93 protein-coding genes, 9 tRNA genes, 1 other RNA gene and 2 pseudogenes (2 of these 105 running past the window's edge) are annotated in these 113,432 nt (G+C 73.4%); 50 read left to right on the plus strand and 55 right to left on the minus strand.

Going from position 1 to position 113,432, the window contains the following annotated elements; genetic code table 11:
• Together cydD and ACZ5FU_RS11270 are read left to right on the plus strand one after the other, a co-directional pair.
• Positions 1–2,549: the 3' portion of a thiol reductant ABC exporter subunit CydD gene (gene cydD / locus ACZ5FU_RS11265; RefSeq protein WP_469045271.1), read on the plus strand. It extends 943 nt beyond the left edge of the window; the window shows 2,549 of its 3,492 coding nt (coding positions 944–3,492); its start codon lies off the left edge, out of view; it ends in the stop codon at positions 2,547–2,549.
• Between the two features lie 169 nt (positions 2,550–2,718).
• Positions 2,719–3,763 (plus strand): annotated as a pseudogene (locus tag ACZ5FU_RS11270) (M23 family metallopeptidase).
• Between the two features lie 36 nt (positions 3,764–3,799).
• Here ACZ5FU_RS11270 and ACZ5FU_RS11275 read toward each other — a convergent pair.
• The 4 genes from ACZ5FU_RS11275 to ACZ5FU_RS11290 form a co-directional block, all read right to left on the minus strand.
• Positions 3,800–4,681 (minus strand): HAD hydrolase family protein, encoded by an 882-nt coding sequence (locus tag ACZ5FU_RS11275; RefSeq protein ID WP_468834004.1) that lies wholly within the window; start codon positions 4,679–4,681, stop codon positions 3,800–3,802.
• A 100-nt stretch (positions 4,682–4,781) separates the two neighbouring features.
• Entirely contained in the window at positions 4,782–5,684 is a 903-nt protein-coding gene (locus ACZ5FU_RS11280; protein WP_468644793.1) for an LLM class flavin-dependent oxidoreductase, read from the minus strand.
• Between the two features lie 136 nt (positions 5,685–5,820).
• Positions 5,821–6,369 (minus strand): RNA 2'-phosphotransferase, encoded by a 549-nt coding sequence (locus ACZ5FU_RS11285; protein WP_451528801.1) that lies wholly within the window; start codon positions 6,367–6,369, stop codon positions 5,821–5,823.
• 234 nt (positions 6,370–6,603) lie between these two features.
• Positions 6,604–8,373: an SDR family oxidoreductase gene (locus tag ACZ5FU_RS11290; RefSeq protein WP_469045272.1), complete on the minus strand. Its 1,770-nt coding sequence runs from the start codon at positions 8,371–8,373 to the stop codon at positions 6,604–6,606.
• A gap of 532 nt (positions 8,374–8,905) precedes the next feature.
• Between ACZ5FU_RS11290 and ACZ5FU_RS11295 the strand changes: the two genes are divergently transcribed.
• The 6 genes and pseudogenes from ACZ5FU_RS11295 (at position 8,906) to ACZ5FU_RS11320 (ending at position 13,671) form a co-directional block, all read left to right on the plus strand.
• Positions 8,906–9,871: an ABC transporter ATP-binding protein gene (locus ACZ5FU_RS11295; RefSeq protein ID WP_451528825.1), complete on the plus strand. Its 966-nt coding sequence runs from the start codon at positions 8,906–8,908 to the stop codon at positions 9,869–9,871.
• Complete coding sequence (locus ACZ5FU_RS11300; RefSeq protein ID WP_451780682.1) at positions 9,861–10,769, plus strand: ABC transporter permease; 909 nt, start codon at positions 9,861–9,863, stop codon at positions 10,767–10,769. Before ACZ5FU_RS11295 ends, ACZ5FU_RS11300 begins: the two co-directional genes overlap by 11 nt.
• Positions 10,766–11,677, plus strand: coding sequence for an ABC transporter ATP-binding protein (locus ACZ5FU_RS11305; RefSeq protein WP_392242249.1), 912 nt, complete (start codon positions 10,766–10,768; stop codon positions 11,675–11,677). The genes ACZ5FU_RS11300 and ACZ5FU_RS11305 overlap by 4 nt, the downstream gene beginning before the upstream one ends.
• 10 nt (positions 11,678–11,687) lie before the next feature.
• A complete protein-coding gene (locus tag ACZ5FU_RS11310; RefSeq protein WP_392242251.1) occupies positions 11,688–12,407 on the plus strand; it encodes an ABC transporter permease subunit in 720 nt (239 codons plus the stop codon).
• A gap of 278 nt (positions 12,408–12,685) precedes the next feature.
• Positions 12,686–12,874 (plus strand): annotated as a pseudogene (locus tag ACZ5FU_RS11315) (SGM_3592 family protein); the annotation flags it as partial.
• A gap of 710 nt (positions 12,875–13,584) precedes the next feature.
• Positions 13,585–13,671 (plus strand) — tRNA-Ser (locus ACZ5FU_RS11320).
• 290 nt (positions 13,672–13,961) lie between these two features.
• Here ACZ5FU_RS11320 and ACZ5FU_RS11325 read toward each other — a convergent pair.
• The 9 genes from ACZ5FU_RS11325 to ACZ5FU_RS11365 all read right to left on the minus strand — a co-directional run bounded on the left by ACZ5FU_RS11325 (position 13,962) and on the right by ACZ5FU_RS11365 (position 23,927).
• Positions 13,962–14,774 carry an HAD family hydrolase gene (locus ACZ5FU_RS11325; protein ID WP_451528803.1) on the minus strand — a complete coding sequence of 271 codons (813 nt, stop codon included), beginning with the start codon at positions 14,772–14,774 and terminating at the stop codon, positions 13,962–13,964.
• Positions 14,771–16,048 (minus strand): serine--tRNA ligase, encoded by a 1,278-nt coding sequence (serS, locus tag ACZ5FU_RS11330; protein WP_451528804.1) that lies wholly within the window; start codon positions 16,046–16,048, stop codon positions 14,771–14,773. The genes ACZ5FU_RS11325 and serS overlap by 4 nt, the downstream gene beginning before the upstream one ends.
• Before the next feature lie 525 nt (positions 16,049–16,573).
• Complete coding sequence (gene pheA / locus ACZ5FU_RS11335) at positions 16,574–17,506, minus strand: prephenate dehydratase (protein ID WP_451528805.1); 933 nt, start codon at positions 17,504–17,506, stop codon at positions 16,574–16,576.
• 141 nt (positions 17,507–17,647) lie between these two features.
• A complete protein-coding gene (gene efeB, locus ACZ5FU_RS11340; RefSeq protein ID WP_451780680.1) occupies positions 17,648–18,925 on the minus strand; it encodes an iron uptake transporter deferrochelatase/peroxidase subunit in 1,278 nt (425 codons plus the stop codon).
• Positions 18,926–18,932: 7 nt separating this feature from the next.
• Positions 18,933–20,942 carry a copper resistance CopC/CopD family protein gene (locus tag ACZ5FU_RS11345; RefSeq protein WP_451780678.1) on the minus strand — a complete coding sequence of 670 codons (2,010 nt, stop codon included), beginning with the start codon at positions 20,940–20,942 and terminating at the stop codon, positions 18,933–18,935.
• Between the two features lie 13 nt (positions 20,943–20,955).
• Complete coding sequence (locus ACZ5FU_RS11350; protein ID WP_451528826.1) at positions 20,956–21,405, minus strand: copper chaperone PCu(A)C; 450 nt, start codon at positions 21,403–21,405, stop codon at positions 20,956–20,958.
• A 20-nt stretch (positions 21,406–21,425) separates the two neighbouring features.
• On the minus strand, positions 21,426–22,073 hold the full coding sequence (locus ACZ5FU_RS11355; RefSeq protein WP_451528808.1) for an SCO family protein: 648 nt from the start codon (positions 22,071–22,073) through the stop codon (positions 21,426–21,428).
• A gap of 81 nt (positions 22,074–22,154) precedes the next feature.
• Positions 22,155–22,910: a YcnI family copper-binding membrane protein gene (locus tag ACZ5FU_RS11360; protein WP_451528827.1), complete on the minus strand. Its 756-nt coding sequence runs from the start codon at positions 22,908–22,910 to the stop codon at positions 22,155–22,157.
• 177 nt (positions 22,911–23,087) lie between these two features.
• Positions 23,088–23,927 carry a hypothetical protein gene (locus tag ACZ5FU_RS11365; RefSeq protein WP_451528809.1) on the minus strand — a complete coding sequence of 280 codons (840 nt, stop codon included), beginning with the start codon at positions 23,925–23,927 and terminating at the stop codon, positions 23,088–23,090.
• Between the two features lie 241 nt (positions 23,928–24,168).
• On the opposite strand from ACZ5FU_RS11365, the gene ACZ5FU_RS11370 reads away from it, so the two are divergent.
• The 3 genes from ACZ5FU_RS11370 (at position 24,169) to ACZ5FU_RS11380 (ending at position 26,581) form a co-directional block, all read left to right on the plus strand.
• Positions 24,169–24,627 (plus strand): ATP-binding protein, encoded by a 459-nt coding sequence (locus ACZ5FU_RS11370; protein WP_451528810.1) that lies wholly within the window; start codon positions 24,169–24,171, stop codon positions 24,625–24,627.
• A 145-nt stretch (positions 24,628–24,772) separates the two neighbouring features.
• Positions 24,773–25,732, plus strand: coding sequence for an intradiol ring-cleavage dioxygenase (locus tag ACZ5FU_RS11375; RefSeq protein ID WP_451780675.1), 960 nt, complete (start codon positions 24,773–24,775; stop codon positions 25,730–25,732).
• A 9-nt stretch (positions 25,733–25,741) separates the two neighbouring features.
• Positions 25,742–26,581, plus strand: a complete 840-nt coding sequence (locus ACZ5FU_RS11380) for a triphosphoribosyl-dephospho-CoA synthase (protein ID WP_451780673.1) — start codon at positions 25,742–25,744, stop codon at positions 26,579–26,581.
• Positions 26,582–27,016: 435 nt separating this feature from the next.
• Here the strand turns inward: ACZ5FU_RS11380 and pdxR are convergent, their stop codons facing one another.
• From pdxR to ACZ5FU_RS11395, 3 genes are all read right to left on the minus strand, one after another.
• Positions 27,017–28,390, minus strand: coding sequence for a MocR-like pyridoxine biosynthesis transcription factor PdxR (gene pdxR, locus ACZ5FU_RS11385; RefSeq protein ID WP_451780671.1), 1,374 nt, complete (start codon positions 28,388–28,390; stop codon positions 27,017–27,019).
• Between the two features lie 91 nt (positions 28,391–28,481).
• Positions 28,482–29,939, minus strand: coding sequence for an aminopeptidase P family protein (locus tag ACZ5FU_RS11390; RefSeq protein ID WP_451528814.1), 1,458 nt, complete (start codon positions 29,937–29,939; stop codon positions 28,482–28,484).
• Positions 29,940–30,062: 123 nt separating this feature from the next.
• Positions 30,063–31,571, minus strand: a complete 1,509-nt coding sequence (locus tag ACZ5FU_RS11395; RefSeq protein WP_468834253.1) for a PP2C family protein-serine/threonine phosphatase — start codon at positions 31,569–31,571, stop codon at positions 30,063–30,065.
• Between the two features lie 516 nt (positions 31,572–32,087).
• Between ACZ5FU_RS11395 and ACZ5FU_RS11400 the strand changes: the two genes are divergently transcribed.
• Together ACZ5FU_RS11400 and ACZ5FU_RS11405 are read left to right on the plus strand one after the other, a co-directional pair.
• The gene (locus ACZ5FU_RS11400; RefSeq protein WP_469045252.1) at positions 32,088–32,753 is read left to right on the plus strand and encodes a bifunctional DNA primase/polymerase; all 666 of its coding nucleotides are present in this window, start codon (positions 32,088–32,090) and stop codon (positions 32,751–32,753) included.
• Between the two features lie 56 nt (positions 32,754–32,809).
• Entirely contained in the window at positions 32,810–33,424 is a 615-nt protein-coding gene (locus ACZ5FU_RS11405; RefSeq protein WP_468646962.1) for a hypothetical protein, read from the plus strand.
• A gap of 323 nt (positions 33,425–33,747) precedes the next feature.
• Here ACZ5FU_RS11405 and ACZ5FU_RS11410 read toward each other — a convergent pair whose 3' ends face one another.
• The 3 genes from ACZ5FU_RS11410 to ACZ5FU_RS11420 form a co-directional block, all read right to left on the minus strand.
• On the minus strand, positions 33,748–34,713 hold the full coding sequence (locus ACZ5FU_RS11410) for a DUF5926 family protein (protein ID WP_451528817.1): 966 nt from the start codon (positions 34,711–34,713) through the stop codon (positions 33,748–33,750).
• A 445-nt stretch (positions 34,714–35,158) separates the two neighbouring features.
• Positions 35,159–35,797, minus strand: a complete 639-nt coding sequence (locus ACZ5FU_RS11415) for an ATP-binding protein (protein WP_451528818.1) — start codon at positions 35,795–35,797, stop codon at positions 35,159–35,161.
• 211 nt (positions 35,798–36,008) lie between these two features.
• A complete protein-coding gene (locus ACZ5FU_RS11420; protein WP_468833985.1) occupies positions 36,009–36,848 on the minus strand; it encodes a glycerophosphodiester phosphodiesterase in 840 nt (279 codons plus the stop codon).
• A 357-nt stretch (positions 36,849–37,205) separates the two neighbouring features.
• On the opposite strand from ACZ5FU_RS11420, the gene ACZ5FU_RS11425 reads away from it, so the two are divergent.
• Positions 37,206–38,720 carry a S1C family serine protease gene (locus ACZ5FU_RS11425; RefSeq protein WP_469045253.1) on the plus strand — a complete coding sequence of 505 codons (1,515 nt, stop codon included), beginning with the start codon at positions 37,206–37,208 and terminating at the stop codon, positions 38,718–38,720.
• Between the two features lie 512 nt (positions 38,721–39,232).
• Here the strand turns inward: ACZ5FU_RS11425 and ACZ5FU_RS11430 are convergent.
• On the minus strand, positions 39,233–39,868 hold the full coding sequence (locus tag ACZ5FU_RS11430) for a hypothetical protein (RefSeq protein WP_451780568.1): 636 nt from the start codon (positions 39,866–39,868) through the stop codon (positions 39,233–39,235).
• A gap of 655 nt (positions 39,869–40,523) precedes the next feature.
• Here ACZ5FU_RS11430 and ACZ5FU_RS11435 point away from each other — a divergent pair.
• Positions 40,524–40,610: transfer RNA gene (locus ACZ5FU_RS11435), tRNA-Ser, on the plus strand.
• 417 nt (positions 40,611–41,027) lie between these two features.
• Here the strand turns inward: ACZ5FU_RS11435 and ACZ5FU_RS11440 are convergent.
• Complete coding sequence (locus ACZ5FU_RS11440) at positions 41,028–41,759, minus strand: ALF repeat-containing protein (protein ID WP_469045254.1); 732 nt, start codon at positions 41,757–41,759, stop codon at positions 41,028–41,030.
• A gap of 301 nt (positions 41,760–42,060) precedes the next feature.
• Entirely contained in the window at positions 42,061–43,413 is a 1,353-nt protein-coding gene (locus ACZ5FU_RS11445) for a hypothetical protein (RefSeq protein ID WP_451780565.1), read from the minus strand.
• A 619-nt stretch (positions 43,414–44,032) separates the two neighbouring features.
• Here ACZ5FU_RS11445 and ACZ5FU_RS11450 point away from each other — a divergent pair.
• Positions 44,033–45,121, plus strand: coding sequence for a MerR family transcriptional regulator (locus ACZ5FU_RS11450; protein WP_469045255.1), 1,089 nt, complete (start codon positions 44,033–44,035; stop codon positions 45,119–45,121).
• 159 nt (positions 45,122–45,280) lie between these two features.
• Here the strand turns inward: ACZ5FU_RS11450 and ACZ5FU_RS11455 are convergent, their stop codons facing one another.
• Positions 45,281–46,189 carry a bifunctional DNA primase/polymerase gene (locus ACZ5FU_RS11455; RefSeq protein WP_468833943.1) on the minus strand — a complete coding sequence of 303 codons (909 nt, stop codon included), beginning with the start codon at positions 46,187–46,189 and terminating at the stop codon, positions 45,281–45,283.
• A gap of 276 nt (positions 46,190–46,465) precedes the next feature.
• Here ACZ5FU_RS11455 and ACZ5FU_RS11460 point away from each other — a divergent pair, with 276 nt between their 5' ends.
• A complete protein-coding gene (locus ACZ5FU_RS11460) occupies positions 46,466–47,014 on the plus strand; it encodes a SigE family RNA polymerase sigma factor (RefSeq protein ID WP_451531337.1) in 549 nt (182 codons plus the stop codon).
• 380 nt (positions 47,015–47,394) lie between these two features.
• A complete protein-coding gene (locus ACZ5FU_RS11465; protein ID WP_451780574.1) occupies positions 47,395–49,038 on the plus strand; it encodes a long-chain fatty acid--CoA ligase in 1,644 nt (547 codons plus the stop codon).
• Positions 49,039–49,259: 221 nt separating this feature from the next.
• Here the strand turns inward: ACZ5FU_RS11465 and ACZ5FU_RS11470 are convergent, their stop codons facing one another.
• The gene (locus ACZ5FU_RS11470; RefSeq protein WP_451531336.1) at positions 49,260–50,465 is read right to left on the minus strand and encodes an MFS transporter; all 1,206 of its coding nucleotides are present in this window, start codon (positions 50,463–50,465) and stop codon (positions 49,260–49,262) included.
• Between the two features lie 129 nt (positions 50,466–50,594).
• On the opposite strand from ACZ5FU_RS11470, the gene ACZ5FU_RS11475 reads away from it, so the two are divergent.
• The gene (locus tag ACZ5FU_RS11475; protein WP_451780560.1) at positions 50,595–51,188 is read left to right on the plus strand and encodes a TetR/AcrR family transcriptional regulator; all 594 of its coding nucleotides are present in this window, start codon (positions 50,595–50,597) and stop codon (positions 51,186–51,188) included.
• Positions 51,189–51,275: 87 nt separating this feature from the next.
• Here the strand turns inward: ACZ5FU_RS11475 and ACZ5FU_RS11480 are convergent, their stop codons facing one another.
• Complete coding sequence (locus tag ACZ5FU_RS11480; RefSeq protein ID WP_469045256.1) at positions 51,276–55,625, minus strand: hybrid sensor histidine kinase/response regulator; 4,350 nt, start codon at positions 55,623–55,625, stop codon at positions 51,276–51,278.
• Between the two features lie 343 nt (positions 55,626–55,968).
• A complete protein-coding gene (locus ACZ5FU_RS11485; protein WP_469045257.1) occupies positions 55,969–56,478 on the minus strand; it encodes an SSI family serine proteinase inhibitor in 510 nt (169 codons plus the stop codon).
• 155 nt (positions 56,479–56,633) lie between these two features.
• On the opposite strand from ACZ5FU_RS11485, the gene ACZ5FU_RS11490 reads away from it, so the two are divergent.
• The 3 genes from ACZ5FU_RS11490 to ACZ5FU_RS11500 all read left to right on the plus strand — a co-directional run bounded on the left by ACZ5FU_RS11490 (position 56,634) and on the right by ACZ5FU_RS11500 (position 57,361).
• Positions 56,634–56,724: transfer RNA gene (locus ACZ5FU_RS11490), tRNA-Ser, on the plus strand.
• A 208-nt stretch (positions 56,725–56,932) separates the two neighbouring features.
• Positions 56,933–57,005: transfer RNA gene (locus tag ACZ5FU_RS11495), tRNA-Arg, on the plus strand.
• A 134-nt stretch (positions 57,006–57,139) separates the two neighbouring features.
• Positions 57,140–57,361, plus strand: coding sequence for a hypothetical protein (locus ACZ5FU_RS11500; protein ID WP_451531332.1), 222 nt, complete (start codon positions 57,140–57,142; stop codon positions 57,359–57,361).
• A gap of 810 nt (positions 57,362–58,171) precedes the next feature.
• Here ACZ5FU_RS11500 and ACZ5FU_RS11505 read toward each other — a convergent pair.
• A complete protein-coding gene (locus ACZ5FU_RS11505; RefSeq protein WP_451531331.1) occupies positions 58,172–58,531 on the minus strand; it encodes a winged helix-turn-helix transcriptional regulator in 360 nt (119 codons plus the stop codon).
• A 119-nt stretch (positions 58,532–58,650) separates the two neighbouring features.
• On the opposite strand from ACZ5FU_RS11505, the gene ACZ5FU_RS11510 reads away from it, so the two are divergent.
• The 7 genes from ACZ5FU_RS11510 to ACZ5FU_RS11540 all read left to right on the plus strand — a co-directional run bounded on the left by ACZ5FU_RS11510 (position 58,651) and on the right by ACZ5FU_RS11540 (position 67,878).
• Positions 58,651–59,301 (plus strand): FMN-dependent NADH-azoreductase, encoded by a 651-nt coding sequence (locus tag ACZ5FU_RS11510; protein ID WP_451531330.1) that lies wholly within the window; start codon positions 58,651–58,653, stop codon positions 59,299–59,301.
• A gap of 336 nt (positions 59,302–59,637) precedes the next feature.
• Positions 59,638–60,516, plus strand: coding sequence for a DUF2797 domain-containing protein (locus tag ACZ5FU_RS11515; RefSeq protein WP_468833935.1), 879 nt, complete (start codon positions 59,638–59,640; stop codon positions 60,514–60,516).
• 299 nt (positions 60,517–60,815) lie between these two features.
• Positions 60,816–61,556, plus strand: a complete 741-nt coding sequence (locus tag ACZ5FU_RS11520; RefSeq protein ID WP_451529237.1) for a response regulator transcription factor — start codon at positions 60,816–60,818, stop codon at positions 61,554–61,556.
• Positions 61,553–63,157: an ATP-binding protein gene (locus tag ACZ5FU_RS11525; RefSeq protein ID WP_469045258.1), complete on the plus strand. Its 1,605-nt coding sequence runs from the start codon at positions 61,553–61,555 to the stop codon at positions 63,155–63,157. The genes ACZ5FU_RS11520 and ACZ5FU_RS11525 overlap by 4 nt, the downstream gene beginning before the upstream one ends.
• 14 nt (positions 63,158–63,171) lie before the next feature.
• On the plus strand, positions 63,172–64,719 hold the full coding sequence (locus ACZ5FU_RS11530) for a bifunctional glycosyltransferase family 2/GtrA family protein (RefSeq protein ID WP_469045259.1): 1,548 nt from the start codon (positions 63,172–63,174) through the stop codon (positions 64,717–64,719).
• Positions 64,716–66,905: an ArnT family glycosyltransferase gene (locus tag ACZ5FU_RS11535; RefSeq protein WP_468833930.1), complete on the plus strand. Its 2,190-nt coding sequence runs from the start codon at positions 64,716–64,718 to the stop codon at positions 66,903–66,905. The genes ACZ5FU_RS11530 and ACZ5FU_RS11535 overlap by 4 nt, the downstream gene beginning before the upstream one ends.
• A 214-nt stretch (positions 66,906–67,119) precedes the next feature.
• Positions 67,120–67,878 (plus strand): TetR/AcrR family transcriptional regulator, encoded by a 759-nt coding sequence (locus ACZ5FU_RS11540; RefSeq protein ID WP_451529233.1) that lies wholly within the window; start codon positions 67,120–67,122, stop codon positions 67,876–67,878.
• A gap of 43 nt (positions 67,879–67,921) precedes the next feature.
• Here ACZ5FU_RS11540 and ACZ5FU_RS11545 read toward each other — a convergent pair whose 3' ends face one another.
• The 4 genes from ACZ5FU_RS11545 to ACZ5FU_RS11560 form a co-directional block, all read right to left on the minus strand.
• Positions 67,922–68,392 (minus strand): PPOX class F420-dependent oxidoreductase, encoded by a 471-nt coding sequence (locus tag ACZ5FU_RS11545; protein WP_451529232.1) that lies wholly within the window; start codon positions 68,390–68,392, stop codon positions 67,922–67,924.
• A gap of 120 nt (positions 68,393–68,512) precedes the next feature.
• Positions 68,513–69,334, minus strand: coding sequence for a YceI family protein (locus ACZ5FU_RS11550; RefSeq protein ID WP_451529231.1), 822 nt, complete (start codon positions 69,332–69,334; stop codon positions 68,513–68,515).
• A gap of 69 nt (positions 69,335–69,403) precedes the next feature.
• Positions 69,404–71,848 carry an MFS transporter gene (locus ACZ5FU_RS11555; RefSeq protein ID WP_468645547.1) on the minus strand — a complete coding sequence of 815 codons (2,445 nt, stop codon included), beginning with the start codon at positions 71,846–71,848 and terminating at the stop codon, positions 69,404–69,406.
• An 85-nt stretch (positions 71,849–71,933) separates the two neighbouring features.
• Positions 71,934–72,467 carry a MarR family winged helix-turn-helix transcriptional regulator gene (locus ACZ5FU_RS11560; RefSeq protein ID WP_451529229.1) on the minus strand — a complete coding sequence of 178 codons (534 nt, stop codon included), beginning with the start codon at positions 72,465–72,467 and terminating at the stop codon, positions 71,934–71,936.
• Positions 72,468–72,681: 214 nt separating this feature from the next.
• Between ACZ5FU_RS11560 and ACZ5FU_RS11565 the strand changes: the two genes are divergently transcribed.
• Positions 72,682–72,882, plus strand: a complete 201-nt coding sequence (locus tag ACZ5FU_RS11565; RefSeq protein ID WP_451529228.1) for a hypothetical protein — start codon at positions 72,682–72,684, stop codon at positions 72,880–72,882.
• A gap of 860 nt (positions 72,883–73,742) precedes the next feature.
• Here the strand turns inward: ACZ5FU_RS11565 and ACZ5FU_RS11570 are convergent.
• From ACZ5FU_RS11570 to ACZ5FU_RS11605, 8 genes are all read right to left on the minus strand, one after another.
• Entirely contained in the window at positions 73,743–74,654 is a 912-nt protein-coding gene (locus ACZ5FU_RS11570) for an RNA polymerase sigma factor SigF (protein ID WP_451529227.1), read from the minus strand.
• Positions 74,655–75,124: 470 nt separating this feature from the next.
• Positions 75,125–75,952, minus strand: coding sequence for an RNA polymerase sigma factor SigF (locus ACZ5FU_RS11575; protein WP_366060234.1), 828 nt, complete (start codon positions 75,950–75,952; stop codon positions 75,125–75,127).
• A 295-nt stretch (positions 75,953–76,247) separates the two neighbouring features.
• Positions 76,248–76,541 carry a Dabb family protein gene (locus tag ACZ5FU_RS11580; protein ID WP_451529226.1) on the minus strand — a complete coding sequence of 98 codons (294 nt, stop codon included), beginning with the start codon at positions 76,539–76,541 and terminating at the stop codon, positions 76,248–76,250.
• 31 nt (positions 76,542–76,572) lie between these two features.
• Positions 76,573–76,749 carry a hypothetical protein gene (locus ACZ5FU_RS11585; protein ID WP_363090862.1) on the minus strand — a complete coding sequence of 59 codons (177 nt, stop codon included), beginning with the start codon at positions 76,747–76,749 and terminating at the stop codon, positions 76,573–76,575.
• 179 nt (positions 76,750–76,928) lie between these two features.
• Positions 76,929–77,013: transfer RNA gene (locus tag ACZ5FU_RS11590), tRNA-Ser, on the minus strand.
• Positions 77,014–77,057: 44 nt separating this feature from the next.
• Positions 77,058–77,489: a tRNA adenosine(34) deaminase TadA gene (gene tadA, locus ACZ5FU_RS11595; protein ID WP_451529225.1), complete on the minus strand. Its 432-nt coding sequence runs from the start codon at positions 77,487–77,489 to the stop codon at positions 77,058–77,060.
• A 59-nt stretch (positions 77,490–77,548) separates the two neighbouring features.
• A complete protein-coding gene (locus ACZ5FU_RS11600) occupies positions 77,549–78,082 on the minus strand; it encodes a tRNA adenosine deaminase-associated protein (RefSeq protein ID WP_451529224.1) in 534 nt (177 codons plus the stop codon).
• Positions 78,083–78,393: 311 nt separating this feature from the next.
• Positions 78,394–78,624: a hypothetical protein gene (locus tag ACZ5FU_RS11605; protein ID WP_451529223.1), complete on the minus strand. Its 231-nt coding sequence runs from the start codon at positions 78,622–78,624 to the stop codon at positions 78,394–78,396.
• A gap of 137 nt (positions 78,625–78,761) precedes the next feature.
• Between ACZ5FU_RS11605 and upp the strand changes: the two genes are divergently transcribed.
• Positions 78,762–79,397 (plus strand): uracil phosphoribosyltransferase, encoded by a 636-nt coding sequence (upp, locus tag ACZ5FU_RS11610; protein WP_382782575.1) that lies wholly within the window; start codon positions 78,762–78,764, stop codon positions 79,395–79,397.
• A 45-nt stretch (positions 79,398–79,442) separates the two neighbouring features.
• On the opposite strand, the gene ACZ5FU_RS11615 is transcribed toward upp, so the two are convergent.
• From ACZ5FU_RS11615 to ACZ5FU_RS11635, 5 genes are all read right to left on the minus strand, one after another.
• Complete coding sequence (locus tag ACZ5FU_RS11615; protein WP_451529243.1) at positions 79,443–80,060, minus strand: LytR C-terminal domain-containing protein; 618 nt, start codon at positions 80,058–80,060, stop codon at positions 79,443–79,445.
• Between the two features lie 148 nt (positions 80,061–80,208).
• Positions 80,209–80,505 carry a type II toxin-antitoxin system VapB family antitoxin gene (locus tag ACZ5FU_RS11620; RefSeq protein ID WP_004943146.1) on the minus strand — a complete coding sequence of 99 codons (297 nt, stop codon included), beginning with the start codon at positions 80,503–80,505 and terminating at the stop codon, positions 80,209–80,211.
• Positions 80,506–80,934: 429 nt separating this feature from the next.
• A complete protein-coding gene (locus tag ACZ5FU_RS11625) occupies positions 80,935–81,069 on the minus strand; it encodes a hypothetical protein (RefSeq protein ID WP_451529222.1) in 135 nt (44 codons plus the stop codon).
• A 64-nt stretch (positions 81,070–81,133) separates the two neighbouring features.
• Positions 81,134–81,445 (minus strand): hypothetical protein, encoded by a 312-nt coding sequence (locus ACZ5FU_RS11630; protein WP_468833925.1) that lies wholly within the window; start codon positions 81,443–81,445, stop codon positions 81,134–81,136.
• Between the two features lie 122 nt (positions 81,446–81,567).
• Complete coding sequence (locus ACZ5FU_RS11635) at positions 81,568–82,278, minus strand: siderophore-interacting protein (protein WP_451780543.1); 711 nt, start codon at positions 82,276–82,278, stop codon at positions 81,568–81,570.
• A 214-nt stretch (positions 82,279–82,492) separates the two neighbouring features.
• Between ACZ5FU_RS11635 and ACZ5FU_RS11640 the strand changes: the two genes are divergently transcribed.
• From ACZ5FU_RS11640 to ACZ5FU_RS11665, 6 genes are all read left to right on the plus strand, one after another.
• Complete coding sequence (locus ACZ5FU_RS11640) at positions 82,493–84,532, plus strand: penicillin acylase family protein (RefSeq protein ID WP_468645545.1); 2,040 nt, start codon at positions 82,493–82,495, stop codon at positions 84,530–84,532.
• Positions 84,525–85,127, plus strand: a complete 603-nt coding sequence (locus ACZ5FU_RS11645; protein WP_451780541.1) for a GNAT family N-acetyltransferase — start codon at positions 84,525–84,527, stop codon at positions 85,125–85,127. The genes ACZ5FU_RS11640 and ACZ5FU_RS11645 overlap by 8 nt, the downstream gene beginning before the upstream one ends.
• Complete coding sequence (locus tag ACZ5FU_RS11650; protein ID WP_451780539.1) at positions 85,124–85,597, plus strand: cupin domain-containing protein; 474 nt, start codon at positions 85,124–85,126, stop codon at positions 85,595–85,597. Before ACZ5FU_RS11645 ends, ACZ5FU_RS11650 begins: the two co-directional genes overlap by 4 nt.
• 295 nt (positions 85,598–85,892) lie before the next feature.
• The gene (locus ACZ5FU_RS11655; protein WP_451780570.1) at positions 85,893–87,818 is read left to right on the plus strand and encodes a copper resistance CopC/CopD family protein; all 1,926 of its coding nucleotides are present in this window, start codon (positions 85,893–85,895) and stop codon (positions 87,816–87,818) included.
• A 227-nt stretch (positions 87,819–88,045) separates the two neighbouring features.
• Positions 88,046–88,207 carry a hypothetical protein gene (locus tag ACZ5FU_RS11660; protein ID WP_451529217.1) on the plus strand — a complete coding sequence of 54 codons (162 nt, stop codon included), beginning with the start codon at positions 88,046–88,048 and terminating at the stop codon, positions 88,205–88,207.
• A gap of 15 nt (positions 88,208–88,222) precedes the next feature.
• A complete protein-coding gene (locus tag ACZ5FU_RS11665; protein ID WP_451529216.1) occupies positions 88,223–89,017 on the plus strand; it encodes a DUF2637 domain-containing protein in 795 nt (264 codons plus the stop codon).
• Between the two features lie 409 nt (positions 89,018–89,426).
• Here the strand turns inward: ACZ5FU_RS11665 and ACZ5FU_RS11670 are convergent.
• Positions 89,427–89,514: transfer RNA gene (locus ACZ5FU_RS11670), tRNA-Ser, on the minus strand.
• A gap of 72 nt (positions 89,515–89,586) precedes the next feature.
• Here ACZ5FU_RS11670 and ffs point away from each other — a divergent pair.
• The 6 genes from ffs (at position 89,587) to ACZ5FU_RS11700 (ending at position 98,494) form a co-directional block, all read left to right on the plus strand.
• Positions 89,587–89,685, plus strand: an RNA gene (gene ffs / locus ACZ5FU_RS11675) — signal recognition particle sRNA small type.
• 45 nt (positions 89,686–89,730) lie between these two features.
• The gene (locus tag ACZ5FU_RS11680) at positions 89,731–92,031 is read left to right on the plus strand and encodes a DNA polymerase III subunit gamma and tau (protein WP_469045260.1); all 2,301 of its coding nucleotides are present in this window, start codon (positions 89,731–89,733) and stop codon (positions 92,029–92,031) included.
• A gap of 198 nt (positions 92,032–92,229) precedes the next feature.
• Positions 92,230–93,486, plus strand: a complete 1,257-nt coding sequence (purD, locus tag ACZ5FU_RS11685; RefSeq protein WP_451529214.1) for a phosphoribosylamine--glycine ligase — start codon at positions 92,230–92,232, stop codon at positions 93,484–93,486.
• A gap of 304 nt (positions 93,487–93,790) precedes the next feature.
• Entirely contained in the window at positions 93,791–95,548 is a 1,758-nt protein-coding gene (locus ACZ5FU_RS11690) for a M48 family metalloprotease (RefSeq protein WP_451529213.1), read from the plus strand.
• Between the two features lie 362 nt (positions 95,549–95,910).
• Entirely contained in the window at positions 95,911–97,404 is a 1,494-nt protein-coding gene (locus tag ACZ5FU_RS11695; protein ID WP_451780534.1) for a N,N-dimethylformamidase beta subunit family domain-containing protein, read from the plus strand.
• Between the two features lie 190 nt (positions 97,405–97,594).
• Positions 97,595–98,494, plus strand: a complete 900-nt coding sequence (locus ACZ5FU_RS11700; protein WP_451529211.1) for a phosphoribosylaminoimidazolesuccinocarboxamide synthase — start codon at positions 97,595–97,597, stop codon at positions 98,492–98,494.
• Positions 98,495–98,548: 54 nt separating this feature from the next.
• Here ACZ5FU_RS11700 and ACZ5FU_RS11705 read toward each other — a convergent pair.
• From ACZ5FU_RS11705 to ACZ5FU_RS11740, 8 genes are all read right to left on the minus strand, one after another.
• Positions 98,549–98,621 (minus strand) — tRNA-Gly (locus ACZ5FU_RS11705).
• Positions 98,622–98,644: 23 nt separating this feature from the next.
• Entirely contained in the window at positions 98,645–99,250 is a 606-nt protein-coding gene (locus tag ACZ5FU_RS11710) for a response regulator (protein WP_451529240.1), read from the minus strand.
• Between the two features lie 5 nt (positions 99,251–99,255).
• Positions 99,256–100,560, minus strand: coding sequence for a sensor histidine kinase (locus ACZ5FU_RS11715; RefSeq protein ID WP_451529210.1), 1,305 nt, complete (start codon positions 100,558–100,560; stop codon positions 99,256–99,258).
• A 29-nt stretch (positions 100,561–100,589) separates the two neighbouring features.
• A complete protein-coding gene (locus ACZ5FU_RS11720) occupies positions 100,590–101,429 on the minus strand; it encodes an ABC transporter permease (protein WP_451529209.1) in 840 nt (279 codons plus the stop codon).
• The gene (locus ACZ5FU_RS11725; protein WP_451529208.1) at positions 101,426–102,382 is read right to left on the minus strand and encodes an ABC transporter ATP-binding protein; all 957 of its coding nucleotides are present in this window, start codon (positions 102,380–102,382) and stop codon (positions 101,426–101,428) included. The genes ACZ5FU_RS11720 and ACZ5FU_RS11725 overlap by 4 nt, the downstream gene beginning before the upstream one ends.
• A gap of 194 nt (positions 102,383–102,576) precedes the next feature.
• Positions 102,577–102,652: transfer RNA gene (locus ACZ5FU_RS11730), tRNA-Gly, on the minus strand.
• Positions 102,653–102,732: 80 nt separating this feature from the next.
• Positions 102,733–102,804: transfer RNA gene (locus ACZ5FU_RS11735), tRNA-Gly, on the minus strand.
• A 222-nt stretch (positions 102,805–103,026) separates the two neighbouring features.
• Positions 103,027–103,344 carry a histone-like nucleoid-structuring protein Lsr2 gene (locus tag ACZ5FU_RS11740; RefSeq protein WP_451529207.1) on the minus strand — a complete coding sequence of 106 codons (318 nt, stop codon included), beginning with the start codon at positions 103,342–103,344 and terminating at the stop codon, positions 103,027–103,029.
• Between the two features lie 362 nt (positions 103,345–103,706).
• Between ACZ5FU_RS11740 and purS the strand changes: the two genes are divergently transcribed.
• From purS to purM, 6 genes are all read left to right on the plus strand, one after another.
• Positions 103,707–103,970 (plus strand): phosphoribosylformylglycinamidine synthase subunit PurS, encoded by a 264-nt coding sequence (purS, locus tag ACZ5FU_RS11745; RefSeq protein ID WP_015659417.1) that lies wholly within the window; start codon positions 103,707–103,709, stop codon positions 103,968–103,970.
• Positions 103,967–104,647, plus strand: coding sequence for a phosphoribosylformylglycinamidine synthase subunit PurQ (gene purQ, locus ACZ5FU_RS11750; RefSeq protein ID WP_451529206.1), 681 nt, complete (start codon positions 103,967–103,969; stop codon positions 104,645–104,647). The genes purS and purQ overlap by 4 nt, the downstream gene beginning before the upstream one ends.
• Positions 104,644–106,902 carry a phosphoribosylformylglycinamidine synthase subunit PurL gene (purL, locus tag ACZ5FU_RS11755; RefSeq protein WP_468833914.1) on the plus strand — a complete coding sequence of 753 codons (2,259 nt, stop codon included), beginning with the start codon at positions 104,644–104,646 and terminating at the stop codon, positions 106,900–106,902. The genes purQ and purL overlap by 4 nt, the downstream gene beginning before the upstream one ends.
• A 165-nt stretch (positions 106,903–107,067) precedes the next feature.
• On the plus strand, positions 107,068–107,865 hold the full coding sequence (locus tag ACZ5FU_RS11760) for a maleylpyruvate isomerase family mycothiol-dependent enzyme (protein ID WP_468833912.1): 798 nt from the start codon (positions 107,068–107,070) through the stop codon (positions 107,863–107,865).
• Between the two features lie 222 nt (positions 107,866–108,087).
• Positions 108,088–109,614, plus strand: a complete 1,527-nt coding sequence (gene purF / locus ACZ5FU_RS11765; RefSeq protein ID WP_451529203.1) for an amidophosphoribosyltransferase — start codon at positions 108,088–108,090, stop codon at positions 109,612–109,614.
• Positions 109,615–109,659: 45 nt separating this feature from the next.
• Positions 109,660–110,727: a phosphoribosylformylglycinamidine cyclo-ligase gene (gene purM / locus ACZ5FU_RS11770; protein WP_451529202.1), complete on the plus strand. Its 1,068-nt coding sequence runs from the start codon at positions 109,660–109,662 to the stop codon at positions 110,725–110,727.
• Positions 110,728–110,814: 87 nt separating this feature from the next.
• Here purM and ACZ5FU_RS11775 read toward each other — a convergent pair whose 3' ends face one another.
• Together ACZ5FU_RS11775 and ACZ5FU_RS11780 are read right to left on the minus strand one after the other, a co-directional pair.
• Entirely contained in the window at positions 110,815–111,078 is a 264-nt protein-coding gene (locus tag ACZ5FU_RS11775) for a DUF3073 domain-containing protein (protein ID WP_451529201.1), read from the minus strand.
• A gap of 281 nt (positions 111,079–111,359) precedes the next feature.
• The gene (locus ACZ5FU_RS11780) at positions 111,360–112,463 is read right to left on the minus strand and encodes a Leu/Phe/Val dehydrogenase (protein WP_451529200.1); all 1,104 of its coding nucleotides are present in this window, start codon (positions 112,461–112,463) and stop codon (positions 111,360–111,362) included.
• 221 nt (positions 112,464–112,684) lie between these two features.
• Between ACZ5FU_RS11780 and ACZ5FU_RS11785 the strand changes: the two genes are divergently transcribed.
• On the plus strand, positions 112,685–113,432 hold the 5' portion of the coding sequence (locus tag ACZ5FU_RS11785) for a DUF8083 family protein (protein ID WP_451780524.1). 95 nt of this gene lie beyond the right edge of the window; the window shows 748 of its 843 coding nt (coding positions 1–748); the start codon lies at positions 112,685–112,687; the stop codon falls past the right edge of the window.

The following is a 113,432-nucleotide window of genomic DNA, read 5'->3' on the forward strand; positions in this document are numbered from 1 at the left end:
TGGAGACGCCGGTGCCTGTGTCGGGCACGGGCGCGGTGCCGACGGGCGGTGTGGCCTTCGAGAGCGTGACGATTCGCTACCCGGGACGCTCCGCCGATGCCGTCTCGGACGTGTCCTTCGCCATCACGCCCGGTGAGACGGTGGCACTCGTCGGGCCCAGCGGCGCGGGCAAGTCGACTCTGCTGAGCGCCCTCCTGGGCTTCGTCCGGCCGACCGGCGGCCGGGTGAGCGTCGGAGGAGCCGACCTCGCGGACATCGACCTGGAGCAGTGGCGTTCCCGGATCGCCTGGGTGCCGCAGCACCCGCACCTCCATGCCGGCACGATCGCCGAGAACGTACGGCTGGCGCGCCCCGACGCCGATGACGCCGCCGTACGCCGTGCGCTCGGGGACGCGGGTGCGCTGGAGTTCGTGGACGAGCTGCCGGACGGCGCCGCGACGGTGCTGGGCGAGGACGGGGCCGGACTGTCCGCGGGCCAGCGCCAGCGGCTCGCACTGGCACGGGCGTTCCTCGCGGACCGGCCCGTGCTGCTGCTGGACGAGCCCACGGCCGCGCTCGACGGGGAGACCGAGGCGGAGGTCGTGGCGGCCGTACGACGGCTGGCGGTCGGCCGGACGGTCCTGCTGGTGGTGCACCGCCCGGCTCTGCTCGCGGTGGCGGACCGGGTGGTGCGGCTCGAAACGGCGGACACGGTGGCACGGGGAACCGTGCCGGCCCCGCGGCAGGGCCCACGAGCCGTCCTGGAGGACACCACGCCCGCCGCCCGGGAGCCGGAGGAAGTGCGGCCAGGGCAGGCCGGGGGCGGGGTCCTCGCCCGGGTCCGGAACATGGCGCGGGCCCGGCGTGGACGCCTCGGTCTCGCGCTGCTCCTCGGCAGCCTGGCCCTCGGCAGCGCCGTCGGCCTCATGGCCACCTCCGGCTGGCTCATCTCACGTGCCTCGCAACAGCCGCCGGTCCTCTATCTGATGGTGGCCGTGACCGCGACCAGGGCCTTCGGCATCGGACGGGCCGTGTTCCGGTACGCCGAGCGGCTGGTGTCGCACGACGCCGTGCTGCGGATGCTCGCCGACACCCGGGTCGCCGTCTACCGGCGGCTGGAGCGGCTCGCGCCCGCCGGGTTGCGCGCCACGCGTCGCGGTGACCTGCTGACGCGGCTCGTCGCCGACGTGGACGCCCTCCAGGACTACTGGCTGCGCTGGCTGCTGCCCGCCGCGTCCGCGGTCGTCGTCTGCGCGGGGTCCGTCGCGTTCACGGCGTGGTTGCTGCCGGAGGCGGGGGCGGTGCTCGCCGCGGGGTTGCTCGCGGCCGGGGTGGGTGTCCCGCTGGTCACCGGTGCCGTGGCACGCCGGGCCGAGCGCCGCCTCGCCCCGGCACGGGGGGCGCTCGCCGTCCGTGCCGCCGACCTGCTCACCGGCACCGCCGAACTGACCGTCGCGGGTGCTCTGCCCGGCCGTACGGCCGCGGTCCGGGCGGCGGACTCCGCGCTCACCCGGATCGCCTCGCGCGCGGCGACCGCCACCGCGCTCGGCGGCGGACTGACCGCGCTCGTCTCCGGGCTGACGGTGGCCGGTGCCGCGCTCGTGGGCGCGCAGGCCGTCGATGCGGGACGGCTGAGCGGAGTGACCATGGCCGTGGTCGTCCTCACCCCGCTCGCCGCCTTCGAGGCGGTCATGGGGTTGCCGCTCGCGGTCCAGTACCGCCAGCGGGTGCGCAGAAGCGCGGAGCGCGTGTACGAGGTCCTGGACCTTCCCGAGCCGGTGCGGGAGCCGAAGCAGCCCCGCCGGGCGCCCGCGTCGCCGTTCCCGCTCGTCCTGCGGGGACTGTCCGCCCGCCACACGGGGCAGGAGCGGGACGCGCTCGCCGGCGTCGACCTCACCGTGGAACAGGGGCGGAGGATCGCCGTCGTCGGGGCCTCCGGGTCCGGCAAGACGACGCTCGCACAGGTACTGCTGCGCTTCCTGGACTCCGGGGCGGGCTCGTACACGCTCGGCGGGGTGGACGCGTACGCCTTGGACGGGGACGACGTACGGCGGCTGGTCGGGCTGTGCGCGCAGGACGCCCACCTCTTCGACAGTTCGGTCCGCGAGAACCTGCTGCTGGCGAAGAAGGACGCCACCGAGGACGGCCTGCGCGACGCGCTGGCACGGGTCCGGCTGCTGGAGTGGGCGGACGAGCTGCCCGACGGGCTCGACACGCTCGTCGGCGAGCACGGTGCCCGGCTCTCCGGCGGGCAGCGGCAGCGACTCGCCCTCGCCCGCGCGCTCCTGGCGGACTTCCCCGTCCTGGTGCTCGACGAGCCCGCCGAGCATCTCGACCTGCCGACCGCCGACGCGCTCACGGCGGATCTGCTGGCCGCCACCGAAGGTCGCACCACGCTCCTCATCACCCACCGGCTCGCCGGACTCGACGCGGTGGACGAGGTGGTCTTCCTGGGCGAGGGACGGGTCGTGCAACGTGGCGCATACGCGGAACTGGCCTCCGTGGAAGGACCGCTGCGCGAAATGGTCGAGCGTGAGGCGGCGGCGGAGCTGCTGGTGCGGGTGGGGTGACCGCGGGTGGGGTGAGCCCCGCCTCTTTCCGCGGTCGGCGCGGCTGCCGCGGGCCATCGTCCTGAGCGAGCGCCCGGCACGGCCCGCACTCGGCCATTCGGAGTCGCCGGCCCCCAGGGGTATGACCAGAACAGGACCTGGAGCGGTCGGCCGGGACAGGACCGCTGACATGCCCTCATATCGCCGTCGGCGCCTGCTGCTTCCGGCCCTGCTGTGCGCGGCGCTGGTGCTGGTGGCGCGGCCCACGACCGCCGACGGGCAACCGGCCGGTGACGGCCCCGGCGGAGCCGGTCTCAGCGCGCAGGTGGCGCGGCTGTACGAGGAGGCGGCCGCGGCCACCCAGCGGTACCAGAAGGGACGCGTCGAGGCCGGGAGGCAGCGAAAGGAGGCCCGGCGGCTGGAGCGACTCCTCAGCCATGAGCGGCAGGAGATCACGGTGCTGCGTGAGGACCTCGGCCGTATCGCACGGGCCCAGTACCGCGGTGGCGGAGGGCTGCCCGTCGCCGCGCAGCTCGTCCTGTCGAGCAGCCCTGACGCGTTGATGCGGGGCCGGCACGTCCTCTCACGGACGAGCCTGGTGGTGGACAACGCGATCGGCAAGAGCCGGCGGGCCGAGACCCGGTTGGCCGCCGACGAGGCGAGGGCGACGCGGGCACGGCAGGCGCTGGAGCGGCGCACCATCGAACTCGCCGTGCTGAGGACCGGGCATCGAGCAGAAGCTGGAACGGGCGCGGCGGCAGTTGCAGGGGCAGGCGGACACCTCGGTCGCCGCCGGTGCCTGCCGTGGTGCCGAGCGGTTCGGCCCGACGCCGGCCCTTGACCCGCGGGAGTGGGTGGTGCCGGTCGACGGCTACGCCCTGTCCGCGAGTTTCGGCAGTGGCGGTGCCCGCTGGGCCGACCGGCACACCGGTCAGGACTTCGCGGTGCCGATCGGAACGCCGGTGAAGGCGGCCGGTGCGGGCCGCGTGGTGCGGGTGTCGTGCGGCGGGGCCTTCGGCATCGAGATCGTGCTCCAGCACCCGGGCGGCTACTGCACGCAGTACGCCCACCTGGCGTCGGTGGCCGTCGACCAGGGCGAGCGGGTGTCGGCCGGACGGCCGATCGGTCAGTCGGGCACCAGCGGCAACTCCTCAGGCCCGCACCTGCACTTCGAGGTGCGGATCACCCCGGACACGGGGTCGGCCGTCGACCCGGTGCCGTGGCTGGCGGCATGAGGGGCGTCCGTGAGGTAGCGCCGTGCGGCACCCGGTTCAGCCGGAGGCCTGGAGCCGCTCGGCGATCAGGCGCTCGATGACGACGGCGACCCCGTCGTCGTTGTTGGCCACCGTCTGTCCGGAGGCTGCCGCGATCACGTCCGGGTGCGCGTTGCCCATGGCGTACGAACGGCCCGCCCAGGTGAGCATCTCGACGTCGTTCGGCATGTCACCGAACGCGACGACCTCCTCGTGCGAGATGCCCCGTTCCGCGCAGCACAGGGCGAGCGTGCTGGCCTTGGAGACGCCGGGACCGCTGATCTCCAGCAGCGCGCTGGGGCTGGAGCGGGTGACGTCGGCGCGGTCGCCGATGGCCAGCCGGGCCAGTGTCAGGAAGGCGTCGGGGTCGAGCGTGGGATGGAACGCCAGGATCTTCAGGACCGGCTCCCCGGCTCCCGGGGCGTCCGGCGCCAGCAGCTGCTCGGCTGTCGCGAGGGAGTCGGGAACCTCCAGATGCATCTTGGGATACTCCGGCTCCTGGTAGAAGCCGTACGTCTGCTCGATCGCGTACACGGTCCCGGGGGCCGCTTCGCGCAGCAGCCGTACGGCGTCCAGCGCGTTCTCGCGGGCCAGCTCGCGCACCTTCACGAACCGGTGGGTGCCGGGACCGCCGTGCAGATCGACCACGGCGGCGCCGTTTCCGCAGATCGCCAGGCCGTGCCCGTGGACATGGTCGCTGACGACGTCCATCCAGCGGGCTGGGCGGCCGGTGACGAAGAAGACCTCGATGCCCGCCTCCTCGGCGGCGGCGAGGGCCGCGACGGTGCGTGGGGACACCGATTTGTCGTCGCGCAGCAGGGTCCCGTCGAGATCGGTGGCGATCAGCCGCGGCGGGGTGGCGGCGGCCGGGGTCTCGGGCTGTCGAGTCGCTGAGGTCACCCGGTCATTCTCCCGTATCGGTGCGCACGGCCGTGCGAGAGCTCGCACGGATGAGTCACCCCGGCCGACATCGCAGGTCGGCGGGGTGACGGTACCGGGCTCAGCGCAGCTGCGCCGGCGCCTCCATGGCGATCCGCTCGAAGATCTTCTGGTCCGCGGCGAAGTCGGACTCCGGGATGGGCCAGTGGACGACGATCTCCGTGAAGCCGAGCGCCTGGTGGCGGCCCGCGAAGTCCACGAAGGCGTCCAGGGACTCCAGGGGCCGGCCGCGGTCCGGGGTGAACCCGGTGAGCAGGATCTTGTCCAGGGTGGTCACCTCCCGGCCGAGTGCCACACAGGCGTCCGTGAGCTTCTCGACCTGTCCGCGGATGGCCTGGACCGACTGCTCGGGGGTGCCGTTCTCGTAGAGCTTGGGGTCGCCGGTGGTCACCCAGGCCTGCCCGTGGCGCGCGGCGAGCCTCAGCCCGCGCGGGCCGGTCGCGGCGACGGCGAAGGGCAGCCGGGGGCGCTGCACACAGCCGGGGATGTTGCGCGCCTCGTGCGCCGAGTAGAAGTCGCCCTCGTAGGACACCGAGTCCTCGGTGAGCAGTCGGTCCAGAAGAGGCACGAACTCACCGAAGCGGTCGGCCCGCTCGCGGGGCGTCCACGGCTCCTGGCCGAGGGCGGTGGCGTCGAAGCCCGTGCCGCCCGCGCCGATTCCGAGGGTGACCCGGCCACCGGAGAGGTCGTCCAGCGAGATCAGGTCCTTGGCGAGGGTCACCGGATGCCGGAAGTTCGGCGAGGTCACCAGAGTGCCCAGACGCAGTTGCTCGGTGGCGGCCGCGGCGGCGGTCAGTGTCGGGATCGCGCCGAACCAGGGCCCGTCGCGGAAACTGCGCCAGGACAGGTGGTCGTAGGTGTACCCGGTGTGGAAACCGAGCTGCTCGGCGCGCGTCCAGGCCGAACGGCCACCTTCGTGCCAGCGGCGGTGCGGGAGGATCACGGTGCTCAGTCGCAGACTCATGGCGTCGAGCGTATGCGGCTGCCGGCGTTTCACGTGAAACCGTGACCGTGCGCGCCGGAGGGGCGACGGAACGAGTCTTCGGCCTGCCTCGTGCACATGATCGCTCGGCAATGGCATGACCGGGAACGGACACAGTTCAGTGCGGGCCCGGGAACCGCAGGTAACGCGGCGGTACGGCCTTCGTCAGCCAGACCCCGTTCGCGCTCACGTGAAAGACATGCCCGTCGCGGTGCATGGCCGCCGCGTCCACGGCGAGCACCACCGGTCGCCCCCGGCGTGCGCCGACCCGGGTCGCGGTCTCACGGTCGGCGGAAAGATGCACGTCGTGCCGGTTCATGGGGCGCAGCCCCTCGGTCCGGATCGCTTCCAGGCATCGGGCCACGGTCCCGTGGTAGAGGTGCGATGGCGGGGCTGCCGCGGGGAGGGCGAGGTCCACGTCGATGCTGTGGCCCTGGCTGGCACGGATGCGTGTGCCCTCGACCGCGAAGCGCTTCTTGTCGTTCGTGGCGACGACGTGGTCCAGCTCCTCCCGCGTGAAGGGGAAGCCGTGGGTCGCGGCTGCCACGATGAGTGATTCGATCTCGACCCAGCCGGCCTCGTCGAGGCTGAGGCCGATGCGCTCGGGCTGGTGGCGCAGGTGCTTCGAGAGGTACTTCGACACCTTCACGGTGCGTCTTTCGTCCATCCGGTCAGCATGACGGGGGAGACGGGGATCACGCATGGAGTTTTGCGTCCGATGTTTGATCCACAAGCAACTGCGTTTATCCACAGGCTATTTGGCGAAACTGTGGACAACCGCCTTGCCGATGAGGGGGTTTCGTCAACACCGCCGGAAGTCGGGCCATTCATTCCTTCACTCCCGGACGGATCCACGCGCAAGAGGTTTCGACGCCGTCGCCAAGGCCGGTGGGCCAGTCCCCTACAGCCTCGGCTCCACCCGGGCGAGCCGCCTCGACAGCCCCGGAGCGAGCCGGGACAGGGCGTGGGAGATCCTCGCCTCCGGTGTCACCGGCACCACCGCCTCGTTGCGGACCACCGCACGCAGAATCGCGTCGGCGACCTTCTCCGGAGGGTAGTTGCGCAGCGCGTACCAGCGCGTCGAGCGTTTCTGCAGACGCTTCTCCTCCTCCACGTCCACGCCGACGAACGTCGCCGTCGCGGTGATGCCGGTGTGGACCGGCCCGGGGCAGACCGCCGTCACTCCGATGTCCCGCCCGGCGAGTTCGGCACGCAGGCATTCGCTCAGCATCAGCACCGCGGCTTTGGAAGCGCTGTAGGCGGGGAGTGACCTGGAGGGCTGGAACGCTGCCGCGGAAGCGGTGTTGACGATGTGACCGCCCTGACCGCGTTCCGCCATCTGCCTGCCGAAGAGGCGGCAGCCGTGGATGACTCCCCACAGGTTGACGTCCAGGACCCTGCGCCAGTCCTCCGGAGCGGTCTCGAGGAACGGACCGGACATCCCCACGCCCGCGTTGTTCACCAGGACGTCCACCACACCGTGCTCGCCGAGCACCTTCGCCGCCAGCTTCTCCATGGCCTGTTCGTCGGAGACGTCCACCGTCTCGGCCCAGGCGCCCGCGGCCCCCAGGAGACGTGCCGTCTCCGCCGTGCGGACGGCGCTTGCGCCGTCGCGGTCGACCGCGACCACTCGAGCTCCCGCCTGAGCGAAGGCGAGCGTCGTCGCCCGTCCGATACCGCTCCCCGCACCGGTGACCAGCACCAACTGTCCGCCGAAACGCTGGGCGTACGGTCCGGTGGCCTCCGGCTGCGGTGCCTCCTTCCGCGCGCTCCTGCCGTTCTCCGTCGAGTTCACGAACTCCGTGATCCAAGAGGCCAGCTGGTCGGGGCGGGTGCGCGGCACCCAGTGCTTCGCCGCAAGCGTCCGGCGCGTCAGCCGGTCGACCCACCGATCCAGTTCGTCGTACAGCCGCTCGGACAGGAAGGCGTCCCCCAGGGGCGTGATGAGCTGTACGGGCGCGTGCGCGTGGGCGTCCGGGCGCGGACGGCGCAGCCGGGTGCGGACGTTGTCGCGGTACAGCCAGGCACCGTGGGCGGCGTCGGAGGGCAACGACGGCGTGGGGTACTCGCCGGCGGGCACTTTCTCCAGCCGCCGCAGGATTCCCGGCCAGCGCTTGCCGAGAGGGCCGCGCCAGGCGAGCTCGGGGAGCCCGGGGGTGTGGAGCAGGTACACGTACCAGGACTTGGCTCCCTGGCCCAGGAGCTGTCCGACGCGGCGCGGGGTGGGCCGGGTCAGACGTTTGTTGATCCAGTGACCGAAGTGGTCCAGGGACGGGCCGGACATAGACGTGAAGGACGCGATCCTGCCCCTGGTGCGCTCGACCGTGACGAACTCCCAGGACTGCACCGAGCCCCAGTCGTGCCCCACCAGGTGCACCGGACGGTGCGGGCTTACCGCGTCCGCCACCGCCAGGAAGTCGTCCGTCAGCTTCTCCAGGGTGAACCCGCCCCGCAGCGGCCGCGGCGCGCTGGACCGGCCGTGGCCCCGGACGTCGTAGAGGACGACGTGGAAGCGGTCGGCAAGCCGGGACGCGACCTCGGACCACACCTCCTTGCTGTCCGGATAGCCGTGCACCAGGACGACCGTCGGCGCTGCGGGATCCCCCAGTTCGGCCACGCACAGCTCGATCCCGCCGGTCCGCACCCGGCGCTCGCGCACACCCTCCAGCATCGTCACTCCGCCTCCGCCTTCCCCTGCGTCCGGCGCCGCACGTGCGGCAGATCGTCCCGGTACCCGGTCCACTTCCGTCGGCTTCTTTTGGGGCCACCCCCTCCCGGGGAGCCACCTCCCGGCGCAGTCCCGCGCGCAGTCCCGCGCGCAGCCCCTCGCGCCGTGTCCGCGCGGTCCCGCGCTCTGTTCCTTCGGCCCCGACCGCGCCGTCGCCGCCCGGGCGTGCCCGCCCGGAGCCGCACCCGTCGCGTTCCCGCAGGCCGAGGAGGGTCCCACGGTTCCGTTCCGTCGTCGCGCCGCCTCGTCCCACCGGCCCGCGTCGGCTGCGGTACGTGTCCGCGAGGTGACCCAGCCGAATCTGGCACTTGTTAGAGAGAGCGTCAATAGGGCGGACGGGAGGTCCGACACCCATGTCGTCTAGATCTCAGGATGGGGGACCCCTACGGGCCCGTACGCCTCGAGTCTGAGACGAGGACAGCTCTGCGGTCTGACGACGTGCGTGCTCCGCGTCACTATCGTCGAAGACGTGACTGTGATCGCGACCGAAAGCCTGAGCAAGCGGTTCCCCCGGGTGACCGCTCTTGACCGGCTCTCCGTGGACGTCGGGCCCGGTGTGACCGGACTCGTCGGTGCCAACGGAGCCGGCAAGTCCACACTGATCAAGATCCTGCTGGGTCTGTCCCCCGCCTCCGAGGGCCGCGCCGAAGTGCTCGGACTCGACGTCGCGACCGAGGGCGCCGCCATCCGGGAACGCGTCGGGTACATGCCGGAGCACGACTGCCTGCCGCCCGACGTCTCGGCCACCGAGTTCGTCGTGCACATGGCCCGCATGTCCGGCCTGCCGCCGACCGCCGCGCGGGAGCGCACCGCCGACACCCTGCGCCACGTCGGTCTGTACGAGGAGCGCTACCGTCCCATCGGCGGCTACTCCACGGGCATGAAGCAGCGCGTCAAACTCGCCCAGGCGCTGGTCCACGACCCGCAGCTGGTCTTCCTCGACGAGCCGACCAACGGCCTCGACCCGGTCGGCCGCGACGAGATGCTCGGCCTCATCCGCCGCATCCACACCGATTTCGGCATCTCGGTCCTGGTCACCTCCCACCTGCTGGGCGAACTCGAACGCACCTGCGACCACGTGGTCGTCGTCGACGGCGGCAAGCTCCTGCGCTCCAGCTCCACCACCGACTTCACCCAGACCACCACCACCCTCGCGATCGAGGTCACCGACACCGACGAGCACCCTGACGGCACCCGCGCGGTCCGCCAGGCGCTGCACGCGCGCGGGATCGACGTCCTCGACGCCGAGAGCGGACTGCCCGGCGCCGGACACGTCCTGCTGCTGACCGCCCAGGGCGAGGACACCTACGACGTCGTACGGGACGTGGTTGCCGACCTGGGCCTCGGCCTGGTGCGCATGGAACAGCGCCGGCACCACATCTCCGAGGTCTTCCACGACAGTGACGAGCAGCGGAAGGAGGCCGTCGGCCATGGCAGTTGAGCACCCGGTGACCACCCCTTCGGGCGACCAGACCCGCATCCACAACATCGGCTACCGCAGTTACGACGGCCCCCGCCTGGGCCGCGCCTACGCCCGCCGCTCCCTCTACTCGCAGTCCCTGCGCGGCGCCTACGGCCTCGGCCGCTCGGTGAAGTCCAAGGTGCTGCCCATGCTGCTCTTCGTGGTGATGTGCGTGCCCGCGGCCATCATGGTCGCCGTCGCGGTCGCCACGAAGACCAAGGAACTGCCCGTCGACTACACGCGCTACGCGATCATCATGCAGGCCGTCATCAGCCTGTACGTCGCCTCGCAGGCACCCCAGTCCGTCTCGCGGGACCTGCGCTTCAAGACCGTGCCGCTGTACTTCTCCCGGCCGATCGAGACCGCCGACTACGTCCGCGCCAAGTTCGCCGCGCTCGCCTCGGCCCTGTTCCTCCTCACCGCCGCACCCCTGGTGGTGCTCTACGCGGGCGCCCTCCTGGCCAAGCTCGACTTCGCCGACCAGACCGAGGGATTCGCCCAGGGACTCGTCTCCGTGGCACTGCTCTCGCTGCTCCTCGCCGGCCTGGGACTGGTCATCGCGGCGGTCACCCCGCGCCGTGGCTTCGGCATCGCGGCCGTCATCGCCGTCCTGACCATCTCCTACGGCGCCGTCTCCACGCTCCAGGCCATCGCCGACGCCCAGGGCAGCACGGGCGCCGTTCCCTGGATCGGCCTGTTCTCGCCGGTCACCCTCATCGACGGCGTGCAGTCGGCGTTCCTCGGCGCCACTTCCGCCGCTCCGGGCGGGATCGGCCCTTCCCACGGGGAGGGCGTGGTCTACGTCCTCGTCTGCCTGGGCCTGATCGCCGCGTGCTACGGCCTCCTGATGCGCCGCTACAAGAAGGTGGGACTGTGACCACGCTCTCCCTCGACCACGTCTCCCGCTGGTTCGGCAACGTGGTCGCCGTCAACGACATCACCATGACCGTCGGTCCCGGGGTCACCGGTCTGCTCGGCCCCAACGGCGCCGGGAAGTCCACCCTCATCAACATGATGGGCGGCTTCCTCGCCCCCTCGACCGGCACCGTCACCCTCGACGGCCGGCAGGTCTGGCGCAACGAGGACATCTACCGGCACATCGGCATCGTCCCCGAGCGGGAGGCGATGTACGACTTCCTCACCGGCCGCGAGTTCGTCGTCGCCAACGCCGAGCTGCACGGCCTCGGCGCCAAGGCCGCCCAGAAGGCCCTGGCCACGGTCGAGATGGAGTACGCGCAGGACCGCAAGATCGAGACGTACTCCAAGGGCATGCGCCAGCGCGTGAAGATGGCCAGCGCCCTCGTCCACGAGCCGTCGCTGCTGCTGCTGGACGAGCCCTTCAACGGCATGGACCCGCGCCAGCGCATGCAGCTCATGGACCTGCTGCGGCGCATGGGCGACGAGGGCCGCACGGTGCTGTTCTCCTCACACATCCTCGAAGAGGTCGAACAACTGGCCTGGCACATCGAGGTCGTCGTCGCCGGACGCCACGCGGCCAGCGGTGACTTCCGCAAGATCCGCCGGCTGATGACCGACCGCCCGCACCGCTACCTCGTGCGTTCCAGCGACGACCGCGCGCTCGCGGCCGCGCTGATCGCCGACCCGTCGACCTCCGGCATCGAGGTCGATCTCGCCGAGGGGGCGTTGCGCATCCAGGCCGTCGACTTCGGCCGCTTCACCTCGCTGCTGCCGCGCGTCGCCAGGGACCACGGCATCCGGCTGCTCACGGTCTCGCCGTCCGACGAGTCCCTCGAGTCCGTGTTCTCGTACCTGGTCGCGGCGTAGGAGGCCGAAGATGTACGACCCCACAGTCGCCCGACTCACGTACCGGGCCCTGCTCGGCCGGCGCCGGGCCCTCATCCTGGGCGCGCTGCCCCTGCTGCTGATCGCGATCTCGGTGGTGGTGCGCGGTCTCGCCGGCGCCGACGACCAGACCGCGTCCGACCTGCTCGGCGGGCTCGCGCTCGCCACCATGGTGCCGATCATCGGCGTCATCGCCGGCACGGGCGCGATCGGTCCCGAGATCGACGACGGTTCCGTGGTGTACCTCCTGTCCAAGCCGCTGAAGCGGCCGACGATCATCTTCACCAAGCTCATCGTCGCCATCGCGGTGACGATGGTGTTCTCGGCACTGCCCACCCTGATCGCCGGATTCGTCCTGAACGGCAACGGACAGCAGATCGCCGTCGCCTACACGGTCGCCGCACTGGTGTCCTCCATCGCCTACGCGGCGCTGTTCCTGCTGCTGGGCACGGTGTCCCGGCACGCGGTGGTGTTCGGCCTCGTCTACGCCCTCGTGTGGGAGGCGCTGTTCGGTTCGCTGGTGCCGGGTGCGCGCACGCTCAGCGTCCAGCAGTGGTCGCTGGCCGTCGCCGACAAGGTCGCCGGCGGTGACCTGATCACCTCGGACGTCGGACTGACCACGGCGACCGTCCTGCTGGTGGCGGTGACGGTGCTGGCCACCTGGTACGCGGGACAGAAGCTGCGCGCGCTGACGCTGGCGGGGGAGGAGTAGGCGGAGGGCCCGCGGGGCCGGTGAAGGGACTCTGACGGGGACTTGATCCCCGTCCGGGAACACTGGGCGGACGAGTACGGCCGTGAGGACGGCAGGAGGTCGGGATGGCGGAGGAGTCGGCGCGGTTCGGCGGTCGTGAGCGCGGGGACGACCACGGGCCGTCGGAGAACGGCACGTCCGACCGGGCCGCGGGCGGGTCCGCGGAGCGGCCCGCGCCGGACCCGCACCCCCGGGACCGGGCGGCGGGCCCGGCCGCGGAGCAGAGGCCGGACGCCGGCTGGGGCGACGTCGTCCTCGACGAGGACTTCGTACGGGCCGCCGGGACCTCCGAGCCGTCCGCCCGTGCCCGGATGCTTGCCGCGCGGTGGCGCGTGGAGGAGCCCGAGCCCCAGCCGTGGCGCTCGGACGAGCCGCCGGCGGGGTGGTTCTTCAGCAAGGCGCGTCGGCGCAGGTGGCGCCGCCGCTAGGGTCTGTCGTTCGGATCACGCCGAAGACGTGGGGGCCGGCACGCGCGCACCCGGAAGGGGTGCCCCCAGCGGTGTTGTCGTCGGTTGCCCCCACGCCCGGCTGCGCTCGCGCGGGGGAACCCCCATCGCGTCGACGCCCTCCTCGGCCTTGCGGCCGGACGTACCGGCCTCCCCTCGTTCGGGCTGCAGGACACCGCCGACTTCTTGCCGCCTGATTCGAACGACGGACCCAAGCGCCGGCCCGGCGGATCGTGCCGGGGACGCGGGTCCGGCACGACCTCCCCTCGGCGGAGTGTCCCCGGCGGCGCGCGGCCGGGACGTACCGGACCCGTGCACCCCGGCCCCAAGGCGCCGTCGTTCTCCTCCGACCCGGCCCGCCGGACAGGCCCTGGGGCGGCACCCGGCCGAGGTGGCTCGGCGGGATGCCGGACCCGGAGGGCCTCCGTCACTCGCACAGCTGTTTTATTCGGTGGCATCCCACTCGGTCCGCGAGCAGGATGGTTGTCGTCCGCGGCGTCGGAGAGACGGCGCCACACGCTGGGAGAGGAGCAGGACGATGCCCATGCACGGCAGTACGTCCGGCTCCCGACAGGGCAGCCGACGGTGGTCTCCGGAGTAGTCGTCCCTCCATGGAGTCCGCCCCGCACGGGGAGCTGCCCGGGGCGGCCGCTTCGAGCACGCGATGTCGCTCTCGCGTGGGCCGCCCACCCGGAGGATCGGCCGAGTGGCAAGGCACCGGCTTGCTGAGCCGTGGTCGGGGGGGGAACCCCGAGCACGTTCGATTCGTGCATCCTCCGCGGGACGTCGTCACTTCGACCGGGCCGAGGTCCTGGCCCCGGGGGACCGAGAAGGTGAGGCGACCGCCACCGCAGCGGACGGCCGTCGGCCGACAGGGGTGGCGGTCACGCGGTTCCCGGCGCCCTGGTCGCCTGCGGCGATCCGGGACGCCGGCCGCCGCGGTCGTCGCCTTGCGGCAGCCTTATGACGGCCCCGACCGGTGGCCGGCCTCGTGACCCGCCCACCGGTCCGTCGACCTGCCGAGGCCGGTAGCGCCGGCCGTCGGCCCGGCCGAGCGGTTCCGACGTGTCTAGCCCAGGAGCCTTTCCAGGACCACCGCTATGCCGTCCTCCTCGTTGGAGGTGGTCAGTTCGTCGGCGACCGCTTTCAGGTCCGGGTGGGCGTTGGCCATGGCCACGCTCCTGGCGGACCAGGCGAACATGGGGATGTCGTTGGGCATGTCGCCGAAGGCGATGGTGTCGGCGGCCTTCAGACCCAGGCGGCGGGCCGCCAGGGAGAGGCCGGTGGCCTTGGACAGGCCGAGGGGGAGCAGTTCCACGATCCCCGCGCCGGCCATCGCGACCGAGACGAAGCCGCCCGCCGTCTGACGGGCCGCCTCGGCCAGCTCGTCGTCCGACAGCTCGGGATGCTGTATGTAGATCTTGTTCAGCGGGGCGGACCAGAGGTCCGACGCGTCGGTGAACGGCGTCGAGGGGAGTGTTCCGGTGACCGCGTAACCGGGGCCGACCAGCACCTCCCCGTCCAGTCCGTCCCGGCTCGCCGCCAGGTACAGCGGGCCCACCTCGGCCTCGATCTTCGCCAGTGCCACCCCGGCCAGCTGCCGGTCCAGGGTCACCGAGGTCAGCAGGCGGTGCGCGCCGGCGTCGTAGACCTGGGCGCCCTGACCGCAGACCGCGAGACCGTCGTAGCCGAGGTCGTCGAGGATGTGCCGGGTCCACGGGACCCCGCGACCGGTCACCACGATGTGGGACGCGCCCGCCGCGGTGACCGCGGCGAGGGCGTCACGGGTGCGGAGCGAGATCGACTCGTCGGAGCGCAGCAGCGTCCCGTCGAGGTCGGTCGCGATCAGTCGGTACGGGAACCCGGGGGCGGCGTCGCTCACTTGGCCACCGGCTCCAGGACTTCCCGGCCGCCGAGGTAGGGCCGCAGCACCTCGGGCACCCGCACGGAGCCGTCGGCCAGCTGGTGGTTCTCCAAGATCGCCACGATCGTGCGCGGGACGGCGCACAGGGTGCCGTTGAGCGTGGCCAGCGGACGGACCTGCTTCCCCTCGCGGACGCGGATCGACAGGCGGCGGGACTGGAACTCGGTGCAGTCCGACGTCGAGGTCAGCTCGCGGTACTTGCCCTGGGTCGGGATCCAGGCCTCGCAGTCGAACTTGCGGGCGGCCGAGGAACCGAGGTCACCGGAGGCGACGTCGATCACGCGGAACGGCAGCTCCAGCGAGGTCAGCCACTGCTTCTCCCACTCCAGCAGGCGCTGGTGCTCCGCCTGCGAGTCCTCCGGGGCGACGTAGGAGAACATCTCCACCTTGTCGAACTGGTGGACGCGGAAGATGCCCTTGGTGTCCTTGCCGTGCGAGCCGGCCTCGCGGCGGAAGCACGGGGAGAAGCCGGCGTAGCGCAGCGGCAACCGGTCGGCTTCGATGATCTCGTCCATGTGGTACGCGGCGAGGGCGACCTCGGAGGTGCCGACGAGGTAGAGATCGTCCTGGGCGAGGTGGTAGACGTCCTGAGCCGCCTGGCCGAGGAAGCCGGTGCCCGCCATGGACTGCGGGCGGACCAGGGCCGGGGTCAGCATCGGCGTGAAGCCGGCCGCCGTGGCCTGGGCGATCGCCGCGTTGACCAGGGCCAGCTCCAGCAGCGCGCCGACGCCGGTGAGGAAGTAGAACCGCGAACCGGAGACCTTGGCGCCGCGTTCGACGTCGATGGCGCCCAGCAGCCGGCCGAGCTCCAGGTGGTCCTTGGGCTCGAAGCCCTCGGTGCCGAAGTCGCGGATCGTGCCGTGCGTCTCCAGCTCGACGAAGTCCTCCTCGCCGCCCACGGGCACCTCGGGGTGCACGAGGTTGCTGAGTCGGAGGAGGAGCTCCTGGGTCTCGGTGTCGGCCGCGTCGCGCTCGGCGTCGGCGGACTTGACGTCGGCGGCGAGCTGGCTTGCCTTCTTCAGGAGCTCGGCCTTCTCGTCCGGGGAGGCCTTGGGGATGAGCTTGCCGAGCGCCTTCTGCTCGGCGCGCAGCTCGTCGAAGCGGACGCCGGACGACCTGCGCCGCTCGTCGGCAGACAGGAGGGAGTCGACGAGCGCGACGTCCTCTCCACGGGCGCGCTGGGACGCGCGCACACGGTCGGGGTCCTCACGAAGCAGGCGAAGGTCAATCACGTGGTCAAGGCTACCGGTGTGGGGTGACGGCCCACGACTCACTATTGCGGAACGCGCCTCACGGTCCGTTATGGGGCGAATGCCCCGTGTATTCCCGCGCATTACCGGACGGGCCGGCCTCGCGGCGCGACGGTCGGGCGCCGACTCGACTTCCCTCTGCGAGACGGTACTTGAAGGCGGTTGTCCACAGGAGGGTCCACCTCCGGAAAGTTATCCACAGGCTGTGCGAAAGATCTGTGGATATCGGAATCGATCATTCCGGGGCAGTGTCGAGCGGGACTAATTCCTTGGCCAAACCCCTTGTGTGCTCACTTTCGGGTGGAAAAGGGTCGCCCTAAAGGATTGATCGAAGGAAACGGGTGGACGAAGAAGCGTGCGACGCATGGGGGGATCGCGGAGAGGATGCAGAGTGCTTTGTCGACTGAATGCGGCTTCGGTGTCGACTTGTCCCCAGACCGAGACGGCTTCCTGTGGATAACTCCTGTGGACAACGGTTGTCCCCAGATGGGGACAGCCCGACATGGTTCAGGACCGGCCGTCCTGGCAGCGCGCGACCCATTCCGCCGCCGCCATGAACTCGCCCTCCGAGGTTCCCGGCAGCGGTGTCCGCACCTGCGCCGCGGTCACGTCCGCACGCGGGTACGAGCCGAGGAAACGCACATCCCGGCCGATGCGCTTCAGGCCCATGAGCGCCTCCGCCATCGCGCGCTCGGAGATGTGACCGGCCGCGTCGATGCAGAAGCAGTAGTTGCCGATTCCGGCGCCGGTCGGCCGCGACTGGAGCACCATGAGGTTGATGCCACGGGTGGCGAACTCGCCCAGCAGGTCGCGCAGCCCGCCCGGATGGTCGTCACGCTGCCACAGCACGACGGACGTCTTGTCGGCGCCGGTCGGCGCGGCGGGCCGGGCGGGACGGCCCACCAGCACGAAACGCGTCTGTGCGTTCTCCGCGTCGTGGATCTCCGTCTCCAGCGCCTCGAGGCCGTACCGGGCGGCCGCGAACTCGCCCGCGAAGGCGGCGTCGTAACGGCCCTCGCGGACCAGGCGCGCGGCGTCCGCGTTCGAGGCGGCCGACTCCCACACGGCGTCCGGGAGATGGGTCCTGAGCCAGTTGCGCACCTGCGGCTGCGCGGCCGGGTGAGCCGAGACCGTCTTGATCCCGGACAGCTTCGTACCCGGCCTGACCAGCAGCGCGAAGGTGATCGACAGCAACACCTCGCGGTAGATCATCAACGGCGCACCCGCGACCAGCTCGTCGAGGGTCGTGGTGATGCCGCCCTCGACCGAGTTCTCGATCGGTACGAACGCGGCCTCGGCCTCCCCGGTCCGGACCGCGTCGAGGGCGGACTGCACGGACACGTACGGAATCAGCTGCCGGGTGGCCGCCTCCGGAAGCGTGCGCAGGGCGACCTCCGTGAAGGTGCCCTCAGGGCCGAGATACGCGTAACTCGCTGGCATGACCTCACCCTAATGGGCCTCGCGGAACGAGGAGTCGGCGTCTCACAGGCACCCCTCACGCGAGTGAACCGGCGTGTCCTGTCCCCGGTGCGCCCCGTTCCCGGTCTGCCCCGTACCGGGGTGTCCCGCTCCCGGTGTGTCTCACCCCTCCAGCAGCCGCTGCCCCACGTACTCACCCTCCGGCGCCCCGCCCGGCACCGCGAACAGGCCGCTCGACTCGTGGCGGATGTACGCGGACAACGCGTCCCCGCGGTCCAGCTTGCGCTGCACGGTGACGAACCCGCGCAACGGATCGGCCTGCCAGCAGACGAACAGCAGCCCTGCGTCCGGCGTCCCGTCGGCATCGATGCCGTCGTGGTACGAGAACGGCCGGCGCAGCATCGCCGCGCCCCCGTTCTGGTCGGGGCGGGTGATCCGGGCATGGGCATTGACCGGGACGACCAGATCGCCGCGGGCGTCCGTCTTCTCCAGGTCCATCTCGGTCGTCTCGGTCCCGCCGGACAGCGGCGCCCCGTCGGACTTGCGGCGCCCGATGACCTGCTCCTGCGCCGCGACCGACAGCCGCTCCCAGTCGTCGAGGAGCATACGGATCCGGCGTACGACGGCGTACGAGCCGTTGGCCATCCAGGCCGGGTCGTTCGACCCCGACTCCGGCACGAAGATCCGCCGGTCGAAGTCGGTGTCCGCCGGCTTCGGATTGCGGGTGCCGTCCAGCTGGCCCATCAGGTTCCTGGCCGTCATGGGACGGGCGGTCGCGCCCGGTGTGCGGTTGAAGCCGTTCATCTGCCAGCGGACCTTCGCCGCCCTGCCCGCGTCCTTCTGGATCGCGCGCAGGGCGTGGAAGGCCACCAGGGCGTCGTTGGCGCCGATCTGCACCCACAGGTCGCCGTTGCTGCGGGACGCGTCGAGCTGGTCGGAGGAGAAGTCGGGAAGGGGGTCCAGGGCGACCGGACGCTGCTTCTCCAGACCGGTGCGGGCGAAGAAGCTGTGACCGAAGCCGAAGGTGATCGTCAGCGAGGACGGGCCCGCGTCCCGCGCGATGTCGGTGTCGTCGTGCGCCGCGGCCTCCCCGGCCATCAGCCGGCGAGCCGTCTGCGACCAGCGGCGCAGCAACGCCGCGGCTTCCTTGCGGTCCGCGCCCGCCGCGAGGTCGAAGGCGACGAGATGACCGCGGGCCTGGAGTCCCTGGATGATGCCGGGCTGATGTTTCACGTGGAACATCGCCCGGTCCGACCCGATCGAGGACAAGGGGGCGGCCTGGGCCGGCGCCGCGGCGTAGCCGGCCGCCCCGCCCGCGGCGCCGATCACGATCCCGGTGGCCCCGGCGGTGCCGAGCAGCTTGCGCCGTGTCAGGCCCGCCCTGGGTGCGTCGGGGGACAGGGGCTTCTCCGGGGCCTTCGGAAGGGTCTGGTCAGACATGGGTCGTTCAGCCGATCTGCGCGTTCTTGGAGACGGTCACCTGGTCGATGTCGGAGGTCCGCACGGTCACGGCGACCTGCCATTCGCCGGCCACGGGAATCTGGACCTCGTTCGCCGACCAGTGGCCGGTGGTGATGTGGTCGGGGGTGACGGGCAGCGGCCCGATCTTCTCGCTCTCGAGAGTGAAGGCGACCTTCACCTCGGGCACGTCGAAGGCGCGCCCGTTGGGCCGGGTCACATAGACGTGCATCTCGTTGGCGCCGGTGCGCGCGGGGTCGATGTCGACGCTGACGACCCCCTTGCCGTCGGTACCGCCGGTGTCGAAGGACATGTCGAGGGTCACGGCTCCCGAGGTGTCCGTCGCGGACGAGGAGGCCGCGGTGGCCGCCTTGGCGTCCTGCTCCGTACGGCCGGGTTCGGTGGAGGTCAGCATCGTGGCGACGGCGAGCAGGGTGGCGGCGACCACCGCCTCGGCCAGTACCGAACGGCGCAGGCCGAACCGCTGTGGGTCGGCGTCACGCAGCCGCTTCTGCCGCGTCGCGTCCACGGCGGCCCGCTGCCGCGCGAGCTGGACGGCCCGCTCGGCGTCGGCGGACCCGGCCCCTGACGCGGACCCGGTCATGGAACCGGGTGCAGCCCCGGCCGCCTTCTCGGCACCTGCCTCCGCCGCGACACCTGTCGTCCCGGCCTCCGTCGTCCCGGTCTCCGTCGTTTCCCCAGCCACCGTCTCCGTCGTCGTCTCCGCCGTCGCCGTCGCCGTCGCCGTCTCCGCCGCTGTCGCCCCGGCCGGCACCGTCTCCCCCAACCGGTCGGTCCACCGTCGTGAGATCCAGGCGACGCCGACGAGCAGCGCCACCAGCCCGATCTTGACGAGCAGGAGCTGCCCGTAGCGGGTCTCGGTGAAGGCGGACCAGGAGCCGAGCTGGCGCCACGACTGGTAGACGCCGGTCACGACGAGGATGACGACACAGCCGAAGGCGACCCGGGAGAACCGGCGGACGACCGACGCCTCCACCGGGGCACCACCCCGGTACAGCGCCACGAGGAGTGCGCACAGCCCGCCGAGCCAGCCGGCGACGGCCAGCAGGTGGACGACGTCCACCGGCATCGCGATGCCCGGCTGGAGCCCGGCGGACGCGTGCTCGGCCATCGCCCAGCTCGCCGCGAGCCCGGCCGCAACGACGGCCCCGCCGACGGCGAGTCCGAAGGTCAGGTCCCGTTTCTCCGCGCCCTCCCGCTTGTCGTACGCGCCGAAGAGCACGGCGATGAACAGGGCGGCCGCGGCCAGCAGCAGCAGCCGGGAGACGAGCGCGGCGCCCGGCTTGGTCTGCAGGACCTGTCCGAGCAGTTCGAGGTCGAAGACGTCGCCGATCGTGCCGGAGCCGGTGTAGGAGCCGCGCAGGAGCAGCAGGAAGAGCGTGGCGGAGGTGAGCGCGAGCCAGCCGGAGACGACGAGCCGCTGCACGGCCCGCACGCCCGCACCGCCCGGCCAGCAGCCCAGGACGAAGGCGGCCCCGCCGGCCAGGACGATGAATCCGGCGTAGGACAGGTACCGCCCGACGTCGTAGAGCCTGCCGACGACTCCTCCGCCGGCCTCCCGTGCGGTCGCCGGGACGCTGGTCGCGGAGGGAGCACCGATGGAGAAGGTGTAGGCGCCGGCGACGGGATGACTGTCCGCGGACACCACCTGGTAGGTCACCGTGTATGTGCCGTCGGGCAGCCCCGAGTGCAGCTGGAGGGCGTAGGTGGTGCCGCCGACGGCGGACGGCTCGCCGGTGTCGACGCGCCTGCCCTTCGGGTCGAGCACGCGCACGGAGTCGGCCCCGGTGGAGACCTGCTCGGAGAAGGTCAGCGAGACCTGGGCGGGCGCCGTCTCGACCACCGTCCCCTGCGCGGGGTCACTGCCGGTCAGCGCGGCGTGCGCGGAGGCCTGCCCGGCGCCGGCGAGGAGCACGCCGGCGACGGCCAGGAGCAGCAGCACCAGCGTCCGGATCCTGGGGGCGATGGTCGTGGGCAAGGCGGTCCCTCCCTCAGCTTCCGGTGTTCGGGGTGTAGGTGGCGGATTCCACCGGCATCTCGACCTCGACCGTCCCGGAGTCGGCGAAGTGCAGTTCCACGGTCACCTTCTCGCCCTGCAGCGGCTTCCGCTTCAGGTTTTCGAACATCAGGTGGTTCCCGCCGCTGGCCAGCCGGAGCCGACCGCCGGCCGGGACCTCCAGGGAGTCGACCTCCCGCATGGCCCCGCCGACGGTCTCGTGGACGGTCACGCTGTCGGCGGCATCGCTGGTGACGGAGGTCAGCTCGTCCTTCGTGCCGCCCTTGTTGGTGACGGTCAGGAAGCCCGCGGCCATGGAGGCGGAGACCGGCTGCGGCATGTAGGCGGCGCTGACGGTCAGATCGGCCGCCGTGTCGCCGGAACCCGAGCCGGAACCGCAGCCCGCGAGGACCAGGGCGGTGGTCAGGGCACCGGTCAGTGCCATGACGCGGGCGACGGGCCGCCTCACGGGTTCTGTCCCTTGACGATCCTGGGCAGGTCCTTGATGTAGTCGTCGACCTTGGCGTCCTCGCCGTAGAGGAGGTACCCGCCGTCGGTCTTCGGGGAGAAGGCGATGACCTGGGTGCCGTGGGTGGAGACGACCTTGCCGTTCTTGTCCTTGTGCGGCGGCTCGATGGAGATGCCGAGGGCGCGTGCGGCGGTCTGGATGGTGGCGAACTCGCCGGTCAGGCCGACCACCTGGGAGTCGATGCCCTTGAGCCAGGTGCCGAGGGCGGCCGGGGTGTCGCGGTCCGGGTCGGTGGTGACGAACACGACGCGCAGGGCGTCCTGGTCCGCCTTGGACAGCTGCTTCTTCGCCACGGCGATGTTGTTCATCGTCAGCGGGCAGACGTCCGGGCAGTGGGTGTAGCCGAAGTACACCAGCGTCGGGCGGCCGGCGGTCTCCTCGCGGAGGTCGTAGGGCTTGCCCTGGGTGTCGGTCAGGACCAGGTCCGGCTTGGTGAAGGGCTGGTCGAGCACGGTCGCGGCCTGCTGCGAGGAGTCCTCGGAGACGACCGCGACGGGGTCGGTGCCGCCGTCGCCGCCACAGGCGGAGAGGGTGAGGGTGGCCGCGGCGAGCAGCGCGGCCGCGGCGAACGTCTTCTTGCGCATGGAGAGATGTCCCAGTGGTGTGAACTCCGGCGCGCGCCGGGGGCGTGGAGGCCCCCGGCGCGCACCGCGGACGAGCGGGCCTCAGGAGGCGTCGGCGGCCCGGCGGCGGGTGGCGAGCACGCCGTAGGCCCCACCGGCGACCCCGACGACGATGCCGGCGACGCCCAGGACCCGGGCGGTGGTGTCGGTGCCGTCGGAGGAGTCGGCGGCCTCGGTGGTGGCGGTCCCGTCGGCGGCCGGCTCGGCGTCACCGGACTTGTCGGACGACTCCTCGGCGGACGAACCGTGGGAGTGGTCGTCCTCGGCGGCGGACAGGGCGAGCACCGGTGCCGGGTTCGCCGGCTCCTCGGCGCCCTCCTTCTGCACCTCGATCCAGCGCACGACCTCCTTGTTGGAGTAGGTCTGGATCGCCTTGAAGACGAGCTGGTCGGCGTCCTCGGGCAGGGCGCCGATGGAGACCGGGAACTGCTGGATGAAGCCGGGCTCGATGCCCTTGCCGTCGGCGGTCCAGGTCACCTTGGAGACGACCTCGGAGATCTGCCGCTCGTGCACCACCAGCGGCTTGGCGAGCTTGCTCTTGGTGACGGTGATCTTCCAGCCGTCGATCTTCTGCGGCATCACCGAGGAGAGCGGGGTGTCGGCCGGGAAGTTGACCTCCAGCGCGGTGGTCGAGGCGTTGTCGCGCTCGTTGGGGACGCGGAAGTTCACGACGGCGTAGCCGCCCTTCGCGGCCGAGCCCTCCGGCTGCACGCTGACGTGCGCGAAGGCGGGCGCGGACAGGACGAGAACGGCGGAACCGGCCACGGCAGCGGCGGCGGCGACGCGGGAGACCTTCAGGGCAGGCTTCATGACCATGATGGTGAGCACTCCACTTCGAGTGAGGTACGACGCTGGGAAACGGTGAGGTCCGGCCGCGAGGGGGCCGGGCGTGGACACGCGGAAGCGTGCGCACGCGCGCGTGCCGCACGACGGCGGCCGCCCCTCCCCGTGAAGTGGAGTGCTGGTCGCGTCGTGTCAGGCAGCGAGGACGAGGACGGCGGCCGGCGGACCGCGCCTGATCACCGTGTGCTGGAGCGCCTCCACGGGCGCCCCGGGGGAAGGGAGGAGCGCGGTGCGCGGGACGCGCGGACCGGCCTCCGGCAGGGCGGGCAGCCCGGCGAGCAGGGCGCGCACCAGGGCGAGCGCCCCGCGCAGGGACCGTACGCACGCGGCTTCGGCGACGCCGTGCGCGGACAGGGCCATGAGCCGCAGCAGGGCCGAGTCGCCGCGCCGCAGCAGCCATCCGGCGGCGACGGCGGCGAGGACGTGGGCGAGCAGCATCGGCAGGGACGGCAGCAGTGCCGTCGAGGATCCCGGGGTGCCGGTCAGGGCGTCCGCCGGATGGTGCATCGACCCCATGACGGCCCGGGTACCCGGGCCGTCCCCGCTCGGCTGGAGCCGGGCCTCGACGAGGATCCTCTGGGCCTGGGCCGGGCTCAGTGCGGCGGCGGTGGCCCCGCACACGAGCCGTGCGGCCCGCTCGATCAGTGCCGCGTCGGAGGCGGTGGTCGTCGTGGTCGAGGCGGCGGCCGTCACCCCGTGCTGGCCGAGGCCGAACAGGGTGTGCAGGGCGGTCTGCCCGACGGCGAGCAGGGCCGCGATGCCCGGCAGCGACCGCTCGCGCCCGGCGAGCGGCACCACGACCGCGAGGACCCCCAGGAATCCGGCGCCCAGCGTCCACAGCGGGACGGCGGCGCAGGAGGCGAGCGTGTGACCGGCCCCGGCCAGCACGACGCAGACCGCGGCGAACACCGCGGCCCGCAGCAGCCGGAGAGCACCTCCGGAGCGCGCCGTGCGCTGATGGGGGTCGGTCATGGCGGGCTCATCATCGCACTGGCTCCGCGGCGGCCGTACGCCAGGTCCACGGGATTCCCCCGAACCGGAAGAACACCTTCTGATGCGAGCGGTGGGGATGGTCCCGCTGGGGCGCGCATACACCGTTCTCCGCGGCCCCCACACCCCCCGTATGGGCGGCGTCACGCGGAAATCGCGCTTACTTACCGTGCAGGGCGGCAATACGTATCGGTATGTCGAGCCGCGGCCTGGAGGCTGGAGCATGAGCATCTGGTGGTCACTCCATCTGCGGCGCGAGGCCGCGAGCGTGCCGCTGGCCCGGCGTCTGCTGCTCGGCGCGATGGAGACGGCGGGCGTCGACCCCGACGTCTCGTACGACCTCTCCGTCGCCCTGAGCGAGGCCTGCGCCAACGCCGTCGAGCACGGTGGGAGGAGCGCGGCGCACGGAGGCTGTTCGGAGGCCTACCGGGTCACCGCCTACCTCGACGGCGAGAAGTGCCACATCGAGGTCGCCGACTCGGGCCCCGGCTTCACGGCCGGACGTTCCGCCCCCACCCCCGTTCCCGCGCACGCGGACGCCGAGGCGGGCCGCGGTCTGTACCTCATCCGGGAACTCGCCGACCACGTCCACATCGGCAACGAGCCGGGGCTCGGCGGCGCCGTGGTCAGCTTCGACAAGATCCTCAAGTGGCGCAAGGGCGCACCGCTCATGGCCGTCTGACGTCCCGTCGGCAGGGCGGCCCCGGCTCGGACGGCAACGGCTGCGACGGCAACGGCTTCGACGGCCCCGGCCCGGACGGCACTCACAGCCGCTTGCCAGCTTCCGCCCACGTCCCTGACGGGTCGTGTTCCTAGATTTCGTGTCCATGACGGGAAACCACAAGGACACCTCCATCACCCGGCGCCGCGCCCTCGCGGTGACCGGCGGCACGGTCGCGGCCGGCGGCCTCGCCGTCGCCGGCTACCGGTCGGCGTTCGCCGGCACGACGACGGAAACGGAGACCACGGCGACGGCCACCGCTTCGGCGTCCTCGGCCGACGGCGCCTGCATGACGCTGATGTCGAGCGTCACCGAGGGGCCGTACTACCTCGACGGCGCCTTGGTGCGCAAGGACATCACCGAGGGCAAGAGCGGCGTCCCGCTGACCCTGCGCCTGACCGTCGTGGACGCCACCGACGGCTGCACCCCGGTGCCCGGCGCGGCGGTGGAGATCTGGCACTGCGACGCGTGGGGCTACTACTCCGGCTACACCACCGCCAACCCCGGCGGCTCGGCCCCGGCCGAGAGCGAGGACGGTTCGACCGCGGACGACGGCACCTATCTGCGCGGCTACCAGATCGCCAACGCCAACGGGGTCGTCAAGTTCGAGACGATCTTCCCTGGCTGGTACACGCCCCGCACCTGCCACATCCACCTCAAGGTCCACACCGGCGGCGAGAAGGAGGACGGCACCTACGAGGGCGGCAAGGTCAACCACACCGGCCAGCTCTTCTTCGCCGACGACATCGCCGAGGAGATCTTCACGCTGGAGCCCTACGCCCGGCACTCCGGCACCTACACCAGGCTCGACGACGACATGGTCTACGACGGCGGTGGCGCCTCCAGCGGCCTGCTGACCCTCGAGCCCGTCAAGAAGGCCGACCCGTCCAAGGGTTACAAGGGCTCCCTGACGCTGGGCGTCGACCCCGACGCGGAGAACACCGGCGCGGGCGGCGGCGGTGGCGGCGGCACCCCTCCGAGCGGTGCCCCGACCGGAGCCCCGCCGAGCGGAGCCCCGACCGGTACTCCGCCGACCGACTCCCCGACGGCCTCCGCGTCCTCGTAGGGTACGGCGATGACCAGCCGTGAGGACGAGACGCTCGCGCAGGCCGCCGTGGCCGCGCTGACCGGACAACTGGCCCTGGTCCCCAAGCCCGGGCTGCCCGACCCGCGCGACCTCGCCGCCCGCGTCACCCGCCGCGACCACCGCGGGCTGCGCTGGTCGGCGAAGGCGCTCGCGCCCGGCCTCGCGGCGATGGCCGCCGCCGCCCGCCGCACCGGCGAACCCACCCCGCGGCTGCGTGCCGAGCTGGGGGCGATCGGGCGGTGCGCCGAGCACACGGTGGGGCTGGCCGGAGGCGGCCACCGGGGCGCGCTGTGGACCCTCGGCCTGCTGGTCTCGGCGGCCGCGCTGGATCCCCGCGCGCGGGGTGCCGAGGTCGCCCACGTCGCCAAGCGGATCGCCGCGCACACCGACCGGGGCGCCCCGCGCCGCCCGTCACGCGGCTCGACGGTGTCGGCGCGGTACGGCGCGGCCGGCGCCCGGGGTGAGGCACGGGCCGGGTTCCCGCACGTCCGGCGGGCGCTGGCCGCGCTCGGCGGAGCCCGCTCGGCCGGCGCGAGCGAGGAGGAGGCCCGGCTCGACGCCCTGCTCACCGTGATGTCCACGCTCCAGGACACCGAACTCCTGTACGACGCGGGCCCGGCGGGCCTGCGGCACGTCCAGGCGGGTGCCCGTGCGGTCCTCGAGGCGGGCGGCGCGGCGACGGAGGCGGGCCGCACGGCCCTGACCGCGTTCGACGCCGACCTCCACGCGCGCGTGTGGAGCCCGCGCGGCAGCGCCGGCCTGCTGGCGGGTGCCCTGTTCGTGGACACCCTGCCGCTCGCGCCGCCCTCGCCGCACCGGCCCGGCTGACCGGGACCGACCGGACGGCGCCGCCTCCCCGGCGCCGCTTCCCCGCCCGGCGGCACACTCTCGTGCCGCCGGGCTCAGGGCGTGCGGGGCCGCCGGGGCCGGTCCGGCGAGCGGCGGCAGGACCGGCGTGCCCCACCTCACGAGGAGAGCGGTCAGGACGAGCGGGCCGAGGGTGCGGGCGACGGTGACGCCCGTGCCGGAAGGTCCTTGCTGTCCGGTGTCCGGTGTCCGGTGCCCGGCCCGTGGCGCTCGCCCACGCGGTCGGCCGGGGCGGGGCGAGCAGCCACCGCGGCGGCGTCCCGGTCGTGCTCACGAGGCCAGAGGTCCGGTGGGCCGTCGACAGCACCGGCCGGACGTCGGCCCGGCAGCCGGCCGGGCCCCGGCCGGCCGGGCCCCCGTCCCGATGGCCCGCCGAGCCGGGTGCAGGAGCGCCGTTCAGGCCCCTTCCAACACCTTCACCAGCACGTCCAGCGCTTCCGCACAGGCCCGTTCCCGCGGTGTCCCGTACCCCACCACCAGTCCCTGCGGACGCCCCCCGGTGTCCTCCCGCGTGTGCCAGTGGTCACCGAGCCGGCCGACCGCGAGGCCCTCGGCCTCCGCCCGCTCCAGCACCTCCGCCTCGTCGCGGACCTCGACCAGCGCGTGCAGCCCGGCCGCGATCCCGCGCACTCCCCGGCGCGCCCCCAACCGGTCGAGGAGCAGGTCCCTGCGGCGCCGGTAGCGCAGCCGGCACGCGCGCACATGACGGTCGTAGGCGTGCTCGGTGATCAGCTCGGCGAGGGCCAGCTGACCGATGGTCTCGGTGTGGTGGTCGCTGTGCAGCTTGGCGTCGGCGACGGCGTCGACGAGGTGTGGCGGCAGCACCATCCAGCCCAGCCGCAGGGCGGGTCCGAGGGTCTTCGAGACGGTGCCGAGGTAGGCCACCTGTCCCGGTGCCATCCCCTGGAGGGCGCCGACGGGCCGCCGGTCGTAGCGGAACTCGCCGTCGTAGTCGTCCTCGACGATCAGCGCGCCGCGCGCGCGTGCCCAGTCCGTCAACGCCCGCCGTCGCTCCGGGTGCAGCGTCACGCCGGTCGGGTACTGGTGCGCGGGCGTGACGACCACCGCCCCGAGGTCGCCGAGCTCCCCCGTGCGCGCGCCCCGCTCGTCGACCGGCACCGGCACCACGTGCCCGCCGTTGCGCCGCACGACCTCCCGGTGGAACGGCAGGCCGGGGTCCTCCATGCCCACCCGGGCCCCCTCCAGCACGCGCGTGAGCAGCGCGAGCCCCTGCACGTACCCGGAGGTGATCACGATCCGTTCCGGCGGCGCGATCACCCCGCGCGCCCGCCCCAGGTATCCCGACAGCGCGGTCCGCAGCTCCGTCCGCCCGCGCGGGTCGCCGTAGTCGTACGCCGGGGAGGGGGCCGTGGCGATCGCGCGGCGCAGGGCGCGCAGCCAGGCCGCGGCCGGGAAGGCGCCGACGTCGGGGCTGCCGGGCCGCAGGTCGAAGCGGGGCTCACGCGCGCGTGCGGCGGCGGCCGGCGGTTCGGCGGCGGCGGAGGCCGGCGCGGCGACCCGGGTGCCCGAACCCTGCCGTGCGGTCAGGTAGCCCTCGGCGACCAGCTGGTCGTACGCGGCCTTGACGGTGTTGCGCGAGACGCCGGTCTCGGTCGCGAGCCGCCGGGTGGCCGGCAGCCGGGTGCCCGGGGCGAGCCGCCCGTCCCGCACGGCGTCCCGCAGCGCCCGTTCCAACCCGGCCCGCCGCCCCGCGCTGCCGTCGGTCTCCAGGTGCAGGTCGACACCGGCCCCCGACCAGAAGTCGTCCACGAAGCCCTCCCCCCGGGTACGCGCACGTGTGCGCGAAACCGGCACGGCGACGGCCGGGTACCGGTGCGGTACCCGGCCGTCGGCCCGGTCGTCAGCCCTTGAGCGAGGCCATCCACGCCTCCACCTCGTCGGACCGCCGCGGCAGACCGTCGGACAGATTGCGGTTGCCCTCCGGGGTGACCAGGATGTCGTCCTCGATCCGGACGCCGATGCCGCGGTACTCCTCCGGCACGGTCAGGTCGTCGGCCTGGAAGTACAGCCCCGGCTCGACCGTCAGCACCATGCCCGGTTCCAGCGTCCCGTCGACGTACGACTCCACGCGCGCGGCGGCGCAGTCGTGGACGTCCATGCCGAGCATGTGCCCGGTGCCGTGCAGCGTCCAGCGGCGCTGCAGGCCCAGCTCCAGCACCCGCTCCACGGGTCCCTCGACCAGCCCCCACTCGACGAGCCGCTCGGTCAGCACGCGCTGCGCCGCGTCGTGGAAGTCGCGGTACTTGCCGCCCGGCCGCACGGCCGCGATGCCGGCCTCCTGGGCGTCGTACACGGCGTCGTAGATCTTCTTCTGGATCTCGCTGAAGCGGCCGTCGACCGGCAGCGTCCGCGTGACGTCGGCGGTGTAGTACGTGTGCGTCTCGACGCCCGCGTCCAGCAGGAGCAGGTCGCCGGAGCGCACGGGCCCGTCGTTGCGCACCCAGTGCAGCGTGCAGGCATGCGGGCCGGCGGCGGCGATGGTGCCGTAACCGACGTCGTTGCCCTCCACGCGCGCGCGGAGGAAGAACGTGCCCTCGATGTAGCGCTCGCTCGTCGCCTCGGCCCTGTCGAGGACCTTCACCACGTCCTCGAAGCCGCGGACCGTGGAGTCGACGGCCTTCTGCAGCTCGCCGATCTCGAACTCGTCCTTGACCAGGCGGGCCTCGGAGAGGAAGACGCGCAGCTCCTCGTCGCGCTCGGCGGTGACCTTGTCGGTCAGCGCGGCCTCGATGCCGGCGTCGTGGCCGCGCACGACCCGCACCGGGCCGGTGGCCTCGCGCAGCAGGGCGGCCAGCTCGCGCACGTCGGCGGCGGGGATGCCGTACAGCTTGCCGGCCTCGGAGAGGGAGTGCCGTCGGCCGACCCACAGCTCGCCCTGGCCGGAGAGCCAGAACTCGCCGTTCTCACGGTCGGAGCGCGGCAGGAGGTAGATCGTCGCGGTGTGGCCCTCGCCCCTGGGCTCCAGGACCAGCACGCCGTCCTCGGTCTGGTCGCCGGTGAGGTAGGCGTACTCGACCGAGGCGCGGAAGGCGTACTCCGTGTCGTTCGAGCGGGTCTTCAGGTTGCCGGCGGGGATCACCAGGCGCTCGCCCGGGAAGCGCGCGGAGAGCGCGGCGCGGCGGGCGGCGGTCTCGGCGGCCTGGGCGATCGGCTCCAGATCGCGCAGCTCCGTGTCGGCCCAGCCGGACTTCATGTTCTCGGCCAGCTCGTCGGACACGCCCGGGTACAGGCCGTTCTTGCGTGCTTTGATCGGCTCTTCTTCAGCGGTCTCCGGGGTCTCCGGGAGCTCTTCCGCCACGGTCATCCTCCTCGATACGGCACTGGGCCCTCTCCATCGTACGGTCGTACAGAAGGGGGCCCAGGGGCGAAGGACCTCTTACCGCTCCGGGAACACGACGGGCCGGACGGCCCGCTGCGACCCTCACTCGAAGCGCGCCGCGAGCAGGACGACGTCCTCCGCGCCGTCGGCCGCGTCCAGTCCTTCCGGCAGCACCGCCCGCAGCACGTGGTCGGCGACCGCGTCCGGGTCGTGGCGGACCGACCGGGGGACTCCGGCCGCGGCCGCGTGCAGCCGGGCGAAGGCGCGGTCGACGGGGTCGCCGGTACGGTGCAGCAGGCCGTCGGTGTAGAGCAGCACCGTCTCCCCGGGCTCGGCCTCCAGCTCCACGCTCGGCGCCTCCCAGCAGGCCAGCATGCCCAGCGGCGCGGACACCGACGTCTCGACGAACTCGGTGCGCCGCGCGCCCACCAGCAGGGGCGGGCAGTGTCCGGCGCCGGCCAGGGTGATCCTGCGCAGCGCGGGCTCGCAGTAGGCGAACAGCGCGGTGGCCGACCGCGCGGGCTCGGTCAGCCGCAGCAGAAGTTCCAGGTCGGACAGGACGGCGACGGGGTCCTCACCCTCCATCACGGCGTACGCCCGCAGGGAGGCGCGCAGCCGGCCCATCGCGGCCACGGCGCTCGGCCCGGAGCCGGTGACGGAACCGACGGCCAGGCCCAGCGCCGCGTCGGGCAGCGGCAGCGCGTCGTACCAGTCGCCGCCGCCGTGCGGACCGGTGCGGTGGCGGGCGGCGAGCTGGACCCCGGCCACCCGCGGCAGCCGGGAGGGCAGCAGTTCCTCCGTCATCGTCGTCATGCACGCGCGCGTGCGCTCGAGCTCGAGGAGGCGCGCGAGGTGCTCGGCGGCGTGGCGCACGTAGAGCCCGACCAGGTGGCGCCGGCGCTCGGCCGGCTCGGCGGGCTCGTCGTAGAGCCAGACGGCCGCGCCCAGGCGGTCGGCGCCCTCACCGGCGGTCAGGGGCAGGGCGTAGCTGGCGGCGTAGCCGAGACGGGCGGCCACCTCGCGGTGCCGGGGGTCGAGGCCGTCCTCGGAGAGCAGGTCGGGATGGGCGATCCCGCCCTCGCCGCCGGGCAGACCGTCGAGGATGCGGCCGTACGGCAGGGAGCTGCGCGGCACGGTCTCGATGTGGCCGAGGTCGGCGCGGCCGAGGCCGAGGCCGATCGTGGTGTCGGGACCCAGGCCGTCGGCGGGTTCCAGGACGACGAGCCCGCGCCGGGCGCCCACCAGGGCGGATCCGGCCCGCAGCACCTCCTGGAGGGCGTCGGCCAGCGTGGCCGTACGGGACAGGTGTTCGGTGAGTTCGTGGAGCGTCGTGAGATCGGAGACCCAGCCGGCCAGCCGGTCCTGGAGGAGCGCTCCCGCGCCGGGAGGGACCGGTGGGGCAGCCGGGGCCACGGGCGCGGGCGCGACAGTCTGGGCGGGCGAGGGAACCGTTGAATCGATTCCGGCCACTTTGGAAGGGTGAGGGGCGTTCATGTCGTCCGGCTCTCGGACCGGTGCGTATTGCTCAAAAGCATCGCAAACCCCCATGTCGTTCTGCGCCGCTGCCGGTGTCTCCACATGTACACGCAGTCGTGAGGGGATGTCCAGCATTGTCCTGCCGGGATCACTGGTGTCCGTGGGGTCGGAGGGTTTGTCGGTCATGTTTTGTCCGCCTCCCTTGCGTAATAGCGAAGTTGGCTGAAAACTGCATCGGGTGACGGGTGTCTGCGGTCGACTGGGCTTGCTCCACGGAGCGTCACAGCGGTCGTGATGGGTACGTACTCGGTAAGGGCCAGGGGTCGTCGGGAGTCACTCGGAACCTGGTGGCCGGCCCCGGCGTCCTAGCCACCGACGACCGTGCCCCATCCTCCCGTGGCGGAGGCGGAGAGAAATACGCGCACGGCAAAACGCCAGACTTCGCCACCCCGCGCCAGGCCCACGCTCCGGATGGGTGCGGTAAGGGACGGAGCGGCCGCGCAAGCGCAGCCAGTGCTCGACCTCCAGGGGTTTCCCTTGTCCCGTGCAGGGGTGTGATGCGCCAACAGGTACGCACAGTGAAGTGATCGACACATGACGTGATGTGACCCACGGTGTTGCCAGCGGTGCAACGGAAAGGAACGAGCGCTCATGCGCGAGATCCTCGGAAGGCGACGCAGGCTCCTGTCCCGGCGGAGCGACGGGGGGACCGGACTGATCGACGCGGCCCTCACCTTCGCGACGGAATGGCAGTGGCCCGTACTCCCGGGCGTGACGGCGAACCCATCGGGAACCTCCCGGTGCGGCTGCCCCGACCCGGAATGCTCGGTGCCCGGTGCGCATCCCTTCGATCCCGGCCTGCTGACGGCCACCACCGACGCACGCATGATCCGCTGGTGGTGGGCCAACCGTCCGACGGCGCCGATCGTCCTGGCCACCGGCGGGAAGGCGCCCTGTGCGGTCAGCCTGCCCGCCCTCGCGGCCTCCCGCGCACTCGTCGCGCTCGACCGGCAGGGCATACGGCTCGGCCCGGTCGTCGCCTCGGACACCCGCTGGTCGATCCTCGTCCGGCCCTACTCCATGGAGCAGTTGGGCGAGCTGTTGTACGCCAAGGACTTCGTCCCCGGCTCGCTGCGCTTCCACGGTGAGGGCGGTTACCTCGCCCTGCCCCCCTCGGAGACCGGTCAGGGCGACATCCGCTGGGAGCGCGCGCCGCTGCCCGGCTCCGCCTCGCCCTGGGTGCCCGACGTGGAGGCCGTGGTGGACGCGGTCGTCGACGCCCTCACTCGTACGGGTGTGAGCGCGCCCGAGTTGTAAGGGTGTCGGGCGCCCGCCGGGCGGGACGTCCGCCTCCGCTCGTTATCTTCCGCACCATGCAGCGACATTCTGGGGGGCCGCCCCCGGGCCCTCGACGGCTCCGTCTCCTCGGCCTCGGGGGCACCGTGACGTGCGTGATCGCCCTGCCCCTGGCGATGGCGTCCGCGGGACCCGCGGACGACGGCCCCCGCCCGGCCGAACGGCGGGACGCGGCCCCCCGTACCGACGACCGTGCCGGCCGGCCGCCGGCCGTTCCCGGTACGGACGCCGAGGTGCTCCCCGCCGAACCCTCCCGCACGCCCCTGCTGCTCGGCCTCGGGTTGGCCACGGCGGCCCGCTGCGGTCCCGAGGTCACTTCCCCCGAGGGCGTCGAGGCGCAGACCTGCGTGCTCGTCCAGGGCGAGGACACCTGGGCGCGCGCCTACTACCGCAACGCCACCGGCGGCGCCCTGTCGGCCGCCCTGAGCTTCATGGGCCCCGACGGGCGCACGGTGCAGACGCGGTGCGCGGTGGGCGCCGACGACGAGCCGGGCACCTGCGAGACACCCCGTGGACGGATCCGGGGCGGGCCCGCGCAGTACACGGCGGTGGCGGAGTTCGCGCGGACGGCCGGTGCCGGGCCACTGCTGCTGCGTTCCGGCAGCAACTCCGCTGTGGAGGAGAGCAGTTGAGGAACGGAGCCGGGCGGGCCCGGGACGGTGCACCGGGCCAGGTGACGGCCCGGGTGATGGTCCGGACCTGGGCCGGGCACGCAAAGACCCGGTTGCTGGCGACGGGGGATGCACCAGCAACCGGGCTATTGGAACGGTAACAAGAGATCGGCTCCAGGCAAATTCGATCTCATGTTTTCATCGGCTTTCCGGACACCGGCAGATCGGCGCTTATGGCGTCGACTCGCCTTGTGTGAACGGGAGTTGTGAGCGGAGTCACGCCGCCCTGCCCGGTGCGGCGCGCTGACCGGTCGGTCAGCGCGCCCTCGGACCGTGCCCGGGTGTCAGCTGAGCGTCACCTGTCGGTTGGTCAGGCCTCCGCGCGCACGGCGCTCGTCGGTCGTGAGGGGCGCGTCCGAGGCCAGCGCGGTGGCGAGCCGCTCGGCGAACTCGGCGGCCGGCTTCTCCACGTCCTCGGCCGAGACCCCGCTCGGCAGGTCCCAGACGGGCACGGTCAGGCCGTGCGCCCGGAAGGAGCCCACCAGCCGGGTGCCCTCGCCCAGGCTCGACCGGCCCGCCGCGTGCAGTCGCGCGAGCGCGTCCAGAAGCTGCTCCTCCGGATGCGGCATGACCCAGCGCAGGTGGTTCTTCTCCGGGGTCTCGCACCAGTACGCGGCGTCGACGCCGGTCAGCTTCACGGTCGGGATCGCCGCCGCGTTGGCCCGCTCCAGGGAGGCGGACACCTCCGGGGTGGCGTTCTCCGGGTCCGGGACCCAGAACTCGAACCCGCTGTGCACAACTGGCTCGAAGGCGCCTTCCGGGTCGAGCAGGTCCTGCATCCGCGGACCGTCGGCCGGCGCGCGCCTGGCCTGCACCGGCGTGCCCGGCTCCGCCGCCAGCGCCCGCAGCAGGGTGTCGGCGAGGTCGCGGCTGATGTCGCCGGACGGGGTGTCGTTCTGCAGTCCCAGGAGGACCGAGCCGTCGTCGCGGCGCAGGGCCGGCCAGGCCATCGGCAGCACGGTGGCGAGGGTGACCGAGGGGACGCCCTCGGGCAGGCCGTCCTTCAGGGGCAGTTCGACCGTGGCGGCCGGGACCAGCTCGCGCAGCGCCACCCAGTGCCCCTCGCCCGGCAGGCCCTCGAAGGGACGGTGGACCAGCTCGGTCGCGGCGTGGGCGGCGGCCCGGCCGTGGCAGGCCTTGTAACGGCGGCCGCTGCCGCAGGGGCAGGGCTCCCGCGCGCCGACGACCGGGATCTCCCCCTCGGTGAGCTGCGGCCGCGTGGCCTTCGTCTGAGGTCGCTTCTTGGCCATCTGGGCGTCTCCCGGGTACGGCTCGTCTGGTACTGGCGGGAGCCTAGCCGTTCGCGCCGGAAGCCACGGGAACCTGTGGACGACGGCCGGGTCCCCGGACCGTCGCGGAGGGCCGTCGCGGAGGGCCGTCGCGGCGCCCGTGCGGGGCCCGCGGCCAGGCGCGCCGGGACTCGCGCGACCGGGCCCGGTCCGGGCGGGCGAGTCCCGGTCCCGGACGTGCCGTCGCGGCAGGACGGTGACGCGGGGTCCGGCCACTCCCGGCTGGGGTGCCCCGGGCGCCGTCGCCGTCGCTCGCCGACTCCCCCACGCCCGGCCGCGCTCGCGCGGGCGGCCCTCGACGCGCCGCCGCCCTCCGCCGCCCTGGTCCGCCGGACGTGCCGGCTCCCCGCTCGCCCGGGCAGCGGGGCGACGCCGGTCTCCTGCGACCTGCCCCGACGGGCAGGCCCTAATCGAGGTCGTCGAACGCGTCCGCGAAGTCCAGGCCCGGGATCGAGGCCACCGACGGCGCCCCGACCCGGGAGGCGAAGTCGTCCCGGCGGCAGCCCGCGTCGGGGTCGTACACATCCGCGTGGACGACCACCCACACCGTGACCTCGCCGCGGGCGTCGTCCCGGACGCCCCAGTCGTCGGCCAGGGCCGTGATGATGTGGAGTCCGCGTCCGCCGTGCGCCGTGACGGAGGGGGTCGCCGGAGCCGGCCGGGTCGGCCCGCCGCCGTCGGTCACCTCGACGACCAGCCGGCCGACGGGATCCACCCGCCACGCGGCCCGTACGTCGCCGTCCCCGGCCAGGGCGTCGCCCAGCGGACGGCCGTGTTTGCACGCGTTGCTGAGAAGTTCGGAAAGGATCAGTACGGCATCGTCGATGACCGCCTCCGAGACCCCGCCCGTGCGCAGCTGGTCGCGCATGCGGTGTCTCGCCTCACCCACGCCCGCAGGGCCATGGGATACGGCCATGCTCGACGACGTGGGCACCTCTTGTGCCACCACCAACGCCACCCCCGAGACCTCCTTCGCCCCACGCCACGGTGTGGATGCCCCCTTGGCCTGTACCGGAAACCGGCCAATCCCCGTCCCATGACGCACTCGCAACGGTCGAACACGGAGCGAATGCGCCGGAGCACTCCTGGTGAGCAGAAGGTCGTCGTGTGGCTGGATTTCTTCAGTATGGCTGAGAATCGAGGATGGTTCAGGAGGCGGCCGTGGTCAAGAGGCGGGAGGGGAACGGTGGGGCTTCCGGGGCTCTCCGTTCCTTCCCGCGGGTCCGGCACGGGTACCGGACCGGAGACCGGGGCGCTCAGCGGCCCAGCCGGTCCAGCACCCCGCGCGGTCGGTTCGTGATGATGGCGTCGACGCCCAGTCGGACGCAGAGGTCCACGTCCTCCGGTTCGTTCACCGTCCACACGTGCACCTGGTGGCCCGCCCGTTTCAGCCTCTCCACGTAGGCGGGGTGACTGCGGAGGATCCGCATCGAGGGGCCCGCGATCCCCACGCCCCCCGGCAGCCGTCCGTCGCGCAGCCGGGGCGAGACGAACTGCATCAGATAGACCGTGGGCAGCGTCGGCGAAGCGGCGTGCACGCGGTGCAGCGAGCGTGCCGAGAAGCTCATCACCCGCACCGGGGAGGCGCCGGCCGTGGCGGGCGCGTCCAGGCCGAACCGCTTCAGGAGCACCAGCAGCCGCTCCTCCACCTGTCCCGCCCAGCGCGTCGGATGCTTGGTCTCGATGGCCAGCTCCACCCGGCGCCCCGCGTCGGCGACCAGCTCCAGCAGCCGTTCCAGGGTGAGGACGGAGGTGGCGTCCCGGTCCTCCGGCCGCACCTCCCAGTCGGGCTCCTCGTCGCGCGTGTTCCACGCCTCCCGCGTGACCCGCGTCTTCCAGGAGCCGAAGTCCAGGGTCGCCAGGTCCGCGAGCTCCAGCTGCGAGACCGCGCCGCGGCCGTTGGACGTGCGGTTGACGCGGCGGTCGTGGACGCAGACGAGATGGCCGTCCGCGGTCAGCCGCACGTCGCACTCGAGGGCGTCCGCGCCGTCCTCGATCGCCTTGCGGTACGCGGCCAGGGTGTGCTCGGGGGCATCCTCGGAGGCTCCGCGGTGGGCGACGACCTGGATGCGCTGTTGCTGTCGTGCGTGGGTCACCGCGTCATGGTGCCACCGGTGCGGGGTACGCGTCCGGCGGGCCGGACCACCGACGTCGGCGGGCCGGACCGCGGGCAGCGCCGGGCGGGATCGCGGGCGTCGGCGGGCAGTCGTCTGAGAACCCTGTGAGAACCCGATGAGATGTTCCGATGATGTGTCGTTTATGAAGCAAAATGCACCATATAAGGAATGGTCAAGGACCCACAGGCACCGCTTATGGTGCTCTGACGGCCCGTGGGAAAAGCTGACACGTACAAAAGCACATGCACAGCTGCAGCACGCGGGGTCGACGACAAGCGTGAACGAGCGTGACCGAGTGCGACCGAGAAAAACAGCCGTGGACCGAGGAGAAGAGCTGTGAGCACCGAGAACGAGGGCACCAACGAGGGCACCCCGGTTCCCCCGGCCCCGTCCGCACCCCCCGTGCCGGTGGAACCCCCCACGGCCTCCCCCCTGCAGACCGCCCCCGGCGCCGGCGCCCCCACCACCCCGCTGCCGACGGCGCCCCCGCCGGCCGCACCCCACGCCTCGCGGGGCGGCGCTCCCGAGGGCGACTGGCCGCCGCCCGCCCCTCCCGGCGCGGCCGCCCCGGCGGACGCCGCCTGGCCGCCCCCGCAGCCGTCCGCCCCGGCCTACGCCGACGACGGCTTCGGCGCGCACTCGGCGCAGCCCGGGAACGCCGACGGCCCCGGCGGCCCCGGAACCGGCACCCCCGCCTGGGGCGCCGCCCACCAGCAGCCCGTCCCGCCCAAGGCCCGCCGCGGCCGCGGCGGGCTCGCCGCCGCCGTCCTGGTCGCCGCCCTCGTCGCGGGAGGCCTCGGCGGCGGTCTCGGCTACACCCTCGCCAAGAACGACGACACCGGCTCGACCACCGTCTCCGCCTCCGACAGCGGCGGCTCCGTCAAGCGCGACCCGGGCACCGTCGCCGGCGTCGCCGCCAAGGCGCTGCCCTCCACGGTCACCATCCAGGCCGAGTCCAGCGACGGCGAGGGCGGCACCGGCACCGGCTTCGTCTTCGACACCCAGGGCCACATCGTCACCAACAACCACGTCGTCGCCGACGCGGTCGACGGCGGCAAGGTGACCGCCACCTTCCCGAGCGGCAAGAAGTACGACGCCGAGGTCGTCGGTCACGCCCAGGGTTACGACGTCGCGGTCATCAAGCTGAAGAACGCCCCCTCCGACCTCAAGCCGCTCACCCTCGGCGACTCCGACAAGGTCGCCGTCGGCGACTCCACGATCGCCATCGGCGCGCCCTTCGGCCTGTCCAACACGGTCACGACCGGCATCATCAGCGCGAAGAACCGCCCCGTGGCCTCCTCCGACGGCACCGGCAGCTCCTCCTCCTACATGAGCGCCCTCCAGACGGACGCCTCCATCAACCCGGGCAACTCCGGCGGCCCGCTGCTCGACGCCCAGGGCAACGTGATCGGCATCAACTCCGCGATCCAGTCCACCGGCAGCGGCGGCCTGGGCGGCACCACCCAGTCCGGTTCGATCGGCCTAGGTTTCGCCATCCCGATCAACCAGGCCAAGTACGTCGCGCAGGAACTGATCAAGGACGGGCAGCCGGTGTACGCCAAGATCGGCGCCTCCGTCTCCCTGGAGGAGTCCACGGACGGTGCGAAGATCACCGACCAGGGTGCGGGCGGCGCCGCCGCCGTCGAGGCGGGCGGCCCCGCGGCCAAGGCCGGACTCAAGCCCGGCGACGTGATCACCAAGCTCGACGACAGGGTGATCGACAGCGGCCCGACCCTCATCGGTGAGATCTGGACCCACAAGCCGGGCGACAAGGTCACGATCACCTACGAGCGCGACGGCAAGACCCGCACCGTCGACCTGACCCTCGGTTCCCGCAAGGGCGACAGCTGACGCCCCGGCGCCCCGCGGGGCGCCACCCGCTCACGGCCACCCGTTGCTCTCGTCCTCGCGTCGTCCCCGCGTCGTCCGTGCAAGGCCGACGCGGGGAGGTGTGCCGAGCGGCCCGAGGGAACGGTCCTGGAAACGCGAGAGCGTGACAGCGTTCCCGCGGATGTTGCCCGCACCACCTCCGCAGGTCATGGACGTGCTGGTCAAAAGGGGTGCCCCTCGACGAGGGGCACCCCTTCTGCGTGCGAGCTGTCTCACCTCGATCTGGTTCTGCCGCGGTGCGGATCAGTGCGTGTGGACCAGGTGTGGACCGGAGTCCGGCAGAAGCGAATCACTCGCCCGCTGGTCAGAACCCCCTTGCGGTCCGGAGCGTGGACCGCTGCCCGGGACCGCGCGAAGGCGGGTCGGCGGCCTCGGCGTGTGAGGCCGGAAGCGCCGAGACGCGGCAAGGAGGGAGGCGGTCTGCCGGAAGCCATGATTCCGGCAGACCGCCTCCCTCCTTGTGAGCCACCGGATCAGAGCAGCGCGCCGTCGGTGATCTGAGTGGCCACGCCGTTCTTGACCACGACCTCGGCCTCCACGCCCTTCTTGGAGGCCTTCTCCAGGTCGGCCTCCTCGCACGGGGCGTCCACCTTCGAGCCGGCGACGCCGCAGATCTGGCCACCGCCCAGGATCACGGTGTCCTCGGCGAGGAAGAACGCCTGCTGCTCACCGCCGGAGCCCTGGGCCGCAGGACCGTCGACCAGGTACTTGCCGGGTGCCAGGTACCGCACGATGCCGTACCAGGTGCCGTTGACGCCCTTGCCCTTGGCGAGGCCCTCCACGACGGTCTCGCCGGAGTCGGACGTGTTCGCGGACCCGGACGTGCCGCTGCCGCCGGACGTGTTCCCGGACCCGGACGCGCTGCCACTGCCGGACGTGTTCGCGGACCCGGACGTGCCGCTGCCGCCGGACGTGTTCCCGGACCCGGAGGGAGACGCGGAGGTGCCGCCGGCGCCCGTGGCTCCGGACTCGCTCGCCGCCGCAGACGTGTCGGCCTTGCTGGAGGAGCTGTCGGCGGCGTCGTCGCCCTGGCTGCACGCCGTCATCAGCAGGGTGCTGCCCAGGAGCGCGGCGGAGACGAGGAAGGCGTTGCGACGGTTGCGGATCATGGGTCAAGTCCCCTGAGTGGTCGAGGTCGGGGCTGAGGCGTGTTCAGTCCCTGGTGCGTGTTCGATCATTAGGAGGGGGCCGGGACCCGAACGGATGCCTCGATCTTTGACTCAAGACGGCATCGTCACTGTCCCGTTACGAGATCGACTCGTCGTCACGGACCGGGGGTTGTTGCTCCTCGCCACGCGTCAGGGATGAGGACGACACCTGTCAGGCGAACGGCACGCGCTGTCCGTTCGCTCTCAGGGGCCTCCAAGGCCCGCTCGATCTGTTCGTCCGAGCGCTGCCGGCTGCGGTGAATCGCCTTGGCGCGCAAGCGGAACAGGAAGGCGATGCCGTGGCCTGCCCGGCGTGCGACTCCGGCCGGTGAGACGCCGGACCCAAGCCGGGGCGAGACGGCCGCGCGGCGCATGGAGCACGGCCCGTCGGCCGGCGGCGAGGCTGCTTCCGACTGCGTCGGTACTGCGCGCCGGACGGCCTTCCACGCCTCCCCCCCGTACTCCTTGGACAGGAGGTGACCACCCCGGGGCACGCGAAAGAGCCGGTCATCCTCGGCAGTGCCGAACTCCTCGACGTGCTCGCGGACCGTGCTCCCCGCTTCGAGCCCGCGCCCGGTACTCTGTATCCGCTCCGCCCCAGGTGGGCCGGGGCGCGGGAGGCGTGCCCGAGCGGCCTAAGGGAACGGTCTTGAAAACCGTCGTGGCAGCGATGTCACCGTGAGTTCGAATCTCACCGCCTCCGCCTGATGGGCAGTGAGGACGGCCCCCGACCTGGTTCGACGGTCGGGGGCCGTTCGCTCGCCCGGACTCCGGGACTTTCCGCTGTTCCCCGTGGTCCCCCGCTCGATCGGGCACGAGTGGGGCACGGCACCCGAGGTGCGGCCTCGTCCTCATCAGGCCGGTCACCGGCATGGCGCAGTCACGGATCCCCGCCGTCGACCGCGGGCCGGACGCCCGTCGAGATGCGGCGGTGACCGGGCTGGTTCGTGTCCGCCGGTGTCAGCCGCCGATGCCACGCGCCGGGACGGTCCGGCTCATCCACGGTCCTGGAGCAGGAACCGTGAGAGGGGCATCGACGCGGACGGTGGCACCGAGGGCTCGCGGACGAGGAGTCGACACAGGACGCCCCGCGCCCGCGACGTGATCCGCCGGACCGGCCCTAGCCGACCTCGTAGCGGCCGACCTCCAGGAAGTGGCGCAGTGCTTCCGGGGTGTTGGCGTCGAGGGCGGCGCCGGCCGCCGCGCGCAGGGCGTCGCTGATGCCGGGGTCGGCGAGAAGCCGGGAAATGGCGACCCGGTCGTCCTCGGCCTGGGCCAGGCGGTAGCCCGTCTCCAGCCAGGCTCGTATCTGCTGGGAGTTGTTGTTGTCGAGAAGCTGGTTGATTTCCGCACGGACGCGCTTGCCGCTGTCGGGGTCGGCGAGGAGCCGGGAAAGGGCGACCCGGTCGTCCTCGGCCTGGGCGAGGGGGTAGCCCGTCTCCAGCCAGGCTCGTATCTGCTGGGAGTTGTTGTTGTCGAGAAGCTGGTTGATTTCCGCACGGACGCGCTTGCCGCTGTCGGGGTCGGCGAGGAGCCGGGAAAGGGCGACCCGGTCGTCCTCGGCCTGGGCGAGGGGGTAGCCCGTCTCCAGCCAGGCGCGCATCTCCTCCACGGTGCCGCTGTCGAGGAGCGCGTTCGCCTCCCGGATCACGCGCCTGCCGCTGTCGGGATCGGCGAGGACGCGGGATATCGCCACCCGCAGGTCGTCCGCACTCATCTCGTCGTAGGGCGAGCCGGCCGTCGCGACGGTGACTGCGGGGGCGACGGAGGCGGCCATGGACGGCGTGGCGAGTAACAGCGCCGGGGCAAGAGCGCCCGCGGCCACAGCAAGGATCACACGAGTCGATCTCATGAGGTCAACCACCTTTGTCATCTTCGAGGAGCATGCGGTCCCGGGATTCTTCCAAGAGGGAATCAGCCGGCGCAGTGCCTCGATCAGGCAGCCTTCGCCGCTCCCGCTTGCCGGTGGCTCGCATCACCGCGACGGACCCGCCGTCCGCAGGACCGCCGAAAAGGGTGCCCCTCGACGGAGGGGCACCCTTTTCTCGTGCCGTCCGTCGTGCCGTGGCCCGGTCGTGCGGTCCGCCGTTCGCCGGGGTGTGCCGGCCGGTGCTCGTGACGGCCGTGGCGGGGCCGCGTCGGCCGGTGGTGGGTCAGGTGCGGGCACCGGCGGCCGGGTCGTGCAGGCAGAGCGCGATGTTGCGGACCGCGGCGGTGAGTTCCTCGATCACCCGGGCCGCCTGTTCGGCGTTGTGGAAGGCCGGACGCCCGGTCAGGGACAGGCCCAGCTCCTCCGCGGCCTGGAGGGCCCGGCCGGCGCCGTCGGCGGGGGAGGGGACGGCCAGGCGGGACCCCTCGGCCGCGGGGGACGGTTGCGGTGCGGCGGGCCGGCCCGCCGCGACGGGATCCGCCGGGGGCGGGCCGGAGAGCGAGCGCACACCGGAGACGGAGCGCACACCGGAGATCGAGCGTGCACCGGACACCGCGGACGCACCGGACACCGCGGGTGCGCCGGAGGCGGCGGGTGCGCCGGAGACCGGGGCTGTCGGCTCGGGGGCGGTCGGTGCCGACGGCGCGAGCGGTGGCGTGGCGCACGTCGCTTCCCTCCGGTACCGGTCGAAGGGGACGTGGAAGGCGCCGGAGTCACCGGTCACGGAGACGCACTCCTCCCGCGGCCGCGACGGTGCGACCGGTGCGGGGTGGGTGCTCCGGGGGATCCGCTCGGTGGGCGGGGCCAGGTCCGGCGCGTTGCGGGTCCGGGGCAGCACGAAGTGCTCGAAACCCGGGAACGCCGGCGTGGCGGGGGGCGTGGCGGGACGCGGGTTGTACTCGGTCTGCCACTGCATGCGGTAGCAGTCGACCTGGTCGGCGCAGGCGGTGCGCGCGTGGAAGACCGCCGTGTCCTCCCCCAGGGGCGGGTACCAGAGGTTCGGCCCCGGGAAGCGCACGGTCCGCACCCGCGGCCTGATCGGCTCGGCGCACCCCATGCAGCAGCCCTCCGGCACCATGAGCGGGATGCCGCCGTTCTGCTCCGGCCAACGGGGACCGCCCTCCCAGCGGTACTCCCCGTGACGGCAGGGCGGCAGCTCGCCGCAGGCGCGGCAGACGGCGTAGTGCTCCGGGAGGACCTGCCAGTCGTGGCTGGCGGGGGCGCACCAGTGCTTCGGCGTGGACCGGGGCAGGTTCTCGTTGCGCAGCACGAGGACCACCGGACGCTTGTAGAACTCGGTCCGCTCGGGGGCGGGTTTGCCCGGCTGGTTGTTGGCCCGGCGCAGTTCGTTGGCGTGCCACCACAACTCCACGTGGTCGCGCCAGGCCTTCTCGTAGATGTCGGGCCACCGGTCGCCGGTGTAGCTGTTGATCTCCAGGATCCGCCATGCCTGCCGGTCGAGTACCACGATGGAGCCGGCCCGCAGCCGCATGTGCGTTCCGTCGTCACCCTCGTCCGGCCAGTCGTGCCGACCGATACGAGTGGGCTGGTCTGGGTGCCATCTGCGAGCCTGCATGTCATGCTCCTCGGCACGAAACTTCATAGTTTCAACTGGGGCAGTTGATGACATTCTGAACAATCCGGACGTTTAACTCGGTGTAGACACGCGCACGCTGTTGACCGAAGGCGACCGGAAACGCTTTCCGTGGCACCGATTCCTTTGGAAACGCTCTGGGACGCGGGCTTTTCGGCCCCCGGGCGCCGCCGGGGCCTGGCATTGCGCCGAATGCGGAGCAATGGTCCCGTACCCCGGCACACCGCCTCAAAGCCCACCGTACGGGTGATGACGTTCGGGTGGGCGGCACTCCGTACGTGTGTATTGCACCGTGTCCCCGTCACCGGACGCCGTGCGCGGGTGCGTTCGTGGGCCGGGGACAGGGGGCAGGGGGCAGGGGATCCGAGGCGCCGGAGCGCCGACGTGCCAGGGTGCCCTGGCGTCCGGACGGCGTTCCCGCGGCCCGGCGTCGGACGATCCCCGCCTCCTCGGAGCGGACCGGTCGAACCGCCGTCTTCCGCGAGGGCGGGCGATCCTGGTGACGGCCCGTCATGAGTGGCGGGAGAAGCGGAGCACTTGACCCTCACGCGGCGGGATGCCGCATGGTCGGTGGTGTGGAAGAGCACCTGACCGTGGGCGCGTGGCCGGGCTGGCCGGCGTGACCGTCCGCACGCTGCACCACTACGACGAGATCGGCCTCGTGCGGCCGTCGGCGCGGACGACCGCCGGGTACCGGGCCTACTCGGCGGGTGACGTGGAACGGCTGCGGGAGGTGCTCGCCTACCGACGGCTGGGCTTCGGACTGCGCGAGATCGCGGGCCTGGTGGACGACCCGGCCACCGACGCGGTCGCGCACCTGCGCCGGCTGCGCGGCCTGCTGGCCGGACAACGCGACCGCGCCGCCGCCACGGTGGCGGCCATCGACAAGGAACTGGAGGCGCGGGCCATGGGGATCAGGACGACACCGGAGCAACGACTGAAGCTCTTCGGGGCGCAGTTGTACGACGTCATCGGGTCCGCCTACCCGGCGACGCGACGCACCGAGCCGAGGATCGCCGCGAGGGTCCGGGAGGCGCTCGGGGACGCGCGGACGGTACTCAACGTCGGGGCCGGCACCGGGTCCTACGAGCCCTCCGACCGCGACGTCACGGCGGTGGAGCCGTCCGCGGTCATGCGGGCGCAGCGTCCCGCGGACGCGGCGCCGTGCGTGGCCGCCGCCGCGGAGAGCCTCCCGTTCGCGGACCGGTCCTTCGACGCCGCGATGGCCTTCAGCACCGTTCACCACTGGCAGGACCCGATCGCCGGGCTGCGCGAGATGCGACGCGTGGCCCGACGCGTGGTGGTGTTCACGCACGACGCCGGTGATGACGGATGGCGTCACCGGTTCTGGCTCACCCGTGACTACCTCCCGGAGGTCGCGGGGCTGGTCGCGGGCCGGCCCCCGGTGGACCGGCTGGCCCACGCGATCGGGGCCCGCATGGAGCCGGTGCTCGTTCCGTGGGACTGTGCCGACGGCTTCTTCGAGGCCTACTGGCGCCGGCCCGAGGCGTACCTGGACGCACACGTGCGCCGCGCGGTGTCGGTGTGGACCAGGGTGGGGCCGGAGGCGGAGCGGCGGGCGGTGGACGGTCTCCGCGACGACCTCTCCTCGGGCCGGTGGGCCGAACGCAACCACGACCTCGTCGGCCTCGACGCGGCGGAGCTGGGTCTCCGTCTACTCGTGGCGTGAGGCGCCGTCGGACCGGATGGCGTCGGACCGGATGCCGTGAGGCCGGACGCCTTCGGACCGGATGCCGTCAGGCCAAAACGGTGGGGCGGGAACGGCGGGAACGGCGGGGCCGGAAGGGGGGCCGCCCTCCCGAGCGGCACCCCCTTCCGTGTCCCCCCGTCACGGTGGCTCGTGGGCGCCGGGGTGCGGTGGGGGCCGGAGGCGGGCCGTGCGGGCCGCCGAGGCCAGGGTCGAGCGGGCCTCCCGGGGCGGCAGGCCGGTGCGGACGGCCGCGTCGACGAGGGCTTCGGAGAGGGCCTCGCCGACGCCGTCCTCGTAGGCCCGGCAGGCCGCCCAGTACAGGCGGGTGTTGCGTTGTCCCCGGTGGGCCGCGAGGACGAACTGGACGAGGCCGTGGCCGTGCGTCCCGCCGGCCGCCGGGGGCGCCTGCCGAGGAAGGCGGGGCGGCGGGAGGAGCAGGCGCAGCAGGGCGCGGGGGCAGGGGGCGGGGACGAGGTGGCCGGAGCCGGGGGCGACCGCGTACACGCCGTGATCGGTGCGGGAGCCGGGGCCGACGAGATAGCCGCCGGCGCCGCGGATGTCGATGCCGGGGGCGAGGCGGCCGGCCGAGTTGGGGACGACGACGTCCGCGGGGCCGGTGAGCCAGAGGTGGCGGCCGCCGGAGGGGGTGAGGACGACGACCGTGGGCGGGATGGTGAAGAGGTGGCGCAGGGCGAGCTCGCGCAGGGCGGTGGCGGAGTCGGTGCCGGACTTGGTGTCGAGGTCGACGCCGATCAGGTGGTGCGGGGGGAGGCCGCAGGCGATGCCGTAGCCGGTGGCCCAGGGGGCGGCGGCGAACAGCTCGCGGATGTGCGCGGGGTCGGTGGTGGCGTCGTACACGCCGTGGCCGGGGCGGCCGCACGCGCCGTGGCAGGGCGGGGCCTCGGGGTCGTCGCGGTGGGGGGAGCGCAGCGCGGGGAGCTTGGTCCGGGACAGGGGGATGACGGCCAGGCCGCGTTCGGCGGCCGTCAGGGCGTGGGCGAGGGCCAGGGCGGTGGCCTGCCGGGGGTACCGGTCCGTGGTGGCCATACCTCTATTTTCGTACATGCGTTCGAGAATGGGAAGGGGGCCGGCCGCCCTCCGGTGCCGGGCCGCTCCCTTCCGCGCCGGGGGTGGCCGGGCGGGGAGCGTCCGTGCCCCGGTGTCGTCGGCGTGCGGCCCCCAGGGGCGATCCCGCAGGGGCGGGCGCGGTCTCGTCCACCTTCAGGAGGTGGGGCCGGCACCACCCCTACAACCTGAGGCGGACCCGGCTTCGGCACCTGCGGCCGATCCGCGGGAGGCGGGTGCGAACCTAGCGTGGAGCCCATGACCACACCCGTCTGCACCCGCGCCTCGAACGGCAGGACGCGGCCTTCTTCGTACCCGTCCTTCACGTCGTACGTCAGTGCCCGTCAGCCGGTGCTGCTGCGCACGGCGCGGTCGCTGACCGCGAACCCGAGCGACGCCGAGGACCTGCTGCAGACCGCGCTCGCCAAGACCTACGTCGCGTGGGAGCGGATCGAGGACCACCGGGCGCTCGACGGCTACGTCCGCCGTGCCCTGCTGAACACGCGCACCTCGCAGTGGCGCAAGCGCAAGGTCGACGAGTTCGCCTGCGAGGAACTGCCGGAGCCGGAGCCGCGGCCCGGCGACGGGGACCCGGCCGAGCGGCAGGCGCTGCACGACGCGATGTGGCGGGCGATCGCGAAGCTGCCGGCCCGGCAGCGGGCGATGGTCGTCCTCAGGTACTACGAGGACCTCAGCGAGGCGCAGACGGCGGAGGTGCTCGGCGTCTCGGTGGGCACGGTGAAGTCGGCGGTGTCGCGGGCGCTCGGCAAGCTCCGGGAGGACCCCGAGCTGGATGTCGTCCGCTGAGGCCTGTCCGGCGGATCATGCCGGAGACGCGGGGTCCGGCACGTCCTTCTGAGGGAGGCGTTGTCGCCGGTTGCCGACTCCCCCACGCTCGGCTGCGCTCGCGCGGGGGGACCCCATCGCGTCGCCGCCCTCCTCCGCCTTGCGGCCGAACGCACCAGGCCCCGCTCACCCGGGCGGCAAGGCACTGCCGATTTCCTCCGACTCGATCCGCCGGACAGGCTCCGGCGCGCCGGCGTCGCGGTGCGCAGCGGGCCGCAACGTGACCTGATCGATCCTCGCCCCCTAGTGACATACCGCTTGGTATGTGCGCAGAATCAGCGCAACCGTTACCACCGCGTAGGCAATGTCGCCGCACCTGGGAGGACGCCGTGCTGAGCACCATGCAGGACGTACCGCTGCTGATCTCGAGGATCCTGACCCACGGGTCGACGATCCACGGCTCGTCGCAGGTGACGACATGGACCGGCGAGGGCGAGCCGCACCGGCGCAGCTACGCCGAGATCGGTGCCCGGGCCGCCCGGCTGGCGCACGCCCTGCGCGAGGACCTCGGTGTCGCCGGCGACGACAGGGTCGCGACCCTGGCCTGGAACAACGCCGAGCACGTCGAGGCCTACTTCGCGATCCCCTCCATGGGCGCGGTGCTGCACACCCTCAACCTGCGGCTGCCCGCCGAGCAGCTGGTGTGGATCGTGAACCACGCGGCCGACCGGGTCGTCATCGCCAACGGCTCGCTGCTGCCGCTGCTGGCCCCGCTGCTCCCGCACCTGAAGACGGTCGAGCACGTGGTCGTGACCGGTCCCGGCGACCGCTCGCTCCTCGCGGGCGCCACGGCCCGGGTGCACGAGTACGAGGACCTGATCGCCGGCAGGCCGACCGTCTACGACTGGCCCGAGCTGGACGAACGCCAGGCCGCCGCCATGTGCTACACCTCCGGCACGACCGGCGACCCCAAGGGCGTGGTCTACAGCCACCGTTCGATCTACCTGCACTCCATGCAGGTCAACATGGCCCAGTCGATGGGCCTGACCGACCAGGACACGTCCCTGGTGGTCGTCCCCCAGTTCCACGTCAACGCCTGGGGCCTGCCGCACGCCACCTTCATGACCGGCGTCAACATGCTGATGCCGGACCGCTTCCTGCAGCCCGCGCCCCTCGCCGAGATGATCGAGGGCGAGAGGCCGACCCACGCCGCCGCGGTGCCGACCATCTGGCAGGGCCTGCTGTCCGAGCTGACCGCCAGGCCGCGCGACGTCTCCTCCCTCACCCAGGTCACCATCGGCGGCTCGGCCTGCCCGCCCTCCCTCATGGAGGCCTTCGACGCGCTCGGCATGCGGGTCTGCCACGCCTGGGGCATGACGGAGACCTCCCCGCTGGGCACCATCGCCCGCCCGCCGGCCGCCGCGGTCGGCACGGACGCGGAGTTCGGCTACCGCCTGACCCAGGGCCGTTTCCCGTCCGGGGTCGAGGCCCGCCTCACCGGGCCCGGCGGCGAGCGGCTCCCCTGGGACGGGGAGTCCGCGGGCGAGCTGGAGGTCCGCGGTCCGTGGATCGCCGGCGCCTACTACAACGGTCCCGAGGGCGAACCCCTGCGCCCCGCCGACAAGTTCAGCGAGGACGGCTGGCTGAAGACGGGGGACGTCGGCACCATCTCCGCCGACGGCTTCCTCACCCTCACCGACCGCGCCAAGGACGTCATCAAGTCCGGCGGCGAGTGGATCTCGTCGGTGGACCTGGAGAACGCGCTGATGTCCCACCCGGCCGTCGCCGAGGCGGCCGTGGTCGCCGTCCCCGACGACAAGTGGGGCGAGCGTCCACTGGCCACGGTCGTCCTCAAGGAGGGCGCCACCGCCGACTTCGAGTCCCTGCGCGCCTTCCTCGCCGAAGAGGGCGGCGTCGCCAAGTGGCAGCTCCCGGAGCGCTGGACGATCGTCGAGGCGGTCCCGAAGACGAGCGTGGGCAAGTTCGACAAGAAGGTGCTGCGCAGGCGGTACGCGGCGGGCGACCTGGACGTCACCCGCCTCTGACGGCTCCGGCGGCTCTGACACACCCCGTCCGCCCGGCAGGGCACCTCGCGGCCCCTGCCGGGCGGACGGCTGTGCGCGGAAGGCCGGCCGGCGTCGCGCCGGCCGCCGGGACCACCCGCCGCCGGAGCCGCCCGGCCGGCGACGGTGCCCCGCCCCGCCGGGCCGCGGGCCGCCGTCGCGCCGTGGACCCGGGTCTTCTCGACCGCCGTGGCGCCGCGGGCCTACGCCTTCCCGGCCGTCGTGGTCCCCCAGCCGACCGTCAGCCACAGTCCCGCGATCGCGACCACGCCGTTCCAGCCGAAGTGGCTGAAGGCGAGGCCCGCCAGGGCCGAGGCGGTGGCCCCGCCGGCGAAGCCCGCGACGACGTAGGCGCTGTTGGCGGTGGCGGGGGCGTCGGTGGTGGTGAGGGCGAGCGTCTGGTTGGCGACGTGGGAGGCGACGAGAGCCGTGTGGATCACGATCGCGGCGACGAACAGCGCGACCATCACCCGGCCGCCCAGCCAGAACAGCGGTACGGAGACCGCGGCCAGCAGGTACGCGTTGCGGACCACCTTCGCGGCGCCGAAGCGGTCGACCAGGCCGCCGGCCAGCGGGGCGACGACGCTGGCGGCGAGTCCGAAGAGGCCGAACAGCCCGGCGGTCGCGGTGGAGAGGCCGTACGCCCCGCCCGTCAGCAGCAGGGCCAGCGAGGTCCACAGCGCGCTCCAGGCGCCGTACATGCCGGCCTGCCGCACGCACGCCCGCCACAGGTCGGGTGACCGGCGCACCAGGCCGGGCATGGCGCGCAGCCCGGCGAAGAGGCCGCCTTCGCGGGGACGACGGCGTTCGGAGGGCAGCGCGGCGGCGGTGAGCAGGCCGAGGAGCGCGGTGAGGCCGGCGGCGCCGACGAACACCGCGCGCCAGCCGAAGGCCTGGCCGGCCAGTCCCCCGAGGACGCGGGCGGCGACGATGCCGGTGAAGAGGCCGGCGATGACGGCCGCCACGTGCCGGGCGCGGTGACGGGCGGGAGCGCGTTCGGCGACCAGCGGCACCAGGAGCTGCGGTACGACGGTGGCGGCCGAGGCGACGAACACGGCGGCGGCGAGCGCGGCCGTGCCGGCCGCCGCGGCACCGGCGACCAGCGCCGCCGTGGTGACCAGCGAGAGGGCCGCGACGAGCGGGCGGCGGTTCACGCGGTCACCGAGCGGGGCGAAGAAGAGCAGTCCGGCGGCGTAGCCGAACTGGGCGACCGACGCGATCCAGGCCACGGCCGAGGGCGCGGAGCCGAAGTCGTGGGCGATCAGGGGGAGGAGCGGGGCGGCCACGTAGATGTTGGCGGCGGTGACGGCGGTGCACAGGGCGATGAGGGGGAGGAACAGGCGGTGGGCGAGCCGGGCCCGCCGGACGGGCTCGGCGTGCTGCTGCCTGGTGGTGACTGCGGACGGCATGGCGGACGCACTCCTTCGAGCCGACTCCAATAACCAACCAGTTGGTTGGAACGGTGGGGGAACAGTCTCGGACGCGCGTCCATTCCCTGTCAACCAACCAGTTGGTTACCCGCGCGCTACCCTGACCCCATGGCAACGACCAGGACCCCCCGCGACCCCGAGGCCACCAGGGCGCGGATCTTCGAAGCGGCGGTCGCCGAGTTCGCCCGGTACGGCATCGCGGGCGCCCGCATCGACCGCATCGCCGCCGAGGCCAAGGCCAACAAGCAGCTGATCTACGCCTACTTCGGCAACAAGGCGGAGCTGTTCACCCAGGTCCTCGGCCGCCGCATGGTCGACCTCGCCGCCGCCGTCCCCGTGGACCCCGACGACGTCGAGGGCTGGATGGACCGGCTGATGGACTACCACGCCGCCCACCCCGAACTCCTGCGGCTCCTCCACTGGGAGGGCATCGAGTACGGCACCGCCGAACTCCCCGACGAGGCCGAGCGGCAGGAGCACTACGCCCGCAAGGTCGCCGCCGTCCAGGACGGCCAGGACCGCGGGGTCATCGACGACGCCATCCCCGCCCGCGACCTGCTGTTCCTGCTGGTCGCGCTCGCCAACTGGGCCACCGTCGTCCCCCAGATGCGCCGCATCCTGGTCGGCGGGGACGACCCCGACCACGACCGCCTGCGCGCCTCCGTGAAGGAAGCGGCCCGCAGGCTGGTCGCCAGGCCGTGACGGAGCTCCCGGCCGTGGCGGGAGGACCGGCCGCGAGGGGACGATCGGCCAGGACGGGGGACCGGTCGTGAAGGGGCGACCGGCCCCTCAGTTGGTGCCGATCCGCGCCAGCAGGTCGACGATCCGGGCCTGCACCTCCTCGCTGGTGGAGCGTTCCGCGAGGAAGAGGACGGTCTCGCCGGAGGCCAGCCGGGGCAGGTCCGCCTGGTCGACGGCGGCCGTGTAGACGACCAGCGGCGTGCGGTTGAGCTGCCGGTTCGCCCGCAGCCAGTCGATGATCCCGGCCTGGCCCCGGTGCATCTGCATCAGGTCCATCACGACCAGGTTCGGCCGCAGCTGCCCGGCGAGCGTGACCGCGTCCGCGTCGCCGGCCGCCCGCGCGACCTGCATCCCGCGCCGCTCCAGCGTCGCGGTCAGCGCCAGCGCGATCTCCGCGTGCTCCTCGATCAGCAGCACCCGGGGCGGGTGCTGCTCGCTGTCCCGCGGCGCCAGCGCCTTCAGCAGCACGGCGGGATCGGCGCCGTACGCCGCCTCGCGCGTCGCCTGCCCGAGACCGGCCGTCACCAGCACCGGCACCTCCGCGGCCACCGCCGCCTGACGCAGCGACTGCAACGCGGTCCGGGTGATCGGCCCGGTCAGCGGATCGACGAACAGCGCGGCCGGGAACGCGGCGATCTGGGCGTCGACCTCCTCGCGCGAGTGCACGACGACCGGCCGGTAGCCGCGGTCGCTGAGCGCCTGCTGCGTACTGACGTCCGGAGCCGGCCACACCAGCAGCCGACGCGGGTTGTCCAGCGGCTCCGGCGGCAGTTCGTCGTCCATCGGCTGCGACCGCGGCGGATCGGCCACCTCGACGGCCCCGCCCGGCCCGTCCAGCGGCTCCGGCCCCTCGGCGGCGTCCTTGTCCGGCGCGCCTATGGCGTACGACCGCCCGGCCCCCTCGGTCCCGGGCGCGAGCCGCACCTGGCCGGCCAGGGAGTGTCCGGCCGCCTGCTGCCCGGGAAGCGGCCGGCCCCCGAGGGAGGGATGCGCGACGGGCGCGCCCGGAGCCGCCGGCGCCTGCGGTACGGCGGCCTGCCCGGCCATGGGATGCGGACGGGCCGTCTGCTCCTGTCCCGCCTCCGGGTCCGGCCGCGTGCCCAGCTTGCGGCGCCGCCCGGAGCCGTTCGGGTGGTGCGGGGCGGGGGTGGCGGAGGCCGGGGGGGCGGCCTGCGGGGCCTGCTGCAGTCGCTGGACCGGCTGGGCCCGCTGCGTCGGCAGGGCCTGCGGCGCTTGCTGCGCCTGCTGCACCTGCGCGGCCTGCCGGGTGAAGGGCACGCCCTGGCCCAGCGTCCGCACGCTGAACGCACGGCCCTGGGTGGAGTCGGGGTCGAGGGGCGGGAGCGGCGCGGCCTCGGCGGGCAGGGGCTGGGCCACCCGCGGCTGTGCCGTGGCCGCCTCGGGCGGCAGCGGGGTGCCCGAACCGGGGGTCGGCGTCGCCGGGACGGCCGCTTCGGCGGGGAGCGCTCCGACGGGCGGGACCTGCGCGGGTGCGTCGGCCTGCGCCGGCACGGTCGGTACGGCCTGGGGGACCGGGCCGGCCGGCCCGGCCTGACCGGGCACGACGGGCCGGCCGGCGACCGGCCCACCGGGCAGCGGCTGAGCCGGGAGCGGCAGTTCCCGGGGGACCCGGACGGACGCGGCCGGCGCGGGAACCTGCACCGGAGGCGTCTGCGCCCGCGGGCCCTGTGCCTGTGCCGGAACGACGGCGGCCGGGACGTCCTCGGTCCCCGCGCCCGCCTCCGTCACCGGCCGGCCGGCGGCCCGCCGCCGGCGGCCCGTGGGCGCGGTGGTGGGGTGCGGCTGCGGCGGGGTGTGGTCGCCGGCGTGGTCGTGCGGGGCGGCGTCGTGCCGGTCGTGGTCGATCGGCGCGTCGTCGGACGCCGCCCGGGCGGGCGTCCGAGCCTGCCCGGGAACGGGCGGCGGAACGGGGGCGGGTACGGCGTCCTGCCCCGGGACGGGAGCGACCGGCACCGGCCCCTGCCGCTCCGGAACCCGTCCGGCCTCCTGCGCCTCCGCGCCGTCGTCCGTCCCCGGCGCGCCGGCCGTCCCGTCGGCCGGGCGGTCGGCCTCCGCGGGCGGCAGGGCGAACACCGTGCGGGGCCCCGCCTCCTGCGCGGCGGCGCGTTCGTTCGCGGCGGCCAGGGCACGCCGACGGCGGCCCGTCGGCTGGTCGGCGTCCTCCGCGGGCACCGGGGCGGCCGCGAGCGCGGGCAGGGCGGGCGGCAGGGCCGCCTGCGGTTCGCCGCCGTCGGGCAGGGCCCCCCGTCCGCCCGGCACCGGCACGCCCTGCGGCGGGACGGTGCCGCCGAGTCCGGTGCCCGAGGCGGCGGTGCCCGCCGCGTGCTCGGCGGCCGTGACCACGGCGCCCTCGCTCACCCCGGCGTCCCCGCCGGGTCCGGCGGACCGCGCGTGCCGCCGACCGGTCCCGCCGGAGGCGTCGGCCTCCTCGACGGGGGCCGGTGCCGGCATCTCCTCGGCGGCCGGACCGCGCCGACGGCGCCGGCCGGTCGGCACCGCGGACTCGCCCTCGACGCCGACGGGCTCCGCGTCCGCGGCCTCGCTCTCCAGGAAGGCGTCCACGGAGGCCCGCCGGGCCCGCCGCCGCCCCGCGACGGCGGGCCGCCCGTCGGCCGTGTCGCCCGCGGCGACGCCGTCCGCCGTCTCCGCGGTCCCGTCCGGCGAACCGGCCGGCAGCGCGACGGCGGACCCGACGGCGGGAGCGGCGACGGCGCCCGCCCCGCCGCCCAACGGCACCTCGAGGACGTAGGCGCTGCCGCTCATGCCCGGCACCTCGTGCGTCTGGAGCACGCCGCCGTGCGCCCGCACGATCCCGCGCACGATCGGCTCGTGCACCGGGTCCCCGCCCGCGTACGGGCCGCGCACCTCGATGCGGACCACCTCGCCGCGCTGGGCGGCGGCCACGACGACCGTGTTGTCCATGTAACCGCCCGCCGAGACGGGCGCGTTGCCGGTGGCGTCGACACCCGCGACGTCGGCGACGAGGTGGGCGAGCGCGGTCGCCAGGAGCCGCGCGTCGACCTCGGCCTCGATGGGCGGCGCGTGCACGGCGAACTGGACCCGGCCGGGTCCGACCAGCTCGACGGCCCCGTCGACACCGGCGGCGACGACGGCGTCGAGCATCACCTTCGTCCGGGTGACGGCCTCCCCGCCGGTGTCCAGGCGCTGGTAGCCGAGGACGTTGTCGATGAGGGTCGTGATGCGGGCGTACCCAGCCGACAGGTGGTGCAGGACCTGGTTGGCCTCGGGCCACAGCTGCCCGGCGTCGTCGGCGGCGAGAGCGGACAGTTCGCGGCGCAGTTCGTCCAGGGGGCCGCGCAGCGACCGTCCGAGGAGGGTCAGCAGCTGGTCGTGACGGGCGGCGAGGGCCTCGTACCGGTCCTTCTCCCGCTCGCCGAGCGCGGCGTAGCGCTCCTCGCCGGCCGCCAGCTCCTCCTGGTGGCGCTCGTGCAGCTCCTCCACCTCGGCGACGTGCTGCTGGCGCAGCGCGGTGAGGTCGGCGGCGTGTTCCTCGGAGAGCCGCTCCAGCTCCTCCCGGTGCCGCTCCTCGACGGCGTCCTTCTCCTCGGCGAGGGAGTCGTAGGGCCGCCGGTCGGTGAAGGTCATCACGGCGCCGACGAGCTGGTCGCCGTCGCGGACGGGCGCGGTCGTCAGGTCGACCGAGACCTTGTCCCCGCTCTTGGACCACAGCACCTGCCCGCGCACCCGGTGCTTGCGCCCGGAGCGCAGGGTGTCGGCGAGCGGCGACTCGTCGTAGGGGAAGGGGGAGCCGTCGGCACGGGAGTGCAGCACGAGCGTGTGCAGTTCCTTGCCGCCGAGGTCGCTCGCCCGGTAGCCGAGGGTCTGGGCGGCGGCCGGGTTGACCAGCACGATCCGCCCGTCGGTGTCGGTGCCGACGACGCCCTCGGACGCGGCCCGCAGGATCATCTCGGTCTGCCGCTGCGACCGGGCCAGCTCGGCCTCGGTGTCGACGGTGCCCGACAGGTCGCGCACCACGAGCATCAGCAGCTCGTCGTTGGCGTAGCCGTGGCTGTCGTAGGCCTGCTGGCCGTTCTCGAGGTTGGCGCTGGTGACCTCGACGGGGAACTCGGTGCCGTCGGTGCGCCGGGCGGTCATCCGCGTGGGCTTGGTCCGGCCGCGCGGGTCCATGTGGTCCGGGCGCCGCATCGAGCCGGGGATGAGCTTGGAGTCGAACTCCGGCAGGAGGTCGAGCAGCCCCCGCCCCACGAGGGCGGTGCCCGGCGTCTCGAACGCCTCCAGCGCGATGGTGTTCGCGTTGACGACTGTCCCGTTGGCGTTGACCAGGACCAACGCGTCGGGCAGTGCGTCGAGTATGGCTGCGAGGCGAGCAGCGCCTCGGGATGGCCTGCTGCTCACGAGTCGCTTCCTCCCTGTCACCGCACCTTGCCGACCGCCCGGGCCATACTGCCAACCCTCCCGCGACGTGTCACGCGAGCGAGTCTAAGGGTTGAGGCCGTGTCCGCGGCGCCGGATGAGAGGCAGCTCGCACGACGGAGTGCCCCAGAACGTACGACCGCCCGCCCCGCCTTCGCGGGACCTTCGCGTGACGTCTACGCGACGGGTGCTTCCACCACGGGAAACCCGTGGGGTTCCGGTGGGCCGCGGGGGTGCCGGAACCGCGGCGGCCGGCGGGCACCTGCGGCCGGTCGTGGCCGGCCGCGGAACGGAACCCCGGCCGGCCGCCTCCGAGCCCTCCCCGTCAGGGGCGGTCCGGTGTCGGCCCCGCCCCGGGCAGCAGCGGCACGAACCGGTCCCAGCGCTCGATCTGGCATCCGTCGCCGCGCTCGAACGTGGTGTCGACGGGGCGCCCGGCCCACCGGCCGGTGACGCGGGCGGTGGCCGGACCGCCGTACCGCATGGTGCACACGCTGCCCTCCGGCACGGGTGCGAAGGGATCCCTCCCCCACCGGGTGTTGCGCTCCACGGCCGCGCAGGCCCCCGGCACGTCCGGATGCGTGCCCAGGTCCGGACGGCACCGCACCGTGAAGGACCCGTCGGTCTCCCCGCCCGCGCCCCGGACCGTCACGGTGAGGTGGTCGCCGGAGTCGGGCAGGTCCTCGTCGCGGACGGGTGGCGGCGCGAGCGGCGGCCGGGCCGGGCCGGATCCGGCGTGGGCGGTGAAGGAACCCGCGCCGAGGGAGCCGACGGCGACGGCGGAGGCGGCGGCGAGGGTGAGAGCGAGCCGCCGCAGCGGTGTGACCTGGACCATGGCCTGTCCAACGCCGCGCCTCCGGCGAGGTTGCGCCCGGGAATGTCTTTGCCCTGCGGGCCGCCCGCCTAGTACCGTGGACGCCGATTGGTGACACGACGCTCGACTGTGTCATCATCTGCACGCGCCACTCGCGGACTCGCGAGCGGCTGTGTGGAGGCGTCGCCTAGTCCGGTCTATGGCGCCGCACTGCTAATGCGGTTTGGGCCTCAAAGCCCATCGAGGGTTCAAATCCCTCCGCCTCCGCTCGACTTCGAAGCCCCGGTCCTCCGCGACCGGGGCTTCGTCGTTCCCGGCTCTTGTTCCGCATCGCCCCGGATCGGGTCTTCCCGCAGGTCACAAGGGGTGGGGGAATCGGATTTCACATGGCGGCGGCAGTCATGTAATGTTCTTCCTGTCGCCGCGAGCGGGCCGGAAGGGCCGGGAGCGGAGACGGAAAACAGAAGAAGAACAAGCACTCGTAGCTTAACGGATAGAGCATCTGACTACGGATCAGAAGGTTGCAGGTTCGAATCCTGCCGAGTGCACACCGACGAGAGGCCCCGGAGAGATCCGGGGCCTCTCGCGTTGGGCCGGCCGAAGCCCCGCCGAAGCCTCCTCGGGGACAGAAGAAGCGTTCGAGAGCTGCCGGGCGGCCGCGGGCAGGCGCATACTGGGGGCAATGACAAAGCCTGCTGCATCGAAGCGCCATTTGCCCACCAGTCCCTTCAAGGCTCCGGTGGCGCCGCCGCCCAAGCAGTTCGCGGTGGGTGACCAGGTCACGCACGACGTGTACGGCCTCGGCCGGGTGATCGGCATCGAGGAGGGCATCGCGGTCCTCGTCGATTTCGGCTCGGCGCAACAGCGGATCCTCGCCCCGTACCCCAAGCTGACCAAGCTGTAGAACCCGCGGTGCCCGGTCACGGCACACCGGCTTCCTCACGGACCTGTAACGAATGGGAGTCCTCTCATCGACTCGACCTCGCTGTTCTCCGCTCCGGAAGGGGCGCCGCGCAGTTCCCTCGCGACCTCACCGCCTCCGGCGGCGAACCCCTTCCAGGCACCGGACTTCGGAGACTTCGTGGAGTTCACGGAGGACGACCACTTCCCGCCCGAGGATGTTCCGGAGTCCGTCCCCGAGCGGCGTTCGCCTCGGCGCAGGTCCCGCTAGGACCTGTCCGGCCCCGGCCCGGCCCATCCACCGGGCGGGGCTTCTGTCACGTGGTGCGACGGTGTGCCGCGGCCGTCGCCGGGCCCGACGGGGGCCGACCGCGGCCGACGGCGCCGCTCGTCCGTGACGTCCGCGACGCCGCGCACCCCGCCGGTGCGCGTGCCGTCGGTGTCCGGTCAGGGCGCGCGGCCCTCGTCCGGCCGACGGCCGACCTGCCGTAGGACCTCGACCCGATCGGAGCGTGGGACCGCGCGGAAGCCGCGGCCCGCTCCGTCGAGAACTCCCTCTCCGCGCCGGCTCCCGGCCGCGCCATGACCCTTTCGGCGGGCCGGCGGAGCCGCGCGTGATCCCGGCCGGTCGCCGGTACGACGCGAGCGCGGCCCGGAACGGCCCCGGATCGCGGAGCCGCGCGCGGTCGGGCGGACGCGGTTCCGGCCGGTGAAGCCGTGCCCGGCCCGCTGCCGCCCGGGACGCCGGCGGCCCCCGAGCACGCACCCGGCCGCCCCGGGCGCCGTACCGGCACGCCGGGTTCCGGAGTCCGCCTCAGCAGGCGCCGCCGGTCTTGAGCAGGTGTTCCTCCGCCCAGCGGCCCAGTTCGTGGAGGGCCGGGCCCAGCGCCGTCCCGGCCTCGGTCAGGCGGTACGAGACGCGGAGCGGGGGGCCCTCGTCGACCTCGCGCACCACCAGGCCGGCGGCGCTCAGCTCGGTCAGGCGGTCGGACAGCATGCGTTCGCTGATGCCGGGGATGCCGCGGCGCAGTTCGGCGAAGTGGACCGGGCCCTGCATCAGCGCTGCCACGATCATGCCCGTCCAGCGCTTCCCGAGCAGCCCGAAGACGCTGGTGATGCCGTCGCCGACCCGGCTGCACGCCCCCGGCTCGTGATCCGTCCTCATGTCCGCCATGCCCTCCAGGGTACCGCTCTGCCGTTCGGGGGTGAAAAAAAGTAAGTAGCTGTGTTATTAGTTGTCGCGTAGGTATTTATAGCTGCGTACGAAAACGTACCCTCACCTCGGAGTGCCCCATGGCCACGCTGCTGCACCTGGACTCGTCGCTGTTCCCCGCTTCCGCCTCCGCGTCCCGCGCGGTGACGGAGGCCTTCCGCAAGGCGTGGGAGGAGCAGCACCCGCAGGGCACCGTGAACTACCGCGACCTCTCCGCGGAACCCGTCCCGCACCTGGACGTCCTCGCCGCCTCGGCCGGCTTCGCCGACCCGGCCACCCACACGCCGGAGCAGGCCGCGGCGTTCGCCGAGCGGCTGAAGCTGGTGGAGGAGCTGGAGGCGGCGGACGCCGTGCTGATCGGCGCCCCGATGTACAACTTCACCATCCCCTCGACCCTCAAGGCGTGGATGGACCAGGTGCTCCTGATGGGCCGCACGGCCGGACCCGACTCGACCCTCAAGGGCCTTCCGGTCACCGTCGTCGCCAGCCGGGGCGGTTCCTACGCGCCGGGCACCCCGCGCGAGGGCTACGAGTACGTGCAGAACTACCTCCGGGCCGTCCTGGTCGACATGGTCGGCGCCGAGGTCGACTTCATCGTGCCCGAGCTGACCCTGGCCGCCACCAACCCCGCGATGGCGGACCTCGTCCCCCTCGCGGAGGCGTCCCGCGAGCGGGCGCTGGCCGACGCCGCCGAGAAGGCCAAGCGGCTCGCCGCCCGCGTCGCGGCCTAGGGTCTCTCGTTTGGATCAGGCCGGGCTCGCGGGCCCCGGTGCCGCACCCCGCCGCGTCGTCGTCGGTCGCCAGGGCTCCGCCCCGACTCCCTCCTCCGCCTCGCGAGGCACGGCACCGGACCCCGCTCCCCGATCCGGCCCGATCCGAACGAAAGACCCCAGCAGGGCCGTGCCGGACCGGGGCGGGGCCGACCTGATCCGGCCCGTCCCGGCATCACCCGGACCGGCTCGGAACGGCTCGGCTCGGAACGGCCCCGCCCCGGCCGGGGGCCGGGCGGTCTCCCCGGCGGGCGGGCGCGGGGGCGTTGTCGGTGGGGGCGCCTACCGTGGTGGGTGATGGCACAGGCATGGAAGTGCGCGGGGCTGCGCTGGTCGGGGGCCGGCCCCGAGCTGCTGTGGGACGGGGGACGCCGGAGCCCGCTGTCGTGGGGGAAGAAGGTGGCCTTCGGGGTCGAGGAGGGGGGTGCGCGGGTGTGCACGGGGGCCCGGGGACACCCGTGCCCGGTGCGGGCGGTGGTACCGGCCCGCGGCACGGGGGCGCGCTGCGAGGAGTGCGGGCGGCTGGACCGGGCGCACTCCGTCGCCGCGGACGGTGTCGCCGACGATCCGCGGCCGTACCGCGTCTACCTGGCCTGGTTCGGGCCCGGCCTGGTCAAGGTCGGGATCACCGCGGCCGGGCGGGGGCCGGCGCGGCTGCTGGAGCAGGGTGCCGTCGCCTTCAGCTGGCTCGGCACCGGCCCCCTGATGGCCGCCCGGCGCACGGAGGAGCTGCTGCGGGCCGCGCTGCGCGTCCCCGACCGGGTCCCCTACGCCCAGAAGCGCGCCGTACGGGCCGGGTTGCCCCGGCACGCGGGAGAACGGGCGCTGGAGATCCGTGAGCTGCACGCCGCGGCGGTCGGACTGGGCGGCTGGCCCGAGTCGTTGACGCGGGAGCCCTTCCGCGCCGTCGACCACATGGAGGTCTTCGGCCTCGCGGCGGCACCGGCGGCCGTCGGCGCGGTGAGCGAGCTGACCGCCGGGGGCGTGGTGAGCGGGGAGCTGGTCGCCGCCGCCGGCCCGGACCTGCATCTGGCGACGGCGGCGGGAGTCGTCGTGCTGGACACCCGGCTGATGCGGGGCTGGAAGCTCGTCCCGGCCGGGAGGACGGATGAAGTGAGCCTGCCGGTACGGGAGTTCGACAAGCCGACGGGACATCTCCAGGACGAGTTGTTCTGAGGGCCGAGCCGACCCGGCCGCCTCGCGACAAACCATCCCACCTCGCCCCACCCCCCGTTCCGGGCCGGACGGGTCTCCTCAGCGAACTCCCAGGAAATCCCGAGAACCCCCAGCGGCCCGTCGCGCGGAGCCGGGCGCTCCACAGGTCCGTCCCGGCCGCCCGACCGGGACGAACACGGACGGACGGGCCGCCGGCGCGCGTCCGCGCCGCGCTCGCCTGAGAGGTTCCTGTGCGTTTCTCAGGGAAATCACAGACAGGGGAAAGCGTGTTCTCAGAGGACCCCGACATGGTGTCCCGCATGACCACGACCTCGCCCCAGGGGCGCACCGAACTGCTGAGGCCGGACGGGAGCCCCGTCCGCGTGCTGGTGGTGGACGACGAGTTGTCGATCACCGAACTGCTGTCCATGGCCCTGCGCTACGAGGGATGGCAGATCCGCAGCGCCGGTGACGGCACGGGCGCCATCCAGACCGCCCGCGAGTTCCGGCCCGACGCCGTCGTCCTGGACATGATGCTGCCCGACATGGACGGGCTGACCGTCCTCGGCCGGCTGCGCCGCGAACTGCCGGACGTCCCCGTCCTGTTCCTCACCGCCAAGGACGCCGTGGAGGACCGGATCGCCGGCCTCACCGCCGGCGGCGACGACTACGTCACCAAGCCGTTCTCCCTGGAGGAGGTCGTCGCCCGGCTGCGCGGGCTCATCCGCCGCTCCGGCGCCGCCGACCGCCGCTCCGAGTCGGTGCTCGTCGTCGGCGACCTCACCCTGGACGAGGACAGCCACGAGGTCTCGCGGGGCGGCGACAACATCCACCTCACCGCCACCGAGTTCGAGCTGCTGCGCTTCCTGATGCGCAACCCGCGCCGGGTGCTCAGCAAGGCCCAGATCCTGGACCGCGTGTGGTCCTACGACTTCGGGGGCCAGGCCAACGTGGTCGAGCTGTACATCTCCTACCTGCGGCGCAAGATCGACGCGGGGCGCGAGCCGATGATCCACACGCGGCGCGGAGCCGGTTACCTGATCAAGCCCGCGGCGTCATGAGCGGGCGACGACGGCCGCGTGCGCAGCGGCGGGCGGGCGGGCCCCGCAAGCCCCGTACCCTGCGGACCCGGCTCGTCGTGGCGTCGGTGGTGCTGATCGCGGTGGTCTGCGCGGTGATCGGCACGGTGACCACCCTGGCCCTGCGCTCGCACCTGTACGAGCAGCTCGGCGATCAGGTCGTCGAGGCCGGCAAGCGCCTGTCGGGACCGCCGTTCGGCCGGGACGGCGAGAAGAACGTCCTGGTGGAGGACCGTGTCGACGGCTTCGTCACCAACGGCCCCACGCAGGAGCGGACCGTGGCCGCGGAGGTCGCCGCCGACGGCACGGTCTCCAAGGCCGTCGTCGCCGAGCGGATCTCCGACGACATCCGCCAGCAGATGAACGCCACCGCGCTGAGCGCGTCCCAGCGGCACGCCCTCGAGGGCGTGCCCGTGACCGGCACCCACACCGTGAGCCTTCCGGGCCTCGGCGACTACCTCGTGACGTACGTGCACGGCGACGACGGCTCCGGTTACTACGTCGCCCTGCCCACCACCGTCGTCGACAGCACCGTCAACACGCTGATCCTCGTGGAGGTCAGCGTGACCGCCGCCGGTCTCGGCGCCGCCGTCATCGCCGGCTACGTGCTCGTCGGGCTCGCCACCCGCCCCCTGCGCAAGGTCGCCGCCACCGCCACCCGGGTGTCCGAACTCCCCCTGCACACCGGCGAGGTCAACCTCTCCGAGCGGGTCCCCGAGTCCGAGACCGATCCGCACACCGAGGTCGGCCAGGTCGGTGCCGCGCTCAACCGGATGCTGAACCACGTCCACGGCGCCCTGCACGCCCGCCAGGAGAGCGAGATGCGGGTCCGTCAGTTCGTCGCGGACGCCAGCCACGAACTCAGGACCCCGCTGGCCTCCATCAGGGGCTACGCCGAGCTGACCCGCCGGGGACGCGAGCAGGTGGGACCCGACACCCGGCACGCGCTGGGCCGGATCGAGTCCGAGGCCGGCCGGATGACCTTCCTCGTGGAGGACCTGCTGCTGCTCGCCCGCCTCGACGCGGGCCGCCCGCTCCAGTTCGAGCAGACCGACCTGGTCCCCCTCGTCATCGACACCGTCAGCGACGCCCGCGCCGCCGGCCCCGGCCACCTGTGGCGCCTCGAACTCCCCGAGGAACCCGCCCTGGTCTCCGCCGACCCGGCACGTCTGCAACAGGTCCTCGTCAACCTGCTCGCCAACGCCCGCACCCACACACCGCCGGGCACGACCGTCACCGCGCGCGTGCAGCGGCGTGGCCCCTGGCTGTGCGTCGACGTCCAGGACAACGGCCAGGGCATCCCGCCGGACCTGCTCCCCCGCGTCTTCGAACGGTTCGCCCGCGGCGACTCCGCCCGCTCCCGCGCCACCGGCTCCACCGGCCTGGGCCTGGCCATCGTGCAGGCCGTCGCCACCGCGCACGGCGGCGCCGTGACCGTCGACAGCGTGCCCGGACAGACCGTCTTCACCGTGCACCTGCCCGCCCTCGCCCCCGCCGTGCCCCGGCCCGCGCCCGAGACCGACCGGCAACGGGACTCACAGGGCCAGCACAGGGCCGGCACATGGGTGCGACAGGGCACCTGAGGAGAGTCGTCGACATGCGAACCGACTCTTCTCCCGGCACCCTGCCGGCGCGGGAGCACCTCCCGGCCGCCACAGCCGGTACGCCTGTCCTGGACGTAGTGATCCCCGTCTACAACGAGGAGAAGGACCTCCAGCCCTGCGTGCGCAGACTGCACGACCATCTGACGCGGACCTTCCCCTACCCGTTCCGCATCACCGTCGCGGACAACGCGTCGACGGACAGCACCCCGGACGTGGCGCGGCTGCTGGAGACGCGGATTCCGCAGGTGCGGTCCGTCCGCCTGGAGCAGAAGGGCCGCGGCCGGGCGCTGCGGACCGTCTGGTCGGCCTCGGACGCCCCGATCCTCGCCTACATGGACGTCGACCTGTCCACCGACCTCAACGCGCTGCTGCCGCTGGTGGCACCGCTGATCTCGGGCCACTCCGACCTGGCGATCGGCTCCCGGCTGGCCCGCAGCTCGCGGGTGGTGCGCGGGGCCAAGCGGGAGTTCATCTCCCGCTCCTACAACCTGATCCTGCGCGGTTCGCTCCAGGCCCGGTTCTCGGACGCCCAGTGCGGCTTCAAGGCGATCCGCCGCGACGTGGCGCGACTTCTGCTCCCGTTGGTGGAGGACACCGGCTGGTTCTTCGACACTGAGATGCTGGTGCTCGCCGAACGAGCCGGTCTCCGTATCCACGAGGTGCCGGTCGACTGGGTCGACGACCCGGACTCCACGGTGCACATCGTGAGGACGGCGACCGACGACCTGAAAGGGGTATGGCGCGTGGGCCGGGCGCTGGCCACCGGTTCGCTCCCCCTGGACCGGCTGACCAGGCCGTTCGGCGACGATCCCCGCGACCGCGAGATCATGGACGTACCCAAGGGCCTGGCCCGTCAGCTCGTCGGCTTCTGTGTCGTCGGTGGCCTGTCCACCCTCTTCTACCTGCTGCTCTACAGCGGTTTCCGGCAGTTCTCCGGCTCCCAGACGGCCAACGCGCTCGCGCTGCTCGTCTCCGCGGTCGCCAACACCGCCGCCAACCGCCGGCTCACCTTCGGGGTGCGCGGCCGCACCGGTGCCGTCCGCCACCAGGCGCAGGGACTCGTCGTCTTCGGCATCGGCCTCGCGCTGACCAGCGGTTCGCTCCTCGCGCTCGACGCGGCGACGTCCGACCCGGCGCACGCCACCGAACTGGCCGTCCTCGTCGCCGCCAACCTCGCGGCGACCGTGCTGCGCTTCCTCCTCTTCCGCGCCTGGGTGTTCCCGGACCGGCGCGGCGACGAGGAGCCCCCGGCCCGGCCGTCGGCACACCCCCCGGCCCAGGCCCCGGGGCGGTCCGCCGCCGCACCGCCGCACCCCGCGTCCGGCCCGCTGCCGCAGCGGCCGTACCGGCACGCACCGGACCCCCGCACCCCGGACCCCCGCACCCCGGACCCCCACACCTCGGACCCCCGCACCCCGGACCCCCGCACCCTGCCGCACGACAGCGGCACCGACCGGTTCCGCGCCGGTGGGGCCGCGGACGCCACCATGCGGCTGCAGCCGGTGCGCCCGCACGACACCGATCCGGGGGACGCCCGATGACCACCCACCTCGACGGCACGGCGCGGGCGGCCGACGGCCCGGCCGCGCCGGTCACCTGGGGCCCGCCCGAGACCGCCCCTCCCACGGCGCCGCGGGAACCCGGCGCCCCCGCTCCCGGTGCGGGCGAGCCGAAGCAGCCCCTCGCCCGCAGGCTCTGGCGCGGCCGGCCCGAGGACCCCCGCTGGGCGCGCCCGGCCCTCCTCGGCCTGCTGCTCGCCACCTGCGTCCTGTACCTCTGCAACCTGAGCGCCTCCGGCTACGCGAACTCCTTCTACTCCGCGGCCGTGCAGGCCGGCAGCCAGAGCTGGAAGGCGTTCTTCTTCGGCTCGCTGGACTCGGCCAGTGCCATCACCGTCGACAAGCCGCCGGCCGCGCTGTGGCCGATGGCGCTGTCCGTGCGGATCTTCGGCCTGAACTCGTGGGCGATCCTCGTCCCCGAGGTGCTGATGGGCGTCGGCTCGGTCGCCGTCGTGTACGCCTCGGTGCGCCGCCGCTTCAGTCCCGCTTCGGGCCTGATCGCGGGCGCCGTGCTCGCGCTCACCCCGGTCGCCGCCCTGATGTTCCGGTTCAACAACCCGGACGCCCTGCTGGCCCTGCTGATGGCCGTGGCCTGCCACCTCGTGGTCCGCGCCCTGGAGGACGGCCGGACGAAGTGGCTGGTGTGGGCCGGCGTCGCGATCGGCTTCGCGTTCCTCGCCAAGACCCTGCAGGCCTTCCTGATCCTGCCGCCGCTGGCGATCGTGTACGCCGTCTGCGCACCGGTCCCGCTGCGGAGGCGTCTCTCGCAGCTGGCCCTGGCGACGGCCGCGCTGGTCGTCTCCGGCGGCTGGTGGGTCGCGATCGTCGAGCTGTGGCCCGCCTCCTCCCGTCCCTACATCGGCGGCTCGCAGAACAACTCCTTCCTGGAGTTGACCTTCGGCTACAACGGACTCGGCCGCCTCAGCGGCGACGAGACCGGCAGCGTCGGCGGCGGAGGCGGCGGTGGCGGCACCGGGCAGTGGGGCGAGACCGGCTGGGACCGGATGTTCAACTCCGAGATCGGCGCCCAGATCTCCTGGCTGCTGCCCACCGCGCTGATCCTGCTGGCCGCGGGCCTGGTGGCCACGCGCGGACGGAGGCGGACCTCCGTGACCCGGGGCGCGTTCCTGGTCTGGGGCGGCTCGCTGCTGATCACCACGGTGGTCTTCAGCTACATGGCGGGCATCTTCCACCAGTACTACACGATCGCGCTGGCCCCCTACCTGGCCGCCGTGATCGGCATGGGCGCCGGCCTCCTGTGGGAGAGGCGGTCCGAGCTCCAAGCGTCACTCACCCTCGCCGCCGCCTCGGTGGCCGCGGCGGCCTGGGGATACGTCCTGCTCCACCGCACCCCCGACCACCTGCCCTGGCTGAGGTGGCTGGTGCTGGTCGGCGGCCTGACGGGCGCGCTCGGCCTGGTCTTCGCCGGCCGGCTGTCCCGGCGGATCGCCCTCGCGGCGGCGGCCGTGAGCATGGCCGCGGCGCTGGCCGGACCGACGGCGTACACGCTGAGCACCGTGGACTCCGCGCACACCGGGTCCATCCCGACGGCGGGCCCGGCGGGCGCGTCCACGATGGGCGGCGGCCGGGGCGGTCCCGGCGGCGGTGGCGGCTTCCCCGGCGGCGGCACGCCCGGCCGGCAGGGCCAGGGCCAACAGAACGGCGGCTTCCCCGGCGGCGGCTTCCCCGGCCCGCAGAACGGCAACGGCAGCACCCAGGGCCAGGGCCGGACCGCTCCCGGCGGACAGGCCGGCGGCGAAGGCGGCCCGGCGGGCGGCGGCGGGGGCGGCATGGGCGGCCTCATCAACGGCGCCACCGTCACCGACGAGGCCAAGAAGCTGCTGGACACCGACTCCGACCGGTACACCTGGGCCGCGGCGGCCATCGGTTCCCAGAACGCCGCGAGCTACCAGCTGGCCACCGGCGACCCGGTGATGGCCATCGGCGGCTTCAACGGCACCGACCCGTCCCCGACACTGGCGCAGTTCAAGCAGTACGTCGCCGACGGCAGGATCCACTACTTCATCAGCGGCGGATCGGGCGGCGGCATGGGCGGCGGCGACGACGGCGCCTCCGCACAGGTCACCGAGTGGGTCGAGGCGACCTTCCAGCAGGTCACGGTCGGTTCGGCCACGTTCTACGACCTGACGCGGAAGGCGGCCGGCTGAGGCCGGGCGGGACGACCGGGGAGGGGCGGTGACCGCGGTCACCGCCCCTCCCCGCGTGACGCGCCGGTCCGTGCCGCCGGGCGGGCCGGAGGCCGCGATGCCGGGCCGCGGTCCCGCGCCGCGATGCCGGGCCGCGGTCCCGCGGCCTTGAAGGCCCGGCCGCCACCTAGCATCTTCGTCAGGAGTGACCCGGAGAACCTCAGGAGGGTGCGCCATGGCGAAGGCTGCCGAGCAGGCCGGGCGGACCAGCGTGTGGCTGGAGGGCAAGGCGCGCCGGGGGCGGGGCGGGAGCCAGCCGTCGGGACTCGACCGGGACCGGATCACCGAGGTCACCGTACGGCTGCTGGACACCGAGGGCCTGGACCGGTTCTCCATGCGCCGCCTGGCGGCCGAGCTGAACGTCACGGCGATGTCCGTCTACTGGTACGTCGACACCAAGGACGACCTGCTGGAACTCGCCCTGGACGTGGCCTTCGGCGAGCTCGTGCTGCCCGACCCGGAGACGGCGGGCGGGGACTGGCGCGAGCAGCTGCGGGCGCTGGCGTCGGCGTACCGGGCACTGCTGGTGCGGCACCCGTGGCTGTCGCCGCTGGCCGGCCGGTACCTCAACATCGGGCCGAACTCCCTGGTCTTCTCCCGCACGGTCCAGCGTGTGGTCCGCCGCACGGGCCTGCCCGACCACCGCATCACGAGCGCGATCGCGGCGGTCTTCCAGTTCGTGTACGGCTACGGCACGATCGAGGGCCACTTCTTCGGCCGGGTCGCCGACGCGGGCATGACCCCGGACGAGTACTTCCGGCACTCCCTGACCGAGGCGACCGAGGCGCCGCGTACCGCCGAGGTCGTCGAGGAGTCCCGCGCCCTCATGGCGGCCCGCGGCGGCGACACGGTCGCGGAGATGCTGGACCGCGACTTCGCCTTCGCCCTGGACCTGCTGGTGGCGGGCATCGAGGCGATGGTGGAACGCGGCTGACGCCGCGTCGGGCTCCGTCCGTCGGTGGGGGCGGTGTCGGTGGTCAGTCCTGGGGTGCGAGGTGGGCGGGGAAGCCGCCGGTGGCGACGGGGCCCCAGCGTTCGGGGGTGACCCGGATGATCGACTTGCCCTGCCTCACCATCGCCTCCCGGTACTCGTCCCAGTCGGGGTGCTCACCGGCGATGTTGCGGTAGTACTCGACCAGCGCCTCGACGGAGTCGGGCGAGTCGATGACCTCGGCGGTGCCGTCGACCTGGACCCAGGGCCCGTTCCAGTCGTCGCTCAGTACGAGCACGCTGACCCGCCGGTCCCGCTTGGCGTTGCGCGTCTTGGCCCGCTCCGGGTAGGTGGACACGACGATCCGGCCCGAGTCGTCGACCCCACAGGTCAGCGGGGAGGCCTGGGGGCCGCCGTCGGCGCGCCGGGTGAGGAGGATCGCGCGGTGCCGGGGACGGACGAAGTCCAGCAGCTCGTCGAGGGAGACGGACGTGGTGGTCGCGATGTTCGGTGCCATGGGGCCAGCGTAGGCGCCGGGGCGGCACGGGGACGGGCGCCGAGGCCGACCCCGCCGCACCCGTACCCGCGCCCGCGTCCGTCTCCCCGCCCGTGCCGGCGTTCGCGTCCCCGCCCGCGGCTACGCCTGCGGCAGCGCGTCCCCCTGCACGGCCTGGACGTCCAGTTCGACCTTGAGCGTCGTGCCGATGGCGGCGATGCCCGCCTGCACGACCTGGTTGTAGGTGATGGCGAAGTCCTCGCGGTGCAGGTCGGCCGTCGCGCGGAAGGCCGCCCGGGTGCCGCCCCAGGGGTCGGCGCCGGTGCCGAGGTAGGCGAGGTCCAGGTCGACGGGGCGGACGACGCCGCGCAGGGACAGGTCGCCGTGGACGGTCCAGCGGTCGGGGCCCACGGCCGTCAGGCCGGTCGAGCGGTAGGTGATCTCCGGGTGGGCGTCGGCGTCCAGGAAGTCCGCCGAGCGCAGGTGGGTGTCGCGCATGCCGTTGCCGGTGTCGATGGACGCGGCCCGGATCACGGCCTCCACCCGGGACCCGGCGACGTCGTCCGGGGCGATCTCCACCCTCGCCGTGAAGTCGGTGAACCGGCCGCGGACGCTGGAGATGCCCAGGTGCTGGGCGACCGCGCCGACCGTGGAGTGCGCCGGATCGACGGTCCACGGGCCGGGCGGCGGAAGTTCGGTGCCGCCCTGCCGGGCCAGCGTGACCGTGCCGATCTCGGCCCGGCCGCTCGCGGTGACCAGCGCGCTCGAGGCGGCCGGCGCGTATCCGACGGCGGTGACGATCACGGTGTACGCCCCCGGCGCCAGCGCGGTCGTGTCGCGCACGGCGCCCTCCGCGTCGGCCTCGGCGCGCAGCACCTGCGTGCCCGTGGTGTCCGCCACCGTGACGACCGCGTGCGACACGGCCCATCCGTCCCGGGTGCGGATCCTCGCGGTCAGTCCCATCTCACGCAACTCCTCGAAGAGACCGGCCCGTGGCGGGAAACCCCCGCCACGGGCCGGTGCCGTGTCGTGCTACTCGCCGGGGTGGGCGAGCGCGATGTCGTGGCCGTCCACCCCGGTGCCGGCGACGGTCAGGGCGGTGGCCACCGGCGGGTAGCCGGTCGCGATGACCGTGTAGTCGCCGCCGTCGAGGTCGGTGAAGGCGTACGCCCCGTCCACGCCGGTGGTGGCGGTGCCGACCACGTTGCCCGCCGCGTCGACGAGCGTCACGCGCGCGTCGGCCAGCGGACCGTGCGGCGCCCGGACGACGCCCTGGAGCTGCGCCCCCGCGTCGAGGACCAGCTCCACGCGGGTCACCCCGGTCGCGCCGACCTCGACGGGCAGGGCGCGCGGCCGGAACCCGGCGGCGTTGACCGCGACGGTCACGGCGCCCGGCACCAGCTCGGCGAAGGAGAACTCGCCCTGCTCACCGGTGGTCCCGGTGGCCAGCAGATCGCCCCGCACGTCGGTGACGACGACCATGGCGTGCCCGACGGGCTCGCCGGTCTCGGCGGCCCGCACGACACCTCCGAGCCCGCTGGTGCCGCTGAGCAGGATGTCGTACGCGACCGGCTCGCCGTCGACGACGATCGTGGACGCCTGCGGCTGGAACCCGTCGGCGGAGGCGATCAGGACGTACGAGCCCGCGCCCGGCGCGTCCAGCCCGTAGGAGCCGTCGGCCTGCGCGACCGAACGGCCCAGCTGCCGGCCCTCGAGGGAGATCAGCGTGACGGCGGCCTGCGGTACGGGCGCGCTCTCGGCCCCGCGGACCAGGCCGCGGACCGGGATGCCGCCGGAGGAGGCCGCGGGGACCTCGGCGGTGGCGGCGGACCGGTGCCCGGCCTCGGGACCGGCCTCGGCGGCACCGGCCTGCACGGCGGCACCGGTGAGGGCCTGCTCGCCGGCGGGAGCCCCGGCCCGGTCCCCGACGGCGGCCGGGGTCTTCGCGGGGGCGTCCTCGGAGTCCGTCTGCGCCAGCGCGCCCTGGGTCCTCAGCGGGACCTCCTTGATGAACAGGGTGATCAGGAAGGCCACCAGGGCCAGTGCGGCGGCGATCAGGAAGACGTCCGCGATGCCGTGGCCGTACGCGCTCTCCATGACCGTGCGCAGCGGCAGCGGCAGCTTGTCCATGTCGGGGATGGCGCCCCCGGAGCCGGACGCGGCGAGGGAGGCGTAGTCGGGGCCGAGGCCCGCGATGCCGTCCCGGGCGTAGTCGCCGATGCGGTGGGCCATGACGGCGCCCAGCGCCGAGACGCCGATCGCGCCGCCGAGGGAGCGGAAGAAGGTGACCGTGGAGCTGGCCGCGCCGAGGTCGGCCGGGGCCACCTGGTTCTGCGTGGACAGCACCAGGTTCTGCATCATCATGCCGATGCCGAGGCCGAGGAGGGCCATGAAGACGGCGGTCTTCCAGTACGGGGTGTCGTAGCGGATGGTGCCCAGCAGGCCGAGGCCCGCCGTGACGAGCACACCGCCGCCGACCAGCCAGGCCTTCCACTTGCCGGTGCGGGTGATGAGCTGTCCCGACACGGTGGAGGAGACGAACAGTCCGCCGATCATCGGGATCGTCAGGACACCGGACATGGTCGGCGACTCGTCGCGGGCCAGCTGGAAGTACTGGGCGAAGAAGACCGTGCCGGAGAACATCGCGACGCCGACGAACAGCGAGGCGGCGGAGGACAGCGTGATGGTGCGGTTGCGGAAGAGGCGCAGCGGGATGATCGGTTCGGCGGCCCGCGACTCGACGAGCACGAAGATCAGCCCGAGCGCGATCGAGCCCGCGACCATCGTGTACGTCTGCCAGGACAGCCAGTCGTACTTGTCACCGGCGAAGGTCACCCAGACCAGCAGCAGCGAGACCGCGGCCGAGATGAAGAACGCGCCGGCCCAGTCGACCTTGACGTCCCGCTTCACGACGGGCAGGTGCAGGGTCTTCTGCAGCACGATCAGCGCGATCACGGCGAAGGGCACGCCGACGTAGAAGCACCAGCGCCAGCCCAGCCAGCTGGTGTCGGTGATGACACCGCCGAGCAGCGGACCGCCGACGGTGGCGACGGCGAAGGTCGCGCCGAGGTAGCCGGAGTAACGTCCGCGCTCCCGCGGGGAGATCATCGCGGCCATGACGATCTGGGCGAGGGCGGAGAGGCCGCCCACGCCGATGCCCTGCACCACGCGGCAGGCGATCAGCATGCCGGGGTTCTGCGACAGGCCGGCGGCGGCCGATCCGAGGACGTAGACGACGAGCGCTATCTGGACGAGCGCCTTCTTGTCGTACAGGTCGGCGAGCTTGCCCCACAGGGGGGTGGTCGCGGTCATCGCCAGCAGGGTGGCGGTGACGACCCAGGTGTAGGCGGACTGGCCGCCGCCGAGGTCGCCGATGATCTCCGGGAGGGCGTTCGAGACGATCGTGGACGACAGGATCGCCACGAACATGCCGAGGAGCAGTCCGGAGAGGGCCTCCATGATCTGCCGGTGGGTCATCGGAGCGTCGCCGGCGGACCCTCCGCCGTGCTTCGCGTGAGCCCGCACACCGGCTGGTGTGGTCGTTGCCATGGACTTCCTTCTCTTACGTCGCTTGTTCGGGTGTACGGGTGGTCAGGTCACGTGACGGTCCACGTGGGTGTTCGCTCTCGGGAACGGGAGGGGGCCGGTGGGTCCGGTGCGGGGCGGACCGGCAGTCGCCGAAGCTGGAACGCAGCCGGGTCATCAGCCCGATGAGCTGACCGACCTCGTCGTCGGTCCAGTCGCTCAGCCGTTCCGCCAGCAGATCGGTGCTGCGCCGGGTCAGCTCGGCGAGCATCGTGTGGCCCTCCGGGGTGAGGCGCAGGATCCGCGAGCGCTTGTCCGTGGGGTCCGGGGACCGCTCGATCCAGCCCCGTTCGGCGAGATGCGCGGCGTGCCGGCTGGTCACCGACATGTCGACGGAGAGCAGCTCGGACAGGGCGCTCATGCGCAGGTCGCCGTGGCGGTCGAGCAGCGTCAGCACTCCGGCCGAACCGGGCGAGCAGTCGGCCGGAAGGATCCGCCCGAGGTCCCGCTTCACGACTCCGACGGCGCTGAGCTGACGTGCCAGTTCCTCGAACTGCGCCTGCCCTGCCATCACACCTCCCGCTTTGTTGCTTAGGGCAACCATAGAAGCGCTTGGTTGCTGCAGGCAAACAAATAGGGGGTGGGCGCCATAAAAAGTTGGCAAAGACAAGTATTGCTGGAGTAAATGCCCAGGTGGGAGAAGTGGCCGGACGGCCCGGACCGGCCGCCCCGGAGCACGCCCCCCGCTTGGGCCGCCCCGGCCGTTTTCGCTAGTGTCTCGGGGCATGGCTAACACGCAGGGCCCTCAGGGCAACCACGACCCCGCCGGCAGCACCCAGATGTTCCGGGCGTTCGTCGACGAGGGCACCCCCCAGGCATCCCGCCAGGCCCCGGCCCCGGCCGGTGGTCCTCGCATCGGCCTGATCCTGGGCGTCGTCGCGGCGGTCGCGATCGTGGCGGCGGTCGCCTGGCTGGCACTGAAGTAGCCGGCACCGAAGCAGCCGGCAGTGAAGCAGCCGGCACCGGAGTGACGGACGGGGCGGTGCGTCCCGGCGCCGTGGACCTCCCGACGGCGCCGGCCCGGGGCGGCGCCGTCGGGGCCGGGTCCGCCCGGCCGCTCCGGACGGCCCGCCCGGAGCGGGCGCGCCAAGCGCCCGCGGCCTGACCCGGGCCTCGATCCGGGGGGCCTGCCCGACGGACGCCCGCAGATCGTCCTCGCGCCCGGCGCCCGTGCCGGACCCCGTACCGACCGGCCCTCGAGCGCGCGCCCGGTTCCCCGCCCCGGTGGGCGGCGGCCTCGGGGGCGTGTCCCGGCCACCCCCTCCCGCACCGGCGCGCCCCGGACCTCCGCGTGCCTCGGCATGTCTTCGCGCGCCCGGGAGGCCCGCCGGGCGCCCCCACGGACCGTCCAGGCGCCGCGCTCGCGGACTTTCGGGGTGAGCGGCGTCCGAAGATCCCCCCGTCGGCCCGTTCGTCGCCCAGGGCGCCGATGGCGCGCGCCCCGTGGGTGACCGATCCCGAACGAACACGCTCGTCCGGTGAGTTGGGGAAAGTGATCGCCATCTCCCGCGCCACCGAGGGTCCGTGACGGAACGTCCGGTACCTTCCGCGGCCAGGACGGCCAGGACGGCCAGGACGGCCAGGACGACCCGGACGACCAGGGCCGCGTCCCCGGCGGCAGACAGGCCTCGCCCACGTACGACGACGGCCGCCGACGCGCCAGGTACGGCGCCTCGGCGGCCCTGTGCCACGTCGGCCGGCGCGTCGCGCCGGTGTCACCGGCGGTCCGCCGGAAAGGAAGCCCGCGAACGGTGGCGCGGACCCGGCGAGGGGTCCGCACCGCGGCTCAGTCGGAGATCAGGCCCTCGCGGAGCTGGGACAGGGTGCGCGTGAGGAGACGCGAGACGTGCATCTGGGAGATGCCGACCTCCTCGCCGATCTGCGACTGCGTCATGTTGGCGAAGAAGCGCAGCATGATGATCTGCCGCTCGCGCGGGGGCAGTTTGGCCAGCAGCGGCTTCAGCGACTCGCGGTACTCCACGCCCTCCAGCGCCGTGTCCTCGTAGCCGAGGCGGTCGGCGAGGGAGCCCTCGCCGCCGTCGTCCTCGGGGGCCGGCGAGTCGAGGGAGGAGGCGGTGTACGCGTTGCCGACGGCCAGGCCGTCGACCACGTCCTCCTCGGAGACGCCCAGGACCAGGGCCAGTTCGGCCACCGTCGGCGAGCGGTCCAGCTTCTGGGAGAGTTCGTCGCTGGCCTTGGTGAGGGCCAGCCGCAGCTCCTGGAGGCGGCGCGGGACGCGCACCGACCACGAGGTGTCGCGGAAGAAGCGCTTGATCTCGCCCACGACCGTCGGCATCGCGAAGGTCGGGAACTCGACGCCCCGTTCGCAGTCGAAGCGGTCGATCGCCTTGATCAGGCCGATGGTGCCGACCTGGACGATGTCCTCCATCGGCTCGTTGCGCGAGCGGAAGCGGGCCGCCGCGTACCGCACGAGCGGCAGGTTCAGCTCGATGAGCGTGTCCCGGACGTACGCGCGCTCGGGGCTCTCCTCCTCGAGTGCGGCCAGCCGCAGGAACAGGGAGCGGGACAGGGTGCGGGTGTCGATGGGTCCCGTGGCCGGGAGCGCCGGGACGGGAGCGGCCTCGAGGGCCGTGACGTCGTCGAGCACGTCGGGCTCGACGGGCGTGACGGGCTCGGTGGGCGCGGACTCGCTCTTCGTGAGCATGAGCACCTTCGAGCTGCCCTGGTCTGCGGACATGCCACCCCCTTTGGGTCGCGGGACGGTCGTGGCGAACGCTCCGGATCGAGGAACGCCAGCCTTCACCTGAATACCGGAGCCGAAGCCTCGGCAAACGCGCTTCCGGCAGAATGTCACATGTCGGCAACACGCTGTAGTGACATGTCGACATGAGAGTCACGAAGAGGCCCTGGAAAGAGGGGGTGTGACGGTTGTTCAGCGGATTTCGGCCGGGAAATGTCCCACCGGGTGATTCGCCCGCGCAGGTGACGGATCGCTTCCGCGTTCGGTCGAGGATCTTCACTCCGAAGGACCACGCGTCGCCGCCCGCCGGGGAGCCGCCGTCGCGCGTCGGGGGAGTCGTGACCGCAGGGAAGTCGTGACTGCCGCCGGGGGGTCGTGACCGCCCGGGAGCCTCCGTCGCCCGCCGGGAGGTTCCTGCCGGCCGCCGAAGGGCTGCCGTCGCCCGTGGAGGGCCCGTCGGGGGGCCGTCAGGCGTCGATGCGGTTCGCCGAGCGCAACCGCTGGAAGCTGCGCGCCAGGAGGCGCGAGACGTGCATCTGGGAGACCCCGAGTTCCGCGCTGATCTGGGACTGGGTCAGATTGCTGTAGTAGCGCAGCAGCAGGATCCGCTGCTCGCGTTCGGGGAGCTGGACCAGGAGGTGGCGGACCAGGTCGCGGTGCTCCACCCCGTCCAGCGCCGGGTCCTCGTAGCCGAGCCGGTCCAGCAGGCCGGGCAGCCCGTCGCCCTCCTGCGCGGCCTCCAGGGAGGTCGCGTGGTACGAGCGGCCGGCCTCGATGCAGGACAGTACCTCGTGCTCGGCGATGCGCAGCCGCTCGGCGATCTCGGCGGTGGTCGGCGTCCGGCCGAAGGCGGTGGTCAGGTCCTCGGTGGCGCTGTTCACCTGCACCCACAGCTCGTGCAGCCGGCGCGGGACGTGGACGGTGCGCACGTTGTCGCGGAAGTACCGTTTGATCTCGCCCACGACCGTCGGCATCGCGAAGGTCGGGAACTGCACGCCCCGGTCGGGGTCGAAGCGGTCGATGGCGTTGATGAGGCCGATGGTGCCGACCTGGACGACGTCCTCCATCGGTTCGTTGCGGGAGCGGAAGCGGCCGGCGGCGTAGCGCACGAGCGGGAGGTTGGCCTCGATGAGCGCCCCGCGCACGCGGTCGTGCTCCGGGGTGCCCGGTCTCAGGTCCTTCAGCTGGGCGAAGAGCACCTGGGTCAGTGCCCGGGTGTCGGCGCCGCGGCGCCGCTCGGGGGTCGGGGCGGGTGCCTCTTCCTGAGGCGGCGCAGTACTGGCCGACACGGTCAACGCCACCTCTTCGTCAGGTCACCTTGTTCAACTCATCCATCAAAAGCGGTCATAGCATCACAAGACATGTGCAGTGTGTGCAAGTACCCCATAAGACCGTGTTGAGGGAGAAGTTGGGCGCAGGACGCGCGAAAGCCCCCCGCCGTTCCGGCGGAGGGCTCAGTGCGGCACGGTCCGGTCCGCGCCCGGAGCCGAAACCCGCGGCGGAGCCGGTGCGGAACGTCGGACGGGAGGCCGGAGGAGAGGTCGGGCGTGATGCCGGACGGGGCGTCGGAGGAGAGGCCGGGCCGCGGTGTCAGAACGCGTAGTCGGCGACCACCCAGGTGGCGAACTCGCGCCAGAGGGCCACGCCCGCCTGGTGCGCCGGGTGTTCGAGGTACCGCTTCAGGGCTTCCGCGTCCTCGACCGCCGAGTTGATCGCGAAGTCGTAGGCGATGGGCCGGTCGCTGGTGTTCCAGCCCAGTTCCCAGAAGCGCAGTTCCTCGATCTGCCCGCCCAGGGCGCGGAAGGCCGCTTCGCCCTCCACCACCCGGGGGTCGTCGCGGGTGACGCCCTCGTCGAGCTTGAAGAGGACCAGATGGCGGATCAAGGGCACTCCCGGTGGGTGAGGCTGCCGGCTGCTACTTCGCTCCGTCGGCGAGCCAGGTGAAGAAGTCTCCGATGGCGCTGGCCGCGTCCGATATGCCCTCGAAGGCTATCTGGACGTAGTCCGCCGCCTTCTCCGGGTCCGTGATGATCACGTAGAGCACGAAGACCACGATCACGTAGACGGCGATCTTCTTGGCGTTCACCGCCACCGCGGCCTCCCTCTGAGTGCTGCCCCTGGGGCCCCCTGCTGCCGGCCGCGAGTGTAACCCTCACATCGTTTCTTCCGACCGACGCCACGACGGACGGGGTGTTCCGCGGGGGCGCCGGGCCCGCCGCACAGCAGAACACCCCCTGATCCGCGTCGCCACGGTCCAGGGGGTGTCATCAGCGGTAGCGGAGGGATTTGAACCCTCGGTGACTTGCGCCACACTCGCTTTCGAGGCGAGCTCCTTCGGCCGCTCGGACACGCTACCGAGAGAGACCTTACAACAAGGTGAGCCCCGCTTTGAAATCGGATTCACCGGGAGCGGAAGAACTCGGTGAGCAGCCGGGCGCAGTCCGCGGCCAGGACGCCCTCGATCACCTCGGGCCGGTGGTTGAGCCGGCGGTCGCGGACGACGTCCCAGAGGGAGCCGGCCGCGCCCGCCTTGTCGTCGCGGGCGCCGTAGACGACCCGGTCCACGCGGGACTGGACGAGGGCGCCCGCGCACATCGTGCACGGTTCCAGCGTGACGACGAGCGTGCAGTCCGTCAGCCGCCACCGGCCGGTCCGCGCGGCGGCCCGCCGCAGGGCCAGCACCTCCGCGTGGGCCGTGGGGTCGCCGCCCGCCTCGCGTTCGTTGTGGCCGGTGCCGAGGACGGTGGTGCCGTCGGCGGCCAGGACGACGGCACCGACGGGGACGTCGCCGCCGAGGGAGGCCAGCGCGGCCTCGTCCAGGGCGAGCCGCATCGCGGCCCGCCAGCGGTCACGTACGGGGTCGGCGGGCCGGCCCTCTCCGGTCGGTGCGGTCAGCGGACGGTCTCCAGGACCTCCGAGGCCCCGAGGGACTCGGCGATCTCGGTGAGCGCGTCCGCGGACAGCGACCTCAGTTCCTTCTCGCCGACGCCGAGGTCGTCGAGGATGCCGGCGTCGCCGACCGGGCCGTGCGGCACCGCCTCGGCCGAACCGGCGCTCGCCGCGCCGTCCTCGTCGTCGTCCTCGGCGTCACCGTCCTCGGTGCCGTCGAGGTCGAGTGCGTCGAGGACGTCGGCGTCACCCGGATCCCGGCCGAGCAGCTCGTCGGTGAGCAGGATCTCGCCGTACGAACTGCGGGCGGCGGCGCTTGCGTCGGAGACGAAGATGCGGGGGTCCTCCTCGCCGTCGATGCGGACGACCCCGAACCAGGAGTCCTCCTGCTCGATCAGCACGAGGACGGTGTCCTCGTCCGGAGAGGCCTCCCGGGCCAGGTCGGCGAGATCCGACAGGGTTTCCACATCGTCGAGCTCCGTGTCGCTCGCTTCCCACCCGTCTTCGGTGCGCGCGAGCAGTGCGGCGAAGTACACCGTGACTCTCCCACTGGTCTTAGGCGTGCCGGTTGGGGGTCCCCCCGGCGGAGGTTACGGGCGGGGAGAGCTCGGGCTCCGAGCCCCACCCACTCGGAATCGTGGCAGAAACAAGGCGTCCAGGGGACGTCTTCGGCTCCCTGTGTCCGGACGTTTTGACCGCGGGTCCACGAGGACGTCCGCAGGCAACCCACCAGCACACTCGTCGCCACCACCGCGGATCGTACGCGGCTTTGCCGCGCGGCCACGCACGCCCACCCCCGTGACGCGCGTGACGTCGGCGGTCTTCCCCACGGGTGCCGGGCGGGCCGTTACCAACGGAAGGTGCGCATGCGCATCGCGTGTCGGAGCCGGGCCGTCTTGGCGCGCCGCGGCTGGACGCGGTCGCGCAGCGCGCGGGCCTCGGCCAGCTCGCGGAGGAACTGCGCGCGTCGTCTGCGGCGCTGCGCCTCGGTCTCCGACGACTCCTCCGACGGCTTCTGCGACGGCTTCCGCAGCGGCTCCTCCGCTTGCGGCGCCGCACGCTCTGGCAGGTCACGCATTGGTCCACCACCCTGGTCCGTTCCCACCACCTTCCCTGGGCCGGGCGGTTTGATGCCGACCAACGGTTCGAGCGAGAGGGAGAGGCTCACCATGTGCGGGGACGCCGGGCCGTTCGGGCCCGGTTACTGTTGTGGACATGCGTCTCCACGTCGTCGACCACCCCTTGGTCGCCCACAAGCTCACCACGCTGCGCGACCGCCGCACGGACTCCGCGACCTTCCGTCGCCTCGCCGACGAGCTGGTCACCCTGCTCGCCTATGAGGCCACCCGGGACGTGCGCACCGAGCAGGTCGACATCATGACGCCGGTCGCCGGCACCACGGGCGTCAAGCTCGCCCGTCCGCGTCCGCTGGTGGTGCCGATCCTGCGGGCCGGTCTCGGCATGCTGGACGGCATGGTCCGGCTGCTGCCGACCGCCGAGGTGGGCTTCATGGGCATGATCCGCGACGAGCAGACCCTCCAGGCCTCCACGTACGCCACGCGCATGCCGGAGGACCTGTCCGGCCGTCAGGTGTACGTCCTGGACCCGATGCTGGCCACCGGCGGCACGCTGGTCGCCGCGATCCGCGAGCTGATCAGGCGGGGCGCCGACGACGTCACCGCGGTGGTGCTGCTGGCCGCGCCCGAGGGCGTGGAGGTCGTGGAGCGCGATCTGGCGGGCACGCCGGTCACCGTCGTCACGGCCGCCGTCGACGACCACCTCAACGAGCACGGCTACATCGTCCCGGGCCTGGGCGACGCGGGCGACCGCCTGTACGGCGCGGCCGAGTAACCCCGCCGCGCCGGTCGGGTGCGGGGCTCGGCAGCCCTTCTTCGCTCAGCAGCCCTTCTTCGTGGTCGCCGCCGGCTTCGGTGCGGCCAGGGCCGTCAGTTCCCTGGTCGCTTCCGGCACGCCGGTCAGCGCCGTGAAGCGGTTGCCGATGATCAGGTCGATCGCGGGGCCCTTGCGGGCGGCGTCGGTGCGGCGCTCGGCGGCGGTGAGCTGGGTGGCCAGCACCGGCAGCGAGGTGTTCAGCGAGGCCGCCGGGCCGAGCAGTACGCCGGTGCCGGTGACCTTCTTGTCGTACTGCGGGCCCGCGTTGCCCACGTCGCCGATCCGGAAGCCGCGCTTCTTGAGCTCGTCGGCGGTGGTCTTGGCGAGGCCGCTGCGCGTGGTGGCGTTGAAGACGTTCACGGTGATCTGCGCGGGCTTGGGCAGGACGGCCGGGGACGCCGTGGCCGCGGGGCTCGCCTTGGTCGCGCAGCCGGCCTTCGCGCCGGCCGCCGAGGCGGTGCCCCCGCCACCGGTGAAGACGTCGATCAGCTGCAGAGTGCCCCAGCCGGCCACGCCGAGCACGGCTCCGCAGGCGATGACGACGCCGGCCAGCCTGCCGCGTCGCCGGGACGGACGCATCCGGGGGTATTTGTCCCCCGTGATCCGGTATTGGCCGCCCATGCCGGGAGGAGTCAGCATGCTCATGAGCGCAGCGTAATGCGCCGGAGCGGCCATGCCTACCAGATGATCATCCGATAGTGCGCAGAGCACCCGAAAGGGCCAACCGGTCCGGGTCGGGGCGCGCGGACCCGGGCTGTTCGGGGTCGGCTCAGTCCAGTTCGAGCACGCGCGCGTGGAGCACCTGGCGCTGCTGGAGGGCGGCCCGGACCGCGCGGTGGAGCCCGTCCTCGAGATACAGGTCGCCCTGCCACTTCACGACGTGCGCGAAGAGGTCGCCGTAGAACGTGGAGTCCTCGGCGAGCAGGGTCTCCAGGTCGAGCTGCTGCTTGGTGGTCACCAGCTGATCGAGGCGGACCGGGCGCGGCGCGACGTCCGCCCACTGCCGGGTGCTTTCCCGGCCGTGGTCGGGGTACGGCCGGCCGTTTCCGATGCGCTTGAAGATCACACGGAAAGCCTACCGGTCCTGACGTTCCGGGCGCAGCCATGGCGGCGGAGTGTGGGGCCGGAAAAGAGGTGGCGAACCGGGGCACAAGGGAAGGGGCGGCTGTCGGCGGAGCCGTCGGGACCGTCCCGGGGCGTGCCGTCGCCGACCCCGGCGGCCGGCGGCGTGCGCGTCCCGCGACGGCCGTGCACAGCCTGTGGACGGAGGGCGGGGAGGTCGCGCCGGGCCGAGGCCCGGGTTCCGTGGTCCGAGGCCCGTGCGGGGCGCGAAACCCGCGGAACCGCGAAACCCGCGGAATCCGCGGCGTCGGAGGCGGCCCGGGGTCCGGGTGGCCGGAGGCGGGGGCGACGGCCGGGTGGCGGGGGGCCGGGACGGGCCGCCGCCTCCGCCGTGCCGTACGGCGGAGGCGGCGGCCCGCCTCCGCCGTGCGCGTCAGTGACCCCGGTGGTCCTCCGGGGCCGGCCGCGCCTTCTGCCGGTCGGTGGTCCTGGTCTGCGGTTTCGGTGTGCTGCGTGCGGCCTCCGCGCGCAGCAGGGCGCGCAGGACCGCGTACGGGTCTGTCGGCATGGCGTGGGTCCTGTGTCTCTCGAAGCGGTCGGCTGACGGGTCCTCGTCGGGGCGGAGCGAGGGGTCAGCAGCGCAGGACCACCGTGCGCGGGGTGTCCGGGGCGGCCGGCGGGTACGGCGGCCGGCGCGGCGCGGGCAGGAGACGGCCACGGGCGGTGGCGGGCGCCGGGTCCGGGCGGGGCTCCACGGCGCGGCGGGCGGCGGCCCCGGTGGGACGCGGGGCGTCCTGGGCGTCGTACTCGACGATCTCCGCGGCGGCCACCGGTGCGGGCGCGCGGGCCGCGGTGGGCGCGCCCGGTACCAGGACCGCGAGCAGCAGCACGAGGACCCGCAACCAGGAACGGTGGCGCGGGAGGGTTCTCGCGGTGCTGCTCATGGCTGGTCCTCTGCCCGCGACGCGCCCCGCGGTCAGCACGCCGGGCGTGAGAACCACCCGTTCGGGGCAGCGTCCGGCGGAGGCTCACACCGCGCGGGGGACCCGCCCGGCCCGGCCCCGCGTCACCCGGCCTGCCAGTACCCCAGCGCGTGCGTCCTGTCCTTCGGGACCGCCAGGTCCTTGCGGACGTACGCCGCCAGGGTCCGGGTCGTCCGGGTGTCGCAGGCGATCCACACGTACGGGTCCGGGGCGGCCGTCAGGAGGGCGGGCAGCTCGGTCCTCACGCGGTCGACCAGGTCCGTGCGGGGGGTGCGGCGGAGGTCGTGCCGGGCCGGGTCGGTGCGGAAAGGGAGGCCGTCCCCGTCGCCCTCGAACCAGATCGTGGCCGGTACGGGGCCGAGGGCGTCGAGGAGGGAGTTGATCGCGGGGAGGGAGGCCGGGTCGCCGACCGCGAGGACGCGGGAGGGGGCCGGGGCGGGCCGGACGAAGGCCGTGCCCTGCACGGTGGCCTCGATGGTGTCACCGGGCCCGGCGGTCCGCGCCCAGTCGCTGGCGGCGCCCTCGTGCAGGGCGAACTCCAGGGCGAAGGTGCCGGCCGCCGGGTCGGGGTCGACCAGGGTGTAGGCCCGCTGGTGCGGCCGGCCCGCGTTGGTGAACCACAGCCGCACCCACATCGTGGGGTGGACGCCGGTCGTGGCGAGCAGCCCGCCGTCGGTGAGGCGGAGCCGCCGGTAGTGCGGCGTGACGTCCTCGGCCCCCGTGACGGTGAGGGTGAAGTCCTTCGCCCGCATCAACTTCAGGACCGCGCCCTCCCAGCCCCTCCCCTGTGCCATGCCGCTCCACCTCTCGCGTACGATTCCCGCACAAATGATTAGGTGAGCCTAACCTAAACGTCAGAAGGGTCCCAGGGTGACGAGCGAGACGGACGGAGCCGCCCGGCGGGCGGACGGAGGAACCGGGGCCAAGAACGACACCGGGGCCGACACCGGTCCCGCGCCCGGTGCCGCGCCCGGTGAGGTCTACCGGGACGCCTGGGGCGTCCCGCACCTGCGGGCCGGCGGCGTCCTCGCCCTCGCCCGCCTCCAGGGCCGGGTCACCGCCCGCGACCGCGCCTGGCAACTGGAGGTCGAGCGGCACCGCGCGCAGGGCACCTCGGCGTCCTTCCTCGGCCCGGAGTCCCTGCCCTGGGACCGCTTCGTCCGCCGCGCCCGCCTCGACGACACCGCCCGCCGCTGCTTCACGGCCCTGCGGGCGAGCGACCCGGAGACCGCCGACTGGGTACGGGCGTACGTCGACGGGGTCAACGAAGGCCTGCGCCCGACCCCCGAGTTCACCCGCGTCGGCCTCGCTCCCGGCCGCTGGGAGCCCTGGACCCCGCTCGCCGTCTGGCTCTCCACCCACATCCTGTTCGCCGGCTTCCCCGCCAAGCTGTGGCGCGAGGAGGCCGCCCGACACCTCGGCGAGGACGCCGTGGGCCTGTTCGCCACCGACGGGCCCGGCACCTCCGGCAGCAACGGCTGGCTGGTCAGCGGCGAGCGCACGGTCACCGGGCGGGCCGTCATCGCCGGCGACCCGCACCGCTTCATCGAGGACCCCGGCGTCTACCAGCAGATCCGGCTGGCCTGCGACGAGTTCGACGTCGTCGGACTCGCCGTCCCCGGTGTCCCCGGCATCGCCCACTTCGGACACGCCGGCACGGTCGCCTGGGCCATCACCAACGCCATGGCCGACTACCAGGACCTCTACCGCGAACGCCTGCGCCGCACCGGCGCCGGCGTCGAGGCCCTCGGCCCGGACGGCGTCTGGCGGCGCGTCGCCCGGCACACCGAACTCGTCCGGGTGGCGGGGGAGGAGAGCGTCGAGGTCGAGGTGCTGGAGACCGAACGCGGCCCGGTGATCGCGGGCGGCCCCGAGGGCCTCGACGACGGAAGTCCCGGCGGCACCGACGACGCCACCCCCCTCGCGATCGCCCTGCGCCACCCGCCCCGCGTCACCGGCGACCTCGGCTTCTCCGCCCTGCTCCCCCTGCTGCGGGCCCGCCGGACCGCCGACGTCGACCGCGCCCTCGACCTCTGGGCCGAGCCGGTCAACGTCGTCCAGGCCGCCGACACCGAGGGCGGCCTGCTGCACCGGGTCGCGGGCCGCGTGCCCGTGCGCGCGCGGGCCAACCGCACCCGCGTGGTGCCGGCCTGGGAGCCCGGCCACGAGTGGACCGGCTGGCACGAGATGCCCCGCGCCGGACTCACCGACGGCGTCGCCGTCATGGCCAACCAGCGCGGACCGGCCGCCGCCCTGGGCGTCGAGTTCGCCCCGCCGCACCGCGCCGACCGCATCCACGCGCTGCTCGGCCGGCGCCGCCGGTGGTCGTCGTCGGACATGCCGGCCATCCACACCGACACCCACCTCGCCTCCGCCGCACCCCTGCTGGACCACCTGGCCGCCCTCGACGGCCTGAGCCCCGCGGCGGCCGGCCTGCGGACGCGGCTCCTCGACTGGGACCGCCGCATGGACGCGGACAGCCGGGAAGCGGCGCGGTTCGCGGCCGTGCGCGGTGCGCTCGTGCGCCGCCTCGCCGCCGAACCCGTCTTCGCCGCGCTCACCACCCCGCCCGCCTACCCCGAGGTCCTCCTGCCCTGGCTGGCCCTCGTCCCCCGCATCGGCTACGCCCTCGAACACCTCCTGCGCGCCGAGGAGCTGTACGGCATCGACCGGCCGAAGCTGGTGCGGGAAGCCCTCGAGGAGGTCGCCGTACAGCCGGACGCCCGCTGGGGCGACACCCACCGCCTCGCCCCGTGGCGGGCCCTGCCCGACCCCTCGCGGGAGGCCCCCGCCCTCTCCGGCGACCACGACTGCGTGTTGTGCACCTCCGCCGTGCCCGGCTGGACCGACCTCGCCGCCCGCGGCCCGGCCGCCCGCTACGTCTGGGACCTGGCCCGCCGCGAGGACAGCCGCTGGATCGTGCCCCACGGCGCCTGTGGACACCCCGACAGCCCCCACCACCACGATCAGCTGCCCCTCTGGCTCACGGGCGAGCTGGCCCCGGTCGTCACCGACTGGGCGCACCTGACGAAGGAGAACGATGACTGACGCGAACGCCCGCCACGTCCACGTGGAGGAAGCCGAAGGCTTCGGCACCGTCCGCATCCGGCCCCTGGACGCCGGGACCGACGCGGCGGTCGTGCACGGCTGGGTCAGCGAGGAACGGGCCGTGTTCTGGGGCATGAACGGCCTGACGGTGGACCAGGTCGCCGACGTCTACGCCCACATGGCCGGCCTCGAGACCCACCACGCCTTCCTCGTCGAGCTGGAGGGCGAGCCCGTCGCCGTGCTCCAGACGTACGAGCCGTCGCACGACCGGGTCGGCGAGTGCTACGAGGTCGAGCCCGGGGACGTCGGCGTCCACGTGCTGCTCGCCCCGGCCGGGGAGCGGGGCGCGCGGCCGGGCTGGTCGGCGGCGCTGATGGGGGTGCTCGCGTCGTACGTGCTGGTGGGGATGGACCGGCGGCGGGTCGTGGTCGACCCGGACGTGCGCAACGAGAAGGCCCTCGCCCGCTTCCTCCGCCAGGGCTTCGAGAGCGGACCGGTGGTCACCCTCCCGGAGATCGACCTGCCGGACGTGTACCTGCCGGAGAAGAAGGCCCGACTCGCCTTCCTCAGGCGGGAGGTAGCCTTCCCCGGGTGACCCCCGAGGACCTCGTCGCCCACTACGGTCTGGAGCCGATCCCCCGCGAGGGCGGCCTGTTCCGCCGCACCTGGGCCGGCCCCGGACTGCCGGACGGCACCCCCGCCGGAACCGCGATCGTCGCCCTGCTCACCGCGGACGACTTCTCGGCCCTGCACCGCCTGCCCGGCGACGAGATCTGGCACTTCTACCTCGGCGACCCGCTGGAACTGCTGCTCCTCGCCCCCGACGGGACCTCCCGCACCGCCGTGCTCGGCCCGGACGTCCTCGGCGGCCAGCACCCGCAGTTCACCGTCCCCGCGCGCACCTGGATGGGCGCGCGGGTGACGCCCGGCGGCGCCTGGGCCTTCTTCGGCTGCACCATGGCCCCCGGCTTCACCTACGAGACCTACGAACACGGCGACGCCGCCGCGCTGACGGCGCGCCACCCGGACCGGGCCGCCGACATCGCGCGGTTGTGCCGTCCGTGACCCCCGGCGGCCCGGCCCGGCCGCCCCGAGGACACCGGCGACGCCCGTGACGCCCGTGACGCCCGTGTCCTTTCCGTCTCCCGGACCCCGGACACGTCCCGGTGGGGGGCTGGCGGGGCACCGGCCCGCCCCGGCCGGTGAGCAGGAAGGCCGCGCGGACCGTACGTATCCGCGAGCACGGCAGGTCCAGGAGTCCGGAGTACGGAGCGGTGACGTGAACGCAGGGCGCGACGGCGGACGAGGGCGCGGCACACGAGGCGGCCGGGGCGCCCTCGCCCGGCGGTGGCGTGGCCTGGTGCTGCTCGGCACCGCCCTGGTCCTGCTCCTCCTCGGCGGCGCCGGCCAGGCGTCGGCCCACGCCGCCCTCCGCGACGCCGACCCCGCCGACGGGTCCGTCCTCCCGAGCGCTCCCCGCAGCATCACCCTGACCTTCACCGAGTCCGTCGGCCTGATCGACGACACCTTCCGCGTCTTCGACCCCCGCAACGGGCGCGTCGAGACGGGCGCGGCACAACACGCCGACGGCCGGTCCGACACCGCCCGCGTCACCCTCCCGGCCCGGCTCGGCACCGGCACCTTCACGGTGGCCTGGCGGGTCGTGTCGCAGGACAGCCACCCCATCGCCGGCGCCTTCACCTTCTCGATCGGCGCGCCCTCCCCGACCCCGCCCGCCGTCCCCGGCAGCCCCGTCGAGGATCCGGTCACCGCGGGTCTGCACAAACTCGGCCGCTGGCTGGCGTACGGCGCCGCCGCCCTGCTCATCGGCACGGCCGCCTTCGTCGCCCTGTGCCGCCCGCCGGACGTCCGGCCGCTGCGCGGGCTCCTGGTGGCCGGCTGGTGGACGTTCACCGCGTCGACGGTCCTGCTGCTCCTGCTGCGCGCCCCCTACGAGACCGGCTCCGGCCCCGCGCAGGCCCTCGACCCCTCCGGCCTCACCCGGACCCTCTCCGGCCGGCCCGGCATCGCCCTGGCCGCCCGGCTGCTCCTGCTGGCCGCGGCCGCCGCCCTGCTGCTCCGCGAGCGAGGCCGCGCACGGCCCACCCGGGCGGCCCTCGTCACCGGCCTCGTCCTGGCCGTGGGCCTCGGCCTGACCTGGGCGGCCGCCGAACACGCGTCGGCCGGCATCCAGGTCCCGGCCGCGATGACCTCCTCGGTGCTGCACCTGCTGGCCATGGCGGTGTGGCTCGGCGGCCTCACCGCCCTGCTCACCCTGCTCCGCCACGGCACCCTCCCGGCCGCCGTGGCCGCCCGCTTCTCCCGGCTCGCCGCCCTCTCGGTCACCGTCCTCGCGGTGACCGGCCTCTACCAGGCCTGGCGCGGCCTCGGCACTCCCGACGCCCTGGCGGACACGACGTACGGCCGGACCCTCCTGGCCAAGCTGGCGGCGGTGGGCCTGCTGCTCCTGGCGGGCACCTGGTCGCGGCAGTGGACGGGACGGCTGGTGAGGGCGGAGGCGGCACGCACGGGCGGGAGGGAGACGGAGACGCCGGACGCGGGACAGCGCGGGACGAAGGACGGGACGAAGGCGACGGTGGCGGTGGCGGTGACGGTGGAGAAGACGATGCCGGAGAAGACGGTGGCGGCGCGGACGGAGGCGAAGGTGGCGGCGGCGGTCGGCGCCGCGGCGCGGGAGGCGGTGTCCACGCGGGTCCCCGCGCCTTCGGAGGGACTTCCGTCCGGTGGCGGCGCCCCTCCCGCCCCGGCCCGCACCCCGGCCGAGGACGCGTACCGCCGCGCCCTGCGCCGGTCCGTCCTCGTGGAGGTCGCGGTCTCCGTCGTCGTACTGGGCCTGACGACCCTGCTGACGGGCACCCTGCCCGGCCGGGCGGAGACGGAGGCGGCGGCCTCCGAGCAGCCGGCCGGGCTGCCCGTCGCCTCCGTGACCACGGTCCCCTTCGACATGAGCACTCCGGACGCCCCCGGCGCCCGCGGCAGCGTGCAGATCACCCTCGACCCGGGCCGGGTCGGCGAGAACTCGGTGCAGGCCGTGGTCTACGGCCCCGACGGCGGCTTCGCCGACGTCCCCGAAGTCCGCATGTCCTTCAGCCTCCCCGGCCGGGACATCGGCCCGCTCGACGCGAAGCTCACCGACCGGGGCGGCTACTGGGCCGCCGACGCGGTCCGTCTGCCCCTCCCCGGCACCTGGGAGATGAGCGTGACCGTGCGCGCCTCGGAGGTCGACCAGGTGACGGAGACGAAGCCGCTGCGCGTCATCCGCTGAGCGCCGGTGACACCGATCAGGACACGCCCGCCCCGGTGTTCGCCCTGTGTCGGGGTCACTCATTTGCCGCGCATCTGGAGGAGTGGGAGCGGCGTTAGCGGTGTATGACAGAAGCGAGGCTCCTCGGCCTGCCCCGCCGCAACGCGGGAAAGGGCGAACCGCCTGTGAACCGCGCCCCGAGAGCGAGTGGACACTCTTACCTTCCCGGTGGGGCGGGTTCGGCGCTCATGTCGTCCGGCGCCTTCCGCGGGCGCGGCACATGGACCGATCCGCCGGACACCGAGTCGCTGCTCCACGAGTTCCTCGTGCTGCTGGAGGCGCTCCAGGCGGAACTGGACCGGCGGTGGAACGACCAGGAGAAGTCCGGCCGCCGCGCGGACCGTGCGTGAGGGGGACGCGTTTCCATGAACAGAGACCATGTGGATCCCTCCTTCGCGCGGCAGGAGTGGTATCCCGACGCGTACTCCTACGGGTCGGGTGCCGGCTGGTACGGCGCCCCCGCCGACACCCTGAACCCGGGAGCGTCTTTCGCGCAGCCCGCCGCATCGGACTGGGACCCGGTCGAGGAACTCGCCTACCTCCTGCAGGAGGCCACGCCGGCGGAGCCGGTGTCCGCCCCGGTGGAGCAGGTGGCCGCGGTACCGCCGCCTCGCGTCGAGCCGCCGCCCGGCGTCGACTTCACCCACCAGATGGAGAACCTGGCCCACATCACCGCTCAGCTTCCGCCCGTGCGGAACTCCTCCGCCGGGCACCGGAAGGTTCACGTCCGCAAGCTCCGGCTCAAGTGGGTGCAGGCCGGCAGCCTGTTGATCCTCGCGTGCGTCGCCGTCATCGTGGCGATGGTCAGTGTCTTCGGCGGAATGGCCGCCTACGCGCCGCTGCGGAACATCTCGGCCGGTACGAGGAGCGGGATGATCCCGCAGTGGCCCCTTCTCGTGTACGGCCCCTGGACCGTGGCCTCTCTCTGCATCCTGCGGACGGCCCTGCACCGGCGTCGGGCCCTGCACTCGTGGTGCATCGTCCTGCTGTTCTCCTCCATGGCGATCATGCTGTGCGTGGACCAGGCCGACAGGACCGTCACCGGTGTCGCCGGAGCCGCCCTGCCCGCCCTCGCGTCCCTGGCGTGCTTCCAGCAGCTCGTCCGGCAGATCACCTTGACCCTGCCCCCGCGGAAGACGTCGCGCCGTCACCGCCAGTAGCGCGGCGGCCCTGTTCCCGCGGGAACAGATCTCCGGGGAGATGAGCCGGCGTCCTCGCGCGCGCGTCGCGCGTCGTTCACGCGTCGCGCGCACGACCGGGACCGTCCGGTGGGGCACGACGCGGGGACCACGCCCTTCGAGGACCGCTCCGGCCGCGGCGGTCCCGGCCGGTCGCCACGCCGCACGCGGGAGCGGCCCGGACGCGTGTGCGGCGCGCGCACGTGACGGGAAGCACCCTCCGCGGGATCGCGCGACGAATTCCCGGAGGCCCTCCGGGACCCGCCCGGCCCCCGACGCCGACGTCGGAGGCCGACGGAAGACCGGACCACGGCAGAGGACCGGAACGGGCAACGACGAAGGGCCCCGCTGCAAGCAGCGGGGCCCTTCGACATCGTGCCCGGTGAGGCACTGGCGGAGGATACGAGATTCGAACTCGTGAGGGGTTGCCCCCAACACGCTTTCCAAGCGTGCGCCCTAGGCCTCTAGGCGAATCCTCCGCGGCAAACAATACAAGACGTTGAGGAGTGCTCGCGAACTCGTTCCCGCACGCCGCCATCGGGTACTGTGGGCGCAGCCCCTCACGCGGCGCTATCTGACTGAACTCCCCCAGGGCCGGAAGGCAGCAAGGGTAGGTCGGCTCTGGCGGGTGCGTGGGGGGCGCTCGCGTTCCGGGGCGGGGCCGGTTGTCGGTGGGCGCCTATAACCTCGTATGCGTGTCGTCTCTCGCGCTGTACCGCCGCTATCGCCCGGAGTCGTTCGCCGAGGTCATCGGGCAGGAGCATGTCACCGACCCGCTGCAGCAGGCGCTGCGGAACAACCGGGTCAATCACGCGTACCTGTTCAGCGGACCGCGCGGATGTGGCAAGACGACCAGCGCGCGCATCCTGGCCCGTTGCCTGAACTGCGAGAAGGGCCCCACGCCCACGCCGTGCGGAGAGTGCCGATCCTGTCAGGACCTGGCGCGCACCGGCCCCGGATCCATCGACGTCATCGAGATCGACGCCGCGTCGCACGGCGGTGTGGACGACGCCCGTGACCTGCGGGAGAAGGCCTTCTTCGGGCCGGCCGGCAGCCGTTACAAGATCTACATCATCGACGAGGCCCACATGGTCACGTCGGCCGGTTTCAACGCGCTGCTCAAGGTCGTCGAGGAGCCGCCGGAGCACCTCAAGTTCATCTTCGCCACCACCGAACCCGAGAAGGTCATCGGCACCATCCGGTCCCGGACGCACCACTACCCCTTCCGCCTCGTGCCGCCCGGCACGCTGCGGGAGTACCTCGGCGAGGTGTGCCGGAAGGAGGACATCCCGGTCGAGGAGGGGGTCCTGCCGCTCGTCGTGCGCTCCGGCGCCGGTTCCGTGCGTGACTCCATGTCCGTCATGGACCAGCTCCTCGCGGGCGCCGGCGAGGCCGGTGTGACGTACGCCATGGCCACCTCCCTCCTCGGGTACACGGACGGCTCGCTGCTCGACTCCGTCGTCGAGTCGTTCGCCACCGGGGACGGGGCCGCCGCCTTCGAGGTGGTGGACCGGATCATCGAGGGGGGCAACGACCCGCGGCGGTTCGTCGCCGACCTGCTCGAGCGGCTGCGGGACCTCGTCATCCTCGCCGCGGTCCCGGACGCCGCCGAGAAGGGGCTCATCGACGCCCCTTCCGACGTCATCGAGCGGATGCAGGCCCAGGCGGGAGTCTTCGGCGCGGCCGAGCTGAGCCGTGCCGCCGACCTCGTCAACCAGGGCCTCACCGAGATGCGCGGCGCCCACTCGCCCCGCCTCCAGCTCGAGCTGATCTGCGCCCGCGTCCTGCTCCCGGCCGCCTACGGCGACGAGCGGTCCGTGATGGCCCGCCTGGACCGGATCGAGCGCGGCGTGAACTTCTCCGCGGGCCCGGCCCCCGCCGGAATGCCCGCCGTGGGGTACGTCCCCGGGGCGGAGGCCCACGCGGCCGCACCGCCCCCGTACGACGCCGCCGTCCCGCCGGGGGGCGGCGCGGCGGCCGCCCGCGCCGCGGTACGCGGCCCGGCGGCCCAGAGCGGCCCGGCGGCCCCCGCCGCCCCGAGCGGCCCTCCGGTCCCACCCCCTCCCTCGCCCCAGGCCCCTCAGGCGCCCCCCTCACCCCCGCGGACGCCCGCGGCACCCGCCCCGGCCGCCCCGGTCGTCCCGGCCGCCCCTGCCCAGGCGAGCCCCGCCGCCGCTCCCGCCCCCGGCGCCTGGCCCACCGCCACCGCTGCCGGCAGCGGTCGCAGGCCCGGCGGCTGGCCCACCGCGACGCCGGCGGGCGGCGGGCGCCCCCCGGCGACCCCCGCCCCGGCGGCCGCCGCGTCCGCCCCGGCACCGGCCGCGCCCGCGGGCCCTCCGGCCGCCGCCTACGCCCCGCCCGCCGGTGGCCCCGACCCCCGCACGCTCTGGCCCAACATCCTGGAGGCGGTCAAGAACCGCCGTCGTTTCACCTGGATCCTCCTCAGCCAGAACGCGCAGGTCGCGGGCTTCGACGGCACCACGCTCCAGATCGCCTTCGTCAACTCCGGCGCCCGCGACAACTTCGTCAGCAGCGGCAGCGAGGAGGTGCTGCGGCAGGCGCTGGCCGAGCAGTTCCACGTCCAGTGGAAGATCGACGCGCTCGTCGACCCCTCCGGAGGCGGCTCCGTGCCCCCGCCGTCCGGCGGCTTCGGCGGCTTCCCGGCTCCGTCCGGCCCCGCGGCCCCCCATGTTCCGGGCGGTCACGGCGGTGGCTACGGCGGGCCGACCCCGGCTCCCGGCGCCGGCACGGGCGGCGGTGCGCCGACCCCGCACACCCCGCCCCCCGCCGGCCCCCCGCAGGCCCGCCCGGCCGCGCCCCAGGCCTCCGCCCACGCGGCTCCGAGCGCCCGCGGCACCGTCCCCGGGCACGTCTCCGTCGAGGACGACATCCCCGAGGACGACGACCCCGACCTCAACGAGTCGGCCCTCTCCGGGCACGACCTGATCGTGCGCGAGCTGGGCGCGACCGTCGTGGAGGAGTTCACCAACGAGTAGCGGACGAGCCCGTCGCCCGGGGGACGGCTCCCGCCCGGTGCGTGGTGCCGGGGCGCGGCGCCGGCCGGTGCGCGGCGCCCGCCCGACAGCGGTCACCCCGGCCCGGGGCCCCGTTTCGGAGGAACCTACGAACACCTCGCCCCCCGTCCTTCGGAAGCCCGCACAAGCAGCCGGGGCCGGGCCGGTTAGGCTGACCCCGTGAACGTCCTCGTCATCGGCAGCGGCGCCCGCGAACACGCCCTGTGCCGCTCACTGTCCCTCGACCCCGCGGTCACCGCGCTGCACTGCGCCCCCGGCAACGCCGGCATCGGCGAGGTCGCCGAGCTGCACCCGGTCGACGCCCTGGACGGCAGGGCCGTGTCCGAGCTGGCCGCCGAACTGGGCGCGCAGCTCGTGATCGTGGGCCCGGAGGCGCCCCTGGTCGCCGGGGTCGCCGACGCCGTGCGCGCGGCGGGCATCCCGGTGTTCGGCCCCTCCCGGGAGGCCGCCCGGCTGGAGGGCTCCAAGGCGTTCGCGAAGGACGTGATGGCCGCCGCCGGCGTGCCGACCGCCCGCTCCTACGTCTGCACCACGCCCGCCGAGGCCGCCGCGGCCCTCGACGCCTTCGGCGCGCCCTACGTCGTCAAGGACGACGGCCTGGCCGCCGGCAAGGGCGTCGTCGTCACCGCCGACCTGGAGGCCGCGAAGGCGCACGCCGCCGCCTGCGGGCGGGTGGTCGTCGAGGAGTTCCTCGACGGCCCCGAGGTGTCCCTCTTCGCCGTCACCGACGGCGAGACGGTCGTCCCGCTCCGGCCCGCCCAGGACTTCAAGCGCGCCCTCGACGGCGACGAGGGCCCGAACACCGGTGGCATGGGCGCGTACTCCCCGCTGCCCTGGGCCGACCCCAAGCTGGTCGACGAGGTCGTGGAGAGCGTCCTCCAGCCGACCGTCGACGAGATGCGCCGCCGCGGCACCCCGTTCTCGGGCCTGCTGTACGCCGGGCTCGCCATCACCGGCCGCGGCGTGCGGGTCATCGAGTTCAACGCCCGCTTCGGCGATCCCGAGACCCAGGTCGTCCTGGCCCGCCTGAAGACCCCGCTGGCCGGTGTGCTGATGGCCGCCGCCACCGGAAACCTCGCCGACCTGCCGCCCCTGCGCTGGAGCGACGAGGCGGCCGTCACCGTGGTCGTGGCCTCGCACAACTACCCCGGCACCCCGCGCACCGGCGACCCGATCACCGGCCTCGACGAGGTGGCCGCCGAGGACGCCCCGCACGCGTACGTGCTGCACGCCGGCACCCGGCGCGACGGCGACGCCGTGGTCAGCGCGGGCGGCCGCGTCCTGTCCGTCACGGCGACCGGAGCGGACCTCGCGCAGGCCCGGGAGCGGGCGTACCGGGCGGTCGCGCGCATCGGCCTGGACGGTTCTCAGCACCGCACGGACATCGCGGCGAAGGCGGCGGACGGGGAGAGCTGATCCCCCGCGGGCGCACGCCCCCCACCGGTCGCCTCCAGGCCCCGGGTCCAGGACGGGAACGTCCCGCGGACCCGGGGCCTGTTCCGTGCCCGCGGACATGCACCTTTCCCCAAAGCCATTCCATCGGGTGAGCGCTCTTCCATCCGGCTGACGGAGGCCGACGTGCCAACTAGGGTGCGGCGCAAGCGTTCCGGCACTTGGCCCACCGGCATTGCGATGTCGGTGACGGCTGCCACAGTGGGGGAGTGGACAAGACCAGGAGAGCCGGGACGGCCTGCACCGAGGGGAGGGGGTGAGGTCCGGCGTGACCGGTATCGGAGTGGGGGTGCGCGTCCAGGGGGCGCGGGCCGGGGCACTGGCCGTGCTGCGGATCCGCAGCCGGGCGCTGGCGGTCGCGCTGCTGCCCGCCGCGGCGGCGGTGATCCTGTTCGCGGGCGGTTCCAGCGGCCTCTTCGCGGGACCCGGCTGGGACCTCGCCCGCTGGGTGACGTCCGTGCTCGCGGTCCTCGTGCTGCTGGCCGCCGGGACGGTCGCGCTGGTCGTCGCCCGGGCCCGGCCCGCCGTCACCCCGACGGTCGCGATCGCCGAGAGCGCTGCCCCCGATCTGTACCGGCTGGTGCGCGACCTCGCCGACCGTCTCGACGTCCCCGCGCCCTCCGCGATAGCGCTCACCCCGGACTGCGACAGCTGGCTGGAGGACCGCACCCACCCGGCCCACGGCCCGCCCGCGCCCCCCGCGCGCGACGAGGTGGCCGGCCCCGGCCGCCACCCCCACGGCCGTACGACGACGGCGCCGGTCCTCGTCATCGGCTCCCCGTTCCTGTGGTGGATGCGGGTGGGCGAGCTGCGCGCCGTCCTCGCCCCGGTCGTCGCCGGCACGGGCCCCTCGGCGCACCCCGACATAGCGGCGGCCCGGCGCTTCGTGCGCGGGCTGGACGCCGCGGTGGCCGCGTCGGCCGACCCCGGCCGCGGCCGGGGCGTACGGCTGCTCGGCGCGGGTGTCGGCCGGGTCGCCCGCCTGCTGCTGCGGAGCTGCCGGGCGCACGCGGCGGAGATGGAACGCGGGGTGGCCGCGGCCGCCGCCGACCGGGCCCAGACGGTGGACTACGGGCTGCGGATCGTCGCCCAGGAGCAGGTCGGGCTGGCGTACGCCGGCTGGGACCGGCTCCTCACCCGAGTGGCCCTGCCCGCCTGGCGGATGGGCCGCTGGCCCTCCCGGCTCGACGTCGGGGTGGTCGCCGCCCTCACCGAGCTGTCCCGGCGTGACCGGCTGGCCGAGGGCTTCGCCTCCCGGCTGGGGGAGCGCCCCGCCTGCGACCTGCTGGAGGAGCCCGGCGCGGTCGACGAGGCCGCGTCCCTCCTGGCCGCCCGCCTCTTTCACGGCGGCCCGGCCGAGACCGGCCCCGACTGGTCCCCGGTCGCCTGGCAGGAGTACCCGGACGAGGTCGTCGACCGCAAGTGGCGCACCGACGCGGCCCGTCTCCACCGGGTGCTGGACGCCCTGGGCATCCGCCGCGCCGCCCCGGCCGCGGACGGTCCCACCCTGGCGCGCGTACTGGACCACCTCACCGGCCGGGGCCCCGCCGGGGACGGGGAGCAGCCGGCCCCCGCGCCCCGCGTCCCCTTCGGCGACGAGGACGAGGGATTCCCCCGGAACCCCCGCAGCGCGGCCCTGGCCGCCCGGCTCGGGACCGAGGTCGCCCGTGAGGAGACCGGGGGCACGCCGTCGGGGGCGGGCGGGCCACCGGCCGGCCAGGGGTCCGGGGCCGTGCTCTGGGACGACCGCGAGCTCCCGCTCTTCCCGCTCCAGCCCCCGCGCACCGACCGCGAACTGCTCGCTGACCACGTCACGGCGATGGTCTGCTGCGCCGCGATGGACACCGTGGGCGCCACCCCCGGCCTGGACTGGCTCGACGGCCCGGCCCTCCTGCTCGACGGCGAGCGCGTGACCGACCTGACGGCCCGCGTGCTGAGCCTGGTCGAGGACGGCGACGCCGTCCCGCTGCGCACCTGGCTGGTGGAGGCGGGCATACGCCCGGAGAAGCCCGTACGCCTCGGCTGACCAGCACCGACCGGGAGACGGACCGCCGCCCAGGTGGAGAACTTAATTCCACTTTCAGCCAATTCACGCCGAACGGTGACCGTATGCGGGCGTTGTGTGATGTGCTGGGATCGATCCCGCTCATGGCAAGCGCCGGCGACATAGGACACCACGCACCACGCGCGACCCGTCGCACCGCGCCGCGCCACGGGCGGGACAGGAGCAACCAGGCACGCCCGTACACCCGGCAGCGCGCACGCCCCGGGAGCACCGCCTGCCGACCACAGGCACCCGCCCGGCATCCGCACCGCCGTCTCCGTACCGCACGCGAACAGGCCGCACACACGCACCGGCAATACGGGGGTCAGAGGGAGGGAAGCACCATGGGACACAAGCACATCCGCCGATGGGAATCGGGAGCGCTGGCGCACGCCGTGACGGATCCCTTCGGACAGGGGCCCCTCCCGTGGCTGCGCGGCAGCGAGACCTACTTCGACGACACCGGGCAGGTCGTGCCCTGGTACGTCGACCCGGCCCCCGCCGCCGCCCCGGGGACGGCCCCCCGGATCCCGTCCCCGCGCTCCGGCGGAGGGCCCCGCTCCGCCGACGACGTCCGCCGTCAGATCAAGGGCTTCGTCTCCACCGGCGCGGTCGCCCCGGGCGAGGCCGTCGACTTCCACATCACCGTCGACCCGCCCCAGGAATTCAGCGTCGACATCTACCGCATCGGCCACTACGACGGTGACGGCGCGGCCAAGATCACCACCAGTCCCCGCCTCTCCGGCATCGTCCAGCCCCCGCCCCTGACGGCCGACCGCACGGTCTCCTGCCACCACTGGTGGCTGTCCTGGCGCCTCCAGGTCCCGTCGTACTGGAACGTCGGGGCCTACGTCGCCGTCCTGACCACCGTCGACGGCCACCGCTCCCACATCCCCTTCACCGTCCGCGACGACCGCCCGGCCGACCTCCTCCTGCTGCTCCCCGACATCACCTGGCAGGCCTACAACCTCTACCCGGAGGACGGCCGCACCGGCGCCAGCCTCTACCACGCCTGGGACGAGGACGGCCGCCTCCTCGGCGAGGCCGACGCCGCGACGACCGTCTCCTTCGACCGGCCGTACGCGGGCGCCGGCCTCCCCCTGCACGTCGGCCACGCCTACGACGTCATCCGCTGGGCCGAGCGCTACGGCTACGACCTCGCCTACGCCGACGCCCGCGACCTGCACGCCGGCCACGTCCGGCCCCACCGCTACCGCGGCCTGGTCTTCCCCGGCCACGACGAGTACTGGTCGAGGGCCATGCGCCGCACCGTGGAACTCGCCCGGGACAGCGGCACCTCGCTGGTGTTCCTCTCCGCCAACACCCTGTACTGGCAGGTGGAGCTGGGCCCCTCGCCGTCCGGCGCCCCCGGCCGCCTGCTGACCTGCCGCAAGCGCAAGGGCCCCGGCAGGCCCGTGCTGTGGCGCGAGATCGACCGCGCCGAACAGCAGCTGCTGGGCATCCAGTACGCGGGCCGGGTCCCCGAACCCCACCCCCTGATCGTGCGCAACGCCGGCCACTGGCTGTGGGAGGCGACCGGGGCCCACGAGGGCGACGGCATCGACGGCCTGGTCGCGGGCGAGGCCGACCGCTACTTCCCGCGCACCCCGCTGCCGCCCCACGAGGAACGCACCCTCCTCGCGCACTCCCCCTACACCGACGGCAGGGGGGTCCCGCGCCACCAGGAGACCTCCCTCTACCGGGCCCCTTCCGGCGCCCTGGTCTTCGCCTCCGGCACCTTCGCCTGGTCCCCGGCCCTGGACCGCCCCGGCCATGTGGACCCCCGCGTCCAGCGCGCCACGGCGAACCTCCTGGACCGCATCTGCAAGCGCGACTGAGCCCCTCCGGCCGGTCCGGCCCCCTCCGGCCCGGCGCCCCGGCGGCCCGGTCCGGCCCCTCCGGCCCTGCCTCCCGGCGGCCCGGTCCGGCCCCGCTCCCGCCTCCGCCCCGCCCCCGACCCCGCTGTCCGCGGCCGATCCCGATGTACGGGACAATCAAGCCACTCAGACAGAACCACGGGGAGGAACCGTGTCCGGATTCGTAGAAAAGCCCGAGCCCCTGGAGGTGCCGGGCCTGGTGCATCTGCACACCGGCAAGGTGCGCGAGCTGTACCGCAACGAGGACGGTGACCTCGTGATGGTCGCCAGCGACCGCATCTCCGCCTTCGACTGGGTCCTGCCCACCGAGATCCCCGACAAGGGCCGCGTCCTGACGCAGCTCTCCCTGTGGTGGTTCGACCAGCTCGCCGACCTCGTCCCGCACCACGTCCTGAGCACCGAGCCGCCCGCCGGCGCCCCCGCCGACTGGGCCGGCCGCACCCTCGTCTGCAAGTCGCTGGAGATGGTCCCGGTCGAGTGCGTGGCCCGTGGCTACCTCACCGGCTCGGGCCTGGCCGAGTACCGGGAGTCCCGCACGGTCTGCGGCCTCGCCCTCCCCGAAGGCCTGGTCGACGGCTCCGAGCTGCCCGCCCCGATCTTCACCCCGGCCACCAAGGCCGCGGTCGGCGACCACGACGAGAACGTCTCCTACGAGGAGGTCGCCCGCCAGGTCGGCGCCGACACCGCCGCCCGGCTGCGCCAGACGACCCTCGCGGTCTACGGCCGGGCCCGGGACATCGCCCGCGACCGGGGCATCCTCCTCGCGGACACCAAGTTCGAGTTCGGCTTCGAGGGCGAGACGCTCGTCATCGCCGACGAGGTGCTCACCCCGGACTCCTCCCGCTTCTGGCCCGCCGGCACCTGGCAGCCGGGCCGCGCGCAGCCGTCGTACGACAAGCAGTTCGTGCGGGACTGGCTGACCTCGCGGGACTCCGGCTGGGACCGCGCGAGCGAGCAGCCGCCGCCGGCGCTGCCGCAGGAGGTCGTGGACGCGACCCGCGCCAAGTACACCGAGGCGTACGAGCGGTTGACGGGCACGAGCTGGTCGTGACCCGGTCCCGGGCACGAAGAAGCCCCTCGGTGAGGACCGGGGGGCTTGATCCGGAGCGGACGACGAGGCTCGAACTCGCGACCTCAACCTTGGCAAGGTTGCGCTCTACCAACTGAGCTACGTCCGCAGTGCGCCGTGGCGCGAGAGCAACTATACCCAACCCCGCTCTCGCGCGAGACGTACCGCCGCGTGGCGGTTTTCCGCGCCCAGCTTGGACACGGCCGACGACAGGTAGTTGCGCACCGTCCCCGGTGACAGCGCGGCCCGCTCGGCGATCTCCGTGACGGGCGCCCCGTCGGCGGCGAGTTCGAGCACCTCCGCCTCGCGCGAGGTCAGCGGGGAGTCCCCGGCGGCGATCGCGTCGGCGGCCAACTCGGGGTCGACGTAACGGTTCCCGGCCCGCACGGTGCGGATGATCTCCGCGAGCCGCTGGGCGCTCACCGTCTTCGGGACGAATCCGCGCACACCCGCCGCGAGCGCCCGTTTCAGATGGCCGGGGCGGCCATGGCTGGTGACGATCAACGCCTGGCAGCCGGGCAGTTCGGTCCGCAGCGATGTGGCGACCTTCACACCGTCGGCACCCGGCATCTGCAGGTCCAGGACGGCCACGTCCGGCCGGTGCGCCCGCGCCATCGCCAGGGCCTCGGGCCCGGTGGCCGCCTCGGCGACGACCACCAGGTCGTCCTCCAGCGAGAGCAGCGCGGCCAGCGCGCCCCGGATGAGGTGTTCGTCGTCGGCGAGCAGCACCCGCACCACGCCGCTCACGAGGCGACCCCGTCCGCCACGACGTCCTCCACGACCAGCGGCACCTCGGCGACCACCCGGAACACCCCGGCCCCGGCGGTCCCCGCCTCCAGCGTCCCGCCCACCTTCCGCAACCGCTCCGCCAGTCCGACCAGCCCCGACCCCCCGCCGGACGACCCGACGTCCTTCGCCGTGTCCGTCCCGACGCCGTCCGCCCGGCCCGCCCCGTCGTTCTCCACCGTCAGCACCACCTTCCCGCCGGTCACCCGGACCTCCACCGCACACCGTCCCGCGTCCCCGTGCCGCAGCACGTTCGTGGTCGTCTCCCGCACCACCCAGCCGAGCGCCGACTGCACCTCGGCGGGCAGCCCGCCGGCCTCCCCGCGCACCTCGCAGTGGATGCCGGCCGCCGTCAGCACCCCCTGCGCGCCGACGAGTTCGACCCCGAGGTCGGCCTCCCGGTAACCGCGCACGACGTCCCGCACCTCCCGCTGGGACTCCCGCGCGATGCGCTGGACCTCGATCATCTGGTCGACGGCCTCGGGGCGCCCCCGGCGGGCCAGCTGCACGGCCAGCTCGCTCTTGAGGGCGATCACCGCCAGGTTCCGGCCCATCACGTCGTGCAGGTCGCGGCCGAACCGCAGCCGTTCCTCGGCGACGGCGAGCCGGGCACGGGTCTCGCGGGCCTCGTCGAGCCGGTAGACGGTGTCGAGGAGCCACACCGAGAAGACGGAGGTGGTGGCCATGAAGCCGCCGCCGAGGGACACCGCGGCCACCGAGACCGAGGCGGCCGGGCCGGGCGCGCCGAGCAGCAGCGCCAGGACTCCGGCGCCCGCGGAGTGGGCGGCGACGACCGTGAGGACGTGCCGTCGGCCACGGACGCCGAGGGCGGTGACGCCCGTGGCGAAGACCAGGGCGACGCCGAAGACCCCGCCCGCGGCGGTGGCCGCCTCCTCACCGCCCGGACCGTGATCGGCGGTCCACAGCGCGACCGCCGCGACCGCGGCGGTGACGACGGCGAAAACCGCCATCGACCGCACAGGCCGGGGCCGTCGGCCCCGCGTCCAGTCCAGCGCCCGCGAGGCCGTCACCGCCGACAGCACGCAGTGCGCGGCCAGGACCAGCGGCAGCCACAGCGCGGGCCCCCGCCACACCCCGCTGCCCAGCGGCACGCCCGCCGCGCCGAACTCGCCCAGCGCGAAGAAGTGGAACGACCAGCGCGTGTAGGTCTCGACCTTCGCCGGCGAACTCTTCCGCCGCCACCAGCCGCCCGCCCCGAGCACGTCCGTCCCGCGAAAGCCGGCCCTTCCCGCCCCGCGCATCCGCGTCCCTCCCCCGTGTCCCCGGTCCGTCAGCGCCGCGGCTCCCACCGGAACCACCGCCCTACAGCAAACACCGCCGGCACGGTCCAGGCCAGCGCCGTCGCCAGCGCCCCCAGGGCCTCGTACGCCGAGAGGTCGCCGCTCCACCCTCCCCGGACCAGGGTGATCACCGGGCTGAGCGGCAGCAGTTCGAAGCCGGAGGCGACCCGGTCGGGCAGCAGTTCCAGCGGGACGGTCACCCCGGAGGCGACCATCGACACCAGCACGAAGGGCAGGGTGGTCACCTGGGCGCTCTCCACGGTCCGCGTCACGCTCGCGGTGACCGCGCCCAGCGCCGAGCACATCAGCAGGCCCAGCAGCACCCCCAGGACGGCGAGATGGGGCGCCTCGGGGGCGGGCACGTCGAGGAAGACCGTGCAGCCCACCGCCATCACCAGGCACTGCACCAGCCCCATGGTGAAGACCGGCAGCGCGGCACCGGCGATCACCTCGACGTCCCGCAGTTCGCCGGTGCGCAGCCGCTTCAGCACGAGTTCCTCGCGCCGGGCGGTGTAGATGCCGGTGAGCGCCGAGTACACCCCGAACAGCAGCGAGAACCCGATCGCGGCGGGCAGCAGCACCAGTCCGACGCTGAGTCCGGAGTCCTCCACGTTCATGTCGTCCACCACCGGCCGCAGGCTGAACGGCAGCCCGAGCGGCACCAGGACGGCGGCGAAGAGGGTGGCCCTGCTCCGCCCCAGCAGGGTGAGTTCGGCCCGGGCGAGGGCGGCCATCCGGCTCGCGGGAGTGGTCGCCGCCCCCCTGACCCGGTTCCCCGCGGACCCTCCGGCCGCGTCCCGCACCGGACTCCCGGTCGTACCGCCGCTCATGCCGCGACCCCCTCGTTCTTCTCCGACGCCTCCCGGGCGATGTCCAGGAACGCCTCCTCCAGCGAGGCCGACCGCAGGTCGAGCCCGCGCAGTTCCACCCCGGCCCGCTCGGCCCACACCAGCAGCCCGGTGGCCGTCCGCTGCAACTCCCGGGTGCGCAGCCGCACCAGCCGTCCGTCGATCTCGTGGTCGCACACGCCCAGCGCGTCCAGCGGCGGCAGATCTCCCACGAAGTACCCCTCCGGCAGCCGGAAGGAGATCCGGGACGGCTGCCCGGCGGTCACCTCGGCGGGCGTCCCGGAGACCGCGATGCGCCCCCGGTGCAGGATGGCCAGCCGGTCGGCGAGGCCCTCCGCCTCCTCCAGGTAGTGCGTCGTCAGCAGCACCGTCGTCCCGGTGTCCCGCAGGGCGCGCACCAGGTCCCAGGTGTCCCGCCGGCCCTCGGCGTCCAGCCCGGTGGTCGGCTCGTCGAGGAAGAGCACCTCCGGCTCCCCGAGCAGCGCGAGCGCCAGATCGAGCCGTCGCCGCTCGCCCCCGGACAACTGCTTCACCCGTACGCCGGCCTTCCCGGTGAGCCCGACCAGCGCCAGCGCCTCCGCGACCGGCCGGGCCCCGCTGACACAGCCCGCCCACATCCGCGCGGTCTCGGTGACGCTCAGCTCGGACGGGAAGCCGCCCTCCTGGAGCATCACCCCGGTCCGCGGCCGTACGGCGGCCCGCTCGGTGAAGGGATCGTGGCCGAGGATCCGGACCCGCCCCCCGTCGGGCCGCGCGAGCCCTTCGAGGAGTTCGACCGTGGAGGTCTTGCCGGCCCCGTTGGTGCCGAGCAGCGCGAAGACCTCGCCGCGCCCGACGTGGAAGGAGATCCCGCGGACCGCCTCGAACCCGCCCCCGTACACACGCCGGAGGTCGGTGACCTCTATCACGTGTTCTTCCGTGTTCCTGGCTTCCATGACTCCAGCCTCCCGGCGGCGGACCGACGGCGGCAGTGCGCCTTGTCATCGCTCCGCATGACAAATGTCAGGAGCGAGGGCGCGAGGCACGAAGCCACGAAGCCACCAAGAGGGGAGAGGCGGCAGAGGAATGAGGGCGCGGGAGGAAAGGTGGATACGCCGAAGGCCCCGGTCGGTGACCGGGGCCTTCGGTATGGAGCGGACGACGAGGCTCGAACTCGCGACCTCAACCTTGGCAAGGTTGCGCTCTACCAACTGAGCTACGTCCGCATGGCATCCGACTGGCTCTCACCGGTCGGCGCGGGCACCAGCCTACCTGATCCACGAGGTGGACCGGGACGGCGATGCAGAGCGGGTGACAGGAATTGCACACTGCGCCTTCCCCCTGGAAGGGGGATGTTCTACTACTGAACTACACCCGCACGACCTTGCTGAGCTGGGCTTTTCGGCCCCGCCCCGCTGGCGTGCTCCAGACATTAGCCGACCATGTGGGGGGTAGCGCAAGTCGGTGGCCCGCGAGGGCCGCGAACGGGCCCCGCGGGGTCGCGCAGGGAGCCCCCGGGACCGGCCCGGCGCCGTACCCGGCCGGCCGCGGCGGGAGCGCGCGGCCGGCCGGGGCCCGTGCTCAGGACCGGGCCGGCGGCTCACTGCGCCTCGGCGAACGCCTCGTAGACCTTCTTGGGAATGCGGCCGCGCGCGGGCACGTCCAGCTTGTTGGCCTGGGCCCAGGCGCGGACCGCCGCCGGGTCGGGGGCGACCTCCGTCTGCTGGTACGCCTTGCCGGACCTGGACCGCTTGCGGCCGGCCTCCACGTAGGGCGCGAGCGCCTCGCGCAGTTTTCCGGCATTGGCTTCATTCAGGTCGATCTCGTACGACCTGCCGTCGATCCCGAAGGCGATCGTTTCCGCCGCTTCCGAGCCGTCGATGTCGTCAGAGAGAGTGACCACGACCTTCTGCGCCACGAATATCGGTCCCTTCGTGCGACAGCTCTGCGATGACGTGCCAAGACGTCACGGAGATGTCGACTGTCCGCCTGTTGTGGGGCAAAGTATCGGCTATTGCCATTTCATTTGTACAGTGCCCGGCAATCGAATGTGAAGCTCGACTAAATCTCTCAGCGTGTCCCAGCGCAATAGGCAGCCGGGACGCATCACGGATCTTTCCCGGAATTTTCCGCGAAGGGCCCTCTCCGTCACCTGATCCGGTACCCGATCGTGATCGCGCTCACGTAGTTTCCTCCAACTCTACTCGCGTAGAAATTTTGTGCGGGTAGTCTGAAGGCACACGCAGGAACCTGCTCAGCACCACAACACCGGGAGTGCCAGTGGCACGCGTCGTAGTCGACGTCATGCTCAAGCCGGAGATCCTCGACCCCCAGGGCCAGGCGGTGCAGCGCGCACTGCCGCGGCTGGGTTTCGAAGGCATCTCCGACGTACGTCAGGGAAAGCGATTCGAACTGGAAGTTGACGGACCGGTCGACGAGGCCGCGCTCGCCCGCATCCACGACCTTGCGGAATCCTTCCTCGCCAACACCGTGATCGAGGACTTCACCGTCAAGGTGGAGGAAGTCGCGGAGGCCGCGAAGTGACCGCTCGTATTGGCGTCGTCACTTTCCCGGGCAGTCTCGACGACCGGGACACGCAGCGCGCGATCAGGCTCGCGGGCGCCGAACCGGTCGCGCTCTGGCACAAGGACAAGGACCTCCACCAGGTCGACGCCGTGGTGCTGTGCGGCGGTTTCTCCTACGGCGACTATCTGCGCGCCGGTGCCATCGCCCGTTTCTCGCCGGTGATGGAGCCCCTCATCGAGCAGGCGAAGGCCGGACTGCCGGTCCTCGGCATCTGCAACGGCTTCCAGATCCTCACCGAGGCCCACCTCCTCCCGGGCGCGATGCTCGGCAACGACCACCTCCACTTCATCTGCCGCGACCAGAAGCTGCGGGTGGAGAACGCGGGCACCGCCTGGACGACCGACTACACGGCCGGCCAGGAGATCCACATCCCGCTGAAGAACATGGACGGCCGGTACGTCGCCGACGAGTACACCCTCGACAAGCTCGAGGCCGAGGGCCGGGTCGCCTTCCGCTACCTGGACCTGAACCCCAACGGCTCGCTCCGCGACATCGCCGGCGTCACCAACGAGGCCGGGAACGTCGTCGGCCTCATGCCGCACCCGGAGCACGCCGTCGAGCCGCTCATCGGCTCCGGCCGCACCGACGGCCTCCCCTTCTTCACCTCGATCCTCAAGAAGCTGGTCAACGCATGAGCCGGACGCCTCTGGACACGGTCGAGCACGCGGCCGCTACCCCCGACGTCGAGCTGCCCTGGGCCGAACTCGGCCTGAAGAAGGACGAGTACGAGCGGGTGGTGGAGATCCTCGGCCGCCGCCCGACCGGCGCCGAACTCGCCATGTACTCGGTCATGTGGTCCGAGCACTGCTCGTACAAGTCCTCCAAGGTCCACCTGCGCCAGTTCGGCGAGAAGGCCCCGCAGTCCGACGCCCTGCTCGTGGGCATCGGCGAGAACGCGGGCGTGGTCGACGTCGGCCAGGGCTACGCGGTGACCTTCAAGGTCGAGTCGCACAACCACCCGTCGTACGTCGAGCCCTACCAGGGCGCGGCCACGGGTGTCGGCGGCATCGTGCGCGACATCATCGCGATGGGCGCGCGTCCGGTGGCCGTGGTCGACCCGCTGCGCTTCGGTGCCGCCGACCACCCCGACACCAAGCGCGTCCTGCCCGGCGTCGTCGCCGGCATCGGCGGCTACGGCAACTGCCTGGGCCTGCCCAACATCGGCGGCGAGGTCGTCTTCGACGCCTGCTACCAGGGCAACCCGCTGGTCAACGCCGGTGCCATCGGCGTGATGCGGCACGAGGACATCCACCTCGCCAAGGCGTCCGGCGCCGGCAACAAGGTCATCCTGTACGGGGCCCGGACCGGCGGCGACGGCATCGGCGGCGCGTCGATCCTCGCCTCGGAGACCTTCGACGACGCCAAGCCGTCGAAGCGCCCGGCGGTCCAGGTCGGCGACCCCTTCCAGGAGAAGCTCCTCATCGAGTGCACCCTGGAGGCCTTCGCCGAGAAGCTGGTCGTCGGCATCCAGGACCTCGGCGCGGCGGGCCTGTCCTGCGCGACGAGCGAACTGGCGTCGAACGGCTCCGGCGGCATGCGCGTGACGCTGGACGACGTACCGCTGCGCGACTCCACGCTCTCGCCCGAGGAGATCCTCATGAGCGAGTCGCAGGAACGCATGTGCGCGGTCGTCGAGCCGGAGAAGGTCGACCGCTTCCTGGAGATCTGCGACAAGTGGGACGTCATCGCCACCGTCATCGGTGAGGTGACCGACGGCGACCGCCTGGAGATCTACTGGCACGGCGGCAAGATCGTCGACGTCGACCCGCGCACGGTCGCCCACGACGGCCCGGTCTACGAGCGCCCGTACGCCCGCCCGGACTGGCAGGACGCCCTCCAGGCCGACGACGCCGGCAAGCTGCCCAGGCCGGGCACGGGCGAGGAGCTGAAGGACCAGGTCCTGAAGCTGGTGTCCTCCCCGAACCAGGCCTCCAAGAAGTGGATCACGTCCCAGTACGACCACTTCGTGCAGGGCAACACGGTCCTCGCCCAGCCCGAGGACTCGGGCATGATCCGCATCGACGAGGAGAGCGGCCTCGGCGTCGCCATCGCCACCGACGGCAACGGCCGTTACGCGAAGCTGGACCCGTACCACGGCGCCCAGCTCGCGCTCGCGGAGGCGTACCGCAACGTGGCGACGACCGGTGCCAAGCCGCTCGCCGTCTCCGACTGCCTCAACTTCGGCTCGCCCGAGGACCCGGCGGTCATGTGGCAGTTCGCCGAGGCGGTCCGCGGACTCGCCGACGGCTGCCTGCAGTTGGGCACCCCGGTGACCGGCGGCAACGTCTCCCTCTACAACCAGACGGGCGAGGCGGCCATCCACCCGACCCCGGTGGTCGCGGTCCTGGGCGTCATCGACGACGTGGCCCGGCGCACCCCGGTCGCCTTCCGGGAGGAGGGTCAGCTGCTGTACCTCCTCGGCGACACCCGTGAGGAGTTCGGCGGTTCGGCCTGGTCCCAGGTGATCCACGACCACCTCGGCGGCCTGCCCCCGAAGGTCGACCTGGAGCGCGAGCGCCTGCTGGCCGAGATCCTGATCTCGGCCTCCCGCGACGGCATGATCGACGCCGCGCACGACCTCTCCGACGGCGGTCTGATCCAGGCCGTGGTCGAGTCGGCGCTGCTCGGGGAGAAGGGCGTCCGCCTGGTCGTCCCGGACGGCCTGGACGCGTTCACGTTCCTCTTCTCGGAGTCGGCGGGCCGCGCGGTCGTCGCCGTCCCGCGCTCGGAGGAACTGCGCTTCACCGACATGTGCGGCGCCCGCGGCCTGCCGGTCACCCGCGTCGGTGTCGTCGACGGCGACACGGTCGACGTCCAGGGCGAGTTCGCGCTCTCCCTGGAGGAGCTGCGCAGGGCGCACGAGGACACCATCCCGGCGCTGCTCGCGTAACGCGCGCCGTCGGCTCGTACCGACACCCGAGGGCCGCCGCCCGGGCTTCCACGGACGCCCGGGCGGCGGCCCTCGGCCGTGTGCCGAAGGCGCGGGTCCCGCCCGCGCCGGTGCCGCCTCCGGAAGGCGAGCGGCCCCGGCCCGGTACGGCCTAGGCTTCCCGCCATGCCCCCGGCCAAGAAGCGCACCAGGACCTACGATCCCGCCAGGACCCGTGCCGCGGTGCTGGCCCAGCTCGGCCACGTGCGGCAGGCCGTCGCCGCGCTCACCCCGGAGCAGCTCGCGCTGCCGACGCGGCTGGGGGAGTGGACCGTGCGCGAGCTGGTCGCGCACATCGGCATGGCCGTCACGGCGGTGGGGCGCTCGCTCGACCTGCCGGAGCCGGCGAAGCCGGACGCCACCCTGCTCGACTGGCCGTTCGCGACCTCCGCGAGCGCCTCGGCCGTCGACGCTTTCACGCGGCGGGTGTCCGCGGACCACCCGGACCCGGCCGCCCACCTCGCGGCCGCGGAGCGGGACCTCGTCGAGCGGCTCGACGCCCATCCCGGTTCCCGGGTGCTGGAGACGAACGCGGGCGCGCTGCCCCTGGCCGACTACCTGGTCACCCGCACCGTCGAACTCGTCGTCCACACCGACGACCTGAACGCGGCCGTCCCCGGTCTGGACGTGCCGTACGACCGTCAGGCCCTCGCCGCCGCCACCCGGCTGCTGGCCGACGCCCTGGCCGTCCGGGCGCCCGGCGGGGCGACCGAGGTGCGGGTCCCGCCGTACGCCGTCGTGCAGTGCGTCGAGGGTCCCCGGCACACCCGCGGCACCCCGCCCAACGTGGTCGAGACCGACCCGCTGACCTGGGTGCGGCTGGCCTGCGGGCGGCTGGCCTGGAGGACGGCCGTCCAGGAGGCGAGGGTCGCCGCGAGCGGGGAGCGGGCGGACCTCGCGGAGCTGCTGCCGCTCCTGTCCTGACCCGGCGGACGTCCCGAGGTGTGCGACACCTCACTCGTGCCCGTGGAGCGGACCTTCGGACGGCGGCCGGCGCCGCGTGCCCGCCCGACGGGACGGTCGCAGAAAACCCCGTCTGACCTGGGCAAATAAAACGATCGAGAGAGGTCCCGCAGGATCAAGAACGAGTTACTGGCGAGTATCCCCAATTCGGACCAGTCGTCGACCTCGCCTACACTCGATGACGTGCCACGTGGTGACGGTCGACTCAGTCATGATCTGCTCCCCGGCGAGAAGGGCCCCCAGGACGCTTGCGGCGTCTTCGGGGTCTGGGCCCCCGGCGAAGAGGTCGCCAAGCTCACTTACTTCGGGCTCTACGCCCTCCAGCATCGAGGCCAGGAATCCGCGGGAATCGCGGTCAGCAACGGCTCCCAGATCCTCGTCTTCAAGGACATGGGTCTGGTCTCCCAGGTCTTCGACGAAACCTCGCTCGGATCGCTCCAGGGTCACATCGCGGTCGGACACGCCCGCTACTCGACCACCGGTGCCTCCGTGTGGGAGAACGCCCAGCCGACGTTCCGTGCCACCGCGCACGGTTCCATCGCGCTCGGGCACAACGGAAACCTCGTCAACACCGCCCGGCTCGCCGAGATGGTCGCCGACCTGCCCAAGCAGGAGGGCCGCACCCCGCGCGTCGCGGCGACCAACGACACCGACCTGCTCACCGCGCTCCTCGCGGCCCAGGTCGACGAGGACGGCAAGCCCCTGACCATCGAGGAGGCGGCCCACACCGTCCTCCCGCAGGTCCGCGGCGCCTTCTCCCTCGTCTTCATGGACGAGCACACGCTCTACGCCGCCCGCGACCCGCAGGGCATCCGCCCGCTGGTCCTCGGCCGGCTGGAGCGCGGCTGGGTCGTCGCCTCCGAGTCCGCCGCCCTCGACATCTGCGGCGCCTCGTACGTCCGCGAGATCGAGCCGGGCGAGTTCGTCGCCATCGACGAGAACGGCCTGCGCACCTCCCGATTCGCGGAAGCGAAGCCCAAGGGCTGCGTCTTCGAGTACGTCTACCTGGCCCGCCCGGACACCGACATCGCCGGCCGGAACGTCTACCTCTCCCGCGTGGAGATGGGCCGCAGACTCGCGGCGGAAGCCCCGGCCGACGCCGACCTGGTCATAGCGACCCCGGAGTCCGGCACCCCGGCGGCCATCGGCTACGCGGAGGCCTCCGGCATCCCCTTCGGCGCCGGCCTGGTCAAGAACGCCTACGTGGGCCGGACCTTCATCCAGCCCTCGCAGACCATCCGCCAGCTCGGCATCCGCCTGAAGCTGAACCCGCTCAAGGAAGTCATCAAGGGCAAGCGCCTGGTCGTCGTCGACGACTCGATCGTGCGCGGCAACACCCAGCGGGCCCTGGTCCGCATGCTGCGCGAGGCCGGCGCCGCCGAGGTCCACATCCGGATCTCCTCGCCGCCCGTGAAGTGGCCCTGCTTCTTCGGCATCGACTTCGCCACCCGTGCCGAGCTGATTGCCAACGGCATGTCGATCGACGAGATCGGCACCTCGCTGGGCGCCGACTCCCTGGCCTACATCTCCATCGACGGCATGATCGAGGCGACCACCATCGCCAAGCCGAACCTCTGCCGTGCCTGCTTCGACGGCGAGTACCCGATGGACCTGCCCGACCCCGAGCTGCTCGGCAAGCAGCTCCTGGAGACGGAGCTGGCCGCCGGCCCGGCCGCGACGGCCGCCGCCGACGCGATCCGCCGCCCGTAGACGGCCCCGTCCTACCTGCCGTACGACACGAAAGTTCTCACCTCCATGTCTGAGACAACCGGTGCCAGCTACGCAGACGCGGGCGTCGACATCGAAGCGGGCGACCGCGCCGTGGAACTCATGAAGGAGTGGGTGAAGAAGACGCAGCGTCCCGAGGTCCTCGGCGGCCTCGGCGGTTTCGCCGGTCTCTTCGACGCCTCCGCCCTCAAGAACTACGAGCGGCCCCTGCTGGCCTCCGCCACCGACGGCGTGGGCACCAAGGTCGACGTCGCCCGCCGGATGGGCGTCTACGACACCATCGGCCACGACCTGGTCGCCATGGTCATGGACGACATCGTGGTGTGCGGCGCCGAGCCGCTGTTCATGACCGACTACATCTGTGTCGGCAAGGTCCACCCCGAGCGGGTCGCCGCCATCGTCAAGGGCATCGCCGAGGGCTGTGTCCTGGCCGGCTGCGCCCTGGTCGGCGGCGAGACGGCCGAACACCCCGGTCTGCTCGGCCCGGACGACTTCGACGTCGCCGGCGCCGGTACGGGCGTCGTGGAGGCCGACCGGCTGCTGGGCCCCGACCGCATCCGCACGGGCGACGCGGTGATCGCCATGGCGGCCTCCGGCCTCCACTCCAACGGGTACTCGCTGGTCCGCCACGTCCTGCTGGAGCAGGCCGGACTCTCCCTGGACGCGCGCGTCGAGGAGCTGGGCCGCACCCTCGGCGAGGAGCTGCTGGAGCCGACCAAGATCTACTCGCTGGACTGCCTGGCCCTCACCCGCACGACGGACGTCCACGCCTTCTCGCACGTGACCGGCGGCGGACTCGCGGCCAACCTGGCCCGGGTCGTCCCCGACGGACTGCACGCGATCGTGGACCGCTCCACGTGGACCCCGGCCCCGGTCTTCGACCTCGTCGGCCGGACCGGCCGGGTCGAGCGACTGGAGCTGGAGAAGACCCTGAACATGGGTGTGGGCATGATCGCCGTCGTCCCGGAGGAGTCGGCGGACGTGGCGCTGACCACACTGGCCGACCGCGGGGTCGAGGCGTGGGTCGCCGGCGAGATCACCGACCGCGGGGAGCACACGAGCGGTGCGGCCCTGGTCGGGGACTACGCGGGCTGAAGCGCGTACGCGGGCCGGGGCCCCGTGCGCAGCACAAGACCCGGTCGGTGACCGAAGTCACCGACCGGGTGAGTGCTCGAAACAGGGTCAAGCGCCGCGACGATGTTGGTGCGAGGACTCCTCGTCCTCGTCATCGTCGTCGGCCCCGTACAGCTCGGCGTACCGTGCGTACGGGTCGTCGTCCTGCTCGTCGTCATCGTCATCGTCCTCGAACGGTTGACCGTTCGGAGGAATGTTCGATGGCGATGCGCCCAGCTCTTCGGCCAGGCGCGAGAGATCCGTCCCGCCGCTGTTGTACTTCAGCTGGCGGGCGACCTTCGCTTGCTTGGCCTTGGCCCGGCCGCGCCCCATGGCTCGACCCCCTCAACGACGGGGCTCGACGGCCCCAGAGTCTTGACACGCGTTCATGGTCCGGAACGGACTCTCCGCAGAGAGGCCGGTCCGTAGGGCTTCCACGGTACCTGAGCCCGTACCCATACGGTACGTCGCCCGTAGCACGCGCGTGTGCACAGAACCTTCGAGGCGCCCTGTCCTCGCTGGTCAATGGCGATTTTAACCACTTATCGGCGGGCGACCCGCCGGGAAGAGTGAGAGTTCTCTCGAACTTTCCCCCGGCGGGTACCGGAGCACGCTCACCAACCGCGTGCCCGAGCCGCCTCGTGCATGCGCTGTTCGGCGATCCGGTCGGCCGCCGCGGCCGGCGGAATCCCGTCCGCCTTCGCACGTGCGAAGATGGCGAGCGTGGTGTCGAAGATCTTCGCGGCCTTCGCCCTGCATCGCTCGAAGTCGAATCCGTGCAGTTCGTCGGCGACCTGGATGACCCCGCCGGCGTTCACCACGTAGTCCGGCGCGTAGAGGATCCCGCGGTCGGCGAGGTCCTTCTCCACACCCGGGTGGGCGAGCTGGTTGTTGGCCGCCCCGCACACGATCCGCGCGGTCAGCACCGGCACGGACGCGTCGTTCAGCGCACCGCCCAGCGCGCAGGGGGCGTAGACGTCGAGGCCCTCGACCCGGATCAGCGCCTCGGTGTCCGCGACCGCCGTCACGCCCTCGGGGTGCCGGTCGAGGATCCGGCGTACGGCGTCCTCGCGCACGTCCGTGATCACGACCTCGGCGCCCTCGTCCCGCAGGTGCTCCACCAGGTGGTGGCCGACCTTGCCGACGCCCGCGATCCCGACCCTGCGGTCACGCAGCGAGGGGTCGCCCCACAGGTGCTGGGCGCTGGCCCGCATGCCCTGGTAGACGCCGAAGGCGGTCAGCACCGACGAGTCGCCCGCGCCCCCGTTCTCCGGGGAGCGCCCGGTCGTCCAGCGGCACTCGCGCGCCACGACGTCCATGTCGGCGACGTAGGTGCCGACGTCGCAGGCGGTCACGTACCGCCCGCCGAGAGAGGCCACGAAACGGCCGTAGGCGAGCAGCAGCTTCTCGGACTTGACCGTCTCGGGGTCACCGATGATCACGGCCTTGCCGCCGCCGTGGTCCAGCCCGGCCATGGCGTTCTTGTACGACATCCCGCGCGCGAGGTTCAGCGCGTCGGCGACCGCCTCCTCCTCGGACGCGTACGGATAGAAGCGCGTGCCGCCGAGGGCGGGGCCCAGGGCGGTGGAGTGGAGGGCGATGACGGCCTTGAGACCGCTGGCACGGTCCTGGCAGAGCACGACTTGTTCATGGCCGCCCTGGTCCGAGTGGAACAGGGTGCGCAGCACGTGATCAGGGGCGCCGGATACGTCGGTCACGGTGGTGACTCCTGGGTGACTAGCGGCGGTAGGGACGGGGGCTCCCGTACGGGTGGCGGGGCCCGTGGGACGAGCGTAGAGCCTGTGCCGCCCGCCGCACGCTCCGTGATGCGGATCACCCTCGCGTGGAGTACGGCCGTGCGACGATCCGGATGGCTTCCGGCCTCTTCGCCAGGGTTCCCGGAAGGTTTCCCGGCCCGTCCACAGGGGAGGGAGCAGGCGTGCCCCAGGTGTCCTCGGTGATCGTCCCGTACGCCGCCTATCTGCGCGTGTACGAGCCTCTGGCCGCCTTCCCGGAGCCGGAGCGCGACCACTGGGAGCGCTACGCCCGCCGGCCGGACCCGCCCACCTGTCAGGACGAGCTGCGGCGCTCGCTCGCCGACCTGCTGCCCACCCCGCCGGTCGCGGTCCCGGTGCGGGAGAGCGGCGACGCGTTCGTCGCCGACGTGGACGGGGTCGTGTGCGTGTGTCCCTGGCGGACCCGGCTGCGCGGCTGGCAGGCACTGAGCGAGCTGGGCGACGAACTGCCCCGTCCGGTCCTGGACGCGGCCCTGCCGCCCCTGGTCCGCCTCCAGGCCGCCCAGGACCACGAGCGCTGGCTGGCCCGCAACCCCGACGCCCGCCCCTGGATCCGCACGGCGACCTGGCAGGTCCCGCTGCACTGGTTCGTGCTCCTGTCCGACGAGGAGCGCGAGTACGACAAGGGGACCGCGGAGCAGGCCCCCGTGCTGCGCTACCGCACGCCGATGGTGCAGGCCCGCCGCCGGGTGGCGCGGGGCCTGCGCACGCTCAAGGACGCCACGGACGAGGGGCCGCTCGTCGACGGCCTGGTGGACGTGGGCCGCTGGCTGGAGGAGTTCCACCCGCGTTCGCTGGTGGAACTGGACTACGGCGGCCTCGTCCACGTCCTGCCGGCCGGCGACCTGGAGGACGACCACTCGGCGGCCGACGTGGCCGCCGGCATCGAGG

It is taken from the genome of Streptomyces sp. NPDC031554, from assembly GCF_055580685.1.

Excerpts from the sequence above, each read along its gene's own strand:
- ACZ5FU_RS11280 (WP_468644793.1), bottom strand. The coding sequence starts at position 5,684 with ATGAGTCTGCGACTGAGCACCGTGATCCTCCCGCACCGCCGCTGGCAC.
- ACZ5FU_RS11285 (WP_451528801.1), bottom strand. The coding sequence starts at position 6,369 with ATGGACGAAAGACGCACCGTGAAGGTGTCGAAGTACCTCTCGAAGCAC.
- ACZ5FU_RS11290 (WP_469045272.1), bottom strand. The coding sequence starts at position 8,373 with ATGCTGGAGGGTGTGCGCGAGCGCCGGGTGCGGACCGGCGGGATCGAG.
- ACZ5FU_RS11300 (WP_451780682.1), top strand. The coding sequence starts at position 9,861 with ATGGCAGTTGAGCACCCGGTGACCACCCCTTCGGGCGACCAGACCCGC.
- ACZ5FU_RS11310 (WP_392242251.1), top strand. The coding sequence starts at position 11,688 with ATGTACGACCCCACAGTCGCCCGACTCACGTACCGGGCCCTGCTCGGC.
- pheA (WP_451528805.1), bottom strand. The coding sequence starts at position 17,506 with ATGCCAGCGAGTTACGCGTATCTCGGCCCTGAGGGCACCTTCACGGAG.
- efeB (WP_451780680.1), bottom strand. The coding sequence starts at position 18,925 with ATGTCTGACCAGACCCTTCCGAAGGCCCCGGAGAAGCCCCTGTCCCCC.
- ACZ5FU_RS11350 (WP_451528826.1), bottom strand. The coding sequence starts at position 21,405 with ATGGCACTGACCGGTGCCCTGACCACCGCCCTGGTCCTCGCGGGCTGC.
- ACZ5FU_RS11355 (WP_451528808.1), bottom strand. The coding sequence starts at position 22,073 with ATGCGCAAGAAGACGTTCGCCGCGGCCGCGCTGCTCGCCGCGGCCACC.
- ACZ5FU_RS11365 (WP_451528809.1), bottom strand. The coding sequence starts at position 23,927 with ATGACCGACCCCCATCAGCGCACGGCGCGCTCCGGAGGTGCTCTCCGG.
- ACZ5FU_RS11370 (WP_451528810.1), top strand. The coding sequence starts at position 24,169 with ATGAGCATCTGGTGGTCACTCCATCTGCGGCGCGAGGCCGCGAGCGTG.
- ACZ5FU_RS11375 (WP_451780675.1), top strand. The coding sequence starts at position 24,773 with ATGACGGGAAACCACAAGGACACCTCCATCACCCGGCGCCGCGCCCTC.
- ACZ5FU_RS11380 (WP_451780673.1), top strand. The coding sequence starts at position 25,742 with ATGACCAGCCGTGAGGACGAGACGCTCGCGCAGGCCGCCGTGGCCGCG.
- ACZ5FU_RS11395 (WP_468834253.1), bottom strand. The coding sequence starts at position 31,571 with ATGCTGGACATCCCCTCACGACTGCGTGTACATGTGGAGACACCGGCA.
- ACZ5FU_RS11400 (WP_469045252.1), top strand. The coding sequence starts at position 32,088 with ATGCGCGAGATCCTCGGAAGGCGACGCAGGCTCCTGTCCCGGCGGAGC.
- ACZ5FU_RS11405 (WP_468646962.1), top strand. The coding sequence starts at position 32,810 with ATGCAGCGACATTCTGGGGGGCCGCCCCCGGGCCCTCGACGGCTCCGT.
- ACZ5FU_RS11410 (WP_451528817.1), bottom strand. The coding sequence starts at position 34,713 with ATGGCCAAGAAGCGACCTCAGACGAAGGCCACGCGGCCGCAGCTCACC.
- ACZ5FU_RS11430 (WP_451780568.1), bottom strand. The coding sequence starts at position 39,868 with ATGATCCGCAACCGTCGCAACGCCTTCCTCGTCTCCGCCGCGCTCCTG.
- ACZ5FU_RS11440 (WP_469045254.1), bottom strand. The coding sequence starts at position 41,759 with ATGAGATCGACTCGTGTGATCCTTGCTGTGGCCGCGGGCGCTCTTGCC.
- ACZ5FU_RS11445 (WP_451780565.1), bottom strand. The coding sequence starts at position 43,413 with ATGCAGGCTCGCAGATGGCACCCAGACCAGCCCACTCGTATCGGTCGG.
- ACZ5FU_RS11455 (WP_468833943.1), bottom strand. The coding sequence starts at position 46,189 with ATGGCCACCACGGACCGGTACCCCCGGCAGGCCACCGCCCTGGCCCTC.
- ACZ5FU_RS11460 (WP_451531337.1), top strand. The coding sequence starts at position 46,466 with ATGACCACACCCGTCTGCACCCGCGCCTCGAACGGCAGGACGCGGCCT.
- ACZ5FU_RS11465 (WP_451780574.1), top strand. The coding sequence starts at position 47,395 with ATGCAGGACGTACCGCTGCTGATCTCGAGGATCCTGACCCACGGGTCG.
- ACZ5FU_RS11470 (WP_451531336.1), bottom strand. The coding sequence starts at position 50,465 with ATGCCGTCCGCAGTCACCACCAGGCAGCAGCACGCCGAGCCCGTCCGG.
- ACZ5FU_RS11475 (WP_451780560.1), top strand. The coding sequence starts at position 50,595 with ATGGCAACGACCAGGACCCCCCGCGACCCCGAGGCCACCAGGGCGCGG.
- ACZ5FU_RS11485 (WP_469045257.1), bottom strand. The coding sequence starts at position 56,478 with ATGGTCCAGGTCACACCGCTGCGGCGGCTCGCTCTCACCCTCGCCGCC.
- ACZ5FU_RS11500 (WP_451531332.1), top strand. The coding sequence starts at position 57,140 with ATGACAAAGCCTGCTGCATCGAAGCGCCATTTGCCCACCAGTCCCTTC.
- ACZ5FU_RS11505 (WP_451531331.1), bottom strand. The coding sequence starts at position 58,531 with ATGGCGGACATGAGGACGGATCACGAGCCGGGGGCGTGCAGCCGGGTC.
- ACZ5FU_RS11510 (WP_451531330.1), top strand. The coding sequence starts at position 58,651 with ATGGCCACGCTGCTGCACCTGGACTCGTCGCTGTTCCCCGCTTCCGCC.
- ACZ5FU_RS11515 (WP_468833935.1), top strand. The coding sequence starts at position 59,638 with ATGGCACAGGCATGGAAGTGCGCGGGGCTGCGCTGGTCGGGGGCCGGC.
- ACZ5FU_RS11520 (WP_451529237.1), top strand. The coding sequence starts at position 60,816 with ATGACCACGACCTCGCCCCAGGGGCGCACCGAACTGCTGAGGCCGGAC.
- ACZ5FU_RS11525 (WP_469045258.1), top strand. The coding sequence starts at position 61,553 with ATGAGCGGGCGACGACGGCCGCGTGCGCAGCGGCGGGCGGGCGGGCCC.
- ACZ5FU_RS11530 (WP_469045259.1), top strand. The coding sequence starts at position 63,172 with ATGCGAACCGACTCTTCTCCCGGCACCCTGCCGGCGCGGGAGCACCTC.
- ACZ5FU_RS11535 (WP_468833930.1), top strand. The coding sequence starts at position 64,716 with ATGACCACCCACCTCGACGGCACGGCGCGGGCGGCCGACGGCCCGGCC.
- ACZ5FU_RS11540 (WP_451529233.1), top strand. The coding sequence starts at position 67,120 with ATGGCGAAGGCTGCCGAGCAGGCCGGGCGGACCAGCGTGTGGCTGGAG.
- ACZ5FU_RS11545 (WP_451529232.1), bottom strand. The coding sequence starts at position 68,392 with ATGGCACCGAACATCGCGACCACCACGTCCGTCTCCCTCGACGAGCTG.
- ACZ5FU_RS11550 (WP_451529231.1), bottom strand. The coding sequence starts at position 69,334 with ATGGGACTGACCGCGAGGATCCGCACCCGGGACGGATGGGCCGTGTCG.
- ACZ5FU_RS11555 (WP_468645547.1), bottom strand. The coding sequence starts at position 71,848 with ATGACCCACCGGCAGATCATGGAGGCCCTCTCCGGACTGCTCCTCGGC.
- ACZ5FU_RS11560 (WP_451529229.1), bottom strand. The coding sequence starts at position 72,467 with ATGGCAGGGCAGGCGCAGTTCGAGGAACTGGCACGTCAGCTCAGCGCC.
- ACZ5FU_RS11565 (WP_451529228.1), top strand. The coding sequence starts at position 72,682 with ATGGCTAACACGCAGGGCCCTCAGGGCAACCACGACCCCGCCGGCAGC.
- ACZ5FU_RS11570 (WP_451529227.1), bottom strand. The coding sequence starts at position 74,654 with ATGTCCGCAGACCAGGGCAGCTCGAAGGTGCTCATGCTCACGAAGAGC.
- tadA (WP_451529225.1), bottom strand. The coding sequence starts at position 77,489 with ATGCGGCTCGCCCTGGACGAGGCCGCGCTGGCCTCCCTCGGCGGCGAC.
- ACZ5FU_RS11605 (WP_451529223.1), bottom strand. The coding sequence starts at position 78,624 with ATGCGTGACCTGCCAGAGCGTGCGGCGCCGCAAGCGGAGGAGCCGCTG.
- upp (WP_382782575.1), top strand. The coding sequence starts at position 78,762 with ATGCGTCTCCACGTCGTCGACCACCCCTTGGTCGCCCACAAGCTCACC.
- ACZ5FU_RS11615 (WP_451529243.1), bottom strand. The coding sequence starts at position 80,060 with ATGGGCGGCCAATACCGGATCACGGGGGACAAATACCCCCGGATGCGT.
- ACZ5FU_RS11625 (WP_451529222.1), bottom strand. The coding sequence starts at position 81,069 with ATGCCGACAGACCCGTACGCGGTCCTGCGCGCCCTGCTGCGCGCGGAG.
- ACZ5FU_RS11630 (WP_468833925.1), bottom strand. The coding sequence starts at position 81,445 with ATGAGCAGCACCGCGAGAACCCTCCCGCGCCACCGTTCCTGGTTGCGG.
- ACZ5FU_RS11635 (WP_451780543.1), bottom strand. The coding sequence starts at position 82,278 with ATGGCACAGGGGAGGGGCTGGGAGGGCGCGGTCCTGAAGTTGATGCGG.
- ACZ5FU_RS11645 (WP_451780541.1), top strand. The coding sequence starts at position 84,525 with ATGACTGACGCGAACGCCCGCCACGTCCACGTGGAGGAAGCCGAAGGC.
- ACZ5FU_RS11660 (WP_451529217.1), top strand. The coding sequence starts at position 88,046 with ATGTCGTCCGGCGCCTTCCGCGGGCGCGGCACATGGACCGATCCGCCG.
- ACZ5FU_RS11665 (WP_451529216.1), top strand. The coding sequence starts at position 88,223 with ATGAACAGAGACCATGTGGATCCCTCCTTCGCGCGGCAGGAGTGGTAT.
- ACZ5FU_RS11695 (WP_451780534.1), top strand. The coding sequence starts at position 95,911 with ATGGGACACAAGCACATCCGCCGATGGGAATCGGGAGCGCTGGCGCAC.
- ACZ5FU_RS11715 (WP_451529210.1), bottom strand. The coding sequence starts at position 100,560 with ATGCGCGGGGCGGGAAGGGCCGGCTTTCGCGGGACGGACGTGCTCGGG.
- ACZ5FU_RS11720 (WP_451529209.1), bottom strand. The coding sequence starts at position 101,429 with ATGAGCGGCGGTACGACCGGGAGTCCGGTGCGGGACGCGGCCGGAGGG.
- ACZ5FU_RS11725 (WP_451529208.1), bottom strand. The coding sequence starts at position 102,382 with ATGGAAGCCAGGAACACGGAAGAACACGTGATAGAGGTCACCGACCTC.
- purL (WP_468833914.1), top strand. The coding sequence starts at position 104,644 with ATGAGCCGGACGCCTCTGGACACGGTCGAGCACGCGGCCGCTACCCCC.
- ACZ5FU_RS11760 (WP_468833912.1), top strand. The coding sequence starts at position 107,068 with ATGCCCCCGGCCAAGAAGCGCACCAGGACCTACGATCCCGCCAGGACC.
- purM (WP_451529202.1), top strand. The coding sequence starts at position 109,660 with ATGTCTGAGACAACCGGTGCCAGCTACGCAGACGCGGGCGTCGACATC.
- ACZ5FU_RS11775 (WP_451529201.1), bottom strand. The coding sequence starts at position 111,078 with ATGGGGCGCGGCCGGGCCAAGGCCAAGCAAGCGAAGGTCGCCCGCCAG.